Genomic DNA, 115,343 nt, shown 5'->3' on the forward strand with positions numbered 1-115,343 from the left:
ATGTCACCTTTTACCAGTGAATTTGCCAACAGTTTTGATATTTGATCCCGTGACCTTGAAGCGTAATTCTTTCGTCGTTTGGTTGTAATTTTGTGGCTGGAGCAATTTGATGCACTGCATAACCAGAATGCATTACTAAATTACCTACTTGATAGGGATAAAAAGTTTTGTCGCGCTGACTGGCTAATTTTTCTAGTTCTAAATTGCTCAGTTTCTTGGCTTCTTCATACTGCACATCCCAAACATTTAGCCCTCCCCCATGTTCTGGCAAGTTAATTGTGAGGGTGAAAGAAATAGGATGGTTAAAATCTACTTCTGGTGAAGGTTGCCAGTGAAACATATAGGACTTATCAAAATGAATTGAGCCTACAGGATGAGTAAATGCTGGGTGCGATAAGAAAATATGGAATCCTGGTAAAGCTAAATTGTCTGGATATGTGATGGGTGCTTGCAAATATTCTGCCAGGATTTCTGCCAAGCGATCGTATAACCAGCCGAAGCGATCGCGCAAAATAGAGTTATGGTGTTTTACTTCTTTGTAGTACCCCTGTTTGTCTTGCGGTACATCAATATAACTAGCCAATCCCAATGTATAGAAAGGTAATAGAGGATGTCTTTGAATCCACTTTTCTTTTAGTTCGTGTACTGTCTGATAAACTTCTTTTGTTTCTGCGTTTGTTAGCAATTCAATTTCAGTGAGCATACACTTTCCTTTCACACCGCCGTTACTTGTGATAAAGCCTCTATTTGAGCAATATTTGGATAGTTAGCTTTTGCAAAATCAATCAATAATATAATTCTTGGACTATCACTGCGATTCCAGGCTTCATGCTCCACCGTATCGTCAAAAATAAAGATATCAATATAATAATTAAGCTAAAATCTAATTTACTCCCCACTCCCTACCGCTACGAGTGTTTATAAATTAAATAAAACTGCCATATCTGCACAAAATAATGATGAATAGCCAGGAGGATAATCCTCCCAGCAGTTCTCATTCAGTAGAAACGGAAAGTTGAAAGTTCAAGAATGTTGAGGCTTTCAACTTTTAACTCTTGTTAGTTAGTTCATTAACTCTGGCTATGAGACAGGTACTAGCAAGCACTACCCCAGCAGCTGCTGATCAATACACAGAATGTAAATCTGGTGTCAGAAGGACAGCTACGACCTTTACCACCAGCTACGGCTTCTAAATCGGCTTCGCTGAGTTCTGTATTCACTCTAGAACGTTGCTCGTTGATGAAAGTATTGACATCATCTGTTGAGAAAGAGTAGCCATTTTCTGCGCCTAGACGTACTGCGGTTTCTGCAAAGTTCTCTGGGCTATCCACAGCACCTAGTTGTGCTTGCAGTTCTTGGCTATTTTGAATCAAGGTGTAGAAGTTTTGCAGATTTTGCTTGTTCATGATAGAGTGTCCTTTGTGATGATTAGAGTTTAGTCAGGCAGCATAGGGGATGAGGATGTAGTCGCTTTATTCCTTTTTCCCTGTTTTGCTTTCCGAATAATCTTATAGTATTCAATTTTTTTTGTAGTCACAATCACATATTTTTAGTTAATAAATCCCAATTTTTTAGGTTAGTGACAAAAAAAGTTTAGTTAGAGATTAATCTAATTTTTAATTGGCTATGTAGTAATTAAAGGCTTTCGATTTCAATAAAAATAAGGCGACAAATTTATTTTTAAATTTGCGCCTTTAATCTAATTAAAGATGATGTATTAATATCTTGCTAGCTGTGTTAAGCCAAGAAAAAAATAAAGTCTGTAGGTTGGGTGGAGCGCAGCGTAACCCAACAATTATGTTGGTTTCCACTACGTTACACCCAATCAACTAAAACTAATTATTCAATAAAGATAAAAACTGTTTTGGAAAGTCTTCCCAGTGAACAACATCATTAGCAATTTCTTGCTTAATTATGGCAGCATTGGGCAAATGAAGTTGATTACATATTTTCACTAAATCAATAACTGTGGTATACCACAGCAAAGGCACTTGACTACGGCCTGCTGCTAGAAATTGAGATATTAATTCTATCCCGTTGGCAAGATTACTATTGAATAATGCTTGCTTCATGCGTAACCAGTAATAAGCTGGAGGATAGGTTTCTATCGCATCATCAAATTCTAAGTTGATGTATTCGGCAATGATTTTCCATAATTCTTGCCCCTCTTGAAGGTTTTTACCTGCTAAAATTAGAGCAATTTCATTAGTTACTAAATTAAAGGTAATAGAAATAACTTCTGGCGGTAAATTCGCTATGAGGTGAACATCCCAAGAGACTGGGAAGGGTAAGTTTTCTGATTTACCTTCTAAATAGGCTAACAGTTGGCTACCTAGTTTAACCGCTTCTTTAATTCTTCCACCCCTAGCTTCAGAACGGACTAAATTTTGTACAAGGTGAAGACGGTGTGCAAATAGAACTTGATAGCCATATTCTGTTTCTAACACTGCATCTGTAATAATGGCTTCTGTAATATGTGACCAAGCTTGAGCAAAATCACTACGCCGATAATCAAGGTAGGCTTCGGCTGCTGCTTGGAAGGATTTATATAACAAATTAACTTCAGCAGATACCTGATTAATATCCCAAGTGGTGCGTACTTTTTCCATCAATTGCTCGGCGGTAGCAATGTCGCCTTGACGAGCAACATTTAAAGCTTGAGAGCGAGCTTGATTAATCCGATTTAGCAGGAATTTTTCTTTAACTGAGAAACGCTTGTCAATTATATTAAATAATTCATAGCTGATTAGTTGGTTAACTTTATCGCCATCTCGGTGTGTCATAGCACTAGGTTTTATAGAACCTAATTTATAGTTTTTGAAAGCAGTTTCACTAAGTTGATAATATAATCTATCAAAAGATGCTTCTACTTCACTAATGCTATTTATAATAGTCATATTTTTTGGATTAGAAATCAAAATTACCTGTAGCAAATAAAAATTATGATGGGTTTACAGATTTGCTAATTCTGAAGCTCATCCGACAATAGTTTTACTAAATGATATATAAATAAGTCTACTCTTTATTACCCAACTCTCTGAGCATTTTATAAATCAAATAGGATTGCTATATTAATAATAGTATGTAAACAAATTAAACTAGACAATTCCATATTTTTAGCTATTAAATCCCAATTTTTTAGATACTTCATTTGTGTTTTAGAGTATGTTGTTTTGCTAGCCAATTTTCTAAGGAATTGCGTCGCTTTTGCGCTATTATTGCTTTGGTTTTGGCATCAACTGCCTGTTCGGAAGGGAACAAGTTAACGACTTTAGCTGTAAGAATAAACTTTGTGCCGCGTTTAATTACGATAGGAATGGATGAATTATGCACTTCCCAAATATTTAAAGGTCGAGGGTGACGTAATGTAGATTCGTTCCATTCTATGTCTTGAGCGTTGGAGTGTTGCTGAAGGATGTGGTAACAGCGATTAACCTCAACAGCAACCTTTGTAAAATTCAACATTTCTGCTTCTATCTGTATAGCCAGAGCGTTAATTTTATGTGCTAGAGTTTCTAATTCTTGAATTCCTTGTATGACTTTTTCTTGAGAAGTATGTTCTTGTTGCTTTTGCACTAATAAATCTTGTGCATATTTTTCCAATGCATCTACCTCTGATTCTAATTGAGCGATCGCACTTTCTAGAGTGACGAATTCAACTTGGGTTGGGAGTTTGTATTTGTATTTGATAGCAGTGTTTTTGTTTTTAACAAGTGTCAGACTAGAATGAACCATATTTAGTTCCCAAGGGACTTCATCAAAGTGTGTCAGCAACAGCAACACCTATATCTTTAAACCAACCACAAACTCCCATTTTCCGAATTATTGCGAAATCTTAATGTTTGAGCAGCCTTCGGTTCCCCAGCAACCCTTTTTATTGCCACAACAACACAGAAGGCAGAATTTCTGGATAAGCTAACCGCAACAGTTGATAACCAATACCAGCCGCGCCTTGAAAGAAGCAAGGATGAAATACAGAGTTAGGTAAATTGCCAAAAAACTGATAGTTACCTGTTTTATTTGCTTGCTGTACTGACATAGTTGCAAGTTCTAGCGCATATTCATACCACTTTGTATGAGAAAGCTTTTGGGCTGCTACTAAGAAAACTTCACTACGACCTAAGTTGCCACAGCAGATTTGGTCTATACTTTGCAAACCTGTCTTATGAGTAGTTTGTAATGCAACTTCGATATCAGAGAGAATTTCTTCTGTCTGCTCAATTGACAAGCCTCCTAATCTTCCCAAAGCGATACCAGGAGCGCCATGACACCAAGTTGACCAAAAAACTGGGGGGGCTGATGGATTATTAATCGGGGTAATTTCTTGCCAGTTTCCAGCATTAGGATGGAAAAAACTATTTTCGTAAGCGATCGCTTGACGCGCTGCTTCTAAATAGGTGCGATTATCAGTCACAGCATAAAGCCGCAACAGTGCATAGGCAATGCCAGCCGCACCATGAGAGTAACCAGTTAAAGGTTTATTAGCTGTGTCTTGTAACACGTAGGCAGATTGACAATAATTGAGCAAATGCTCGCCACACTCCATTGCTCGCTGTAAGGTTAATGTATCTGATGTTGTTTCATACAGAGCCAATAGAGATAAAATCGCTCCGGCTGCACCACCAACAATATCAAATTTGGTATCTTTAGCGATCGCGGCGGGTGTGAGCAATTTAACAAGTTGCCGCACCTCCTCTTGTAGCTGGGGTAATTCTAAGAATTGGCTAATTTTGACCAGAGAGTAAATGATGGAAGGCAACCCTGTAGCACCACCAATACCCATATTCTCGGCTTGGGAATGATCTACTAGCAATGACTTTTGTACTAGTTGGATGCTTTTTAAAGCTAAGTCACGAAACTCGGTATTACCAGTACAACGAGCTAAAGCGGCAAAGAATAAAGCAATTCCGCAATTGCCATCATATAAGTTATCACCTAAAGGTTGAAGTTGATAACGTTCTGTAGCCAGGTCAAAGTTTAACCCAATCCAAGTGAGACTACCATCAGTACCAGCGATCGCACGTTTGGCGATCGCCTTAGCAATTTCCTGCGCTTCTTGCACCAACTGTTCGGATGTCAATGCAGATATATCTTGTGCAGTTTCTCTAGAATCAACCGTTTCAGTTTGCATATTTTTTGCAACTCTGGCATAGAAAGCCAACTGAATAATCCCTACCTGCACAGCCAAATTTGCTTCGCTGAATTTTTGCAATCGAGTTAAAACATCGTTTAAGCTAGGCTGTTGAAAGTACTCAACAATCTTTTGTGCTTCATTTAAAGCTAGAGTATCACTACCAGTTGTAGCGTTAAAGTAGGGAACATCTAACTGTTCTACTGCCCTCAGTTCAGCCGCCAAAATCTGCCATGCTAAAGGCTTTTTCTGAGGGAATAGAAAAGCTCTACTCAGAAAGTCAGCCTCTATACTCCAATCGCGTCCATCGCTGAGGAATTGTGGAGATAAAGCATTGTTCAATATCCTGCCGTAAATCCTCGTGGGACGGAAAATAAATCTTACCTGCTGAGAACGAAAGGCCGCGAGGACACTATCAGACTCTAACAGAGCTTCTCTATGACTCACCAGAAAACGATACATTTGCTCAAATCCAGTGACTAATTCATCTATATAATCGTTCGGTGATAATAAAGCTCCATACAACATAGGGATGTTTTTTTGCAAAGGTCGGTTCATGTTCTCAAACCCTTGCTGCATATCATCCGTATTGATAAACTTCCATACGGGCATAGGGATAGGTGCTGGTTGACTTTCAACACTACCTAAACCGCTCAAGTCAAAAGCCACAGAATGATCGGCGCTAAAATCCCACATTGGCAACATCCCTGTAGTCAAGACTGAATCTGAAAGTTGGTCTGTGGCTACAGAAGCTGCTGTTTGTTCTAACAATTCTTCCATCGCTTTTGCTTGGTGGTGCAAGACTGTTTCCATATCAATCAACACCAAATGTTCACCGCAAGCGATTAAATTTTCATAATGACAATCGCTAGCCCCTAATAAATATAAGAGGCAGAGCAACATCCCCGCTCTGATGTAAAAACGTTTTGCAGCCGCTTCATCTTCGCAAGGTTGTTGTTCTACATATTCCACCCAACCGTAGGTCTGACGACTCAAAATTTTCAGTATTTTAAAGTTTAATTCAGATGCTTCCAGCCCTAGAGATTTGCTAAGTTCTAGGTTTTGATTGCACCACTCTAAAAACTGACAGTATGTAACTTCTAAATCTAGATTTTTGGGCTTGTAGATTAGTTTTAATCCAGATGCAAAAGTTAAAGAAATAACTGATTGATTCTGATTATGCAAATCAGACAAACCAGATTGAAGCTCTATAACTTTACCAATATTACTATTTTCGCCAAATAACTGTTTTATGTTGAAAAAATCTTCATTTAACCTTTCTATAAATTTTGCTGTTGTTTCCACCCAAAATTCAATGGTCGTTACTACAAATCTGCTTAATACAGGATATTTTTTAAACAATCCCATTAACCCATCAGCTAGTAATCTTTCTACAAAAGCCTTGTACTGTTCTGTATTATTAATAGATGAGCTACTTTTGATAATCAGATTTAGTAAATTTTTACCTAGAGGACGAGAATGAGAAAATTCAAAATCTAGAGTTTTGGCAGTTATATTAGCTAATCTTTGCAGTAAAGATTGCTCTAAGCTTAGGTAAGCTGATTCTGTGAGTGAATGCAGTGGTAATGAATCAGAGCCTAAACGCCGGAGCAATTTCTGTCTTGCTACACCACATAAAGGTAGTAATACATCTTCAAAAGGATAAGGATGATCTGGATTTATCGGAGTTGGATATATAAGTTGTCCGTTAAATTCCAAGACTGTTTGAATAATCTCACTCAGAGTATTTGCCCATTCTGGCAAAGTTTGACTATCAAATATTGATTCTGTTCCTAGGATATAATTGACACTCTCAGAATCCCATTCATCCCACTCTAGGCGTTTTTGAAATTGTTGCCAGTTACCTTGGGCGGCAACTTGGCACCAACGAGCCAGACGTGTGTTTGTTTCTGCTTCGTTGAGTTTAGTGCTTGGCTCTGGAAAAGATGGCTGATTTAAACGTTCAGATAAAAATCTAGCTTTACCGACAATTTCTGCTATATCAGAGTGCTTGACTGTTGATTTGGATGGGATGGTAATCATGAATTAAGTCCTCCAGTTTTAAAAAATAATTCCCGTAGATGTATATAGATGTGATTGAGCAAATCCTATTTGATATTGTGCAAAGAGGATATTCGAGGCATTAACAATGCTTTTTTACATATGAGCAAAGAGACTCATTTATACAGTTTCATCTCTTCAATGATTTTGTAGACAAAGTTTTGAGGAAGTTGCGTTTTCTGACGCTGCTCTTTTCTCCACACTTGCGGAGTAGTTTTATGATATTGACGAAACTGGCGGAAGAAGTGGCCTTCATACTGATAGCCAACAGCCTCAGCAATTTGATTTATGGAATGGTCTGTCTCTAAAAGTAAGGTACGTGCTGCTAGCATCCGACGTTCAACAATCCAATGATTCACAGGTTTACCTGTGCAACGCCGCACTAAATCAGTGAGGTAAGCTGCTGAATAGCCAACTGACTGGGCTACATCACACAGGGTAATTGGTTGATGATAATTAGCCTCAATAAAATCAAAGACAGCACTCAACTGAGGGTGGTTAGAGAATCTTGATTTCATATCTGCTAGATTCGCTGTGTCAACCCAGAGTGGTAATGTCGTGGTTGGATGTTGTGTAGTTTTCGGTTCTAAGGATAAATGTTCTACAGGGTATGCAAAATTGCTATTAGCCATATCTGGCTGAGTTTGGTAGCTCTCATGAAGTGAAATAGAGCAACATTCAGCACCTTGATGCCCCATATAGGTAATAGTGATTTCCAGTGAACAATTTTGGCCTGTCTGAGTTTGATATGAACCTTCAAAATATAAAGAACCTTGCTGTTGGAGCTTTGTCCAATACTTTGACCAAACTTCTACCAAGCTTTGTAATTTGAGGTCTTGCAGAGTCAGAGAAGCTATTTCCTGATGAGAGTAGCCCAAAAATTTACACGCAGTATCATTAGCATAGAGGATTTGTTGATCTGCCCTTACCCATAAAACTGCATATGCCGCACGTTCTGGCAACAATTTACTTATATGCAGATTGTGTTGTGACGATTGCCATTTTGCTTGAAGGTTATGTTGTTCTATAGCCCATTCGTTTGAAATCTTATTCGTCATACAGATATTTATGTATTAAAGCAAATTAACACTTTAAGTTCCACAACTTTGTTGTTTTTTGGTATCCACGTCAACAATCAAATTAGGATGTGGATATTACGAAAATGTAGAAAATTAGGAAACAAAAGTTTTATCTACACTTATTGCTACACCAAATTTAAAACATATTCCGCACGGCTACTCGGATTTTGTACCTAACTCAGTAAACTGGTAAAAGGTAAATAAAGCTCCCGCTTTGCTCATTCGTAAATGAGTTAGGAAAAATGGGCAATCACAAGTTACTTGACTGCTATTATTAAGCAATTAATATAATAAGGCTTCTTCTTCAAACTAAAATTTTTCGCAAAAATGTGAAAACTGTTACAAACCTTTATACAGGGACGCTGAATTTATTGCTGTCTGCTATCCTTGTATACGCCCAATTACACAGTGGATAACTTTAATTTCATTCACAATTCGCTCTAGTTCTGTAGATAAAAGAGTTTGTTCTCGGACGGCTTGTAATGTGGGCGTTAAAGTGTGAGAATTTGTAGCAATTTCTGATAAACGAGCAGTATGTAACTGTTCAATTTGGTTGAGAATGACTTCAAGATAGCTATCCAGTGCTGGTAAAGGTTGGGGTGAGTGTCCTTGTTGAAGAGCATCTGCTAAGTTTTCCAACACTTGAACAATGGTATCTGTCAGTTGCTGGAGTTGGATAAATTGATACTCGCCACTAAATTCTGACAGATGTTCTGCCAGTGTTGTTACCGAACTAAACAAACTACGAATGTAAAGTATTAACGTCATTACAGGTTCAATTTCTCCTTGCACGTGACGAGGTTCGCTAAACAAGCGTTGAGCGGCGGCACTAGCGTTAGAGTTCTCTAGTGCTGCTTGATGGCGTAGCGTATTGATAGAGGCAAACAAATTTGGTTGTGGGTGGAGGTAGTTTGTGATTACCTGTTGAAAGTAGCTGAGATTGGCTCGAATTGTCTTTTCTAATTGTGCTGGAAGTTGCTGTCGTTCCCAACGCGGGAAAAGTAAATAGCTGCCAACCAGTGCTAGTCCACCCCCAACCAAGCTATCAACAATACGCAGCACTCCTACCTGCCAGCCACTTGTACTAATCAAGTTGAGTAGTAAGATAATGGCGGGAGTGAGCAATATAGTAAATAGGCTGTAGCTTAAAGCTCGCACTGACATAGCAATGAAGACTAAAAGTAGTAAACACAGTGCGATCGCAGTTTGATTATTCACTAGTAAAATGAGAATAATCCCAATAATTCCACCTAAAATAGTCCCGATAACTCTTTGAACTGTTGTTTGGAACGTGCCGCCAAAGTTAGGTTTGAGTGCAACTAAGGCTGTTAATGTAATCCAGTAACCTCTGGGTAGTTGCAATACTGAGGCGATAAATTCCGCAAATGTTGTAATTAGTGCTAGGCGCAACGCATGGCGAAAGATGACTGAATTAAAAGTGAAGTTATTTCGCAATGTATCAATAATTGCCGAAGGTTTTGATTGAGGTAGAGAGAAAATATCTTCCTGAAGAATGCGACGCTGTTTTCCTTGTTTTAAATCTGCAATAATGTCTGCATTAGTATGAATTTGCTGTGCCAGATTTATCAGACTAGTAGTAATCTTCCTCAAATTGACTAAATCGCCATACTCATCTGCTTGTGGGTTGGTTGTTTTAAGGACATGAGAACGTAAAACTTGCCACTGGTGTTGGAGTGCTTCAACTGTGCGATCTAAATCCCCAAGATGAACTGTGCTTTTCTCTTTAACAATTGCTTTTGACAACATGAAAAGAGCAATTGCCAACTGTTCTATTACTTGCTGAATTTCTCTATGTAACTGAAAAGATAATTGATTTTCAGATGCGATCGCTAACATTTCGCTGACTGCAACTATAGAATTCAGAATTTGATTAGCATTCTCAATCAAAATTAATAAGTTATTTCCCCGTTGGTTAGCACCTTTCTGCACAGTCCACTTAGCAGCCCAGACACTGCGAGCAGATATCAAACTCGCAATTACTGCATCCTGAGATGGCAAAAATCGTTCTGCCCACTCTTGTCGATTTTGGGGATTTAATACTCTTTGGCTGGCTAAATCTACAAATTTGCTTAACGACAGATAACAATTAGCAACGGTTTGTATTGCTGGGTCATTCGGGCGCACTGCCCAAAGTATTAATGACACTAAGATTGTCCATGTTCCACCTGTTAGACACAGCACACAGTGTTGAATAAGAGTAGAAAAATTGGTAAATGTAGCAAATTTAGCCAGTGCAATGACAAACATAATGGAAGTGACTAAGCTCACAGATGAGGCTACATTGCCATACAGACTTGCTAAACCTGCGATAAACATCACAATAAACGTTGTCAGGATGGTTAACCAAAGATAACTGCTCGCTAGACTGGCAATGAAAAATACTGTAGTCACTGCAATTGTAGCTGCGCTCATCGCCATCAGCTGCTGGCGATAGGTGCCGTCAACATTTACCATCCCAACAAACCAAGCTGCCATAGTAGAGATCGCGCTGGCAGCAGCCTGACCAGTAATAATACCAACCCCTATTGGAACACCTAAGATCAAAAGACTACGCACTCCAGAAAAAAATGCGGGTCTACCTGGCTGGAGTTGAAACTGTTGTAACAACCAATCAAAAGAACGTTTATTTGTAGATGCCATTATTATGCTGGCGATTATTAATTAACTAGAGTAAAACTCAATGGTAATGTTTCGCTCCGCTTATAATTCATTTTTTGCTTATACCATTTCACGAAAAATCTAATATAAATGTAAATCCTGAAAGCTTTGCTGCTCTAAATTTTTTAATTGCGTTAGTGCAGCGTTAGCGAGCTTGCGAGCGTCATTTTGAATTGGTATAGTTCTTTACGATAAGATATTTGCAACTCAACCTAAACCTATCTTAGGCAAGATTTGTTATATTATGCTCTAATCTATGAATTGAGGCATAAATGAGCTAATTGCTTCAGAGCAAAAAATTGTAGATCACTCAAAATCCCCCTTAATCAGGAGGACTTTGAGATATTATTGCACCTTGAAAAATGGCTTATAAATCTTGATGGGTAAAAGCCTTAGCATTTGCTCCGGTGTAAGTAGCTACAATGTGTCCATCACCTGTCATTTGATATTTGTATGTGATCAATCCTTCTAAGCCGACGGGGCCACGGGGAGGCATTTGTTGGGTACTGATGCCGACTTCTGCACCAAAACCGTAGCGGAAGCCATCAGCAAAGCGTGTAGAACAATTGTGGAAGACTCCGGCTGAGTTTACCAAGCCAAAGAAAGTTTCAGCTGTGGCATTATCTTCAGTAATAATTACGTCGGTGTGGCGAGAACCGTATTGGTTAATATGAGCGATCGCATCTTCTAATGAGTCTACAATCTTAATCGACACAATTAAATCGCTGTATTCTGTTTCCCAATCTGTTTCGCTGGCAGCAGCAATATTAGGTAATATTTCTAAGGTGCGTTCATCACCTTTTATTTCCACATGGCTGGCTTGTAAAGCGGCTGCAACCTTAGGTAAAAATTCGCCAGCAATTGATTGATGAACTAGTAAAGTTTCAATAGCATTACAAGCAGCAGCATACTGCACTTTGGAATCAACAGTAATCTCGACTGCTTTGGTAATATTTGCGGCTTCATCTATATAAGCATGACAAATACCATCTGCATGACCGAGTACAGGAATACGGGTATTTTCTTGCACAAACCGCACAAAAGAATTAGAACCTCTAGGAATAATTAAATCTACGTATTTATCTAATTTCAAAAGTTCTACAGTTTCTTCTCTTGTTGTTAGCAACTGCACTGCATCAGGACTAACAGCAGTTTGCGATAATCCTTGTTTAATTGCTTTGACTATCGCTTCACAAGAACGCACTGCTTCTCTACCACATTTGAGAATTACACCGTTACCCGACTTAATAGCTAAAGAGACAATTTGAATTGCTGCTTCTGGACGCGCTTCAAAAATTATCCCCAACACACCCAAAGGACAAGTAATGCGTTTTAAGACTAAGCCTGTATCAAGTTCGCGGTGAATCTGCACTTTGCCAACAGGATCGGCTAGTTTACCAACATCTCGGACACCAGCGATCGCATCTCTTAATTTATGTTCATCTAACTGCAACCGTTTATATAGAGGTTTGGCAATTCCTTGGGCTGCTGCTGCTTCACAGTCAGCCACATTCGCCTGCAATATTTCTTCTGTTGCTGATTCTAATGCTTGGGCGATCGCTTCGATAGCTTGATTTTTTGCTTCGGTTGACAGAATCGCCAGCTTACTTGCAGCTTGGCGTGTTTGTCCGGCGATCGCAACTAGGGAAGACGCAACTTGAACAATAGTCATGTCAAAAAATAACTCTTTATTATGGCACAAACCTTTATTCCATCCTATCAAAGAGGTTAGAGGCTAGGGCTTAGGGGCTAGGGATGAGAGGCTAGTATTTTTACTTTACACTTAGCACTTTCAAGTCAATCGCGGGAAAAACTTTCTTCTCTAGCCTCTAGCCCCTACTTAATAACTACTTCCAAACTCGGCCAGCGTTCTTGCAGTATCCTCGCCAAAGCACGTAAACCCCAGACTTCGCTACGATAATGACCAACTGCTAATGCTCCTATTTTAGTTTCTCGGAGTGCCTCTGCTGCTGGCTGTCGCAACTGTCCTGTGATGTAAACATCTGCACCACGCGCTGCTGCTTCACGTACTAATAAATCTGTCATTGCACCCACAACAGCAATTCGTGTGATTTCAGTATTTATAGGTTGACTGACTTTTTCATAGCCGCCAAAAATTTTTGATATGCGATCGCATAAATTACCAAAGCTTTGGCTAGAAATTTCTCCTAACATTCCAATTGGTCTATTTTCCTTTTCTCCTAATATTTCTAATTTAGAAATATTTAACACCTGAGCCAAGCGAATATTAAAACCTATTGTTAAATATTCATCAAAAGGGAGATGATAAGAAATTACGCCCATATTATCTTTAATATGTTCTATTTCTAGTTTCCACGGTCGGTGTAAAAAAAGCGCATCTACACTTTCAGCCGTCATCCATTCTTGAAATTTCTCTCCAGGTTTGAGAGCTAATCCTATACGTTTTATAGGACGAGATGACGCTAAATATATACCTCCTCTCTCATTTAGAGGAAAGCGTTCTACACTAAATAAATCATTGAGAAATTCTGCGATTATCTCCAAAGATATAGCAATATATTCTGATTTCATTATTTACAAATTATTTTGTCGCTCATCAAGCAGAACGTCAAAATGTTTAACCTTGGCCTCTGGCTCAATTAAATATTCATTATCTCTAGGCAGAGGACTGACCTTTTCAATATCATTACCAGCAAAAGCCCGAATTGCATCCCGCGATCGCCAATAAGAAATAACAGTAAACTCTGTAACTTCGCCAACGTTACGGCGGAACACTTGCACACCTAAATTACCAGGAATCGACTTAATTTTTGTGATTCCAGCTTTTAGCAAATAATCATAATATTCTGCGGCTTTGGCATTGGGTGTTTTACCTTGCCAGATACGTGCCACTACTGTTTTAGATTGAGAGTTATTTGTCCTGTTTGCGGGTACAGGAACTTTTGCCGGATTAACTTGTGCAACAGCAGTCAGTGATAAAGAACTAAGCAATAGTGAGCAGCCAAAAAGTACACCCAATAACTGCTTACTATTCATACAGATATAACTACTGATTCTGAAACATTTTAGTACATCATCTTTTAGCCATTTCTACCTCCCTAGAAATATTCTGCGTTCCTCCGCGCTAACTCAGCGTCACTCTGCGTTTAAAAACTTAACTATACCGACGAGGCGTATAAACCGAAATACTCCCATCACCACGTTTAATAATTCTAGTCTGCGTAGAACCCACAATAATAACTGTCCGCATATCAGCTACATCTGGTATTAACCCTTCCAGAGAAATTACCTTAACTGTTTGTCCACGCCTACCAAGATTCCTACCCAATACTACCGGAGTCTCTGGTGTGCGATAGCGTAGCAAAATATCTCTAGTGGCTGCGAGTTGCCAAGTACGTTCTTTAGAAACAGGATTGTAAAATGCGATCGCAAAATCCGCTTCAGCCGCCGCCGCAATTCTTTGTTCGATAATTGACCAAGGTTTTAAAATATCTGATAGTGAAATCGCGCAAAAGTCATGACCCAAGGGTGCGCCAACCGCCGCCGCCGCCGCTTGCATCGCCGAAATTCCCGGCGCAACGTAAATTGCTATACTTTCCCATTCTGGCTTGGGATACCTATCAAGCACTTCAAACACCGCCGCCGCCATTGCATATATCCCAGGATCGCCAGAGGAAACAACTGCCACATATCTGCCTGTAGCGGCCAAATCCAGTGCCATTGTTGCCCGTGCTATTTCTTCGCGGTTATCAGACTCATGGCGTTGCTTGCCATCAGCTAAAGAACCAACTAAATCAAGATAAGTTTTGTAACCTACTAAATCAGTAGCCGACTTGAGGATTTCCTTCACTTCGGGAGACATCCACTGCGATGCACCAGGGCCTGTGCCAATAATTGCTAATTTACCGCGTGACTGACCGATGGTGTTGGGATCAATTGGTTCGGGTGCGATCGCAATTGCTATCTCAGCAGTATTAGCAATCAGTTTACCAGATGAGCCTGTTGCAGCCAGTGCCAATTTTTGTGCGCTTTCAACCTGATTTTGGTTAAAAAAGCGGACATTTACACCAAAAGCATCAGCTATAGCGTGAATCTCTAGATTAGCTGCAATGCTGAGGGGTGCAAATATTCCAGCTACCGAGGCGGGTGCAAGGTCGGCATCTGCTAATAGTTGCTGCACTGAAGCTAGAGTAGTTGAGGGGTTAGTGATGGCGATCGCAATAGTTTTAGGATGGTAAACAAGACAATTAGCAGTAGGAGTAACTAAACTTTCTGTAACTCGAATTGTTAAATCTCCATTTGCGTCGATAGGCAATTGACTATTTGTTAACCACGGCGCAGTTCCCTCCAGCTTAACTTGCGCCCCCGCTAACAAATCCGAAATAAATGTTTTAGCATCATCTGGGTTTGCTAAATGATATCCAACCGGAGGCGATAACAACGCCGTGCGGAAACGGATATCGCCTGTAGTTGTAATTGCTGGTTGAACATCCAGAACCTCAGCAATGCGGCGCGCCAAATCATTCACCCCACTCAGCCCACCTAATAGCGGCACAACAGCACTCCCATCCTCAGCCACAGCTAACACTGGCGGTTCTTGACGTTTATCAGAAATTAGAGGGGCTAAGGTTCTAATCAGAATACCAGCCGCACAGATACCAATTATCGGAGTTCCCGCAGCAAATAACTCGCGCAAGGTTTCACCAAAATTCGTGAAACTGACATCAACCCCAGAGGTGCGACCTGCCAAACCATATAATGTTGATTCTGGCAAGATGCCCATCATTTTACGAGCGATCGCCACACTATTTTGACCCAATACTACAACAGCAGGTGCAACCTTTATCATGAGACTTCTTAAACTTAAATAGATATTACGTAAAATTTATGTCTTTCAAATCAAAGCATAAATGTACACACTTAAACACACATATTTTTATATTAGTAGGTACTGAACACTAGCCAAATCTTTAAAACGTATACAAGTTTTCGACTCTCTTGAATCTGAAGTTAAATAACAACACAACAATCAAAACTAATCGCACTGTGTAGTAGTGTATGGTGTAATTTCATTGGGAACAATATGTTTCTGTCCTGCAAATTCTCTGCCATAATAACCATCATCAAAACCACGGCTAAATTCTCCCCCAGCAGTGCGTGGCTTGTATGCATTTCCTTTTTTAGCTTGCGCTTGTCCTTGACGATAGCCATCAGCATAAGCTTGGGGATGATAAGCAGGGTCTTGATCAACTACCCACTGAGTAATTGGATAACAGTCATATAATGACAGCCTAGAATATGGATAATGGCGATAGTAACGCCGATGAGCTTGGGCAGACGGACTGTTAACTAAAAGTCCAGTAATAGTAGCTAAGGTGATTAGACTCAATGCGGTACTATTTTTCATTGTTTGAGCCTCACAAACTTCTCTCGCCTAGATACTTTTAATGTAGCGTTTAGACGATTGAGGTGACATCTTCTAAAAGGAGGTTGGAAAAAATTAGTAAACTGTAAACCTCTTTCAAAAGTTAGTGGTGCAAATTCATTTTTGGGGATTTAAAGCTTATAGTGATAAAAATTCAAGTTTGAATTCAACTGTTTTTCCAAACATTAATTATAATAATTTTATTCCCAAGGATTAATAATAAAAATTCCGCAGCCTGCAAAATCAGCAACATTGCGAGTTGCTATAGCTGCGTTACGAGAATAGCAAATAGCCGCAATTTGAGCATCAGCCTGAGAGATGGGAGTCCCACTGGCTCGTCTTTGGGCTGAAATATTAGCAAAAGCTACAGCAGCAGATTCATCAAAGCTCAGAATACGTCCTCCAAAGTCTTCTGAAAACATCAAAGTAGCAGCTTGATATAGTTCATATTTCCGCTTTCCTTCTGGTAAAATGGCGATGCCATAGAGAATTTCGGCTTGTGTAATTGTTGTAATAAATAAACTTGTTATAGGTTGTTGAGCAGCCCAATTGCGAACTACTGTAGACCCTTGGGGTTTGATTAATTCTGACAATACATTAGTATCAAGAACAATCATTATTCAAAACTAGGTGCAGGACGCATAGGTTCTCTCTTTATTTCTTCTAATTCAAAATTGCCTAAGTGAGCAAAGCGTTTGTCTATCAAATTTACAATATTTCTAGGCTGTGTTTGATTTTCTATTAAAGCTAGACGGAGAATTTCTTTGATTTCTTCTTCTAAAGAACGCCCATTTTTTGTAGCTCGTTCTTGTAAGATGTTTTTCAAATTGTCATCAATGTTAAAAATAGTAATGTCTGTCATAGTGAGTTAATGAGGCGGTAATTTGTTTAATATGTTTAATAATTACAGCAGGAAATAGGCAATAGGCAATAGGCAATAGGGGTGAAAGCCTGTTGGTATATGGCTTTGTTCTTAAAATCTGTATCTCATTTACCTGCAATGTGCTGTATATTTTAATTTAAAATATCAGGTGACAGCTATATATTGTTGCGATCGCAAAAATATATAGCATTTTTATCTAACTCTAATCTTAAAATTTGTAAAGAGCGATCGCACTACTCAATTTTATCTAAGTGATATAAAGCAATATAGCTTTTCTTTGAGATGCTGCATTATCATGCCCATGTTTGAGCAAACCTTTACAAGCGATTTTTACTAGGTATGACAATCATCGCAAAATAAGGTACTTCCGCCGGATCAACTTCATCTAAGGGTACAATTCTCTGCTGTGCCATTGTTGCCCGTTCGATATATAATGCCCGTGATGCTAATCCTAATTGATGCAAAATATCACGCACTTTTTTAAAATGACGACCCAGTTTCATAATTGCGGCTGCGTCAGTTGTGAGTAATTGCGTAATTAGGTCTTCGGCGGGGAGTGGCGCGGGTAGAACGGTCATAATGTCGTTGTAGTAGGTGAAGGGTACACCTAAAGCTACGGGACACGCCATCAGTGAGGAAACACCGGGGACAACTTCGGTTTGATACTGTTCAGATAAGCGTGTGAATACATACATAAATGAACCGAAAAAAAACGGGTCGCCTTCACACAGCACTACTACATCGCGTCCGGCGGCGAGGTGTTGGGCAATTGGTTCTACTTCTTTGTCGTAAATTTCCTTGGCTTTTTCTGGTTCTAAGGCGCGGGGGAGGTGATAGGCGACTTCGATTTGTTTGCCTGTGAAATATGGAGAGGCGATCGCCCGCGCTATACTCTCTTTATCTGTGGCTGATTGATAAGCAATCACAGGTGCAGCTTGGATTAACCGCAATGCTTTGATGGTCAAGAGTTCCGGGTCGCCTGGCCCGACACCAACTCCATAAAGACGGCCTTTGCTTGTCATAATTATTCTTCCTCCGTTGCCAAGGCGTTAACTGCGGCGGCGGCGATCGCACTTCCACCCCGCCGACCATGTAATGTCATATAAGGTACATCTGGGCTATTTTCTGCTAATGCGGCTTTTGACTCGGCTGCACCCACAAACCCCACCGGAAAGCCCAAGATTAACGCAGGTTTAGGCACACCCTCATCTAGCATTTCTAGCAGCCGGAATAGTGCGGTGGGTGCATTACCAATGGCGACAACTGCGCCTGATAAGTGCGGTTTCCATAATTCTAAAGCTGCTGCTGACCTTGTATTACTCAATTTCTGCGCTAGTTCTGGCACTTCTGGTTCATTCAAGGTGCAGATAACTTCGTTGTTGGCTGATAGTCGTCGCCTTGTCACCCCATCAGCAACCATGCGACAATCGCATAAAATTGGCGCGCCTGCTGCTAATGCTGCCCTTCCTGCTTGTGCGGCTGTTGGTGAATATCCCAAATCGGTGACAATATCCGTCATTCCACAGGCATGGATGAGGCGCACAGCAACTTTAGCTATATCGGCTGGCAGTATATCTAAGTTTGCTTCTGACCGGATGATAGCAAAGGAATTACGGTAGATTTCGTTGGCGTTGCGGATATAGTCGGGCATTTTCAGTTACAAACAGCAGAGGTATGCAGATTATAGGTGTGTTGAGAAAATAATTCTTTTAATGGGGTAATTCCGTATCTATAGGAAAATTCCTTGAAAGATTCGTCAGCATGAATTCGGTAACTTTTATACACATTGAGCATTTTTTCTATCAATGACGGCAGTTCTTTGAAACTTACGTTTTGGTAGAGTAGCCGACCGAATTTTTCGTGATTATCACCGTCCCCAACATAAATGTGATAGCTTTCTATATTGCCATTTTTGACACCCAGTAAAGTAATGTCACTGCTATGATGCTGGGCGCAGGATTTTTCACAACCAGTAAAGTGAATATTAATTGGGCAATTTAGCTTAACACGAGTTTGTAGATAGTCGGACAATGCTAAAGCATGAGCTTTGGTATCTGTGGCAGAAGCCGCACAACCTCGTTTACCAGAACAGGCTACCAATGCACTTTTAATATTAGTTACTGCAAAATCTAATCCTAAGCCGATGATTTCACTTTGCACATCAGCAACATACTGCTGAGGAATGTCAGTTATCAGCAGATTTTGCCAAGGAGTGAGTCTAATAGTACCACTACCAAATTTTGCTGCTAAATCACCTAAACTCCTGATTTGCTGACTTTCTAACCGACCTAAAGGTAACACTACACCGATATAAAATAATCCCGGCTGCCTTTGGGGATGTATGCCGATATAAGAGGAACGCTGATCTTTTTTTACAAGAGACTGTTTAAAACGCTTCCAAGAAAAAGGTAAACGCTTTTCAACTTTTTGAAGATAATGATCACAACCCAAACTATTGATTACTTCTCGCAAACGTGGCTTGCGTTTACTACTAGTATCAATGTGCGCTAGGTAAACATCAGCCAAAGCGGCTAAGACTAACAAGCATTCATCGGGTGTGACGATAATTCCCACATCGCTGGGTGGTTTCCCTTTCTCTCCGATACTGAGATGTAGCCGGAAGTAAACATTATGATCTATCAAGATGGCAGCAAATAGGATATCATTTAGGCGATCGCTTACCGAAACTAATCCACCACCATCAAAGCAAACGCTAAACTTAGCCGAAAGTCCTGCAAGTTCCGAGTGTGCTGCCAGATAATCATCCCAGCCTTGAACTAAAGGACGCGTATCGATGATTTCTTGAGAGTCGATACCTGCCGTTGGGCTAGACATGATATTGCGGATGTGGTCTATCATCGGGTTGCGAGAACCTAAGCCTAAATCTTGCAGTTGTTTGAGAACTTCTGCATTTATACCTTGACTAATCTCACGGATTTGCAGATTAGCACGATTCGTAACATCGACATAGCCGCCGTACATATCTGCAATGACAGCGATCGCCCCACATTGTTTACTATTCAGTATTCCACCTGGTATTCTGATACGAGACAAAATCCCGTCTTTTGCAGGTGTGGCATAAAATAAGCCAGGACAAGGTGTAGAAGCAGACAACAAGACTAGAACTCCTTCCCTGTGCGACGCAGGGAGTAGACTGTATACTCTCGGAATTGGCATTCTGACTCGCAAAGTCCAAAGCAAATTTCTTTTGGCTTTTACATTACAGCTGCGGCACAGTCCCGGAATCGCACCGGAATTTCCCAACACCAAGCTTTAGTAATTTAGCATGAGTAGCCAGTCATAATTTTGAATGTCAGCAAGAAGGGTTTAGGGTGTAGGGTGTCAATACCTTTCGGTTAAGGGGGAAAGGGGAAGGGGAAAAAGTAGAAGAAAACCTTTAACCCTTACCCTTTAACCCCTTCGGGGTGACGCTCGCAAGCTCGCTAACGCCAGTCGCTCATGGGGAGCCAGTCTCGTGGGCGGCTCTGCCGACTTGAGAGAACTGGCGTGGAAACCCCCAAGACCGCGCTGGCTCACCTTTTCCCAAAACCAGATTACAAGTTAAAAATGCTTAACCGAATAGTATTAGGTAGGGTGTGGGGTGTAGGGAAGACAGCATTGAAAGGTGCTTGAAACCCCGCATGGTGCAATCTTCTTCCCACCCTTTGTTGGGGCTATTTCTTTCTCTACACCCCGTCCCAACGGGGCTTGCTCAACTGCAATTTAGAATATATGGCTTTAATTAGAGTATAAGTATCAAATGGTTTAAAGATTATTTCGTTTTCTGTAAGGTAAAGCTGCAACTTAGGAATATGTTTTGAGTCAGCATCCGTCATCAATAGAAACGGAATTTTTTTCGTTTCTGAATAATTTTGTAGTGCTTGCCAAAGTTCTAATCCATCGAATCGGGAAAACTCATCAGCAGTCAAAATTAAATCTGGTAGTTCTTGGCAGGCAAGCTTATACCCGTCAGAAAAGTTATTGGCAGTTAGAGGATGAAATGCATAGAGCTTTAGGCAATGTTCTAGAAGCTGCAATAAATCATTATTACAATCTATGACTAAGATTCTATACATAGTTTTGACAGGCTTGCTATAGAATAACTAAGCCTGAATTTAAAACATATTTATGAATAATTTGTGAATAAAAAAATTTAATAATTAATCGTGCCAGCCTAAAAGCGATCGCATCTGTTTTACCAAATCAGGTGCTTTGAAGGGTTTGGTGATAATTCCTGTAATGGGTAGCTTAGTAAACTGTTGCTGTTCAGAATTTTGAGCTTTGGCAGTTAAAAAAATTGTCGGAATACTTTGAGTTTTGGGGTTAGCTTGGAGGTATTCAAAGGTGGTAATCCCATCCATTTCTGGCATCATGACATCTAAAAGAATCGCATCTGGTTGTTCGGCTTGAGCGATGGCTAATCCTTCCTGACCTGATGCAGCAACTAACACTTCCCATGCGGCGATCGCTTTGAGGGAAATTTGTGTAATCTTGCGAATGCCCATTTCATCATCAATTATTAAAACGCGCTTTGACATAGTTTTTCCCCACTCCTAGATTGACCGATGTTTTAGTTTTCTTGATGTTCTTCTGGCTGCATTGGTAAGGTAAAAAAGAATGTACTGCCTTTACCAAGGGTACTTTCTGCCCAAATTTCTCCGCCATGTTGCCGAACGATGCTGCGGCAAATTGCCAAACCTAAGCCAGTTCCGCCTTTTTCACGAGAATCACTGGCATCAACTTGATGAAAGCGAGCGAAAATACTTTCTAGGTTATCACTGGGAATACCCCGTCCTTGATCGCGCACCATGAAGCGTAGAAATGTTCCGGCGTCCTGAGATTGTTGTTGCTCGACTGATAGCTCAATAGTAGAGTTATTGGGAGAGAATTTAATTGCATTACTGAGTAAGTTGGTGATTACTTGCAATAACCGATCGCCATCAGCTTCTATTTGGCAGGAATGAGGGGTAAATTTGAGGGTGATATTTACCTGATTAGCCATTTCCTGCATTTGAGCGATCGCAGTTTCTATCAAATCACCAATATTGCACAGGTGTTTCTCTAACCGAATTTTGCCAGACTCCAGGCGTTCTAAATCAAGAATATCGTTAACTAAGCGTACTAAGCGATCAGTTCCTTCAGTGGCAATTTGGATGGTAGCTTCCCCTTCTTCGGAATTAGGATCGATAATTTTTTCACTTAAAAGACTGAGGGCGGCTTGCATGGAAGTTAAGGGCGTTCGTAATTCGTGGCTGACAACAGAAATGAATTCAGCTTTCATGCGTTCAACTTTGTAGCGTTCTGTAATATCTTCACCAATGCTCATAGTGCCGATTGGTTGCCCTGCCACATCGCGTAAGATTGTGTTATTCCAAGCAATTATGCGTTCCTCACCCGATTTAGTCACAACCGGATTTTGGTAGTAAGGATGAAAGTTATGTTCTAAAACTTCTCGAAAAATGACTTTTATAGAATTTTGCTGTTCGGGATTGAGAAAATCAAACCAGTATTGACCTAATACTTCCTCTGACTCATATCCGGTAAGCTGTAGGAAGAATTGATTTGCATATTCGACGTTGCCGTTAATATCTAATCCAATCACAACCAATTGCACATTGTCGAGGAGTGATCGCCATCGCCGATCTGACTCTTGTAATGAAGCTTCTATATGTTTGCGATCGCTAATATCTAGAACTATACCAAGGGAGCGCAGAGGTTGATTTTGGTCATCGTGAATAGCTTTTCCGCGCGCCATTAACCAATGTATCGAGCCATCAGGATAAACCACTCGATATTCTGCTTCGTAATCAGTACGGTTTTCGAGAGATTCTTGAAATAGTTGCTCGACGCGCTTCACATCTTCAGGGTGAATACATTTGAGCCAAGCTTCAACTTTCGGTTTAGCGATATTAGCAGGTAAACCTAGTAGCGTAAAGTGATTTTCATTCCAGATTAAATCTCCACTAGGTAGGTGTAAATCCCAACAGCCGATGTGAGTCAAATCTATAGCCAATCGCCGTTGTTCTTCACTTTTTTGCAGAGCTGCTTCAAATAGTTTGCGATCGCTAATATCTCGATGCGTACCAATCATCCGCAATGGCTTACCGTCTTCATCCCAAACCACAACCTTGCCATAGTTGGCAATCCACTTCCAGTCGCCTGATTTTGTTTGTAAGCGGTAGTCAAAATCATAGCGTACTGCACCGTTTTCTAGGTGTTGGGCGAGAATTTCTTTTACCCAGATTATATCTTCAGGATGTACTAACTGTTCCCAAGCAGCAAATGAATGGGGTAATTCATTCGCTTCATAACCCAACATCTCAAAGTATTGGGGACTGTAATAAACTTCATTGGTGACAATATTCCAATCCCAGATTCCATCGCCAGATGCTTCTAGTGCTAGTTGTAAACGTTCTTCACTTTTTCGTAAAGCTTGTTCTACATTTTTTAACTCTGTGATATCCCGCCCTACTGATTGTAATTCAATGAAATTACCCTGTTGATCAAACAACATTCGATTAACCCACTGCGTCCAGCGAATTTCGCCTTGATTATTAATCACACGATTTTCAATAATCTGCATCGGATTTTCAATGCTCATTGATTTAATTAATTGATTTACTTTTTCTATGTCTGCCTCATAAATCATGGGACTGTAACTCTGATTAATTAAGTCATCTCTGTTAACGTTAAAATAGCGGCAGTAAGCATCATTAACAAATAAAATCGTGCTATCTGGTAAAAAACGAGCAATCATTTCTGTTTGGTCTTCAACAATTGCTCGGTAGCGAATCTCACTTGCTTGTAAAGCTTCTTCGATGCGTTTACGTTCAGTGATATCAACAGCAATACCACCTACTAACTGCTCTCCTGGCAGATTACTAAGAGGGAAAATATAAACTAAAAATTCACCCATTATTCCATCTGCTTTTAGGAATTTTTGGGTTCTTTGTACTGTTTCCTTACTAGTGGCAACTGCTTGAATATCCTTCAGATATTGTTGAGATATTTCTGAAGGATAAAGCTCGAAAATATTACTTCCTATTACTTCTTGATTTAATACTTTAAAAGTCTGATAGTAAGTTTTATTAGCATAAATTATTTGCCCATTTATGTCTGTAATCCAGGCGCAAGCAGGATTATGATTCATAAACGCTTGAAAGCGTTCTTCACTCTGCCGTAATTGTTGTTCTATGATGCCACTCCGGACTAATTCTAGTTGCAGTTCTGCTGTTCTTTCTGTAATTCGAGTTTCTAACTGTTCATTTAACTGCTGGAGTGCTATTTCTGCTTGCTTACGTTCAGTAATTTCTTCACAAACTGTATTAATGCCAATAATTTCATCCCCATTTTTTAGCGGAAAAAAATGCTCTAACCAAGTTCTTTTCACTCCTGGTTGAGCAGGCGTTTCTCCGGTAATTTCTACATTTAATAGAGGTTCGCCTATTTCGAGGATGGAATGAAACAGTGGTTCGGCTATATCTGCCAGATTGGGCAGTAATTCTCGCACGGTACGCCCTAAATGAGCTTCTACAGAATGTCCATTGATCTCGGCTAGACGTTGGTTAATTCTGACAAAGCGCAAATTTGTGTCTATAAAATTTAAGCCGATGGGTGCAGATTGGTAAATTGCTTCGATTTCAGCTAATTGTTGCTGAAGTTGGATTTGGTTATTTTGCAGGATGGCTTCTGTGCGTTTGCGATCGCTAATATCCCGATAGAAAATACCTAATCCGTCTTGATGCGGGTATGCATGAATTTCTAACCAAACATCATATTCTGAAGGCACATAATAATGATACTCAAAATGTACAGGAATTTGTTCTGTAACTGCCCGTCTGTATTGATATTCAAGATTACTGCCAGCACTAGCCGGCCATGCTTCCCAAGGTGTTTTTCCTAATACTTCAGAACGAGACTTATTATTGTTAATTTTTTCTCCTGCCGCATTGATATAATTAATTCGCCAATCTTGATCTAAATTAATAAAAGCATCGCTCATCCTCTCTAAAATGCTAATCAATCTGTCAGAAATTTTCTGAGCTTCTGTTTTAGCTTGTTCTGCTGCAAGGCGCAATTTATTTTCTCGAACAGCAATTTCTTGGCGAATTTGCGCCATTTTTAAATTAGCTTCTACACGAGCTAATAACTCACGAGTAGAAAAAGGTTTAATTAAGTAATCATCAGCACCCCTTTCTAAACCTTCCACCCGTGCTTCTTCCCCTGCACGAGCCGATAAAAGAATGATTGGTAATTCCCGTGTTTGGGGTTGATTGCGTAACTGTTGCAGCAACCCAAAACCATCAAGTCTGGGCATCATCACATCTGTTAAGACGAGATCGGGCTTACATTTTTCAATAGCAGTTAATGCTGCCATACCATCTGAGGCTGTTTCGACTACATAGCGTTGTGCTAATAATCGCTGCACATAGTCGCGCATATCAGCATTATCTTCAACTAAAAGGATGCGTAACTTTTGAGCAATTTGAGAAGCAGGAAAATGGGTAATTTCTTTGTTTAATTCGCTGAGTACTGGCTCTGGAGAAGCATCTTGATTAGTATCTATTAGCCATCGTTCTGCTTCTTCAATATAAGCTGAACCTCTTAATGCTGTGGACTCTAGTGTGCGCGATCGCCCCGTTTCTGTAATTGGTAAATGTGCAGATCCAGTGGGAATGGAAACCGTAAAACAACTGCCTTGTCCTACCTGACTGGTGACTGTAATATTACCTTTATGCAGTTTGATTAATTCCTGCACTAACGACAACCCAATCCCAGAACCTTCAAAGCTACGTCCTTGGGAGCTTTTTACACGATAAAAACGCTCAAATAAATGGGGAATTTCTTCAGGTGCAATACCAATACCTGTATCTTCGATAGTTAGCTCAACATAGTTATCGTACTCTTTTAAACGAACTATTATTTTACCTACAAGGGTAAATTTAAACGCATTTGATAAAAGGTTAAATATAATTTTTTCCCACATTTCTTTATCTACATAAATAAATGTAGATAAAGGTGGACAGTCAATTTTGAAAGATAGTCCAGCCCGTTCAATTAAAGATCTAAAAGTGCTGGCAAGATCGGCAGTAAAAGCCGCTAGATCTGTAGGTTCGTAAACAGCTTCAATTCGTCCGGCTTCAATGCGTGAGAAATCTAGCAATGTATTTACGAGTTTGAGTAACCGTTGTCCGTTGCGCTGCACAACCTGAATGCGATCGCGCTGAATCCCAGCCAAGGGGTTGTCTGTATCAGCTAAGGCATCTTCTGCCGGTGCCAACATCAAAGTTAACGGTGTACGAAATTCGTGGGAAACGTTATTAAAAAAGAGGGTTTTAGCGCGATCAATTTCTGCTAATGCTTCTGCCCTTTGGCGTTCAGCTTCATAAGCCTGTGCTGAAGCCAGTGCTTTAGCTACATTATTCGCAATTAAATCGAAAAATCCCTGATAATTATCATCAAATTTGCGACGCGGGTTGACTCCTAATACCAAAAATCCAGCTAAATCGGGTTTTCCTGACTCAGCAATTGGCATAACTAAAGCTTCAGATGAGGCTAGATCGCACGCTTTCCCAGGAAGTTTGCCAAAACGCTGTTTTAAATTGTCAATTTTTTCTGCTTGTGCTGTGCGGTTTACTCGCGCTAAATACCAAGGATCGTCTTCCTGAGTTAAATCTACCTGTTCTGGACTAGCAGGCGTTCCCTTTTCAATACCGAGAGTTGTCATTAATTTTGCTTGCTTGCCATCTGATAAATATAAAAGTGCAAAAGGGATATCTGCCGAATTTTGGGATAGTGCTTGGACAGCAAAATTACAAGCTGCTGGGGATGTTTTTGCCTCTGCTGTTTTACTAGCAAGTTCTCGTAAGGTAGAAAGACGGCGATCGGCTATAACTTGTTCTGTGGTTTCGATACAGGCACAGAAAACACCACCAATCCCTCCACTTTCATCTCTAACAGGGCTATAAGAAAAGGTAAAATAAGTTTCTTCAATGTAACCGTAGCGATACATTAATAATAAAAAATTCTCAAACCAAGTAGATTCTCCTTTAGTGAAGACATTATCAATCATCGCACCGATCACATCCCAAATTTCTGCCCAGCAATCTTTGGCGGGTAGTCCTAAAAATTGGGGATGTTTACTAGCACCTAAGATGGGACGGTAAGCATCATTGTAGAGATTGGCATATTCAGGCCCCCACCAGACAAACATGGGGTAACGAGAACTCAAAATAAGACTCAGGGTGGTGCGTAAACTTTGCGGCCAGTTTTCGACTGCACCAAGGGGCGTTTTTGACCAATCATGCGATCGCATCAAATTAGCCATTTCTCCATCACCAGGAAATAGGCTGTTTAAGATATCTGCACGATTTGGTGTCATCATAAGCTAAGAGTCTGCCAAGGTAACTTTGCGGTAAGCTTTTGTGCCTACACCATTTCACCAAATAAATGATACAAATACAGCATATTGCAGGTAAATGAGATACAGATTTTAAGAACAAAGCCATATACCAACAGGCTTTCACCTCTATTGCCTATTGCCTATTGCCTGTTTCCTGCTGTAATTTCTCCTCTGCCCCCCTGCTCCCCTGCTCCTCTGCACAAGAGCGGCCTATTTGTATCAAACTTAAAGTGAAACTGTATCAGTCGGTGCTGCCAAAATTCGGTTCCGCCCTGCTGCTTTGGCACGATAAAGAGCTTCATCTGCCGCATTATAGAGCGTTTGTAAGTCAGTACCGTTTTCACCTGATTCAGCAATGCCGCCACTAAAGGTAACTTGAAAAGATGTTCCATTAGGTGCTACAAACACATGGCTATTTAATGTTTTAAGTAAGTTATTCAACCGCTTGATGCCATTTTGCTTGGTCATTCCGTACATTCCCACTACAAATTCCTCACCTCCCCAACGTCCAATGATGTCTTCGCCTCGGAAAGATTGATTGAGTAAGTTTCCAATATAATTGAGAACGCGATCGCCCATATCATGCCCATATTGGTCATTAACCTGTTTAAATTTGTCTAAATCTAATATTGCTAAACTAAAAGGCTGCTGTTGTCGTTGAGCTAAGTAGAGCGATCTCGTTAAATCTTGCAGAGCTTTGCGGCGCAAACAGAGTCCTGTAAGTTCATCAAGCTCTCTTGTTGCCCACATTTTTCGTTGCTTTAGGCGAGTTTGCACACGGGTTAAGAGTTCTTGAGGCACGACTGGCTTATTTAAAAAGTCATCAGCCCCAGCCACAAAACTACGCTGTACGGTTTCCAAATCTGTGTGAGCAGACAAAAAAATCACTGGTAAGCAGTTCCAACGCAGATCACTACGAATCACCTGACAAAGTTCAATTCCACTATAATGTGGCAATTTTTCTCCCGGATAAGATGACGTTGCAGACTCATACAATTCAATATCTAAAATCAATAAATCAGGATCTTTTTGCTCTAATGTTTGCCAAAACTGTTGTGCTTCGCTTAGTAGTATTACATCGTAGCCATAGGGTTCCATCAAAGTACTAAGTAGCCTCAAAAGTGCTGGATCATCATCTAAAATTAATATTCGCGCAATCGACCGAATCGTCTGTTCCAGTACTTGAGCTACAGCCGCTAAAACTCGATATGGGGCTAGGGGCTTTTGCAAAAAGCAGCGACTTCCCAATCGGGCTGCTTCAACTCGCTTTTCAAAGATTCCCTCGGCGGTTAATATAATTACGGGAATATTAGAATATTGACGGCTAATAGTTGCGAGAAATTCCAGCCCCGTCTTAACAGAACCTAAAATATTGAGATCAAGCAAAATTGCCTGACAAGAAAAGTCATTTAAAAATTTTTCTGCTTTATCTATTGTTGTCACGACTTGCGCTTGCATTCCCCAATTAGATGCTTCTTGGGCAATTTGTTGTGCTAAGGCTAAGTCATCATCTACAACTAACAACTTCAGGGGCAGGGGAGCAACTATTGTCGCAGAGGATGGCAACGCTGTAGCATCGGCACTAGATTCAGTCTCTAAATAACCACCCAACGCTGCAATTAATTTGATTAATGCTTCGATGTCCGAAACTGATGGTGGGTGTGGTTGCTTGAGAATTTGTTGAATCTGACGGGAAATCTGCGAAGCTTCGTCTAAACCAAAACTGCCTAAAGAACCAACGAGTGTGTGAGCTTCTCGTTCAGCTTGATGTTGCTGTTCTGGTGTGAGAGTTCCAGATTGTAAAGCAGTTACGGCTTGCTGAATCACAAAGAGGCGATCGCAATAAGACTGCCGACACTCCTGCCAAACTCCCGATAAATCAGGCGTGACTGAGGAGAAAGAACTTACAGGCAATAATAAATCTTGGTCTTGATAACTTTCCTCAGTTTTATCATGCGTCTTTAACTTATAACCTATTTTATAAATCGTTTCTAAGGGATCAACTACTCCAGCTTGCTTTAATTTTTGTCGTAAGCCTTTAATCTGCGCGCGTACGGCTCCTTCGGTGGGAGATTCGTCTGATGGCCATAAACAATCTAGCAATCGTCTGATACTAAAACTTTGCTCTGGATTTCGCAGAAATAGCTCTAATAGTTCGTATTCTTTCTTATTAAGCGCAATTGGTTGCTCTCGATAAGTTACTTCACAACTATTGGGACTCAGGCATAATTCACCCCATTTCAATATAGGCGATCGCTCTCCATGCTTACGGCGTAAGAGCGCACGAATCCGAGCTAGCAGTTCGTCAAAATCAAAAGGTTTGACTACATAGTCATCGGCTCCCGCATCTAAAGCCATCACCTTACTCGTTGTCGCATCTAAAGCCGTCATCAATAAAACTGGGGTATCGTGATTAGGATTATGCCGAGAATGGTTTTTGTCCCGCAATTTTTGACAAAACTCAATCCCTGTCAGCTTGGGTAATATCCAATCAAGCAAAATTAAGTCGTAAATAAAGATTTGGGCTAACTCCCATCCTGCCTGTCCATCAGTTGCAATCTCTACGTGGTAGTGCTGCTTTACGAGTATTTTTTGAAGCAGAGTTGCCAAGCTTTCATCATCTTCTATGCACAGGATCTTCACATCAGAGCTAGGTTTTATGCTGTTTAGCATCATTATATACTTGGCCGATCTACTGAAAATAGTTACAATCAAACCGTTTAACATAGCTTAGGCACTCAATACCATTCGGTTAAGACATCTCTTCGTTAAGACCGCGAGGGGCTTCAGGCGCAGAGGAGAGGTTACTGTTGATTCTCCCCGGCTGGTTTGCTTGCTTACTGATTTTGAGTATGAGTTCAATTCCGGAAGGAAATCGAATTTGGATTGTTTAAGAGTCTGAAAAATTTGTGAATTATTTATGAATAATTTGTAAATGTAAATCAAAGGCAACAATTCTATACTTAAACTTACTCAAGAATTGCGTCTGATTTAATTGATGATTCTATAGTAAATTGACTATGGTACAGAAATGGCTATCTATTATTGGTATTGGTGAAGATGGATTACCAGGGTTAAGCGCGATCGCTCGTTCTTTACTTGAGCGTGCTGAAATTATTGTAGGAGGCGATCGCCATTTAGCTATGCTCCCCACAGATGACCAACGGCAAAAAATAGCTTGGGCTTCTCCTTTTAGCGCATCAGTTGAAGAAGTTATCCGTCGTCGGGGTCAGTCAATCTGCATTTTAGCTAGTGGTGATCCTATGTGTTACGGCATTGGTGCTACCTTAACGCGGCGCATTCCTGTCTCGGAAATGACGATTATTCCTGCGCCTTCAGCCTTCAGTCTCACCTGCGCTAGGCTGGGATGGTCATTAACTGAAGTCGATACTTTAAGTTTGTGCGGTCGTCCACCTTCTTTGCTTCAGTCTTACATTTATCCCAACGCCAAGTTATTGATTTTGAGCGAGGGACAAGAAACACCCAAAATTGTTGCCCAAATCCTCACAAGTCGCGGCTATGGGGATAGTAAAATCACCCTGTTAGAACGTATGGGTGGGATTCATGAAAGGATTTTAGAAGGTACAGCAGCCTCTTGGAGTGAAACTGAAGTTGCTGCATTAAATACCATCGCTGTTGATTGTATTGCCGACAGGGGAATTGCGCCTTTATCCAGATTACCAGGATTGCCAGATGATGCTTATCATCACGATGGACAACTTACCAAACGCGAAGTCAGGGCAGTTACTTTATCAACCCTAGCACCCTTGCCAGGAGAACTTTTATGGGATGTCGGCGCAGGTTGTGGTTCAATTTCGATTGAATGGATGCGGACGAATGCTCGGTGTCGGGCGATCGCCATTGAACAAAACGCCTCTAGACTAAAATATATTGCTGATAATGCCGCAGCTTTAGGTACACCCAACCTGCAAATCATCGCCGGAAAAGCACCCTCAGCTTTAATAGATTTGCCGACACCAGACGCTATCTTTATTGGTGGCGGAGTCACAGCCGCAGGATTATTTGATATTTGTTGGCAAGCATTAAGACCAGGGGGACGTTTAGTTGCAAATGTCGTCACCATAGAAGGTGAACAAACTTTATTTCAATGGTATGAAAAAGTTGGTGGCAATTTCACTCGCATCGCTATTCAAAGAACAGAACCAATTGGTAAATTTTTAGGTTGGAAAGCAATGGCTCCTGTTACACAATGGATAGCAATCAAAAATTTGTAATTAGTAATTTGTAATTCGTATTGGTTTACGGTTTGGTGATTGGGGGTGTTAATCGCAAGTCTTATATAGGAATCCGGTTTGATTACTGAAATACTTGTGTAGAGAGGCAATAGGCAATAGGCAATAGGGAACAGGAAAGAAGGGATAAAAGTATACTGAGTTTTTTTCCCAAATCAAATATGAATCCTATATGCAGATGATGGAGAAACAAGCCCGTGAAGCCTCTGAACAAGGACGCATGAGGGTAATCGTGCAAGACAATGGCCCAATATTAGCCGTAACGTACTCCTTCTCGCTGTGCGTTAAGCGTTGCTATAACGCACCCGACAAATTAAGCTTTACTTGATGAATCATTTCTATGTACGATCGCAGACAGGAGGAAAAAAATGGGATTAGCTGGGGTAAGAATTGTGTTAGTAGAACCAGCTGGCCCGATGAATGTAGGAGCGATCGCGAGGGTAATGAAAAATTTTGGTCTAACTAATTTAGTCTTAGTTAATCCTCAATGCGATCCCTTATCAGCAGACGCGATGAAAATGGCAGTTCATGCCAAAGATGTTTTAGAATCTGCCTCCTTAGTGGCAACACTACCTGAGGCGTTGCAAGGATGTATAAGAGCGATCGCCACAACTGCGCGTGTCCGCACTGGGGAAATTCCAATGGAAACTCCGCGTACAGCCCTTCCTTGGTTACTCGAAGAACCAGACAAACTCTCAGCATTGATTTTTGGAAGAGAAGACCGAGGATTAAGTAATGAAGAGTTAAATTATGCCCAGCGATTTGTTCGCATTCCGACCAGCGAGATTTACGCGTCTTTAAATTTGGCTAGTGCTGTAGGGATTTGCTGTTATGAACTAGCTCAACACGCAGAACTATCTCAACCGCAGACCGTGCAAGAATCAGAATTAGCACCTCTAGAGCTTGTAGAAGCATATTATCAACAATTAGAATCCCTACTATTTAATATTGGTTATATTTACCCCCATACGGCAGCTAGTCGCATGGAAAAATTTCGTCAACTATATAATCGCGCTCGGCTGACAACTAATGAAGTGGCACTGTTGCGCGGAATACTACGGCAAGCAGAGTGGGCATTGAATAATCGTGGTGATGAAAAAAACTTATGACACATTCGCTTAATATAGACGCAATCTTCCCCCAAAATAGATAATATGGCTTAAACTAAACAAACAAATGCTACTGAGTAGCATTGGTTCATATCAACAAGAAGGGCGTAGAGAAGGTGTTGGAAGGGGCTTGTAACCCTTATCAACAATTGCCTTTAAGGGGAGGGCTTGTATCGATCCCGGTTGTTCGATGCTCTATATCCCCCACACCCTACACCCCACACCCCGCCCCAACGGGGCTTAGTCAGCATCAAAACTGCACAAAAAGTAAGTTTTGGGTCGGAAGTCTGCCAGAAAAATTTAAGTTAGTCACCAGGAGTAGCAGTGACAGAATCAAGTGACAAACTAAGAGATTTCTCGCGGCGACAACCCGTAAACCGCCGCCAGCGATCGCGTAAAGTTCAAAAAGTAGAACCTAAAAAAACTAAGGCTCCCAATCGACAGCAGCGTGCTGTTGTCAAAGAAGCTACGCTGATACCTCATCCCGTGGCGGCTGGTGTACCAAGGCCAAGACCAGGGTTAGTGATGCCAGCAGCAGTCAAACCCATCCCGAAAACCCCAAGAAATATTCCGCCTTCTCAGCCCAACACAGTCAAAGTCAAAACAGTGCGGGTACAAAAGCAGCCCCAGCCTAAAATAGCTAAAAGAGTATCCAAAAAGACGCGGTTAAAGCCAATGGCCAGAACCATGTTATATATCCTGCGGTTGCTGATTGTAGGTGTGGGCATGGGTGCGATCGTTGGTACAGTATTATCAGTTCTAGACCCAGCTAGTCGCATAAATTCCACTACTTCGGTGACATCTAACACTAATAATGCTGGCCAAGTTCAGCCACAAGCTACTCCTAATCCTACTGTTGCTACTTCGGGGTTATACCTGTCTCAAGAAATTACCTCCTTGAAAAATGCTGTGCAGGAATTAGCAACAACCACCCCAGACATGACTCCTGGTGTTTTCTTAGTAGATTTAGATAATGGTGGTTACGTAGATTTAAATGCCTCGACTAGTTTTCCGGCCGCCAGCACCATTAAAGTACCAATATTAGTAGCTTTTTTCCAAGACGTAGATGCTGGTAAAATCCGTCTGGATGAAATGCTCACCATGCAACAAGATATGGTAGCTGGTGGTTCCGGTAATTTCCAATTCAAACCTGTAGGTACTCAATACACAGCCTTAGAAGTGGCGACCAAAATGATTACAATCAGCGACAATACAGCCACAAATATGCTGATTGCGCGATTGGGAGGTACAGAAACATTAAATCAACGTTTTCGCAGTTGGGGTTTGACAACTACAACAGTTAACAATAAACTGCCAGACTTACAAGGTACAAACGTCACCAGCCCGAAAGAATTAGGTAATTTGATGGCAATGGTGAATCAAGGTAATTTTGTGAGTATGCGATCGCGTGATTTAATGTTAGATATCATGCGTCGCACAGAAAGAGATAATCTATTACCATCTGGCTTAGGCGCAGGCGCACGGGCTTATCACAAAACAGGTGATATCGGCACAATGCTGGCAGATACAGGTTTAGTGGATGTCCCTAATGGCAAACGCTACATCCTTTCGGTGATGGTAAAACGTCCCAATAATGACAACCGCGCCGAAAAATTGATCAGTTCAATTTCTCGCATTGTTTATCAAACTTTCAGTCAAAGTACAGCACCTACTAACACTAACACTCCTGTACCCCCGACAACTTATCCTTCCCCAACTATAACTGCACCCGTACCTAATACTACGACTGGGGCGATGCCGATGAGTGGCTACCAAACCCCAATGCTTAATCCTCCCGTACCCAACACTACAGGAAATAGCGTTTACCCCAACATTTATCAGTCACCAACATTTGCTAACCCCCAATATTACCCATCAAGATAATCCCTTAATTTCAGATTGCTCATGACATCTACCACACCCTCAATTCAGTTTTTCTCTGGCATTTTTGAAGAACTCAGTAATGTCAGTTTGCGACGTGGAAAAGTTTCTGGTAAACGCATCGTTGCCTTGACTTTTAAGAAGTTACAAGCAATAGAAGGTTTTAATAGCTTTACAAAACAATCTCTCAATTCGATGCTTTTAACTGATGAAGAAGGTGAAATTAATGTCACTCCTTCTTCGACTAAATTCATTTTTGGCGGCGATGAAGGCGATGAATTACAAGGTGTCGAGTGCCAATTTGAAGTTGAACAAGATGATCATTGGGAGCGAGTTATGCGCTTTCTCCACCGTTATGCTGAAGCTAATGGTATGGAGTATCAAGGTTGAGGAAAGTAGGAAAAAGGGGCTAGAGACTAGAGGCTAGGGATTAGTATTTTTCCTCAAAATGTTCAAATTTAATTCCCAAAATTTAATTACGTTAGCGCAGCGTTAGCGAGTTTTCGAGCGTCATTACGAATTACGAACTACAAATTAATCTTATGCCTAAACTCAACATCAAACAGAAAAACTGGTTACTGTCTGCCCATGTTGCTTCTGGTAGTATTTGGTTTGGCGCGGCTTTGTGCATGGTAGCGATCGCATTCAAAAATGCTCATACTACTAACGGTGATGAACTGTATGCGATTAATGCAACTTTAAAACTGCTGGATGATTTTGTCGTGATTCCCTCGGCAAACCTATCTTTACTCACCGGGGGTTTGCTTTGTTGGCTGACTATTTGGGGATTTTTTAAACATTATTGGGTAATCGTCAAATGGGTAGCTACAGTCACTTTAATTGCTGTAGGAACTGCTTGGTTAGGGCCGTGGGTAAATGCAGCTACCAGTATTTCGGATATCGAGCGATCGCAAGCGTTAAGCAATCCCCTATACACCTTTGATATCAAAGGAGCTTTAATCGGAGGTGCAATTCAAACTTTCTGTATACTTGGTATTATTGCGATTTCCGTACTCAAGCCTTGGGGTAGAAGAGTAGTTAAAACAGAAGAACCATCTACTTGATAAATATATAAGATTGCTAGTAAACAAAGTAAAAATTGTTACTCTGTCCCCTGCTTTAACCATCAAGGTGCAGCTAAAAAACCATCACTCAAACCAGTATCACGCAACCTCTGCGCGCCGATATTGCGTCTGAGTACAGATAACCCGGCTAAGTGTGCCTGTAAGCCTGCGGTACTAGCACAGCAGTCAGTGAGTACAATTGGCTCAATCCCGATATCAATTTTTAAGAATTATGAAGTCAGGCGATCGCTTGTTGACAATTAGAAGAATAATGTAGAACTCCTCATACTCTCCGCGCCTTTGCGCCTCTGCGTGAGAAGATTAATTCCGCATTTATGCAATGCCGAATATTATTGGTTTGCAAAAGCTAAATCACCTTCAATTAACTTTGCACCTGTCAAATTAGCCCCTTTTAAATTGCAAGAGTCAAACCTTGCGCCTCTAAGGTCTACTAAAGCTAAATTTGCGCCTGTTAAATCTGCATTAGTCAGATTAGCTTCACTTAAATTTGCCCTAGTTAAATTAGCCCCTCTCAGGTCAGCTTGTTCTAGATTTACTTTAGTTAGATTTGCTCTTAATAACTCTGCATTTTTCAAATTTGCTTGGCTTAAATTAGCTTCACTAAAGTCAGTCGCTGTTAAATTAGCTTGAGTTAAGTCAGCTTGAGTTAAGTCAGCCATATTCAATTGTGCATAACTTAAATTAATTTGACTCAGCTTCATTGATGCCAGCACTGCACATCTCAAGTTAGCATTAACAAAATTTCTGTCTTTAAGCGCATAACGGCGCAAAAGTTCATCAGTTGTTAATCTTACTAAAACAGCTTTTGCATCACCAGGAAAGCACCATGTAGATGATAGTAGTTTCGCAGCAGTGTCAACAGCAATCTCATCAAAGTTATCTACTAATACGCTATTACAACCATCCCATTGACCATTAATTATCAAAGAGATTTCCTCAGCAGATGTAATTGAGTCAAATAGTAAAACAAATTCTCGCTTACGATTAAACCAGCTATTCAAATCAAGTAATTTAAAAATTTTCATTTACAGCACAGTTAATGTAATAGTACTATTTTAATAAAAAAAATAAGATACCCGACCTCTTCCAGAAGTCAGGTATCTGAGCATATCTATTTTCATAAATTAAATAGAATTGCTATATCTGCTAAATTTTACGAATTGAGTTTAAATAATATATTTGCTAAACTCTCACCCAATTTTTCAATCGATTGTTGTTGTTTTGGCTCTTTCAATGTGCCATCATCATTAAAGGCTGCGTAGGCGTTAGGTACTGCCACCTGATCAGGTAGAACCAAAACCTTAATATTTCCTAAAATAGACCGTAGATGCACCAAGCCACGTAATCCACCTAATCCACCTGGTGAAGCACTCATAATTACCGCCGCTTTGCCAGCAAAAGCCGCTAATGGAGGCTCATCAGGTGCAGGACGAGATACCCAGTCAATAGCATTTTTCAACACTGCTGTCAGTGAACTATTGTATTCCGGCGAGGCAATTAATAGCCCTTGGTGAGAAATGAACAGGTTTTTCAACGTTTGAGCGTTGGCAGGCATACCTTCTTGAGCTTCCAAATCCTCATCAAACAGAGGTAACGGTAAATCGCGGAGATCAATATAAGTTACTTCTGCACCTGCTGCTTGAGCGCCAGCCGCCGCAATTTTCACGAGTTTTTTATTGTAAGAGTCAGTACGCGTGCTTCCTGCAAAGGCCAGTATTTTCGGTGTATCTGCCATAAGTACAGGTCATTCTTGATTGGATAGATAGCAACTGCATTATCTAATTAGAGCATCTAACTCTTGACTACCTTTAGTGTTTCTTTATAATTCGTTGAGTTAAACATTAGCCTGCTGACGCTGATAAAGAGACCAATACAAACCTTGAAGTTGTAAAAGCTGAGAATGAGTACCACGTTCAGCAATTACACCCTGTTGCATCACCAAAATCAAATCTGCACGCTTGAGGGGAGAAAAACGGTGAGCAATTAAAAACACTGTGCGATTTGTCGAAACTCGTTGCAAATTCTGCAACACTTGCTGTTCTGTCTCACTATCTAACGCACTTGTCGCCTCATCTAAAATCAAAATCGGTGCATCAGACAAAAACAATCGCGCCAAAGCAATGCGTTGTCGTTGTCCCCCTGACAAAGCCGTACCCCGCTCCCCGACATTTGTCTCATAACCATATGGCAACTGACTGATAAAATCATGTGCCACCGCTAACCGCGCCGCCTCTACTACCTGTTCAGCCGTAATATTCGGATTTCCTAGCGTAATATTCTCCAAAATCGAGCCATTAAACAGGAAGTCTTCTTGCAAGACCACCGCAATTTGTTGACGCAACGAAGCTAAATCAGCACTCTTGATATCAAAACCATCAATTAAAATCCGTCCCGACTCAATTTGATACAACCGTTGCAACAACTTCGATAGCGTACTTTTGCCAGAACCACTACGTCCAACTATCCCTACAAATTGTCCTGGTTGCACATCAAAAGATATCCCCCGCAAAACCGGTTCAGTATGCGCTTGGTAGCGGAAAAACACCTGCTCAAAAGTTACCTGTCCCTTGAGTGGCGGTAGTACTAACCCCGTTCCGGCTTCCGCTTCTGGAGCGGTATTGAGAATATCACCAATTCGGTCTACCGACAGCAACACCTGTTGCAAGTTCTGCCACAACTGCACCAAACGCAACAGTGGTTCAGTCACCCGCCCAGATAACATCTGAAACGCTACCAACTGTCCAATTGTCAGTTGTTGTTCAATGACGAACTTCGCCCCCACCCACAAAATTAGTAAGGTTGAGAAATTCGTTAAAAAGTCGCCAATATTACTACTAATATTTGATGTCGTAGAAGCCTTAAACCCTGTGCGAATAAACCGCGCAAATAAACCTTCCCAACGTTCTCTTGCTACTGGTTCAGCTGCATGGGCTTTTACAGAATGAATTCCGGTAATTGTCTCCACCAAAAACGATTGACTATCTGCATTCCGGTTAAAAGTTTCATTCAGCCAGTTGCGTAAAATTGGTGTAGCGACAATCGTTAAAGTGGCAAACAAGGGCAATACAGCCAACGCCACAAAAGTTAAGGGAATATTGTAATAAAACATCAATGCCAAGTAAACCACGGCAAAGATGCTATCGAGAATCACAGTTAATGCTGTACCTGTGAGAAAGGAGCGAATTTGTTCTAGTTCTTGGACACGTGCTACCGTATCACCCACACGCCGAGATTCAAAATAAGCTAAGGGCAAGCGCATTAAATGGCGAAATAGCTGTGCCGATAAACTTAAATCTAAGCGTCTGGCTGTGTGGGTAAAGATAAACAAACGCAAGGTTCCCAACACCGCCTCAAAGCAGGCTATTAATAATAAAGCTATTGCCATGACATCTAAGGTGGGCAAACTTTCTTGCACCATCACCTTATCGATGACGACTTGCGTAATTAGAGGTGCGCCTAAACCCAACAGTTGTAATGTTAGAGAGGCAAGCAATACTTCGCCTAATAATTTTTTGTATTTCCAAACGGCGGGGATGAACCAACTGAGGTTGAATTGTTCTTGTTGAGATATTAGTTCTACTTGCCAGAGTTGCCCATCCCAGGCGGCTTCTACGATTGATTGTGGTAGGCTTTCACAAGTTGCTTGGGAATGATGGGGGTTGGCAATGATCAGGCGCGAACCTTTGAGGGCATAAGCGACTACCCAAGTCGGTTCTGGTTGGGTTTCGCTTTGCCATAACATTAAGGCGGGGAATGAAAGTTTTGCTAGTTCTGGCCAAGTTACTTGCAGCCTGCGTAAAACAAATCCCAGTTTTTCGGCGGCTTCGACAATTTGTTTCGGGTTTTGTCCCCGCAGTTGTCTTTGTACCCATTCCAGCTGCACGGGGTGTTCTAGGTATTGGGAAACCATTGCTAGGCAAGCACTAGCACTGTTGCTGTGGGCAATGAAAGGATAGTTGAATGTCTCTGGGGTGCGGTTGAGGATTTCTTGTAGGCTGGGCTGTGGGCTTTTAATCTGGATGGTTGCTGGTGGGAGGGGTAGCTGTGATTGAGTTGTTGGGGGTGTGGATGGATTTTCTGATGTTGTGCCACTGAAGAATTGTTCAATTTCTGGGGTGGTAATTTCTGTCCATAGGGTGCTGTCCCAACGTGCAACGATGACTTGTTTGCTGGCGGCTACAGCTTTGTAGTCTACTGGGATTTTTTTGAGGTCGCCAAACCAGTCTCCTGTTTGCAGGGTGGCTAGGGCAAGGCTATCAATTTCTTGTCTGAGTCTGACTTTGCCGGTGATGATGTAGTATTGGTAGCCCGGTGTTTGCGTTGACCAGATTCTTTCTCCTAGTTGGTAGGTTTGGATGCTTTGTTGCTGTTGGATTTTGGCTAGTTGTTCGCTACTGAGCCAGCAAAAAGGTGCTTGATGCCACGGTATTTGACCAGGATCTGGATGTTGTGTGTTTTCGTTTACAGCTTGACTGTCAGTTTTTGAATTTTCTCGGCTAGCCATTGTTCAAACAACTCGTTTTGTAGTGCAAGTTTTAGTTGAGTATCTTCTAGTGAAGCGGGGAGGAATTGTTCGACGCGAAATAAACCATAACGTCCTTCTATTTCGATAGGGCCGACTATTTCACCTGGGCTGGCAATGTCAATGGCGGCTCTAACTTTATCTGGAATACTGCCGCGACTGATGGCTCCCATCATGCCGTTCATGGTGCGCTCTTCGGCTTGGGAATATTCTTTGGCTAGTTGCTCAAAACTGGCTCCTTCTTCGATTTGGGTTTTGAGTTCTTCTACTAGTTCTTGGTTGTTGACGATGATGCGTGAGAGGATAACGCGGTCTAGGTAGATTTTTCTTTCGATGAAGTATTCGGAAATTCTTGGTTCTGTTACTAGGTTTCTGAGGTTTTCGATTTTGAATCCTAGGCTAATTGATGTATGAAATGTGCCATAGTCTGTGCCATTTGCTTGTAACCATTGTTGAAATACTTGGGGTTGAGTGAGTTCGTTTTTGAGACGAAAGTCAATGATTGCTTGTTCTGTTATGGCTGGATTGATTTCTAAATCATCTCTGGTTTTTATTTCTTGCTCTATGACATATTGCCGCAGAATTTCTCCGATAAATTGTGAGAGTTTGCCAGCTGCTTGCAGATATTTTACTGCTTCTTCTTTTGTTATTGCTTGCTCATTGATTGTCAAAAATGGTAAAGTTTCCATGAAATTACCTAGAAAAAACTTTAAAATTTCATAATTAAAATAGTCATTAGCTGAATCAAGATTAAGACTTCGTTAAGCTTAATTAGCGTGCGAAATTATAGCAACTCCACTGCTGGTGTGTTGCCGGAAAAAAAATTTAAGTTTTCAGAATGATAATTAGGCTACAAAGATTGTCCAGATCCAAGCAAATGATATTGCTGCGATCGCGCCGATTAATGTATTGAAAATATTCACTATTTCATTGGTTAGCCAAGTATATTTCGTTTGCAGTGTTGCTCCAATTACACTTTCTAAATTTGTCGCAATGAAAGCGGCTAAGATACACCACACAATTCCTAACAAGTCTATAAATCCTACCGCCCAACTAACAATTGCGATCGCTATTGATGCCACTACACCAGCTAAAGTGCCTTCTAAGCTGACTGCACCTTCTGTACCACGCGGTACTGGTTGTAATGTAGTAATCAAATAAGTGGTTTTACCATAGGCTTTACCCACTTCGCTAGCAGAGGTGTCAGACAGTTTGGTACTAAAACTCGCTACAAAGGCTAACAATAGCAAAGACACAGGATTAGGCACTAAAGTCTGGAGATTAGCTCCTACAAATCCGGAATTGATCACCCCTACACCCACAGCACACAATGTACCAGTTAATGCTGAACCCCAAACATTTTCCGGGCCTCTTGCGCCGGAACGTTTTTCTGCGATGCCTTCTGCTTCTTTCTGTGCCATGCCAATGCGTGTTACTCCTGAACCCACCAGGAAGTAAAACATGACTACTAGATATCCCTGCCACCCTAATGTTCCCCAAATCAATACACCTAGTCCCCAAGCGTGAAATAATCCGGCTGGGGTGAGCAGTTTTTTAGGAGCAATCCAAGCTAAACCCAATAAAATTGTGTTTAATCCTACTCCTACTAACCAGGGATTTGCAGAGTTAATGAAAGGTAACATTAGCAGTGAATCACAAGTAGTGTTGTCATTGCCAGCATATCAACAGAATAACTAATTTTAGACCCTGTTTGCTTGCTCTGTGCCATTCTTTCATCCCAAAAGTGCATTTCTATTACTTTTACTGGGAGTGAGAGAAAAAACAGGGAAGACAAAGAATAAATTTTGTGCTTTGATCAGAACCAAAATATAGGCTACAGCAATATAAAACTGTGTTCTGTTTAACCACAATTAGGTTTTCAGCGCATAAATTGTAGATATAGCAGTCCTAAATCATTCGTGAACAACAAGTAGAGACGTAGCATTGCTACGTCTCTACATTTGGTGGAATGACGAAAAATCGTTCACTGATTTTCATAAAATCTATAAAATCTCATCAAAACAAGTTATGAACAGACCTATATTTCATTTGGCTTTCCCCGTAAGTGATATCCAACAGACGAAAGCATATTATGTTGATGGCTTGGGTTGCATTCCTGGCCGAGAAAATCCCCACGCTTTAATTCTCAATCTCTATGGACATCAACTAGTAGCGCACACTACCAAAGAACCTTTAACAAGGCAACGCACGATTTATCCTAGGCACTTTGGACTAATCTTTACTGAAGAAAGTGATTGGGAAGAGTTGTTAACTAAAGCACAAAAGCAACAACTGTTATTTCGAGAAGAAGCTAAAGACCGCTTTGTGGGTTCGGCTTTAGAGCATCGGACTTTCTTTTTAGAAGATCCTTTTTATAATTTGATGGAGTTTAAATATTACCGCTACCCTGATGCGATTTTTGGTAGTTATGAGTATACCCAAATTGGCGATCGCTCTTAACTGTCTTAATCGGTTCGGCTAAGGCTGTGGCGACTGCGGTTAAACTCCTAGAGTCAGTTAACATCCAAGGGTGTGATGCTACGGGAATAATTACTTGTGTACCTATGGGCATCTGAGAACTGTCTGCTGGTACAATCATCAAATCGTAAGGTGTCCAAATCGATGTAAAGTTTAGTTCCTTTAACATTACAACATCAGAATTTAAGTCCTTGAGAAAATTACTGTGAGTACGCATTTGTTGACAACCAGGCTTCCAAGAACCATATGCAACATAAGTTCCATGATGTGGTGATGATATGGTAATGAACCGTTGCACCCGCTCAATGCCTCCCAGTCGTTGTACATAATAACGACTGACGATTCCTCCCATACTGAAACCTACTAAATCTAGCGGCTGTTCTGGGTCAAAGTTTGCATCAATATAATTAGCTACTTGCTTTGCCAACACATCAAGACCAACATCACCATTATTAGGTACTAGATTTAGCGCATACACAGACCAGCCCTTCTGTGTTAGGTAACTTCTCATCTTGTGGAATACTGCTTCTGTATCGCTAATTCCATGTACTAATAAAACTGGATTGTAGTTTTGATTGGTAATGTTCATTGCCTGATGCCTATATGAGCCTGTCAAAAATCTAGCTAAGTTATGTTGACCTCACAGATGCAGCTATGACACTCAAATCACTGGCTACACACTCTAAATATCTACTTCATAGTTATTCAGATATTTATCTAAATAAAGTTTATTAAATTTTGTTAAGACAACTTTCATAATCTTGCTTATAGTTACAGTAAAATTTAATAATGAGTCTTGATATATACAGGCTGCAAATGCCTGCAAAATCAAAGACATTTGCTCTGTAGTCTTACTAAAGTCGTGTCATAGTACTAAACTATAAACTTAGTAAAAGTAATAATACGGCGCAAAAAAATGTAGCATTAAGCTGCAATTTTTAACATTACGGTCAACTGAAGTGTGAAGTGTGAAGTATGAAGTATGAAATTAATCCACAAAGGGATAAGTCATGAGTCAGGAGAAACTGAATTATTTCACCTAGTAGGGAAGAGGGCTGTACAAGTTATTACTTCACACTTCAGCATTTTTTCAGTCAATAGTGAAATTTACAAATATAGAATGCAGGAGAAATTCTAATGTCCGGTTTTATCAAAGTTATCAAAAATTTAATTGCTGGAATTTTGGGCTTCGTCACAGGGCTGTTACGTGGGAAGAAAGGCAACGGTGGCTACTATTTACAATTAGATGAAAGTGCTGAACCAACTCCAGCACCTACACCAAAACCAGCCGCTACTACTAACGGTACAAAAGCTACAGCAAAACCACCAGAAGCAGAGAAAAAACCTGCACCTGTGGAAGCAGAGAAAAAACCTGCACCTGCTGCTAAAGCAGTGAAAGCTAAGGCATCGCAAAATGGCAAAGTTGCTACACCTGAACCTGAAAAAGCTCCAACTGCTGTTGCTGCTGTTAAGAAAGAACCCACTGAAACTACATTTGCTCCAAAATATTTAGTTCCTTCTGCTACTAATGGCCGTCGTCGTCCCGGAGCAAATATGAGTTCGTTCTTGGATATGGCAAGTCAAGTAAAAACTCCTAGCCAAGCTCAGTAATTAATTTTCATTGTTAGCGATCGACAAGCATTTATTAAACACCAATCCGCTATACAACTGAAAAGCTGCATCCCAATTACTCTGCTCTCTACGAAACAGATGGATATGGGGTGTAATATTGCTTAAAAGTTCTGTTTGCTCCAGAATTGTCTCGGCAAAAGGGGTAAAATCTGACCAAAGTTTAACTTGTGGTAACTGCTGCTCCAACCAGTTAAGTACCTGATTCCAGTTAATTCTGATGGTATTGTGGCTGGCTTGGGCAGCAATTTCTATACCTTGCTGAAATTCATAACTATTGTCTGAAAGTCTGAGAATGCAATGTCGCTCAGGAATATGTAAATCACAAAACTGGGCGTAATCTTGCGTTTGGGTTTTGCGTTCTAGTTGATGTTTAGCATTAACATCTACAACTTGTTCAAAAATTGGTAATAGTCCTGCTACTCGTGCTGTAACTTCCGACCAATTAAAGGTGAGAGAACCAAGTTGATTTTCTTGGTTACGACAAACTACAGTAGGTTGTAGGTTAGCTTCAGAAAAATATTGGACTTGAAAAACTTGTATTTGCTCAATTGCAGCTATTGATGTCCAAAAGCAGGGGATTTCCGCTTGCTGTAGCTGTTCACCGTAATATTGTAGTTCTCCTACTTGTCCAGTGCGATAGAGTTTCCAGTGTCGGGTGGGTAGTAATAACCGGGCTGTGTAAGCGTCTAGCTGCATGATTTGAGCAAATTTTGGTGCAGCGATCGCCTTGATTTCATTACTTATAGGCTCTAGGACTAGTATACCTGGTTCAGTATTGTTAGGTTCGGCTGTGGCTTTGGCAATGGCGCGTAGTCTTTCTTCTTCCTCAACTTCCTTCAGTCGTTGTAAACCTTGACGTGCTTGCGACAAGATTTTGTTATGAGTGGTAGTCTGCAACAACTGACGATATATTCTCTCTGCTTCCTGTTGTTTGCCAGATACTTCATAAAGTCTGCCAACATAAAATTGCACCCAAGGGTCTTGAGGTGATTGTTTTACTAGCTGTTTCAGCAATTTAGCAGCAGTCTGATATTCTTTACGCTCAAAAGCGATCGCAACCTGCTCAATCATGGTTTTTTCCTGCATCCCCGCTTGTAGTTTGATTGGCGCGAGATATATCATTTATACTTCACAGGTTGCGGTAACTATGGATAACGCCACAATTGGAGCAGTCACAGCGCGGAGGATACGACGACCGAGAGATACAGGTTGAAAGCCAGAGGCGATCGCAATTTCTAGTTCTTTTTCTGTCCAGCCGCCTTCGGGGCCTGTAGCAATAATTAGGGCTTGGTCATTTGTTATTTGTGCTTTGTTGGGTAAGCAATTGAGTAATTGAGGATAGTTACCCCGCGCCTCACAGATATACTTTTGACCATTGACTGTTGACAAAGACTCACTAAAAGCTACTGGTTCTAAGATTGTCGGGACAAAAGCCCGTTCTGATTGTTCTGCGGCTTCTGCGGCTATGCGTCGCCAACGTTCGAGCTTTTGGGGGCTGGGATTGAGGAGAGTGCGATCGCTAATAACTGGAGCAATACAAGTTACACCTAATTCCGTACAGCAACGCACCACTTCATCGAATCCGCTACCTTTCGGCAAGGCTACCATTAAGGTAATTGATACTGGTAATTCCGTTTCTACGGAGAGTGTTTCTAAAACCTGGGCTTGTTCTCCTGTTAATTGTGCTAACCACCATTTACCCAAACCATCCATTGCAATAAAGCGATCGCCCTCACGCAAACGCAGCACTCGGACTAGATAATGTAGCTGCTGGGGTGTCAGGATAATTTGTGATGCTTGGAGTTGAGAGGGAGCGATCGCAATTCGTTGTAGTTGAGTCATGCTAGATCAAATATCCATAAAATTATAAAATTTCACTGGATTAAATTTGGTTTAAACTAGTACACCACGGCGGAAATAAGCAGACCATTGAAAAGTTATAAACAGCTTATTCCATAGTATTTTTGACTTCCGCCTTGCGGTACTAGTGTCTTTTGATAATGTTTGCAAAATATTAGCAGAAAAATATCCAATGGAGTTTGCTCGATGGTTGTTACCTGATGAACTGCGAAAAGTTTAAGTATTAAAAACTGAATTAAGCATCGAACCAATTTGAGCAGATTCCTTCACATTTTGACAAAGTGAATTACCTTGATAAAACCTCCGCATACTTTGCGCTAACCTCTGCGTACCTTTGCGTTTAAAAAAGATTTTATTCCTCAGAGGATGTTTGTAAAGTACCATGCTGTATCCAAGTCCCCAACTTTTTTAATAAGTCAGGGATTTGCGTCTCGTTAAAGTTACTACAAAACTTTATCTTAAAAATGCTTTAATACAACTATTAACTTATTGAGAATAGCCGTAAAATGATGTTTCTATCAGCTAATTCTTTTAATAAGATTTTAATTATTATTGCCAAATAGATAGGAATTTTCCTGTCAGTTTAGATAAGGTTGTCGCCACATCTTCTATCAGTAAAGCCCTGTAATCTTATTTGCTGTTGTAGTTAATTTCATAAAAAGTTGATGAGTAAAGATACACCAGAAGAATTAGAATCAGATAAAGAAATCGAACGCTTAATTGATGAAGTAATGTCCTCATCCCTGAATAATAATTCAAAACTGACTGATGAACAGTACCGTGAAAAGATGCAACGCCGCAAAGAAATACAAGATCGGCGCATAGCACAAGCGGTACCAGAGAAAGGGTTAATTATTGTTAATACTGGTAACGGTAAAGGCAAAACTACGGCAGCGTTAGGAATGGTAATGCGATCGCTGGGTCATGGGTATAAAGTGGCGATCGTCCAATTTATCAAAGGCGCGTGGGAACCTTCCGAAAAAATGGTGTTCAGCCATTGGGAAGACCAAATCGAATTTCATGCGATGGGTGAAGGCTTTACTTGGGAAACCCAAGACCGCGATCGCGACCTCGAAAAAGCGCAAGCCGCTTGGGAAAAATCATTAGAATACATCCGCAACCCAGATTTTCAATTGGTGTTGTTAGATGAAATCAATATTGCCTTAAAAATGTCTTACTTACAAATAGAAGAAGTTTTAGCTGGCTTGGCAGAGAAACCACCATCAAAACACGTAATTCTTACAGGTAGAGGCGCGCCAGCAGCTTTAATTGAGCGTGCTGATTTAGTCACAGAAATGACATTAATCAAGCATCCTTTCCGCGACCAAGGTGTGAAAGCGCAACCAGGAATTGAATACTAATGAAGTATGAAGTGTGAAGTGTGAAGTGTGTTCGCCCTACAGCCCCAAGGGCATCCTACGGCAGGTTTTCTCGCAAGGTAGTGTAAAGTCTAAAACAGCCAATAAAAGCAACCCAAGCGATGATTTTCTGTACTAAACATTTCATACTTCATACTTCATAATTGATTTGCTTGGCACATTTGCAAAATGCGGCGATCGCTAGCACCAATAGATTTAATTGGATGATAGTCTTGCAATGCTACTGAGTGGGCATAATTACTAAAATCATCATCAGAAACGGAAGGAATTGTACTGGTTGTAGCTACCTCAGACGAGCCAACTTCATCTTGTGAGCCATTGACTGTCATTGCTAATTCGCCAGATTTGTCAATTGTGCCTTGAAAGCAACTAAATTCAGAGCTAGGCATATACAAAGCACCAATCACTCTACTTTGTTGCTTCTTGAATATGATATATCCTTGACCAATCTCATTCGCTGTTGGCGATTGTCCATAGAGATAAATCCCATCCTTTTTAGGGATAGTTCTTTTGGACATTACTCCAGCTTCTTTGCCAGCTTTTTGATAATTTACAGGTAATAAATCTGTAGACTCAGCTTCTACATCAGTTTCTAAAGCTACTGTTTGCTGTTGAGTTCGCTGTTCTCTAATTTCTCTGAGCCGTGATAACAAAGAATTGTCCGAACTATTCAGTTGCTGATTAGTCAATCTAGAAAAGTTACCATTTAAAGATGCAGAAGTTGATACTGTTCGTAATTGTTTACTTAATACAGGGTTAGTCTGCTCAGTTACTACACCAATAGTTAAAACCAAGCCAACAATAGGAAATGCTAGTTTACTAGGGGATAAGAATTTAGAAATATTGTTAAGCACCCGACCACTCCTGTTACGAAATTAACTGTCTCCTCTGCGACTCACTTAAACCATAACTAATTGTTTATTGTTCAAGGTTCCGTCGATGGTTTGATTTAGATTTATCAAAATAAAAATTCGTCAAAAATAGAAGCTTTCTGGAGTATTTGACGATAATCTCAGACTATCATCACTTAGAGAATTCACTCTTCACCCAACAGAATCACCCAATCGGGTGATGTAATAGAGAAGTGCAAAATTTTAATAACCTTTAAAAGCTTTTCCTTTACAAATATTGATATTTTTCTTGTCAATTAGGTTTGACTATAATCAACTACAACAGCCAAGCTCTACATTTCGTAAGAGATGATATTTTAATTTTTCGGGTGTAGAGTAACGGAAAAGCAGACACTAGAAGTTAGAAGCTAAGGATAATTATTTATTATGATTTCTGCTGACAAGACTGCTGAATTATTGACAACTCCGCCTTTAGAAAACGGCGACAAGCTTACCCGTGCTGAATTTGAGCGACGTTACCACGCCATGCCGAATCTCAAAAAAGCAGAATTAATTGAAGGAGTTGTTTACGTGGCATCACCATTGAGAATCAAAAGTCATGGAGAACCTCATGCTTATATCATGGGTTGGTTGGCTACATATGTAGCAGCAACACCAGGCGTAGGTTTTGCAGATAATACCACTGTTTTATTAGATGCCGATAACGAACCACAACCGGATGCACTACTCAGAATAGAACAAGGTGGGCGATCGCGTATTACCAAAGATGATTATGTCGAAGGTGCGCCGGAATTAATTGTAGAGATTGCTGCTTCTAGTGCTTCCTATGATTTGCATGAAAAACTCAAAGTATACCGTCGTAATCAAGTACAAGAATATTTAGTGTGGCGAGTTTATGACCGTCAGTTTGACTGGTTTAAGTTAAATGAAGGCGAGTATCTTCAACTTCAACCAAATTCAGATGATATAGTTTGCTCTCAAGTTTTTCCGGGGTTGTGGTTAGCAAAGTCAGCATTATTATCAGGAGATTTAGCTAAAGTTTTAGCTACTTTACAGCAAGGATTCTCTACCCCAGAACATCAAAGTTTTATCGAGAAGTTATCTGGTTAGCATTCTTTCCCAAATTTCTATTAAATTCATATTTAAAAGCATAGTAATTTTTACCCAAATAATAATACAAATTTTGCAGGCGATCGCACCATACTTGGCTACAAAAAAACGCCCCCTGAATTCAGGAGGCGCATCACCGTTATCGAGTTATTGATTCTGCAATTAACTAGCAACGTATTCTTTAACGTTGGCGCGGCGGCGGCGCAGATGAGCCAAGGCTTGATGTTCGAGTTGACGAACACGTTCGCGGCTAAGATTCAATCTTTCACCAACTTTTGCCAAGGACAATTCGTTACCATCCTCTAAGCCAAAGCGCAGGGCTAAAACTTCACGCTGTTGGGGTGTGAGTTCAGCTAACAAGGTGTTGAGGTCTTGGCGCAAGAATTCTTGGGTGGTGTAATACTCTGGTGATGGGCCATCATCTTCGAGCATTTCTTGCAGTTCGGTGTCTTGGTTATCACCAACGCGCACATCTAAAGAAACTGGTTGACGTGCCATATTCAGATATTCCCGAATTTGGGCTGGTTCTAATTCCAGTTCTTTGGCAATTTCGGCGGGTGTAGGAGAACGCCCTAATGTTTGGGCTAGTTCGCGCTGCACTTTTTTGATTTTATTTAGTTTTTCGGTAATGTGAATCGGTAAGCGAATGGTGCGCCCTTGTTGAGCGATCGCACGGGTAATCGCTTGGCGAATCCACCAGTAAGCGTAGGTTGAGAATTTATATCCACGTGTGGGGTCAAATTTCTCTACACCTCGCTCTAATCCTAGTGTTCCTTCTTGGATTAAATCGAGAAATTCCATGTTACGCTTTTGGTATTTCTTGGCGATCGCCACGACTAAGCGCAAATTCGCTTCAATCATTTTTTGCTTCGCCCGTTTACCTTGAGCTACCGTTTGTTTGACATCGGTTTCTGATTGTTTAACATGGCTTGCCCATTCTAGTAAACTTGGTTCGCGGTGCAATTTCTTCGCTAAAGCTTCTTTGGCTTCCACTAGCGTCATCATTTGTTGCACCTGCTTCCCATACACAATCTCTTGCTCACGGGTTAGCAGTGGTACACGACCAATTTCCCGCAGATAGGTTCGCACCATATCAGCCGTGAATTTGGTGTTCAGGTTTTCCGTTTGGGTGTTAACAGTAGGCATTGGTGCGTTGTCCTCTACTCCGTAAACACAATAAATCTTGAATAAGTCAGAAAAATTAAGAGAGACTATCTATCGCAGAACATCAGGCAATGTTCTGGAAAAATGCTGAGTTTTAAGGTTTAAGTAATAAATCTTAGTTTTTAGCCTAAGCGCCTTTTGTTCTTTGGTTCTCGTCTAAATAGTTCATGACGGTTATTAAAAATAATCAGTTCATATACTTCAGTTTCCAGAAGATACCTTCCTTAGATAGGTTCCCTATCTCCCTAAATTTTTATTTCTTTTAGAAGCACACTGGGCTATTTTCAAGAATTCTTCCTTATCTTCAGTCGCGGACGGCAACCCCTAAATCCGAAGTCGATATGAGTTTTATTTTCTTTTATCTTAGAACAAATCAGATGGATAGTAAAGTAGCCTAGAGAAAGAGATAATTATAATTCAAAAGTGTGTATTTGCCAAAAAAGTTTTAACTTCCTTAGAGTGCTTACTATATATATAGTGACGCTAAAACCCTCGCTTAGGCTCCCTATCGCTAGGGAGAAAACCGAACTCTATAGGCATAATTTTGGAGGGATGTTACGAATGTGACAATAGTCATGTGTCAATGGTCATTGGTCAAGAGTCAAGAATAGGGTGTTGGGGGTAGGGAATAAATCAGTGAGGGCTTGAACCCTTGTTGTTTTCGGGGCGGGGTGTACATAAATGAAAAAGTTTTTTCTTTTGACCCTACACCCACTCAGCCTAGTTTTGGTCAATGGTAAAGGCAATTGACAATTGACTATAGACTGTTGACTAATTAAAATCCCAAATCAGCTTTAGCTAATTCCGCAGCCGCAAATACTTCTGCGTCTGGCTTTTCTTCCCAAGCTGGATCGCCAATTTCTGCATAGAAAGTTGCGTCGTAAGGACGAGTACGGACAACTACTGGCATCGGTACAGCATGACCTAATATCAAAGCTTGTTGCTTAGAGTCTAACTTTGCTAATACCGATCGCAGCCCACCAGCACCAGATACACCCGTAAAAATTGCATCGATATCTTTTTCGTCGTTGAGTAAAGCTGTAATTCGAGTACCGATCTGGGACATAACTTCATTATCTATGCCCGAAGGTCGTTGATCAACTACCAACAACGTTACGAAATATTTCCTGAGTTCTCGCGCAATCGTGCCAAAGATAGTGCTTTGAACTATTGCCGGATCTAGAAAACGATGCGCCTCTTCAATGGTAATCATTAAGGGAGTAGGGCGATCATTGGGGTTTTTGCTCTGCAAGAATTTATCAGCTTTTTTGACATAATGCTCATGAATACGTCTGGTGATCATATTGGTCACCAACATATAAGAGAGCATATTTGACTGGGAACCAAATTCTACCACTACATTCTTGCCAGCTTCTAGAGATTGTAAGATTTTATTAATATAGTTCTGGGGACAGACCGCCCGCATATATTTCAAACCGTCTAAGCGCAATAGTTTGCGCTGTAATGCCATAATCGAGCCTTTGTGTCCGCGCTTTTCCTCACAAAACATCTCGATTTCTTCATTTGTCATGTTCAACAATTGAACAATCCAAGATTTATTGAATTCGCTGTACAGGATATTGGCATTATCCAACGCTGCGTCTGACAGTCCTAAATCGCGGCTACATAATTTAATGTCTTCAACTTCTATTTGTTCGTAACTCAGATATAGTTCGTGAGAATCGCGCACACCCCGCCGCTTGGTTGATTCAGGGTCAAGGGTGTAGACTTCAACTTTACCGGGAAATAACTGTTTTAAACCTTTAACAGTATTCACATTTTTTCCTTCGGCTACGGCTTCCCAACCGTATTCTGAATGCATATCAAAAATTAAGTTCACCGCCGCATTTTTGCGGATGACACCAGCCAAAAGTAAGCGGGTGAGAAAGGATTTACCTGTACCAGATTTACCAAAAACGCCATTGCTACGTTCCACAAATCTATTTAAATCGATACATACAGGTACATCCATATCTAATGGTTTACCAATGGCAAAATTTCTCCTATGGATATCGTCTTCCCAACCGAAGACTCTGCGAAAATCTTCTTCACTCGCATCGAAAACTTGACTAAAGTGACTAGGAATAGTTTTTACTGGTAACAATTCCATCGTGGTACTAGTTTGGGGCTGGAGTGATGCCAAACCTGTAGTTGATGGGACAAAAGGATTTACAGATTTACCGTTGGTAGAAGAAAAAGATTCATTAGATTCGGGAGTAAACATCAACATTGGTGCTAAGGCGATAGTCCCGTATGTCCCACTTCCGGCTAAGACATCTCTTAAAAAAGTATCTTCCCAACTAGGAGGATTAGCAATAATTCGGGCATTAGCTGTGCCTAGAGATACATCTGTCAGCATACAGAAAAACCGCGATCGCATCCCCTGCACGACTAAAAATTTACCCACCCGCATATCTTCTACAGAAATATCCGGGTGTAGCCTGACTTCTAATCCCTCAGTTAGTGAACCTTGAATTACCGAACCTAATGGTTTTACCAATTTGTCATGAGTCATTGGTTAATGGTCATTGGTCAAGAGTCAATTGTCAATTGTTGTTTGTTCTTCTTCATTTTCCTTACCTCCCCACTCCCGTACGGGCGGGTTGATGAGGTATTTTGTCTACCCACAGATTCATTCACTCAACCCGCCCCTACCAACTCCCTAATTAATCAATTTGGATCGAAGTTGGTGCTGTACTAGATGGAGGCACACCAATTAATGGTTTACGAAATTGAGTATAGAGGCGATCGCGCCATTCAAAGAATAATTGATAATCAATATTTTCTGCTAGGGCGGGTACACCTTTACCTCTTAAGCCTGCTGGTAAATCTAGATAAGGCCCTTCTGGAAACTTCAATAATATTGATAAACCAGCGACGGCTAAGTCTGCTAACGTGGGTTCATCGCCTGTAAGATAAGGGCTATCTGCCAATAATAAAGTTAGGGCTTCTAGGTCTTGTTTTAAATCAGTTATTGCTGATCTAATCACATCTGGGCTATATCCTACACCTAAACCCAACACTGTCAAAATATCGCTGGGAACTCCTTCAACCAAATTTCGGAATATGTCTGGTGTTGATGTTGGTAATAATGATTTGCGAAAGTTTTGACTCTGACTAATAGCAGAAAAAAACGCTGTTCGACCTTTCTTACCGATTGACTCATCAGCCCATTCTTCAATTAATAAGGTTAATGCTTTTTGCTTTGGATCTTGCGGTATCAATGGACGTTCTGGAAATTTTGAGTCTAAATACTTAGCTATTTCTGTAGAATCAGCAATATATTTATTTCCATCCTTTAAAACTGGAACTTGTCTTTGACCTGTGAGCCTAAATAACTCTATCTGCCCTATGCCTGGGGTGACTTCGATTTTACGGTAATCTAGACCTTTATAATCTAGAATCAGCCGCACTTTTTCTGAGTATTGAGATAGTTCCCATTGATATAATTCCAGCATATTCTCTACCTTAATCACTAGGTAACTAATTTTCTCATTGTATATGTAAATAAATATTTTTTACATCACAAAAGCCGAAATTATACTAAAAATAATCCTATAAATTCAACCTTTTCTGCTGATTGTTGATTGGTTAAGGTTAGGTAATTATGATATTTTTGATGTGACGATCAATATATATCTAATAACCCCATATAGGAATCCGGTTTGATTTCTGATTTACTTGGGTAGACAGGGGGGTAGGGAGTAGGAAAGAAGCCTTGTCTGAGCGTACTGATTTTTTTCCCAAATCAAATATGATTCCTATATCTAAACTCCCAAATTGAAGATTGGGAGAATTTAGATGTGGATGTTAATTGTAAATTAAGAATGAGAAAAATTTTACTAACTACAATAAATCAGTCAATCTCAACTAGCTTTTTACTAAAAATCTTGAATAATTTAGACTCATACATTTATCATGTTTTTGCCGAAAAATCTTACTTCTGTAGTTAGATTTTGTGTGTTACTAAATGTTATAAATCTTTATATAAACTCTGTCTAATCAAAACAAACAAATTTTATGAAGGGAAATTATAGCAAATTATTGCCTAGTCTAGCAGGGATAGCGGGAGTAGCGGGGATGAGTCTCTTTGTTACTTTACCATCACAAGCCAAAGAAGTGTTAAATCCCAAACCTAGTATTTTTAGCGAAGCTCCTTATAACCGGAGTCAACGTCTTGGGGCAAATGCTAGTTATACACCAGTTGAAGGTGCGATCGCTACAGACAAAAATAACGCGGGCAAGAAAAATTTAGTAGCCCAACAAAGAACTAGAAACAGAGGTGTAAATCCTCGCCCAAGTATTTTTAACGAGCCTCCTTACAACCGTGGTGGTCAAACTCCACCCAGCGAAACTACACCTACTCCTACTACTCCAGAAGTAGCACCGACCACTCCACCAACAGAGACACCTCCTAAACCTCCAACAACCAGGACAAACAGCAATCGCAACAAGACTGTTATCGCCTTAGCAGAATCTAGTAGTTCTTTTAAAACACTTACCCAGGCTCTCAAAGCAGCCGGACTAATAGAAACATTACAAGGTGCAGGGCCTTTCACCATTTTTGCACCCACTGATGCAGCCTTTGCCAAATTGCCTAAAGACGCATTGCAAGAGTTGCTCAAGCCTGAAAATAAAGAAGTGCTAATTAAGATATTAACTTACCATGTTGTCCCAGGTAAGGTGTTATCTACAGATTTAAAACCTGGTGAAGTCAAAAGCTTGCAAGGAGATCCAATCTCTGTGAAAGTTGATGCCAATGGTGTGGTAGTCAATGATGGCAAGGTAACTCAAGCAGATATTCAAGGCAGCAACGGTGTAATCCATGCGATCGACAATGTGATTTTACCTCCTAGCCTGTAGTTATCAGTGAACAGTTATCAGTTATCAGTTATCAGTAAAGAGGGTTTGTTTATCCACAAGTCACGCGCTGCAACATCATACGCCTTGATAACTGTTCACTGACTATCAGGTTGATTTTGCGCGATCGCACTTAACTTAGCTAAAGATTTCGCTACTTTTGCGGCTTGTTCATTTGTCTGCTGGGAGTTACTGGCAACTTCGAGAATAAACTGGCTAGCAGTAGTAGAAATTTGGGCTTGGTTTGTAGCTACCTGCATCAGTTCCCCAATTAAGGTATTCACTTGGTGACTAATGGCGGTAATTTGAGTCAGTTGATACTGAGTTTGTGCAACTTCTGTAATTGCTGCGATCGCTTGTTGTTCTCCTACCTCCATTAACGCTGTCACTTCGTTATTTGTAATCTGAGTTTCTACAATCAAAGATTTGATTCCAGCAATGTCAGCATCTAACTGCTGCGCTAAAGAAAGGATTCCCTCTATTGTTGAGGTAAACTCTGCACCTGCTCCCTCAGTATGGACTGATTCAAACACAACCTTCATCGCATGACGTTTCATTTGTGATGCCATCTGAGCAATCAGGTTAACTTTTTCTAACAGTGTTTGCGATGGCTGCTCAAAACGTTTTAGCCTTGTAGTAGCTTCTACAACCGTCGAGTGAATGGTAGAAGTGTTGTCTAGAACTCGATTCATACCCTGCTGCACAGCTTCTACTTGATGATAGATTAGCTGTTCTTGACTTTCTAATTCTTGAATACAGCCGAGCATTTCTTGAGCTAAATTAATTAATGCTTGAATTTGCTCATAAGTATCTGTCACAGAGTTGATTTGGCTAAGTGCATTATCTGCCAAGGTTTCGACAATAGCTTCGCTATCTCTGAGTAGTTCTGAAGCTTGAGATTGCAGATCTTCTTTGCGCTGATACTGCTGTTGAAAGGCAGATTCCACTGATTCATAAGCTTGCTCTACTTGGTTTAAAAGCCGAGCATGGTCAAGGGCAAATCCCACTTGTATGGCTAACTGAGCCACTAAATCAATTTCAGGCTTTTGCCACTCTCGCGGCGCAGAACACTGATGCACAATCAATAAGCCAAATAATTGGTCATCTTTGAGAATTGGTGCGACTAAGTTTGCCTTAACAGCAAAAGGTTCTAGTTGGCTGAGGTGACAAGCACTTAAACCTGCTTTGTAAATGTCATTGGTTGCTTGCACCCGACCGGCTCGATATTGTTCAACATAGCCTTCCACAAAGCAAGGGTCTTTAATTTTGGCGCGCAAAGCTTTCGGCAAGCCAGGAACGACAGCTTCAGCGATGACTGTGCCATACCAATCTGCATCAAACCCATATATCATTACGCGGTCAGCACTCAGGGCTTTGCGAATTTCTTCTACTGTATTTTTTAAGACATCTTCTTCATTTAGAGATGCCCGAATTCGTCTGGTAATATCTACTAGTAACTGAGTCAGTATGCCTTCAGCATCAATGCGTTGCAGCAATCTGGCATGGTCTAGGGCAAACCCTACCTGCATGGCTAACTGAGCCATCAAATCAATCTCAAACTTTTGCCACTCTCGCGGTGCAGAACACTGATGGGCAATTAATAAGCCGAATAATTGGTCATCTTTGAGAATTGGGGCGACTAAATTTGCTTTCACAGCAAAAGGTTCTAGTTGGCTGATGTGGCAAGCACTTAAACCTGCTTTGTAAATGTCATTGGTTGCCTGGACTCGACCGGCTCGGTATTGCTCGACATAGCCTTCCACAAAGCAAGGGTCTTTGATATTGGCGCGTAAAGCTTTCGGAAAGCCAGGAACGACAGCTTCAGCGATGACTGTGCCATACCAGTCAGCATCAAACCCATATATCATTACACGGTCAGCACTCAGGGCTTTGCGAATTTCTTCTACTGTATTTTTTAAGACATCTTCTTCGTTGAGCGATTGCCGAATTCGCCTGGTAATGTTGATGATTACATGGGCTTGGTCGGCTCTAATGTCTATCTGTTCTACAACCCTGACATGATCAAGGGCAAATCCTAGTTGAGTGCCGATTTGAGCAAACAAATCAATCTCAGATTGTTGCCAAAGGCGGGGAGCAGAACATTGATGTCCGATGAGTAAACCAAAAAGTTGATTCTTTTTGACAATAGGTGCAATCAAATTGGCTTTAACGGCAAATCGCTCTAATAGTCCGATGTGGCAATCGCTGAGGTTGGCTTGATAAATGTTATCAATCGCCCGGACGCGTCCTTGCCGATACTGTTCAAGATATTTTTCTTGAAAACAGGGATCGGAAACGGTAGCCCACAGTATTTTGGGCAAACCGGGTGCTGCTGCTTCTTCGATAAAAGTGCCACCCCAAACAGAGTCAAAACGAAAGATAACTACACGGTCTATCCTCAAAGCTTGACGTACTTCTTCAATTGTCGTTCTCAAAACATCTTCTTCTGAGAGTGCTTCCCACATCCGGCGAGTAATGTTTGCTAGCAATTGGGAGCGTTCAGCTTCGGTTTCTTGTTTTGAGAGTAACTCTGGCAAATGATTTTGTAGTAGGTTGATGTTTGCCTTTAAAGCAACTAATTCATCTTTAGCCCCAATATCAGCTTGAGTCTCGATTTCTTCCCTGCGACATAGCCTGTTGACTAAAACAGTAGAAGTCTCAGCCGCAGACATAACTGGTCTTGTTAGCCGATTGGAAATTAAAGCCGCGATCGCACCTGCTGCTACCGCTATAATCCCAGTACCCCACAACAGCGATGAACGATAGTTATTCAGGGTCAGTTCCGCTTCTTGCAGTTCTGTTGCGCTCGCTTGTTTTGTTTGATTAATCTGCTGCGTTACCGACTGACTACCAAGGTAGCTGGCTATCCCAATAGTAATTACTGGTAGCATAGTTAGCGCGATCGCCCAACCCCTAACTTTCGATTTCAAACTCAATTGCGACTGTCTTGGTTGCCAAGACACCAAAGATTGTGGGCGGTTGGAGAACATTTTGCGTCTTTTCCCAGGTCTATCGTCATTACTGTCATAATTGCTCGTTTGCTCAAAGCCTGGTTCAGCTTCAGTATTAGTACTATTGCTACGGTTGTGATCAGTGGAAGGCTGCGTTTGCGTCATTGATGAAATCTCTCCTAGATTGGCTATATCTGCCTTGCAAATCGGCTACTACGTGTCGGATGTCGGTAGATACCTATCCTGACTAGTAATTTAAGCATCGGTTTGAATGCAAATAATGTCGTTTTTGTCAATCAAAATGTGCTAAGAAATATTAATATTTATTAAACAATCATAGGTAAGCACGCAACTTGCTTGCTTAATGATACATCACAAAATATCTTTGAAAATTGTACGTTTTTTATCAACAATTGATTGATATTTTTCGTGACATTACTGAATTAATTCGCTAGATAGATTTTGAATTTTTATAAATGAATTAAAAACCTGAGAGAGATATAGCTACTCGAAAACCTAGAAGATTACCCCGGCCATCCTGAGGATTCCAACTACGATAGGCAGAACGACATAGCCTAGAAGAATTTTTCCAAGAGCCACCCCGAATCACACGAGATTTAACATCATCTTGAGATAACCATTCACTACCATCGGCAGGTGCGCCTTGATAATTTTCGTGCCAATGATCAGCGCACCATTCCCACACATTGCCATGCATATCGCACAATCCAAAGGCATTAGCCGGAAAACTACCTACAAGGCTTGTTTGCCAATGATTGCCTTGTTCAATGCTAGAAAGAGAGTTGTTATAGTTAGCCAAACTAGGCGTGAGCATTTCCCCAAAGTGAAAAGGACTAGTTGTTCTAGCACGACAGGCATATTCCCACTCAGCTTCACTAGGTAGCCGATAATCTCGCCCTGTTTTTTCGGACAAGCGCGCACAAAACTCGACTGCATCCTCCCAAGAAACCTGCTCCACGGGACGATTTATGCCCTTGGCACTAGCAGGTTCAGGTTCAAGCTCGCGGTTAATTGGTGGAAGCTTGGCTACTATGCGCCATTGTGCTTGAGTAATTACAAACTTACTAATAAAGAAGGGTTTGACTGTGACAGAATGCTGTGGACTTTCACAATCAAATCTTTCTGGTTCATCCTCTGGAGAACCCATGAGAAATTGTCCACCAGGAATGGATACCATGACTAAGTTGATGTCATTATCTAAATTCTCCGTAAAGCATTCAGCCGAGCCACGACTACGGTTAATGTCATAGCTGGGTGTACCAAAGGATTTTTTCACAGAAATAGTAGCGGTTTCAAAGTCTAATTTTTCCAGAGGTAAGAATACTGTGTCTACTTGCAACTGCTCAACTTCTAGGGGCGATGGCTCTGGCAAAGATGAAGCAGGCGAAACTAAGGATGAAGGTGAAAGCGGGAAGTCATAACTGGTGAGTGCTTGTAATGCTTCCACTGCTGATGGATAACGCAAAGTGTAGCGATCGCATATCATTTTATCCAACACATTAGCCAACTCATCACTCACCTGTACCTGATCTCGCCAAAGCAATTCTCCCGACTGGGGATTTTCTTGTAAAAGATGGGGGGGAATTCCTGTTAAGGCTTCAATACCCATCATTCCCAAAGCATAAATGTCACTTGACAACCGAGGCTTACCTTTAGCTTGTTCTGTTGGAATGTAACCAGGAGTACCAACCACCACACTGGTACGAATCATCTTATAAATATCAATTGAAAGAATGCCAATTTCTTTTACAGAGCCAAAGTCAATCAAGACGAGCTTACCGTCTTGTTTGCGCCGCATCACATTTTCGGGCTTGATATCGCGGTGAATCACATTATTTTGATGGACATAGACTAAAACTTCTAAAATGTCTTGTAATAGCTGTCTTACATCCGCTTCTGCCATTTGCTTTTTTGGCACAATTTCTTTTCTCAGTGTGTTTCCTTCTACATAATCTTGAATAATGTAGAACTCGTTATCGATAGCAAGATGTGCCAATAACCGGGGAATTTGCGGATGCTCCCCCAACTTCTCTAAAATTACTGCTTCCTGCTCAAAAAGTTCGAGTACGCGAGGATGGGTATGCTTTGGCTTTAGCCGCTTGACTACGCACAGAGGCTTGCTAGGACGTTTTTGATCCCTAGCTAGATAAGTTTCACCAAAGTTGCCTTCACCTAATTGTTTGAGGATTTTGTAGCGTTTATCTAGTTGTTCGCCTATAAAGCCCATACTTATTGCTAAACCAGATGGTAGTGCCTGCTGGTAGTGTGGGATAATTAAATTCAAGATGAGGCTAGTTTAGACAATGCCTCTATCTGGTGAAGTAAAATTGCCTTGGCAAAGTAAAAAAATAATGTATTGTTGCTAATCTATATTAATTAGCGGCAGGTTTTTCAAGCCCTAATCTTATCATTATCAAGGGTAGTAAAAACATACTTATTTATGGAAAAGTTTAAAATATCAGTCAACTGACTAACTCGCTACATTGCGTTTTGAGGCTGAGACTGCCGCTTCACCGTCATTATCTGCTGCTGGCATTTTTCGCTCAATTGCCAGTTGAAATTTTGTCTCAAAATCAGCCTAGTCTATATCTGGAACTCTAGATTTCATATACTTCAATTGGTACAGTTTTATTCCTAGCGATGCTTGCCGCCGCAAGCATCGCAGTATTGAAAGTTGCTCATCAAGTCATTAACATATCTGCTATCACTGCTGATTTCCTAGACAACTTTCTCATGCGAGTAAAGTTGCCCAGATTCTTCAGATTGGTGCAACTGGCTAGCGCAATAAGAGCAATAATACTCTTCACCATCCCGGTAGACAGAATTACCGCAAGTATCGCAATGTTCAGTATCGCCATATCCTAAATTATTTTGCCAGTACCAATTGCAGCGTACAGATGTGTCAAGAATTGTTTTTTTGTGTGCATTAATGGATGCGATCGCTTGTGCTTCTGCATCTTGAAGTGAATTGGCTTGACCTTTCCAATGCCTCTCTCCGAATTCAGTTTTGATAAATACTAGAAATTGCATAAATAAGTACCTCCGCAGATATTGTTATTAATAACAACTAGGTAAAATGTAGGGCTAATATTTGATTTTTTTCAAAAATCAGTAAATTTATATGTTCCTTCTTGGCTGTTCCCTGTTCGCAGTTGCCTAGCTACAAAAGTACGCTCAGTAATCAAACCTGATTCCTCTATCTTTAATTCTAAGATAATTGCCTTAGCTCGTAGTAAAATATATATTCTCATGCTTTCGGCAGATGATAGCTATTACAACATTAGTCATGATGTTTAATAGCAACTATTCTCTTTTTTTGTGTTTAACAAAATTAAATTTTTCTTTACAGGATTTATTCAAGGACTGAAGAGTGATTACTGGGCAGAAGTTACCACCCAATGCCCTTACTGCATCTACTATTTTGGGCCTTTTCAAACTTTTCTGGAAGCGAAAACAGCCTGCCCCGGATACGTTGACGACCTTCAAAGCGAGGGAGCTTTGGGAATAAAAGTTGCGGTTAAACGTTGCAATCCTGATGTATTAACGATTTTTGAAGAACAAGCATAAGTAAGTCGGTGGGAAAAAACAAAACCATGTTAAGAAAGCCCAATTGGTATCAGAGGTATTGTTCAAGTTTTTGCCACTCATATCAATTTGCCCTTCCTGCTTAATTATCCGAATCGCATCATTACACTTGTCTATCATGTAACGGCAAAACCTGTATGCTGCCGTATTTTTGGATGGCGAAAACCAAGCACGATATCTTCTTTAGATATACCCTCTGCCATTAGATCAGTCGCTACGCCTTCCTCTGTATCATCATATTGAATCCAGACTTTACCACCAATTAAACTAATATGAATTGGAGTTGCGTGCAGATATTTATCACCATTCCAGCCCATATCTAGAAGTAAATACTGCCCTCGTTCATCATCAAACACAACTTCAGAGGTGTAACCATCAGTCAGAGTAGCACGATAGTCTGCATGGTTTTGGAGGACATATTTAATAATGCTCTGGTATTTTAATCGGGTATCCATTGCACAATCGCCTCACTTTCATCATCAAAGACAATAATGATAATGGATAACAGACAATAGCTAAAAAACAAAACAGGTGCGTTACATTTCATTAATGTCAACTACGCGATTCACCCGGTAATATTAAGCTTTTGCTTCGCCGTTATTATCTGCGCCTTGCATTTTTTCCATAATTGCTGCTTGAATCTTGGTATCAAAATCAGGATCGTCTACAGTAGTAATTATCTCGCGCGGATGCTGATTGATTCTATCTAAATACACCCGAAGAGCCATCTTGTCATCACGATGTTGTAGAAAGTATCGTCTCAGTTCTTCATCAGACTTGCTAAAAATCTAAAGTTTTTGCTGAATCAAGAAAGCCAAGTTCCTAATTTTGGATCACATAAAGCTTAGGCTGACGCAGAAAGACATACATCTGAAGTTTTAGGGATTGCGTTCAGCTAAATATTGATACATTTGCCAACGTGCATCGACCTCAGCTTGTGCTTGTTGTAATAAGTGCTTGGCAATTTCTGGTTTACTCTTAGTGAGCATTTTGAAGCGATTTTCTTGATACATTGATGCCTCTACAGATTGTGTAGGAGCGCGCATATCCAATTGCAAGGGGTTCTTACCTTGTTCTCTTAATTGCGGATTATGGCGATACAACAACCACCGCCCTGATTCTATCAAGGCTTTTTGGTGATTCATCCCGGTGGTCATGTTGATGCCATGAGCGATGCAATGACTGTAGGCAATAATTAATGATGGCCCGTCGTAAGCTTCGGCTTCTAAAAATGCTTTGAGGGTATGGTCATCTTTTGCACCTAAAGCTACACTCGCTACGTAGACATTACCGTAGTTCATAGCCATTAAGCCTAAATCTTTTTTAGGTGCAGGCTTACCACTAGCAGCAAATTTCGCTACGGCTGCTTTTGGGGTGGCTTTGGAAGATTGACCGCCAGTATTAGAATATACTTCTGTATCCATCACCAAAATATTGACATTGCGACCACTAGCTAACACATGGTCAATACCGCCAAAGTCAATATCATAAGCCCAACCATCGCCGCCAATAATCCAAACGCTTTTCTTAACTAGGTAATCAGCGATTGATTTGAGATTTTTAATTTTGGATTTTAAATTGGAGTCGATTTCGGAAGTGATAATTTTATCTAATTTGTCTTTTAATAATGCAACGCGTTCCCGTTGTTCCCAAATATCTGCTTCTGTTTTTTGTTCAGCATTGAGAATGGACTGAACAAGATTGTCACCTAATTCACTGCCTAAGTGTTTTAATAATTCTGCGGCAAATTCAGTTTGTTTATCTATGGATAGGCGATAACCAAAACCAAATTCGGCGTTATCTTCAAATAAACTATTCGACCAAGCCGGGCCTCTTCCGTCAGCGTTGGTTGTCCAAGGTGTGGTAGGGAGGTTCCCGCCGTAGATGGAAGAACAGCCTGTGGCGTTGGCGATGACAGAGCGATCGCCAAACAATTGCGTTAATAATTTTAAATAAGGTGTCTCACCACAACCAGCGCAAGCACCAGAAAATTCAAATAAAGGTTCTTGTAGTTGTTGTTGTCTAATTTGGTTTAATTTTAAATGTCTGCGGTCAGGATTAGGTAAGTTTAAAAAGAAATTCCAATTTTCTCTTTCTTGTTCTCTTAAAGGTAGCTGTTGCGCCATGTTAATGGCTTTTTTAGTAGGTTCAGTTTTATTTTTAGCAGGACAAATATTTACACAAATAGCGCAACCTGTACAATCTTCTGGAGCAACTTGAATAGTAAATTTTTGATTAGTAAAATCTTTATCTTTAGCACTGGCTGATTTAAAAGCCGAGGGTGCATTAGCTAACTCACTCTCTTGATAAACTTTGGCACGGATGGCACTGTGAGGACAAACCATCACACATTTACTGCATTGAACGCAGACATCCGCTTCCCACACTGGGATTTCTTGGGCTACGTTGCGTTTTTCCCATTTGGCTGTACCTGTGGGGAAGGTTCCGTCTGCTGGTAATGCGCTGACAGGTAAATCATCGCCTTGCCAAACCATGATTTTACCGAGAACTTCTTGGATAAATTCAGGCGCACTCACAGGTAGGGTATTAGTAGAGAATAATTCCTCATCTATCCATTTACCTTGTTCTTCGGTAGGAACTTGCACCTGATGCAAGTTATCCAAGGTCATATCGACCGCTTGCAAGTTCATACGGACAATATCTGCGCCTTTTTTACCATAGGTCTTTTCGATCGCCTTTTTGATTTTGGCGATCGCATCTTCCTGCGGTAAAACCCCAGCTAAAGCAAAGAAGCATACTTGCATAATTGTATTGATGCGTCCCCCCATCCCACTGTCGCGGGCGACTTGGTTGGCATTAATGACATACAATTTCAGTTGCTTGTCTAAAATTTGCTGTCGCACTTTTAGGGGGAGATTTTGCCAAACAGTATCTTTATCAAAGGGACTGTTTAACAAAACCGTCGCCCCAGGTGCAGCCGCTTGCAAAACATCTATCTTTTCTAGAAATACCCAGTGGTGACAACCAATAAAGTTGGCTTTGTCTATCAGGTAGGTAGAACGAATAGGTTCCGGCCCGAACCGTAGGTGAGAAACGGTAATCGAGCCGGATTTTTTGGAGTCGTAGACGAAGTAACCTTGAGCGTAGTTATCGGTTCCCTCACCGATAATTTTGATGGAGTTTTTATTCGCCCCCACCGTACCATCGGAACCCAATCCGTAGAACATCGCCCGGACGACGCTATCGGGTTCGATGGAAAAGTTGGGTTCAAAAGTGAGGGAAGTGTGGGTAACATCGTCATGAATACCCACAGTGAAATGATTTTTTGGTCTTGGTTGAGACAGATTATCGAAGACGGCCTTCACCATCGCCGGAGTAAATTCCTTTGAGGAAAGGCCGTAACGGCCACCTACAATGACGGAGGGTAGCTTATCTCTACCACTACCGCGTGCATCGGCGGTAATAGAAGGAACCTTGTCTCTACCACTACCGCGCGCATCGGCGGTAATAGAAGGAACCTTGTCTCTACCACTACCGCGTTCCGCCCGGATTTCGTTGATAGCTGCTACCACATCGAGATATAGTGGTTCGCCAGTGCTACCTGCTTCTTTAGTGCGGTCTAAAACCGCGATCGCTTGTGCAGTTTCTGGTAACATTTCCACAAACCTTTGGATATCGAAGGGACGGTAAAGACGCACTTTCACCACGCCCACTTTTTCCCCACGCGCGTTGAGATAATCAACAGTTTCATGGACAGTTTCGCAACCAGAACCCATGATCACAATTACCCGTTCCGCATCCTTCGCACCGTGATATTCAAAAATGCGATAGTATCTACCTGTGCGATCGCCAAATTTATCCATGATGTTCTGCACAATTTCTGGACAGGCGTTGTAGTAAGGGTTCGCGCCTTCCCGCGATTGGAAATAAACATCAGGGTTTTGGGCAGTACCGCGTAACACAGGGCGATCTGGGGTTAAAGCACGGGCGCGGTGTTCTAAAATTAATTCGTCGGGAATGAGCGATTTGATATCGTCATCTGAAAGTAACTTCACCTTCTGCACTTCATGAGATGTGCGGAACCCGTCGAAGAAATGCATGAACGAGACGCGTGATGCTAGAGTCGTTGCATGGGCAATAAGTGCTAAGTCGTGACTTTCTTGCACTGAAGCGGAACACAACAAAGCAAAGCCAGTCGCCCGCGCCGCCATCACATCACTATGATCGCCGAAAATTGATAAAGCGTGAGTAGCCAAAGATCGTGCAGCAACATGAACAACTGTGCTAGTGAGTTCCCCAGCAATTTTGTAAAGGTTAGGAATCATTAACAATAGCCCCTGAGATGCCGTAAACGTAGTACTCAGAGAACCTGTTTGTAATGCCCCATGCACTGCACCAGCCGCACCACCTTCACTTTGCATCTGCACAACACTGGGAACTGTACCCCAAAGATTGGGGCGACCTTCTGCTGACCAAGCATCTGCCCATTCGCCCATTGCTGAAGAGGGAGTGATAGGGTAAATGGCAATTACTTCATTTAGTTTGTAAGCAACACGGGCAACAGCTTCATTCCCGTCGATAGTTGCAAATTGGCTCATAATTGTAGTCCTAGCCTATATCTGGTGCTATCAGATAGCGTTACGAGACTAATTAGAAATAGCCAGAGCCAGAAAGTCGATGTGTTATGCTAGCTGCATCCAATTGAATAACTAATAATTGCAGTCAGATTATCCCTGGTAAAGATGATGGTGGATTGACGGCTTGCGGCTCTTAAGTTGACTCTAAATAGTTACTGTAAGCCTTAGTATCTCATCTGCAATATCTTATTTATTAATATCTATTAGCAATGTACTCACGGTTGCAAACAATTATTAGATAGGAGTTCTGTCCTGTAAATGCTGTTGTGTAGGGGTACAGGTTCGGGATTTATTTTGCACTTAATTATTAGATATTTGCATTTCTTGAAGATGTTCTTAAAAATTAAAATAACCAGTTTATTTAAGTTAAAAAATATTTCTGTTTTTCTAGTTACGAATTACATTAAAAAGTCCGTAAAATTTAATCCAAATTATGATTTTGTAAGTGAGGTGGTAGAGAAGATGGACGCTGTGTAGGATTTCGCAAGAACAATACAGGAATACTTAGTAGTCCTAAAACGATCACTACTACGGTGAGTATCCAAACAGGTAAACGATTGGGTCGATAATTACCGTGTTCGATTTGCCAAAATATTTGATTATATCGCCATGCAGCTAGGGCGATCGCTACTATCCCCACAATTACTAAGGCAATTCCCAAGTTCTCCGAGTTGAAAAGGGGATGTACTACCACAACTTCACGTTTTGTAATCGCGGCATCTAGTTGACGCAAGAATAAACCAAATCTGGCGATCGCAAAACCAAAACCAATCAATGCAATAGAAGTCCTCAACCAAGCTAAAAAAGTTCTTTCGTTGGCTTGGTGTTCTCTTATCCGGTCAATTTTATTCATGATTAATTGCCCTCCATTACTCACAATAAAACAGTACTGAGAAGGCAACAAGAAATCTTAAATACTTACCTTTGGGAAGGGTGTATTAATACTGAACAAAAATTTTTTACCTCTCAAGTAAGAAGACAGATAACACTCTTCACCCAACGGACAACAAAGAAGTAAGCTAAAATTCAAGCAGTTCAAGCATTTCTCACACAAACACATCTCATGTTGGAGACTCTACAAACCCGAATTTACGAACTCGAACAATTTGCCAACGCCTTAGTTGCTAATCAACTTACACACCTTAGCCTGTTAAGTGTTGGCATTATTTTTGCTGCTGGTTTACTTACTAGCCTTACGCCTTGTATGCTGTCGATGCTGCCAATTACTATCGGCTACATCGGCGGTTACGAAACCAAAAGCCGCCTCCAAGCAGCCGCCCAATCAACATGGTTTGCTTTGGGATTAGCAACTACCCTAGCTGGGATGGGTGTAGTAGCTGCTTTAGTGGGCAAAGTCTACGGTCAGATAGGCGTAGGTTTGCCCATAGTCGTCAGTGTCATCGCTATTTTGATGGGGCTGAATTTATTAGAAGCATTACCCATACAATTCCCATCTTTAGGTGAAACCAACTGGATTTCTTCAGATTTACCGCCGGGAGTTCGTTCCTACTCCATCGGTTTAACCTTTGGGTTAGTGGCATCTCCTTGTAGCACACCTGTTTTAGCTAGTTTACTAGGATGGGTGGCTAACACCCAGGACTTAATTTTAGGTGCTGTTTTGTTACTGTCATATACAGCAGGGTATGTAGCACCATTAATTTTGGCTGGTACATTTACTGCTGCAATCAAAAAACTGCTGGAGTTGCGTCGCTGGTCTGCTTGGATTAACCCAGTCAGTGGTGCGCTGTTGGTAGGATTTGGTGTATTTTCTTTAATTTCTCGCATTCCCTTTGGCAGTTTTTAACCGATGACTTTAGATAACTCAGCCTCTACAGAATCAAAATGGTGGTTAGCACCTTGGAAAGTAATCAGACAGGAAATTTTGCCTGTACTGACAGATTTGCGACTAGCGATCGCTTTACTATTATTAATTGCCCTATTCAGTGTCAGTGGTACTGTCATTGAACAAGGTCAGTCACCAGCCTTCTATCAAGCTAACTACCCAGAACATCCAGCTTTGTTTGGTTTCCTGACTTGGAAGGTAATTCAAGTAGTTGGTTTAGACCATGTATACCGGACTTGGTGGTTTCTGTCGTTGCTGGTTTTATTTGGTACTAGCTTAACTGCTTGTACTTTCACGCGTCAGTTACCCGCACTAAAAGCTGCCCAACGCTGGAAGTATTACGAAGAACCCCGGCAATTTAACAAATTAGCTTTAAGTGCAGAATTAGATACTGGTTCTTTAAATACGCTGACTGAAATATTACAAAATCGTCGCTATAAAATATTTCCCGACAAAGATAAAGATAATATCCTCTATGCGCGTAAAGGAATAGTTGGACGTATCGGCCCGATTATCGTTCATGTAGGCATCGTTGCTATTCTTTTGGGGGGAATTTGGGGGGCAATGACTGGATTTGTCGCCCAAGAAATGATTGCTAGTGGCAATACATTTCAAGTCAAAAACATAGTTGATGCTGGCCCTTGGGCAAATAGCCAAGATTTAAAAAATTGGGGTGTGCGCGTCAATCGGTTTTGGATTGACTATACACCCTCTGGTGGTATTGACCAATTTTATTCAGATTTATCTGTTTTAAATAATGAAGGCAAAGAAGTTGACCACAAAAAGATTTTTGTTAACCAACCTCTGCGTTATCATGGCGTAACTTTTTATCAAACTGATTGGGGAATCTCAGCTGTTCGCTTTCAATTTAATAACAGCCCGGTGTTTCAGATACCGATGGCGCAGTTAGACACCAACAATAAAGGCCGCATTTGGGGTACTTGGATTCCTACTAAGCCCGATTTAAGTGAGGGCGTGTCTTTAATAGCTAAAGACTTGCAAGGTATGGTGTTAATTTATGATGCCAAAGGTCAACTAATAGATACTGTGCGGGCGGGAATGGCTACAAAAATTAACAACACAAACTTAAAAATTATCGATGTAGTTGGTAGTACTGGCTTACAAATTAAATCTGACCCAGGTATACCAATAGTGTATGCAGGATTCGCCATTCTCATGGCTGGCGTGGTGATGAGTTACTTTTCTCATTCGCAGATTTGGGCATTACAAAAAGGCGATCGCTTATATGTTGGCGGCAAAACTAATCGCGCCCAAGTTGCTTTTGAAAGGGAAGTATTAGAAATTTTGGAAAGTTTGAGTGCAAAGTCAACTGTACTAGTTTGATAAAGGTGATGAATAAATACACACCTCAAATATAAAAGCTAAATAAATGTAGTGATTTTATCTGGATTTTCACTATATTTATTTAGCTCTTATATTTTAAATGTAGCGCAGGTTAATTCTTTGCTATCAAATGCTTTTTAACTAAAAACCTTGAATCATTATAAATAAATGAGAATGGGAAACAGGTAGTAATAATTCTTCTGTTCCCCATTCTCTACCCCGAAGGCATAACTTGAAAATAGTTACCAGTCATGTTTTTTAAGATAGTTTTGATACTATCATTGGTTCAGGTGATTGCAAATACAACACCAGAAAAAACAGTTTTATAGACAGAAACAACAGCTTAATACAAGCGATAAAGATAATATTTCAGCCAGTATTTGTTAATATTGTCAATTACTATTTTCTGTTTCTTCAGTTTTTAAAGAGCGAATTAATTCCCGAATAACATCAGTTGCGGGTCTCCCCGTCATAGAGCAGTATCTTTCTAGTCTTTCTGCTTCGTTTGATGTCAGATTAATTGTGATTCGTTTAACAGCCCATTTCTTATTCACAGTTGAGACAAGTAATATGTTGAAACTACTCTTCAAATATCACTCACGTAAGCTGTTAACACAATGATACATCTAAGGATATTGAATTTAAGTAGTGATGAAGAGAATGCTACTTTTTCCGAATTTGTAATAAAGAAGTCAATTATTTTCAAAAGTATGAAGCTGATTTATTTTAAAACCGTAATTTGTAAATAAAGTGTAAAAAACATATTATAATCTCTCTGTAGAAAATCAGTATTTAAATAAGCTAACTTGAGGATATGCTTTCTTTGATAAAACTGGAAAATAATTTCATCTTAAATTCATTATGAGTGAACTATATCTGTACCTCAATAAATTTAATCTATTACGGCATAGTTGCATGAATAGAAAAAATGGGAATTTCACCTATCACCTATGTTCTCTCTCTATGAACCTAGCCGAAGAAGGCGCGTCTACGTTTGTATAGCCGAGCGGATGCGTTCGGTCGCCAGACTCCCTCACGAGGTTAGAGACTAGAGGAATGTACCTCATTGAGATGAAAGCTGCTGTAAAATTTAGGGTGTGTTGTCGCACAGCGCAACGCACCATAATGATATCTAGAGCGCTGCGTTAGCCGAAGGCATAACACAACACCAGTTTGCTCAAGTCGAGCCAGCGCCACGGCAGTTCCTTCAAGTCGGCAGAGCCGCCCCGTTGTAGCGACTGGCGTGGGAAACCCGCCCACTTAACTGGCTCCGCTACTGTTGTTTAATGTTTAATTAGTTTGACATACTTAGTTGTCTATAGGACTCATATTTGATTTGGGAAAAAATCCGTACCCCAAAAATCTCTCTTTCCTACTCTCTACTCCTTACTCCCAGCATACGCAGATAATTTCAATAATCAAAACGGATTCCTATAGATTTAATTTTATTCACTTGCTTGAAAGAATTCATTTCTTTAAATATTTGCATAGCTGTTTGAAAATAAATCTGGCTTTCAGAAGTCTTGAATAACTTTTGGTAAGTTAGCCCTAATTGAAAATAAGCTTCAGCTAAATCACATTTAGCACCAATTTTATCTAAAATTTCAATGGCTTCCGCATGATTAGCTAGTGCTAATTCAAACTCAGCTTGCTGTCTATAAATTTCTGCTAAACCATTAAGTGTTTTAGCTTTAACCTGCATATAATGACTTTCTTCAGCAAAATGCAAGGCTTTGCCAAACATTTCTTTAGCTTTAGTAAACTCATCTAAATTAACGTAGGTTTGTCCTAGAAGCTGGATGAAATAGGCAAATCTGCCTGGATGTTCGCCAAGGTTTTTAGCCATGATATTGCGATAGGCAACATTAGCCAAGGAGTCAGCAGCTTCATGTAATCCTAAATAGGAATTAGCCAAGGCTAAACATACACAGGCTTTTTCGGCCCAGCGATGATGTTCGGTATTTTGAGCGAGATAAATTACTTGTTGAAATAACTGTGCAGATTCCTCTAATTCCCACAAATCCATTTTGTAGAGACCAATGCTTAAAAGAGAATCTACCTCTAGCATTCGTAGATAGTAAACTTTATGTTTATTTTCTGGTTGGGGTACGAGTGATTTTAAGGCGTGAGTAGCTAGATTAATTGTTTTTTCTTGACAGGCGATCGCCTGATTTATCTTACCAGTTATCCAATATAAATCACCTAAAATATTGTATAGCTCTATCAGATTATTATCGTTTTGAATATTACTCAGAACTTGATTAATAGCACTAAGTACAGGTTGAATTAAACCCATTCGATATAGAGTACTCCCCAAAGGTAAAAACTGCTGCCATTGATTATTTCTACTTTTGAGTATTACTTTACCAGCTAATTCAAATTGGTTAATTTCTACATAGTGATAGTAAGCTTCTAATGCCTGCAAAGCATCAGTGAAAGTCGCAATTTGTTGGATACTAGCTGTCCAATATTCTGCGGCTTTATGGTTAGTAATTTCCCATTCATTGCTGTGGCGTAAACGAGCGATCGCTTCCGCACGAATCACCGGATGTAACCAATATTCGCCTTTATGACATTCTACCAGCGATCGATTTCTTAAAGAGGTAATAATTTGACGATGTTGCGCTGGTGGAACATCCCACAATAAAGCACAAATCCCTGAAGAAGAGATAGTTGATACATCTTGATAGCGATAGCAACCTAAACGACAAAGCAGGCGATAAGCTTGAGAATCGAGTGCTTGTAAGCGATTAATTTGACTAACTGCTAAATTTTTTAAGTCTGTTACTGCTAGTAAGTCTGCATTATATTCTTGCCAGTAAGCAGTGATATCACCGTCAAAATCTTCTAAAATTGCACCACAGAGAATTCCCATTGCTTTCGCATTTCCGCCGTAAGCACGGTGCATCATTTGCAGAGTTGGCGCATCGATAATTAAACCACGGTGGCTAAAAAATTCTTGCCATGCAGTTTGAGCCAAACCAGGAAGGCGATAATGATTAATATTAACGCTGGGTTCACACAAGCGATCGCGGCTAGTAATTAATGTCACCGATTGCACATTAGCATCAGCTAAAACCCGCAACAGTTCCACATAGCTGCGGTGTTCACTAATTAAGCGACCTTCGCTATCTAACGCAGGTTCAAGGTTGTCGATTAACACCCCAATGCGTCGAGTGTGCAGTTGGCGCTTTAGCCGTCCTAATGTTACGCCAAACTCAACCCCTGGTTCTTCGTGAAAATCCTGCTTCAGCCATTCCTCTACCACACGTTCCGCAGAGGTGATATTTTGCGTTTCCTGCGCCATCAGCAGTTCTAGGACTAAATCAAACCCCTGATGCAGATATTGCTGGGCTAAGGTGGTTTTGCCTAATCCTCCCTCACCTTGAATGACAATGACTTTCGACCCTTGACTGACCAAAGTGTTCAGGTGTGCGATCGCATCTTGCCGTCCGATAAAATTAGTATCAGCTTGTTTTTCTGGGAATATTGGTGCCGAGTAATCCAATAAATGAGAGATGCGGCTGGCTTTTTTAAGATAACGTTCTAAAGTAGCTCGACAATTACCTTTAGTAATCTTCTCTTTTAGAACTTGCGATAGCAACTTCCATAATTGCGAACCAACATCTTTGGCGTGTCCTTCGGTACAGCCGTAGTCATTGGCGATATCTAAATATTTTCTACCCAACCAAACCTGCTGAAGAATAACTTTTTGCAAATCGCTCAACCGTTCTCCGGTCTGAGCCGGAATTATGGTATCTAACCATATCAATGCTGCTTCAGCATCCATTATGTGACGATGAGGGTAGTCTATATTTTAGTTTACAGCTTGAATCCAAAAATTTTCGGAAAATTTTAAAAGGCAATAGGCAATAGGCAATAAGCTATTGTGCATACAAGTTGCACTATTGAGACTGTGGCTAAACACTTCAAACCCTCTCCCTTGCTCCCCTGCCCCCCTGCGGTCTAAACTGCAAATTAGGTGCTTAACAGCTTAGGCAACAGGGAAAAGAGAAATCCTAGTAGATTGATGCTCATACCATTTTGGATTTTATATTTAACGCCTAGCTACTCGTGCCAATAAAAATAAACCGATCCCCAAGAAGATAAAATTAGGCAGCCAAGCACCCATAAAAGGAGAGAGAATACCTGCCTGGGCGATCGCACCACTAATAAAGAAAAGTAAATAATAAGTAAAAATTACAACTACACACACCCCAAAACTTGTACCTCTACCTGTGCGTTGGGGTATAGTTCCCATAGCTGCACCCACCAAACCAAAAACTAAACAGACAAACGGCAAAGAGATTTTTTGTTGAATTCTGACTTCGAGTTTCCGAATTTTTTGGCGATCGCCACCCAATTTTTCTACTGCTAGCTGTTCTAAAGATTCGGCAATATTCATCTCGCCGTAGTCGCGGTTTTTTTCTGCTAAACTGAGCGGGGTACGGGGTAATTTAAGTTGTTGTTCTTCAAACCGTACAATATTACGATAAGAGCCGTTGGGAGCTATTAAATAAATAGTACCGTTAGAAAAGTCCCAGACATTTTGTGAGCCATTCCACTTACCTGATTCTGCCACAACCACTTGATTTAAGCCTTTTGTAGAACGGTCTATAATCGTCAACCCTTTCATCCGTTTACCGTCAAACTGATCAGCATAAAATAAACGTGTCAACATTCTACTCTTACTGCCATCAGCCTCTTGTATATCGCGGTATTCTGGATAAAAGATATTTTGTTGTTTAAAAATTGGCTTATCAGATTTAAGGGCATTTTGTAGAGTTTGGTTAGCTTGATAATTTGCAGTTGGTGCAATTTGCTCGTTAAATACAAATGTCATACCTGTGACTACCAGACTTAACATCACCGCCGTCAGTACCATCCGATAGACACTTACTCCACAGCCACGTAGCGCAATTAGTTCGCTCTCACTCGACAACTTGCTGTAAGTCATCAAAGTAGCCAGCAGAGTGGACATCGGGAAAGCTAAAACAATAAAATTTGGCATTTTTAACAAGAAAACCTGAATAGCGATGCCTACAGGTAGCCCAGATTCGACAATTTTTCTGACTAACTCAAATACAGCATCAATGGTCACACCAAGTGATGAAAATGCCCCAACCCCAAACAAAAATGGTGGAATTAACTCACTGAGCAAATAGCGATCCATGATCGTAAAAGGCACCAGGGAATTAATACCATAAAAAGACTTCTGCTTTGTGTAAATCATAAGCAAATAAAAGTTAATCTAGGCACTACTGAAGTATGAAGTATAAAATTGTCATAAAATATTCTAAAAAAATATTTTTAAACCTGTTTAAGTAAGTTGGGTGGAAAAAATAAAATTATGTTAAGAAAAGTTAATTAAGCTACAATCCTCTTTCCTCCTGCCTGATCTCAACTACAAATATTTACGCTGTTCTATTTACTGTTTACTGTCTTAAGATTTAAACTTGAAAATTATCTCCTAAGTAGTATTGACGCACGAGGGGATTATTATAAAGTTCGTCAGCTGTGCCGGAAGCGAGAATTTGCCCCTCACGCATAATATAAGCGCGATCGGTGATGGCGAGAGTTTCGCGGACATTATGATCTGTAATTAAGATACCCATACCGCGATCGCTCAGTCCAGCAACAATTTCCTGAATTTCCGCAACTGCAATTGGGTCAACTCCCGCAAATGGTTCGTCCAATAATAAGAATTTTGGCCCTTCTCGTCCCGCAGCCAAAGCCCTTGCTAGTTCTGTCCGTCGTCGTTCTCCACCAGATAATTGAATTCCTTTACTGTGAGCCACTTTTTCTAAACGGAACTCTCGCAATAAAGTTTGTACTCGCCTTGTCCATTCCCATTTCGGTACATTAGTTTGTTCTAATACCAAAAAAATATTATCTTGTACGGAAAGCTGGCGAAAAACACTCGCTTCCTGTGCTAGATACCCGATGCCTAAACGAGCGCGCTTGTGCATGGGTAGCCCAGTAATATCTTGACTATCTAGCCAAACTCTTCCCTGATTTGGTTTTTCTAAACCTGTAGCGATATAAAAAGTCGTCGTTTTTCCAGCCCCATTCGGGCCTAACAAACCAACGACCTCGCCTTGCACAACAGAAAGATTGACGCGATTGACAATAACTCGCTTACCGTATGATTTGTGAATATTCTCTAAAACAATTTTCACTATCCGCGTTTGTTGGTATTAGATGCTAATTTCAGTAATCAGTCAACAGTTATCAGTTATCAGATAAATAATTTATTGTTCACTGTTCACTGATTACTGTTCACTGTTTTAAATCTGGTGTTTTGGGAGCAGATGTATTATTCTGTCTTCCCAACTCTGAATCTTCCACCATATAAATAGACTCTACCTGACGGTTGCTTTGGGGTAAAGCCACAAACCGTCCTTCGTCGATTAAATAAGTCACCTTTTCGGCTCGAATACTATTGTTACCCTGTTGCAAAATATAAACATTGCCACTGAAATCTATTCGGCGTTCTTTGCTAAAATATTGTGCCTGAGCAGCCGTTGCTTGCAACTGACGAGCCGGATACAACATTTGGACATTGCCACGAGCCGTGATAACTTGACTTTTAGCGTCATATTCTTGCACATCAGAGCGAATAGTCAAAGGGCGATTGCCAGCAGTAGCTTGTGCCGTCGCAGTTTGCAGTTGACCAGGAAATGTCAGCGCGCCCAAGAGTGAGGGGGGTAGTACTAAAGCTAAAGCAAAACGACGCATTTGTGATACTAGCGATTGATTACAGGGCATCATAACAATTTAAAACTCAATATTTCAGCTTGTATACCAATTATCTCAAGTACTTGATACACAGATAACTTCTACAATCTGGAATAGCTTGAGGATAACCAATGGTTAAAATACTGACGCTTTGCCTCATGTGGAAGTTTCACCATAAATTTACATTTGTTAAAAATCTGTGTCAGTCCAGTAGAGTGCGTTGCGCTATGCGACAACACATCCTACCACCCTGTCACCTTTCACCTGTCACCTTTCACCTGTCACCTTTCACCTGCTATAAGCCAAAAAAATAGAGGGATAGAAAACTCTATGCCCCCATTTCATCTATGTAATCACCTGAGAAAGTTTGATTAATCATTCGCAAGCACAATCTTCGGTATAGGCAAGGCTTGATTTTCTCCCAAGTTGCCAGTGGGAATCTTACTTGCTCCCATTTGTTGTATTACCTTCAATAATGCTGCACTTTGGCTTAATAATTCTTCTACGTTAATACTGCCATAACTATCTGGGTAACGCCGCAGGCGATTACTACCTTCTCCTAATAAGATGGCAGCACCTCGCAAATTGTCATTACCCAGGTGATACAAGCCCACAGCAATTTGGAGAATACCTTGATAAAAAGTCTTGTCAGGTTCGCTGGCTTCGATCCACAAAGCCTCTAAGGTGTCATGACAGGCGTAAAACTGTCCTGAGTTGAACTGTTCTACACCTTGCCAAAACTCTTGGGGCATAGTTTCGCTCATGCCATGCTGTCTCGAACTTCTTTGATTGTTTCCATAGTAATATCTTGACTTTGGCCAGCAAACTCATTTTCTGGGGTCAGAAACAGCATACAGTGACACTCTTTGCGCTCTCTCATAGGTACACAAGGACAGTTCCAATAAGAGGCTTTGACTTCAGCTTCTTTGTCTTCGTAATGGCGGCAGGGACAAAGAGGCGCACCTAGTTCATCTTTGTGTTTGGCAAGCCCTTCAATTACTACCGCAGTCACCGAAGGTTCACTACAGAAGTACGTTCCAGTACGCTTGGCGTATTGTTCGGAAAAATGCCGCATTGCTTCTAGGCTTTTATCGCTGGATTTTGTGTTACCTTCTGATGTGATCATGTGGATCGGCCGCTCATAATTTAAATATTTCTTTGCATTGTACCTCAGCCGTAAGCTGCTATTACTGGGGAGATTTCCCCAATATATACAAAACTTTTGCTGAAGGCTCAAAGCCAGCAGTCGGATTTGAACCGACGACCTTCCGATTACAAGTCGGATGCACTACCACTGTGCTATGCTGGCAAGCAAGATTGTTTCATTTGCACTCACCGATTTCTGATTATAGCAAAAGCAAAATATTTGTCTAGAGGTCGCAGCAAAAAATATTCAGAGGGAGTAGAAGATGCAGGGAGGTAGGGTGCAGGGAGACAAGGGGAAATATACAGCAGGGAACAGGCAATAGGTAATAGCTAATGGGGTTGAAAGTCTTCTATTATATGGCTTTGTTCTTAAAATCTGTACTTCATTTACCTGCAATCTGCTGTATGTCAAAAGACCATAACAACAAGGTGTGAAAATAGCAGAAAGTTGAACTGAAGCAGCAAAAATCATTGATTTGAATCACCAATAAAGTTGATAAATTAATATTCATAGCAAAAGCTAATTTAAAATCCTGGGCTGGACGCAAAAAGATGAAATGCAGTTTTTAAACTGTATTTTTCTTGACACGGCTGGGTAAAGAAACAGAATAGATAATCGTTCTTTACGACTCAAAAACATGGCAGTGTTACTCGGACGCGATGTATTAAGTCTGGCGGACTTCAGTCCAACGGAACTTCAAGAAATTCTGCAATTGGCTGGGCAATTGAAATCTCAACAGCTAAAGTTGCGGTGTAATAAGGTGTTGGGTTTGTTGTTTTCTAAAGCTTCAACTCGCACGCGTGTTAGTTTTACGGTGGCGATGTATCAATTGGGGGGACAGGTAATCGATCTTAATCCTAATGTTACGCAAGTAAGTCGCGGCGAACCTATCCAAGATACTGCACGGGTGTTAGATCGATATTTAGATATTTTGGCAATTCGGACTTTTGCCCAACAAGATTTAGAAATTTTCGCTAACTATGCCAAAATTCCAGTAATTAATGCGCTGACTGATGCGGAACATCCTTGTCAGATATTAGCTGATTTATTGACGATTCAAGAATGTTTTGGTAAGTTAGACGGCTTAACTTTGACTTATGTGGGCGATGGCAATAATGTGGCGAATTCTTTGATGTTGGGTTGTGCTTTGGCGGGAATGAATGTCAGAGTTGCTACGCCTAAAGGATTTGAACCTGATGCCAAAATTGTAGAACAAGCGCGGGCGATCGCTGGCGATAAAACCCAAGTTTTCTTAACTAATGACCCAGAGTTAGCTGCTAAGGAAGCAACTGTACTTTACACAGATGTTTGGGCAAGTATGGGGCAAGAAGAAGAAGCAGATGATCGAATGCCAATTTTTCAACCCTATCAAATTTCTGAACAACTGTTGAGCTTGGCTGATAAAGATGCAATTGTTTTACACTGCTTACCCGCCCATCGTGGTGAAGAAATTACTGAAGAAGTAATTGAAGGTTCTCACTCACGCGTTTGGGATCAGGCCGAAAATCGTCTGCACGCACAAAAAGCTTTGCTGGCTAGTATTTTAGGGGCAGAGTGAACAATAAAAACTGAAAAAATTAAAGGCAAAAGAGTAAAAAATTTTCTTTCTTTTGCCTTTAATATTTTTATTTTCATCTTGTTATATAGGATTTTTTGTAGTACTAATGTTCTAGGGACATTTGTATTTACTTCCCATTTTATTATTATGGAACGTCTCACAGAAGCTCAACAAGAATTATATGAATGGCTGGCAGAATATATCCGATCGCACCAGCATTCTCCTTCAATTCGTCAAATGATGCAAGCGATGAATCTGAAGTCACCTGCACCTATTCAAAGCCGCTTAGAACATTTAAGAAATAAAGGCTACATTGAATGGACTGAAGGTAAAGCTCGCACAATTCGCATTTTACATCCTATTAAGCAAGGTGTGCCAATTTTAGGTAATATCGCTGCTGGTGGTTTAATTGAACCTTATACTGAGGCTGTAGATTATTTAGATTTTTCTAATTTCTCGTTACCGCCACAAACCTATGCTTTGCGGGTAACAGGGGATAGCATGATTGAAGATTTAATTGCCGATGGGGATGTGGTATTTTTATTGCCAGTACCAGAACCAGATCAATTAAAAAATGGCACAATTGTTGCCGCTAGAGTTGATGGGTATGGTACTACATTAAAGCGTTTTTATCGCAGTGGCGATCGCGTCACCTTAAAACCCGCCAACCAGAAGTATAACCCCATTGAAGTTGCTGCCATGCAAGTGCAGGTGCAAGGTTCTCTTGTCGGCGTTTGGCGTGGATATAACTGAATAGGGAGTGGGGAATTGGGAGTTGGGAGTAGGGGATGGAATTTCACAACTCACCACTCAACATTCACCACTCACCACTCACTACTCACTACTCCCTGATTTTTTTATGTACCTGACACAAAACTCAGTGCAGCAATTTCCTGCTTTCCGGCTAAAGTTACCCTTTGCTAGGGAGGGTAGGGGCAGTTACCATCCGCAACCATTACCAGGATGCCCAAGGATGCCGTTATCTCTGCAATTGCGCCAGTATCAGCGACAAGCTGTAACTAACTGGTTTGCGAACAATGGCAGAGGAACGCTGAAAATGGCGACTGGTAGTGGTAAAACTATCACTGCATTAGCGATCGCTTGCGAATTATATCAGCAAATTAACTTGCAAGTTCTGTTGGTGGTGTGTCCCTATCGTCATCTTGTTACCCAATGGGCGCGAGAATGCGAAAAGTTTAATTTACAGCCGATATTAGCCTTTGAGAATGTGCGTAGTTGGCAAAGTCAACTTTCTACGCAACTTTATAATCTGCGTTCTGGTTCTCAAGGCTTTGTTACTGTTATCACTACCAACTCCACATTAATTGGTGATGGTTTTCAATCGCAACTGAAGTATTTACCGCCAAAAACTTTAATTATTGGTGATGAAGCCCATAATTTAGGCGCGCCAAAACTAGAAGAAAGTTTACCCCGGCGTGTGGGTTTGCGGCTGGCTTTATCTGCCACACCAGAAAGATATTTTGATGATGGCGGTACACAATCGTTATTTGATTATTTTGGCCCAGTTTTGCAACCAGAGTTTACTTTAAGGGATGCGATCGCCCAAGGAGCTTTGGTACATTATCTTTATTATCCGATTTTAGTAGAGTTAACAGAAGCAGAAAGCATTGCTTATTTGAAGTTAACTAAAAGAATCGGGCGTTCTCTTCTATATCGAGAAAGCAAAACTGGTGAATCACCAAATTTTGAAGACAACGAAGATTTAAAGCCCTTACTAATGCAACGCGCAAGATTAATAGGCGCAGCCACAAATAAATTAACTGCTTTACGTCAATTAATGGCAACCCGCCGCGAAACTACGCATACACTTTTTTATTGCAGTGATGGTTCTCTGGAAACAGGACGTTCATCTCTGCGTCAACTGAAAGCCGTTGCTAAAATTCTGGGTGTAGATTTAGGCTATAAAGTCAGCACCTATACTGCCCAAACTCCTTTAACAGAAAGGGAGGTTTTACGTCGGCAATTTGAAAGCGGCGAGTTACAAGGTTTAGTAGCAATTCGCTGTTTAGATGAGGGAGTTGATATTCCAGCAATTAAAACTGCGGTGATTTTATCGAGTTCTGGTAATCCTCGCCAATTTATTCAGCGACGAGGAAGAGTTTTGCGCCCTCATCCCAGTAAGGAAAGAGCGACTATATATGACATGATTGTATTGCCGCCAGATTTAGATAGGGAAACTATAGAAGTTGAACGCAATCTATTAAGAAAAGAACTGCGGCGGTTTGTTGAATTTGCTGATTTAGCTGATAATGCTGGTGAAGCGAGGATGAAACTGTTGGATCTCCAAAAACAATACGGTTTATTAGGCATTTGAAAGCCTAAAGACAATGTAAATGCTCGTAAAGCAAGTGCTGAATTTAATAAAAAACTTCTAATTTTTTATTAAAAATTTATATTATAAAAAATCTGTTAACTAGCATATATAATAATCAACATTAAAATAAAAATTTTATCTAGACAAAGAACAAAACTCATCTTTCTTGTTAAAAAACTTGCAGGTTTGAGCTTAATACTTAACTAATTGTGCTTTTGAGATCACTTCTTAATAAATTACTGAAAGCCGAACAATGGAGCTACTTTTTGATGAACTTCGGCAAGCTAACCAAAACTTACAGCAGGAGATTATGTTGCGTCAACAGGCTGAAGAATCTCTGTGCCAAGTCAAGAAAGACTTAGAATTGCGCGTGGCAGAACGCACAGATGAACTAGTTGAAGCAAATCGGCGCTTGCAACAAGAAATTGAGCAACGCAAACAGGTCGAAGCAGCACTCCAGAAGCGTGAAAGTCAGTTGCAAGCTTTATTTGATCATACTCTTGATGCGATCGCCATTGTAGATGATGAAGGGCGGTATGTAGAGGTCAACCCAGCAGCCTGTGACTTGTTTGGTCTATCCAGAGAAGAACTTTTGCGTTCTCAGATTGCAGATTTTGCAGAACCAGGCTTCGATGTCGCCCAAGCTTGGCAACATTTCAAGCAACAAGGTCAGATGCAGGGAGAATTTTCTGTATATCGTCCTGATGGCGAGATTCGAGAAACAGAATTTTCTGCGGTTGCTAATTTTATCCCACATCGTCATCTTTCAATTTTGCGAGATATTAGCGAACGGCAAGCCGCGCTACGCGAACGTAAACAAGCTGAGATATCTTTGAGAGAAAGTGAGCAAAAACTGCAAGCGATTATCAACAATTGTGCAGTGGCCATCTACATGATTGACCCACAAAACAGACATCTTTTAGTTAATCGCTTGTATGCAGAACTCCTATCTACAACTCCAGAGAATTTGAAGGGCAAGAGTATCTATGAATTTTGGCCAGCTGACACTGCTGATAGATTTGCTGCCAATAATCAACAAGTACTCACAAGCAATCAATTGATTCAATTAGAAGAAGTTGTTCCTCAAGCAGACGGGGTACACACATATATTACTGTGAAGTTTCCTGTATGCAATGCTTTGGGTCAACCCTATGCTGTTGGCGGAATTTCCACCGATATTACTAAATACAAACAGGCGCAACAGCAAATTCTTAAACAAGCAGCTTTAATTGATATTGCTAGTGATGCTATTTTTGTCTGTGATTTAGAAAACGGCATTCTGTTCTGGAACAAAGGGGCTGAACGCTTGTACGGTTGGACAGTCGAGGAAAGCTTGGGTAAAAAAGCTCATGAACTGTTCTACAAAGAATCATTATCGCAACTGGAAGCAGGTCTAAAGGCTACTATCGAACATGGCTCTTGGCAAGGTGAGTTAGAGCAAATAACCAAAACTGGCAGAAAAATTATTGTTGCTAGTCGGTGGACATTGGTATGCGATGAATCAGGAAAACCGCAATCTATCCTAGTAGTCAACACCGACATCACCGAGAAAAAACAACTAGAGCAGCAATTCTACCGCGCTCAACGCTTGGAAAGTATGGGAACTCTTGCCAGTGGCATTGCTCACGACCTGAACAACGTTTTTGCTCCCATCATAATGATTGCCCAATTGCTGCCTTCAAAATGCAAAAATGTTGATGCGCGGACTCAAGAACTCTTCAAAACATTAGAAACTAGCTCTAAACGTGGATCTGATTTAGTGAAACAAATTCTTACCTTTGCCCGTGGTACAGAAGGTAAGCGCATTCTTTTACAACCTGGACATTTGCTCAAAGAATTGACCAAAGTCATTAAACAGACATTTCCTAAGTCTATTGAAATCGTAACTGACATTCCCACAAATACACTATGGATGGTCAAAGCCGATCCCACCCAATTAGACCAGGTGTTTATGAATTTGGCAGTTAATGCCCGTGATGCGATGCCCAATGGTGGTAAGCTCACCATCACTGCCGAAAATAGCATTATTGACGAAACCTATGCCCGAATGCACCTAGAAACTAAAGTAGGATGCTATGTTGTTGTCACTGTCACAGATACAGGGACAGGAATTCCGCCAGAGTTATTAGAACGCATATTTGATCCATTTTTTACCACTAAAGAAGTTGGTAAAGGTACAGGGCTAGGTCTGTCAACAGTTTTAGGTATCGTCAAGAACCACGACGGTTTTGTAAAAGTCTCCAGTCAGGTAGGTCAAGGAACAAAATTTCAAGTTTTCTTGCCCAGAGGAGAAGGCACAGCAATCGAATCGACAATAGAGGCAGAGTTGCCTACAGGTAACGGTGAGTTGATTTTAGTTGTAGATGATGAAGCAGTCGTCCAACAAACCATACAAGAAACCCTAGCAGATTATAACTATAAAACCCTGGTAGCTAACGATGGCATTGAGGCGATCGCACTCTATGTCGAACATCAGAGTAAAATCAGCACCGTCTTGCTAGATATGCTCATGCCCAACATGGATGGATTAACAACTATCCGCACCCTGCGAAAGCTCAACCCCAACGTCAAGATTATTGCTAACAGTGGCTTACCTGCTAGTGAGCAAAAGGCTATTGCGGCTGGTGCAGACAAATTTCTGTCTAAGCCCTACACAGCCACAGATTTGTTGACTACTTTATCGGATGTAATCAATAAATAATAATATTAACTGTATATTTGCTACTTAAAAATTTTCTAAGGATTCTATTATAGAAAATTTGATAAATAGCAATTATATCAGTAAAGATAATGCTGGGTTTGTCAAAAAATATTGAGATTTTGAGATTCTCAATTAGCGAAATTTAGCAATAGTGGTAATAGTGACTTTACCGATGTAAAAGCAGCGATTGAGGCAGGTACAATGTAGAAAAACGCTAATAAAAAACGAAGATGTTGCCAGAGCAAAATATCGATGATGTGCAAGAGCCAATTATTAATGCTCCGCCGGAGGTAAGGCAAATAATAGAGCGAGTATGGCATCTAGAAAAAAGTAGGCTGGATAAGAAAAGTAACAGCCCCATCAACGATGATATTTTGGCAATTGTCAAGGAAGCAGTACAATGAAACTGACATCAATTAAACTGTGTAACTTTCGCTCTTTTTATGGCAAAACGCCAGAGATAGTTTTAGCAGGGGGAGATATTCTCAACACGACGATTATTCATGGCAATAATGGAGCCGGAAAAACCAGTTTACTTAATGCTTTTACATGGGTATTATATGAGAAGTTTAGTGCTGCTTTTGCTTCAACAGAACAGTTGGTAAATAAACGGGCGATCGCAGAAGCTAAAACCGGGCAATCAGTAGAATGTTGGGTAGAAGTAAACTGGGAGCATGAAGGTAAACGCTACAACGCCAAACGCCAATGTCGAATATATAAAGATAAAACTGACTTCGACTCACTCAAAACAGAGTTGTTAATGCAAGTTGCTGGGGATGATGGAAGATGGTATTTCCCGCTTCAGAAACCAGACGAAATCATTGGGCAAATATTACCAGCTAGTTTACATCAATACTTTTTCTTTGATGGTGAAAGAATCGAAGAAATAGTCCGTTCTGACAAAAAGGCTGAAATTGCGGAAGCTATAAAAATTTTCTTAGGTGTGGAGGTTATTAACCGTTCCATCAAACATCTAGGCGAAGCCAAAAAAAGTTTAGAGAATGAATTAAAAGCCATCGGTGACTCAGAAATTAAAAAGCTTTTAAAAGAACAAGAAAAGCTAGAACAAGAAATTGAAACTATCAACACGAGACAGACAGAAATCAAGCAAGAGTTAGAATATCAACAAACATTTAAAAAAGAAACAGGTAATCGGTTGCGTGAACTTAGCGCAGCTAAAGAACTGCAAGAAAGGCGACAAGAATTAGAAAATCAAAAAACATCCAATCAAGAATCACTGCGTCAAACCAAAGAAGCATTAAAGAAAATTATTTCGGCGCGTGGTTATACAGTTTTGCTATCAGAGACAACAACTCAATTTCGGACAATTCTCCATGATTTAAAACAACGTGGCGAATTAACCTCTGGCATTTCACGAGAATTTATTAACGAATTGCTCAAAGGTAAACGCTGTATTTGTGGTGCAGAATTACATGAAGGTAATCATGCTCATATTAATGTTAGTCTCTGGTTGAATCAAGCAGGTTCCTCGGCTGTAGAAGAAACAGCAATTCGTATGAGCGCGCAAGTAGACGAAATTGATAAACAAGCAGTGGCTTTTTGGGAAGAAGTAGACAGAGAACAAGCCAGAATTAATCAGTTACGCCAAAATATTTCTCAAATTGAAAGTGAATTAGATAACATTCATGAACGGTTGCGTAAAGATGCTAATGAAGAAATTAGCAGTTTGCAAAAACGTTTAGATGAGATTGAAAGTAAAATTGATGAATTAAACAGAGAACAAGGTGCAAATCAGCAGCAAATTTCGCACCTAAAATCTGAGATTGATGTTTTAGTTAAACAAATAGCCAAGCAGAAACTCAACGAAGAAAAGCAATTACTAGCACAAAGACGCATTAACTCTACCCAAGATGCAATTGAAAGGTTAACCGAAGTCAGAAACCGTCAAGAAAAGCAGTTTCGTTTGCAGCTAGAAAAGCGATTACAAGAGATATTTACGGCTATATCCTTTGCACCATATCTGCCAAAAATTAGCGACAAATATGAACTAACTTTAGTAGAAAATACATCAGGTATAGAATCACTGGTTGCAGCTTCCACCGGAGAAAATCAAATTCTCAGTTTATCTTTTATCGCCAGCATTATAGATAAAGTCCGGGAGTGGAGCGAAAAGCGAAAGATTTTAACTGTACCTAATAGTAGTACTTTTCCTATTGTCATGGATTCGCCTTTTGGTAGTTTAGATGAAACTTATCGCCGTCGCATCGCACAAACACTGCCTGAATTAGCAAATCAGTTAATAGTTTTAGTAACAAAAACTCAATGGCGGGGTGAAGTTGAAGCCGAGATGGCTGATAGAATTGGGAGAGAATATGTGCTGGTTTACTATTCTTCAAAACCTGATTGTGAACAAGATTATGTTGAGTTAGGCGGCGAAAGATATCCTTTAGTGAAGCAAAGCCCTAATGAGTTTGAATACACTGAAGTTATTGCTGTTGAGCGTAATTGGTAGGCGCAGAAATTTTTGATTAAAGTTAAAAAAAGGGAGTGAATTATGGTTGCGAGTTCAGACCAAAATTATATGTCTCCTCAAGAATATCTAAAATAGCAAGGATAGTGTGGGCGATCGCTCTTTTACTGAGTATAAAATGATAGTTAAAAATTAGCTTATTTATACTCTTCTGTTACAATAGCGACAAAGCAATTATCAATATCATGGCAGAAACAGGCAGAATCAGGGTTGCTAAAGATAAAGCAGAATTAGTTAAAGCGTTAACCTCTTCAGATGGTAGTACAGGGCCTTTTCAAACTTTCGCTGATGTGATTGTGTTTGCTGCTGCGTTAGGTGCAAAGCATAAAAAGCGCGTACCTTTAGGAGAAATTTCCAAACGAGAACCATCGCCAATTAGATTAGAATATTTCGCTTCAGTCGGAAATGATGTAGTAATTAAGTTACTGGGAATGACTGAAGTTCAAGATATCAACATTTTATCTATCTATGAGGAAGAATATGAAACTCTACGTAATCAAATCTTTGAAGAGTATGCTAACGGTGGACTAGAAATCTTACAAAATGAGTTACGTGGAGCCGTCGATTACTCAGAGAGAATATTATTGTTCCTCAGTTATGAAAGAACTCATAAAGATGAAAAAGAAGAGGAATTTGATCTTAGCAAATTCCTCTTTTAATTAAATTGATATGAATGTTAACAACTAATTACATCCATCCTAAGCTTACTATTGCCATTTTGACTGCATCATTAACAGCATTTGCAGCTGTAGATAATTTATAAGGTTTCTCAGGATTTTTGGGTTTTGGGTCTATTCTGACCACGTTATCTTTCCAAAGAGGGTTTTCTCGTGACCAATTTATCTGTGAAAGTTGCAATACTCTTTCTTCATTGAAATAGTTATCTGTCGGGGAGTAACAGTAATGTAACAAACGACCTAAAACTTCCAATCCAACACTAACACCTAAAAGACAATCTTCTTTAAAAGACGCTACTTCATCTTCAGTTAATTCTTCCACAGATGTATCAAAGATATACTCTGTATTAATACATTGCGAGAAAAATTGATTGAGACAATTCACTAGAGAATCTGATGTTTCATAGACATCATAGTCTCGTAGCTGGTTATTTGGATCGTTAGTAAAAATACAACTTACAAACCTAGCTATGTAGTTAGTTGTATAAATCAGCTTTTGCTTAGTAGCAGGAGAAGATTTAATTTTTTCTGTCTTTCCTTGAAACATTGGCACTCTTTGTATTAATTCTTTAGTAATGCCAACTCGACCCGAAAATTCTCCAAATGATAATAACAATGACTTATCTAATTGTCTGGTTTGTGCCATATCTCTAAAATCTGTCTGACATTGGCGAAAATCCCCTTCTAAAACCAGAGTAATTGGAAAATCATCATCGCTAATTAAGTAACTTTCAAGACTTTCTATTAATTCATGAATAGCTCGTTTACGATGTTGTCCATCTGTGATATCTAACTTAACTCCACGACGAATAACAACTAGACAAATACCTCGACCGAAGTTAAGAATTGTAACATCTTTTGGATTTACATTCGCAGTTAAAGTTCCTACAATCCAAGGCTTGTCTTTTTTTGCACGTTCAACTAAGTAGGTCGTCGTGAATATTTATCGTCAGGATAAGGCAGGAGGCAAGAGGCAGAAGGCAGAAGAGAAGAGGCTTTTAGCTTAATTAATCTTTCGTAACATAGTTAGGTTTTTTCTCACCGACTTACTTATGTATTCTTTAATTTCTTCTGTATGGCCTTTCACTTCTGGGCGATTTTTTCCAGAATCAGGATCATTACCTGTGGATGGTTTTGCTTGCAAAAGACCAGAGAAATCACTTGCAGGTACATTGATTTGTAGCATAGTTCGCTTTCCCTGCATGAAAATTAATCCAGGATAACAACGCTCACGATGATATTTAGAAAAGAAAGGTTCAATAAAGCTATTAAACTTAGCTTGAATTTCTGGTGAAATATTATTTTCAGCATCCTGGTTTGTGTTAACCATAAGAAAACAAATGTATAATTTGAGTTAAGTAGTTAACATACTAAGCTGTTTTTAAGCTATTTGGAATCAGTGAAAACCCTCTGAAATATAATTGTTAAGCCTGCTGTAAATTATAAGAGTGGTGGGAGTCCGACTTCCTTTGGTTCAACAAATTCACCATTAAAAGCTATTGTTTTGTTTTCCACAGTCCTAGCATTAGCTAAAGCCTTACGAAGTTCAGCACGTTCCATTGAATCTTCAATTCCACCCAAAATGTAAATCAATAACTTTGCAGCTAAATCTTTTCCTGAAACCTGCACTCGCTTTTTATTAGGGTCATACAAAACCCCATACCAAAGAGATTGAGGATATTCCATACCAGTAAAACCGCCTTGCTGGTCAAACTTTCGCAACTTCTTAAAAATAGAGGTTAGAGAAAGTCTTTTTTTAAATACTAAAAATCCCAATGCTTGCGCCAAAGCCACTTGCGCCACAGGACGGAAAAGCATATTTCCTTCACCGCCACTTTTTTCAAAACTAAATCTTCTCAAAACAGGCGTATCTTCATGTTCCAAAATTTTATAACTAGGTAAGCTTGCCAAGTTATCAAAAAGTTTGGTGAACTCTGCAATTCCTTGTTCGATTTCTTCATTTTCTGGACGCATGGGAATTAAACCTTTCTCAAAAGGTTTCCAATGGGGAAACTTATAACCCAAATATCTTTCTGACATATCTTGCAATGCTTGCAAAGTTGTCAAAACTGTAGAATTAGCTGCTACTGTTGCACTATTCCAATTAACACGAGGATTTCGATTTGGTTTTTGTTCTAAAAGCGAGTGAGTAACTGCAACTTTTCGCGCCACAATTGCAAAACCATCATCTTCATTTAATTGTGCTAACTGACCTTTAGTTAAGGGTGCAGCCATTAAGTTGACATGAACAAAAACTGACCTCACCCTTCGCCTTGCTTCGGTGCGAGTTTCTCCAGAATTCACAGCACAAATAAATTCAATACCAATTTTTTCTTTAGGTAAGCTTTGCAAATAAGCAGGATCTACTTGATATTGGTCTAGCAAATCTGACACTGTGATAAAACTATCATCAGCCGTTTTTTCTTTTTTATATCGCTGGAGTTTGCCAGTTTTAATTAACTCCATTAAACCCTGAACTCCCATGAGTCGGTGTTGACCATCAAGTGCATAAATGGTCACATTCTCTTCAGAAACATTTAGTAAGCCGACCTTACCATCTTTATCTAAAGGAGTAAAATTAGTTGTAGATTTTTTAGCACGTCCTTCTGCGTCCCATTCAGCCGCTTTGGTGTCATCAACCCAAGGCTGATTAATTACTACTAAGACTGGAGGAAATTTATGATTTTTTCTTGCTGCTAAATACTGAACTAGCGGTGCTTGGCGTGACCAGTCTAAGGGACGCTGTTGAATTTCATCAATACTATCTGCGTCAATTTCGATATTATCTGTATCTGGGTTGTACTTTTTTTGCAGCAGAGGTAAACCAGAAGCGAAGTGAACCCGACCCGCAAACCATTCTAGAGTGACAGACCCTACATAAGCTTCTGTACCCCCCATCTCAGTTTTTTGAACGAGGATTTGGTCTTTTTTTTCTAAAAATTTCTCTAAAAGTAAGGCTAGTACCTGTTTATCCTTGTTTTCTCGTTCTAGGTACTCTCTAGCAATATCAGAAGTTAGATCGGATGTACTATCTTTCATGTTAGTTTTTGAAAACTTTGTAAAAAATTTAGACTATAAGTGTAAAATTTTTAAAAATTGCAGTAAATATATATAGAGCTAATCAAATATTTATTGTTGCAAGCAAGCTCATCAAGTTTTGCACCCTAAACTAGAGGAGTTTAGCAAAACAAACTTAGCCTACGCGGATTTAATTCCGTGTGGGCTAGTCTTGCCTGTTTGTTTAGATGTTACGGATGAGGTGACATTCTTGTTTTTAGAGGAAGGGAGAAATGAGTACCGCACAACAGCCAGAAAATAAAGGTCAGCAGACACGTACTGTATCAGAATTAGTAGAAGATATCCAAGCTCTCACTACTGAAATTCAAGAATTGTATTGTTTAGATGCGATACCTTGGGTTGTCGGCTATTCGGGCGGAAAAGATAGTACAGCAACTCTACAGCTTGTCTGGAATGCAATATCAGGACTTCCACCAGAAAAGTTAACTAAAGCAATATACGTTATCACTACAGATACACTCGTAGAAAATCCTATCGTTGCTGCTTGGGTACGTAATTCTCTAAAAAAGATGGAATTTGAAGCCCAAGCACAAGGATTACCATTTAAACCCCATCTATTACAGCCAGATTTTAAAGAAACATTTTGGGTCGGTTTGATTGGTAAAGGTTATCCAGCACCAAGAGGAAAATTTCGCTGGTGTACAGAACGTCTTAAAATTAATCCCTCAAATCGCTTTATTCGTGATGTTATCCGCACTAATGGCGAAGCCATTGTTATTTTAGGTACTCGTAAAGCAGAAAGCACAAGACGCGCCAGCAGAATGAGAAAACTGGAAGCTATGCGGGTACGCGATCGCCTGAGTCCTAACATGAATTTGCCAAACTCTCTAATTTACAGCCCTATTGAAGATTGGCAAAATGATGAGGTTTGGATTTATCTCATGCAATGGGAAAATCCTTGGGGATACAGCAATAAAGATTTATTCTCTATGTATCGAGGTGCTTCTGCTGATAATGAATGTCCTTTAGTTGTTGATACTTCTACACCTAGTTGTGGTAGCTCTCGTTTCGGTTGTTGGGTTTGTACTTTAGTCAGTCAGGATAAATCTCTGGCGGCGATGATTCAGAATGACGAGGAAAAAGAGTGGATGCAACCTCTACTTGATTTTAGGAAAGAATTAGATGCAGAAGAAACACGCGATCGCAGGGATTTCCGCCGCAGAAATGGAGATGTCCAACTGTATGAGCGCAATCTAGAAGGTGAAATATCTATTGAGCCTATTCCTGGCCCTTATTTAAAAGAAGCGCGAGAAGATTGGCTGAGAAAATTATTAACTGTAGAAAAACAAATCGGTCAAACAGCACCAGAAAATATGCGCGATATCACACTGATAACTTTAGAAGAACTTAGTGAAATTCGTCGTATTTGGTTAGAAGAAAGACATGAATTTGATGACAGCTTACCTCGCATTTATGAAGAAGTAACTGGCGAAAAGTTTAAAGATCCGCGTCCCGGTGCAGACCTTAGCTTATTAGGTAGCGATGAATGGTCGGTTTTAGAAGAAGTTTGTGCTGATGATAGTATGCACTTAGAACTGGTGTCAAAACTTTTAAGCACAGAATGGCAATTTCGTAAAAAAACAAAGCGCGTAGGAATATACGAAACTTTAGAAAAATGTTTTAATACTAGTTCGCGTTCGCCTGAAGAAGCAATTAAAAACGCGCATTTAAAACGGGATTTAAGAGAAGCTGTTAGCCAAGGTGATGTTGCAACAGTTAGAGAAAAAGTCAAACAGCTAAGTTTGGCAGATTTTGCTGCACCCAATACTCAACGTGAAGCAACCGAACCTGATATTAAGGCCAAAGCTTGGGCAAATAAGAAATTTAAAAATAGAGAACCTAACCCTTAAACTGGTTCTTCATCGTCAGCGTCTCCCAAATAAAGCCTGATAAATTCCTCTGCTGCGGCTGGATTAATTTTCTTCAGCGCATCCCGAATTTCTAGCACTGTATCAGCCACAGGATCTCTAATTTCGTTTACCCAACGGTGAACATTTGGCCGTCCCGTTCCCATTGTCACTGCTAACTTGTTTTGGCTGATGCCATAGATATCTAACACCTGTTTCAGTGCTTTTCCTGCTTTTCCCATGCCTTTGATTGTGTCAAAGGCTTATGACCTAGTAAATGTTACCGATGGGTAACTAGAGGTGTAAGATAGTTGTGTTACCTATCGGTAACAAAGCATCTCACCAACAAACAGGTAAATTCCAATGACTAAAAGCTTTTTGGCAGATACCGTTCCAACTCCTATATCCCTTGGTTTATCTGAACAATCTACAGAAAAAAACCCAGAAAGAGAGTCTGTAAAAGTAGTCATTTATGGTTCTAAAACAGGTGTCAACAACACAATTTTGACCTTATACAAACTTGGTTTTGCCCAAGTTAATGAATGGAGTCCTTTGTTACCTAGTTCTAAACCTGGTGAAGTGATGAGTATATTAACAAGGCATATTATGACGACCTAAGTTAAAACGTGGTAACGTGGGCAATGCCAACCTACCTCTGTAGTAAAATCTTATTTCTCTGTGTCTCTTTGGTTGAAAAATCATTTCATTAAGGAGACACAGAGATAAAAATTGCTGTTATGTAAATTAAACCTGTCTACACAGGTTGAACATAAATAATGATATTTCTCGAACTCGTTCTACAAAACTTTGGCCCCTACGCTGGGAAACAAGTAATCAATCTTGACCCAAGAATTGCAGATAATCCTCATCCAATTATTTTGTTGGGAGGGATGAATGGTGGCGGAAAAACAACATTAATGGATTCTATACGCCTTGCATTATATGGACAGCGCGCTCAATGTTCAACGCGGGGTAATTTAAGTTATAGTGATTTTTTAACCCAATGCGTTAATAGTAAAGCAACCCCTGCTGAAAAAACCCGAATAGAATTACTGTTTGAACATATTGAAGACGATAAACCAGTCAAATATCGAATTGTACGCTATTGGGAAAAAAACCCTAAAGATGGTAAAGATACATTAGGAATTTTAGGTGATGATGACACTTGGCCAGAGTCTTTAGTAAACATCTGGGATGACTATATAGAAAATCTCTTACCGTTAGGCATTTCTAATTTATTCTTATTTGATGGTGAACAAGTTAAGGAACTGGCGGAACAGGAAACACCACCACCAATTGTTATTGAAGCTATTCGCGGACTATTAGGTTTAGAGTTAGCAGATAAATTAACGGTAGATTTAGATATTTTAATCAATCGCAAACGTAAAGAACTCGCCGACACTAAAGATTTAGCTGACTTAGAAGAAATTGAAAAAAAGTTAAGCCTACAGCAAGAAGATTACCAAGTTATAGAAGAGAAGTTAGCAATATTTAAAAGTCAAGTTGAGGAATTAGAAATAATTCAGCGAGAAGCTTTAGATAAATTTGTTTCTGAAGGTGGTAAAATTGCACGCGATCGCAGTCACTTAGAACAACAACAAAAAGAAAAAAATCACACAGCAGAGACTATCAGACAATCAATGATTGAATTAGCTGCTGGTGCTTTACCGTTGGCGTTAATTCCTAATTTAATAAGTCAAGTACAAGCACAAGGAACACAAGAATTTCGTTATCAACAGATACAGTTAGCTAGAGATGTATTAATTGAAAGAGATCAACGCCTACTGGAATGGTTGAGTCAATTAAAAATTAATTCAGAACAAGTTGATAAAATACAATCCTTTTTAACAGAAGATGCTGACAATTTATATACAGGTTACTCTCAAGCAGACGCGCCTTGGTTAGAAGCTGATGAGGAAAGTTTGACTCAGCTAGATAATATTAGATACCATTTGCAAAATGCTAGAGTTTCTGCAAAGCAGCAATTAGCTAATCTAAAAAGCATAGAAGAAGAACTAATTGTATTAGCAAGACAAGTGCAGACAGCCGCCGAACCAGAAGCTTATCAAAAGCTGCGTGAGGCTGTGGAAAAAGCACAAAATCAAGTTGTTCAAGCTAAGGCTAACTATGAAACTACTCGCCGCAATTTAGCTGAATTAGCGGAAACTATTGAAAAAACCAAGAAAGAATTAAGAGAATACACAGATAAAAATATTGATAGTAAAAATAGAGAACATATTATTACCTCCGCAACCAAAGTTCAAGAAACACTTAAAGTTTTTCGGGAAAAATTAACTCTGCGAAAACTGAATAAATTAGAGGAAGAGGTGAAGAATTGTTTTCTCTACCTACTGCATAAATCTGACTTAGTATTTCGCATTGCTATTGATACTAAAACCTTCGCCTTATCTCTGTTCGATTTTGATGGTAAACCAGTTCCTAAACATCGCTTGTCGGCTGGTGAGAAGCAATTACTGGCGATTGCTTTCCTCTGGGGACTAGCCAAAGTCTCTGGACTACGTTTACCCATAGCAATTGACACACCCCTCGGTAGACTCGACTCTTCCCACCGCCAAAACCTAGTAGAAAAATACTTCCCTGCCGCTAGCCATCAAGTAATTTTGCTTTCTACTGATACAGAAATTGGTAAAAAAGAGGTTGAGACACTACGGAAAAATGAAGCGATCGCTCGCGAATACCTCCTCAAATACGACTCATCCACCCGTCAAACAACAGTTATGGAAAATCAATATTTTTGGTAGAAAATATCATTGATAAATTTGAGGTAAGCAACATATTTACAATTAGAAACAGTATTTTTATGTTTTCAAATTCGTTCTTTAGATCCAAACCGCTTTCCTGCTGACCCATCTGGTAAGCTTACTGAGTCCAAAATAGTGGAAGTGGAAACGGCGGTTCGCTATTGTTTGGGTTTATGACCGAAAACCATCTTAATGTCTGTAAAAATTATTATTAACAAACTTATGGAATCACCCATCGAAAGAATTAAACTTTCCCAAACAGCCAAAGACCAACTGCAAAAACTTAAACGAAACACCAAAATTGACCAATGGAATATTCTTTGTCGTTGGGCGTTTTGTCGTTCTCTCGCTGAACCAACTCCACCCTCACCCGTTCCTATTGTTTTAGATAGCAACGTCGAAATGACTTGGCGTGTGTTTGGTGGGGAAATGTCTGATATTCTTCTCCTCGCCCTCAAACAACGCTGCCACAATGACGGCTATGATACTGACAAAGAAACCTTAGTAACGCAATTCCGCCTGCACTTACATCGCGGTATTGGTTATCTAGCAGGCGATCCTAATATTAAGAAAATTGAAGATTTAATTGAATTGGTAATAAAAGATTGAAAGAATATGAGTTGATAATTGACTTTTCACGTATGTTTCAAGTATTCGTAAAACTGGGGTGCTTATTGACCAAGATGGCGATTTTCTTCAATAAAGTCTTCAATTACATCTTTGGCTTCTAGAAGACTTGCACCTGTTTCTTGACGATATAGCTTCATAGCTTCAATCTTGTTTCTCGGATCAAGCGCTATTGCTTGGATTCGCTCTGAAAGTCTAGATGGAACCTCAATTTCTAATCGTTCCATAATCAACTTTAAATAAAGTTTTGTTCGATATGTGTTGTGTTCAATTCGTTTAATCCTTGCCTCATTGTTAAAGACAGTAGTAACTGCAACCATTGTCAAGAAAGAGTAGAGCATAACTTCCCATCCCATGATTAACCTCTATATTTTTTAGCAGGAGTCATAAGTTTTCTACCCAAATATTTAAGCTATCCTCATGGATAAACATCTTAATCAATCAAGTTAGCATTGATACCATGATTAGGCAACAAACAACTTGCAACTAGGTGGTGTAAAAATTCTTGTAATGACTAACAGTCGTCCCCAACCGTGTGCTTCATTTATTTGAAAGTGCTGTTGTTAACTGAATATTATGCCTGAAGCGTTAGAAATCGATCGCCATCGAGCTGCGATCGCTCGCACAGAAATCTCTCGCCCTGTAAGATTAGCCATAGAATGGTCAATACTTAATCAGGACACTAGTTTTTTTGACTACGGCTGCGGTTACGGTGGTGATGTGCAGCGAGTCGGAAACCTTGGCTATACCAGTACAGGCTGGGATCCTTACTATTACCCTAATCAACAGATTACTCCTGCTGATGTTGTTAACTTGGGTTACGTTATCAACGTCATTGAAGATATCGAAGAACGTAACCAAAGCCTCATCAAAGCTTGGGAACTCACGCGCAAAGTTTTAATTGTGGCTGCACAAGTATTAATTAACGCTCCCAGCAAAGCGCAACTCGCTTACAATGACGGCATTGTGACTAGCCGTAATACCTTTCAAAAATATTACGAACAAGAAGAACTAAAAAAATATATTGATGAAGTTCTAAACGTTGATGCGGTTCCGGTTGCGCTTGGCGTTTATTTTGTATTCCGCGCCGAAGCCGAAAAAGAAAGTTTCAAAGCCATCCGCTTCTTTTCGCGCACCTCTACACCGCGAGTTCGCATCCCGACAAAGCGGTTTGAAGACTATCAAGAACAACTTGCACCCTTGATGGCATTTTTCACCAAACGCGGTAGATTACCTGTCAAAGGTGAATTAGAAAACGCACAAGAACTACTGAGCGAATTTGGTAACTTTCGCCGCGCCTTTGCTGTTGTCTTACAAGCCACCGATGAAGCAGAATGGGATGCGATCGCCTATCGTCGTTCTTTAGATATTCAAGTTTACCTTGCCCTTACCCACTTTGATAAACGCCCCAGATTTTCCCAACTAGCCCCAGAAATGCGCCATGACATCAAAGCCTTTTTTGGTAGCTACGAAGAAGCTTGCGAAGTCGCTGACCAAAAACTATTTAGTTTAGGTAGACCAAAAGTTGTGCAAACAGCCTGCGAAAAAAGCAAAATTGGTAAACACACGCGTGGCGCGCTTTACGTCCATGTTTCCGCCCTTGCAGTCCTCGATCCCTTACTCCGCATTTACGAAGGTTGTGCCAGCCGTACTATTGGGCGTGTTGATGGTGCCACACTGATTAAATATAACCTTGACCAACCGCAAATATCCTACTTATTTTATCCAGACTTCGATACAGACCCGCATCCTGCCCTCAAAGCCAGTATCACGATTGACTTAAAAACTTTATATGTTACTCACCGAGACTATGCGAATAGGGCAAACCCGCCTATTCTGCACCGTAAAGAAACCTTTGTTACACCTAACTATCCACAATACGAAGAATTTGCTAAACTCACCCAACAAGAACAGCAATTAGGTTTACTCAAACAAAAAAGCGATATTGGTACTCGTGACGGTTGGGCAAAATGCCTTGCTGCACACAAAGTAGAAATTCGGGGACATACAGTTTATGCAAATTAAAAAATTATTAAATTATGGAATCAAATAAATCGTTGTTACGAGTTTTTGGTAGCCCAAAAATGGGGGCTTTATTATTGCTAGGGTTTTCGTCAGGACTACCTTTATATTTAACAAGTCAGACATTACAAGCATGGTTAACCAAAGAAGGAATTGGCTTGGCAGCGATCGCCGCTTTTAGTTTAGTAAAATTACCTTACTCTCTCAAGTTTCTCTGGTCGCCTTTACTAGATAGATTTGTACCGCCTTTTTTGGGACGGCGACGCGGCTGGCTGGTAATTACACAAGTAGGATTACTCTTAGCTATTGCTGCAATGGCTATGCAGAACCCATCCCAAGGACTACAACCCTTAGTAATTGCTGCTGTAGCCGTTGCTTTCTTTAGTGCCAGCCAAGACATTTTAGTTGATGCCTACCGCACTGATGTAGTCGAAGTACAAGAAACAGGTGCAGCAGCATCGATTTACCTTTTAGGTTATCGTCTGGCCATTCTGGTGACGGGTTACGTAACTCTGTTTTTAGCAGACAGAATGCCCTGGCAAGCTGTTTACTTATTAATGTCACTTCTGATGTTGATGGGTGTGGTAACTTCTATTTTTGCACCAGAACCAGTTTTACGCGATCGCCCACCTCAGACTTTGTACGCGGCGGTGAAATTACCCTTCAGCGAATTTTTTCAGCGTCATGGCTGGCTACAAGGATTTCTCATCCTAGTTTTTATTGTGATTTACAAGTTGGGCGATTCTCTACTTAAAAATGTCTCTACACCATTTTTGTTAGACAAAGGCTTACATTTTACACAAACCGACATAGCATTTCCTGGCGGATTAGGAATTTTTGCCACTATTGTTGGTACTTTAGCAGCAGGAGCTATCATGACCAAAATTGGTGTGAATAGAGCCTTGTGGATATTCGCCATCCTGCAAGCTGTAGGCAACCTCGCTTTCTTTGCTTTAGCAGTCGTTGGTAAAAATTACTATCTCATGTTGGCGGCTGTGAATACTGAACAATTTTGTGCTGGCTTAGAAACAGCTGCCTTTGTGGCATTCTTAATGAGTCTTTGTAATCAAAGATTTTCTGCTACTCAATACGCTTTACTATCAAGTCTACAGGGTTTTAGTAGAGATATTCTCACAGCACCAGCAGGGGTATGGGCCCAAACCACTGGTTGGTCTTTCTTCTTCCTGCTGACAGCAATAGCCGCTTTACCAGGGCTGTTGCTACTACCATTTTTTGCCCCTTGGAATCCTAAACCAGTGACAGTAGTAAATAGACCAGGAATTGATGACGAGGATGTATGGGAACCCAAGTAGTGATTATTGTTGGTACATTTGTTCTTTTACTTATAGGGTTGTTACTTGGCTATGTCCTGTCACAATTAGTGCTAGGATTTTTGACTTTTAACCTCCTCACCTTTTTCGGCACACTCAGCCTAATTTTGATTTTTGGGACACTTTATTATGTTTTATTTTGGCAGTTGCGTCGGGAACAATCTCCGGTAGCACCAGAAAATATGTCCGCAACAGCAATTAGCGATCGCATCACCGACAATCAACTCAAAAACAAGCTAATTGCTAAGTTAGATGGTGATACTGCCGCAGCTGAACGCTTAATTGAACAGGCAAAACAAAATTATCCTGGGATGCCAGAAAATTGGTACTGTGAACGAGTTATCGATGATTTGGAACGCGAGCAGAGTTAGTTTTGTGTTATCCATACCCAAATATCGATAAAATTAAGTCAAGTAAAATTTACAAATCTTTAGCTAGGTACTAAATCCTAGACTGTTGTAACTCCCATATGGCTATATTTCGTCAATACATTGCCCCTTTTCTAGTACTTTTAGTATTCATCGTGGCTCTAGTAGCAGTCAGCGCCCGCATCTTTTTACCTTCTGACATGGCCGCACCCGCACCCATTGAAGAAACTGGAGTAATTGTGCCAACTACTGTTAATGATTTGTTCACCCTCAGCAAATAAAGTGTCTGAGCAACTACTACCAGGGTATTTAATTCGTCGCGGCTCAACATTAGAGCGATCGCTCCTAGTTAAGTTCATGCAAAAAACTTACCAGGAGCGATTTCCACAACAAGATTTTGCCCACCTCGCCCGCACAGTTGAGCAGTATTTATCGAAAGATACGCCCTTGTGGTGGGTGGATGTCGAGGAGGCAGGGGAGCAGAGGAGCGAGGGAGCAGGGGAGCAGGGGAGCAGGGGAGCAGAAGAAGTAAACAACCTTGATTCCTCCTTGTCTCCCTCGCCTACCTTGTCCCCTCCATCCCCCGTGGCCTGCCTTTGGGTGGGAAATGCGGTAGATCAAGTGAGTGGCGATCGCCATGCCCACATATTTCTGCTTTACGTCGTCCCAGAACATCGGCGGCGGGGTATTGGTAAAGCATTGATGCAATATGTAGAAAACTGGGCAATAGAAAGAGGCGATCGGCAAATCGGCTTACAAGTTTTTCAATCCAACCAACCCGCCTTAAATCTTTACAATCAACTTGGTTATCAAACTCAATCTCTGTGGATGCTGAAAGAACTTTCAGTTAAGAGGCAATAGTCAATGGACTTCTTGCAGAAGTCGGTTAAAGGGGAAAGGGGAAGGGGGAAAAAGGCAGAAAAACCTTTAACCCTTACCCTTTAACCTTTTCCCCAAACCTATTCTTTGTTCAAAATGCTTATCCGAACCGTATTGCCTAACCTAAGCACCCCTATTTTCCAAACAAATCAAACGATGGCGAACATAAAGTGTACAATAATCTAGCAAATACCTATTGGGCGTAGAATTATTGGCACGGGGGGTTATATTTAAATCCCACTTGGCATCTAAATTAAGTATGTATGACGACGATGACCTCAGCCTACTCGATCCAGACGTAGAGCTAGAAAGCCCACTTGATAAAATGGAGCCACTTACTGCTGAGTCAGAAGTGGCCAAGCCTAACCCAGAAGTGATGTTAGCCCTTCTGGAAAATCCGCAACCGCAGCAGAGAATGCTGGCGGCGCGTGCTTTTTGCGATTTGGAAGATGAACGGGCTACCCCCTTACTCATTGGCCTGTTAACCGATTCCTGTCCTTTGGTGCGCGTGAGTGCAGCTTATGGTATCGGGCGAAATCCCAGCAAAGAAGCTGTAGAACCTTTAATTAGCCAACTCAACCAAGATTGGAATGGCTATGTACGCAAAGGAGTAGTTTGGGCATTGGGTAATTGCCGCGATCGCCGTTGTTTAGCACCCTTAGCCGATGCTTTAAGAACAGATATTTCTGCCGTGCGTTTGTGGTCGGCTAGTGCTTTAGCACAAATGGCAGATGTAGGTTACGAAGCAATTATTGGCGCGATTCCATGCCTAATTGAAGCTTTAGTCCAAGACCCAATCCCCGCAGTACGGAGTAATAGTGCTTGGGCAATTGGACAGTTATGCAAAGAACTGCCATCGAATATAGTTTATGCCACAGCTATTGATGCTTTAATTCAAGCCTTTGCCGAAGACCAAGATTTGGGAGTCAGAGAAGATGCCAAAGCTGCACTACTCGGCGTAGGCGACCCTCGCGGCTTACAGCTAATTGAAACTTTGGAACAAGAAGGATGGTTTTAATCTGGTCAATAGTCAATAGTCAACAGTAATGTTTGACTTTTGACCATTGACCCTTGACAAAATTCACTTATTTTCCGGTGCTGGCTTGATTAAGTTGAGGTCGTAAGGACGTTCAATATCATCCTCACCCAAATACTCACCGTTTTGAATTTCCAAAATCACTAAAGGAATTAAACCTGGGTTTTCTACTTTATGTAGTGTTGCTGCTGGAACATAAGTGGATTCATTCCGGTTAAGCAAAACTTCCGTCTCTCCACAAGTTACCTTGGCTACACCAGAGACTACAACCCAATGTTCATTGCGGTGATAATGGATTTGTGGCTTGATACCATGCCTAGGCTTAATTTCCACGCGACTAATTCTGTAACTCTCTCCCTCTTCAATCACCTCCACATTGCCCCAGTATCTCGCGCCTGAATGGGAAGAAGATTCAGTGCTGCTAGGTTGATCGTTGTGATCATTTTGAGTCATAACCAAACGTTTTTACTAGACGACTATTACTATTGTTCAGTAAGAAGAGTGTAAATGAGTTGACAATATGCCATATTTTTGATTTATTTTTTCAACTACTTACTGAATAAACTATAGGATTCCGGTTTGATTACTGAACATACTTGTGTAGTCAAGTAATAGTCACTTTTGCAACCTGGGATGTCAATTAGGGGTGATTTGGCAGATAGATCATCACCGCAAGGTCTTAGGTCATGTTAGTTAGGCGTAATTGAATGCTTTAGCGATCGCATTCAAGAACCTTAGAAGCGGCGCGTATGGTTGCTTGAACTTGGGATGCTAGTACAAATATTATTCATCGTTCTGCAACCGCCTGTGAGGTGTTGGGCTTACTCCCCCAAATGCTCACAAGTTCAGGAGAAGAGGGTTGGGAATTAGTTCATCCTGATAACTTACAGCAGTACCAAGCCAAAGTTCAAGAAGCGATCGCTCGTCACATCACAGAACTACATAGTGGTACAGTCAATGTTATAAATTTAACTTCAACTTGGCATATTTTGACAATGCAAACAAAAGCTGCTTTACCTATAAGGCTTTTAGCAGGCAAAGATACCTTGCTAATTATTCAAGCTTATTTTGAATTTAATCATCTCAAGCAACTATATCGTCAGGGTTGGTTACAACATGGTATTGAACCTCAATATTGCGAAAGCGTTGCCGAACACTCGTTTAGTGTTGCTCTACTAGCATTATTGTTAGCAGAAACTCATTCACTTGATGTGAATAAAACTAAAGTAATTCAGATGGCTTTAATCCATGACTTGGGAGAAGTCTACGCTGGTGACTTCACTCCTAGCGATGGAGTTAATAGACAACAAAAATATCAGTTAGAAAAAAATTCTATTACGCAGATATTAGATAAACTACCTAATGGCTCATACTGGATTGATTTATGGGAAGAGTATGAGCAAGGAACATCATCTGAAGCGCAATTCGTGCGGCAAATTGATCAATTAGAAATGGTTTTACAAGCCAGTGTATATGAACATCAAGGACTAGCTAATCTCTCAGAGTTTTTTCAATCTACTAGTCACGCATTTAAAGCACCTGATCTGAATTCTATTTTTCAAATGTTAGAACGTTTAAGAAACGACGAGCAAGCAAAGTTAGACAAAAAAACTTCGCAACTATTACTCTGTTATGACTGTGCTTTTCATGTAAATGTAGCAGACACAATCGAGTGCATTCATCCTGACGAAGTTGAAGTTAATTGTGCTACTGTCACTTTTTGCAATTCATTTCAACCAAGCGTAGAAATTGACAGCCCTTGTGTGACTTTCGGGCAGGATGAGGAATAATAAAAATTGATGAGTAAAGCGATCGCTCTACCCATCATCTCAATAATTATGCTGCTAATTATATTTAACTTTCATGACCTGGCTGAGAATTATCTGTCGGTCTATTTATTTCTAACAGACGCGAAATAAACACATCTGGCTTTCTACTCAGGACAGATATAACTTTATCAATGGCGACTACTTCATTAACTTTGACAGCCATTTCCCACAAAGTATCTTCTTCGGTATCTTTGTTATGAGTTCTGTGTTTAAACCATAACAAATCATCACAAACCTTAATAATTGTTGCAAAATACCACTTATCTCGAATTAATAGCCAGATTTCTTGATCTATGTAACTTTGGAGGATTGACTTCACAAGAATTATATGATTAGGAACGATGTCGTAAATATTATTTTGTAAATAAATAGTATTGCAACAGTGAAAGTACTTAACTGTTATATAACCATGTATCACCTTAGAACCTATAACAAAATCAGGTTTAGTTAGTTATAAACCTGTTTGTAACAGTGTTGAAGCTTGATTATCCTTGTGTTGACCGAGGATATTTTTTAACATAAATCAAAATTTTAATGTGATTGCTAACTGGTAGGCTAATAAAACGTCAACAAATATATATATTTAAAAGATTTAACATAACATGAGTGGCAAATTAATCGTATTTGAAGGGGTAGAAGGTTGCGGTAAAACTACCCAAATGCAGCTTTGTTGTGAATGGTTGCAAAGTTTAGGTGTCGATGTAATTGTCACTCGTGAACCAGGAGGAACTCAGTTAGGTTTAGAACTGCGGCGTTTATTGCTAGAGAAATCAGAAGATAAACCAGTTGCTCAAATTACAGAGTTACTATTATATGCTGCCGATCGCGCACAACACATTGCCCAAGAACTCAAGCCAAATTTAGCAGCAGGAAAATACATACTTTGTGATCGCTACACTGATTCTACCGTTGCGTATCAAGGTTATGGCCGAGGGTTAGATATGAGTTTAATCGACCAGCTTAACCACATTGCGACAGGAGGCTTAACCAGTGACCTCACTATTTGGCTAGATGTAGATGTCGAGGTAGGACTACAACGCAAACGTGGTAGCGAACCCAGCCTAGACCGCATTGAACAAGAAACCATCGCCTTTCATCGCCGCGTTCAACAAGGTTACGCAGACTTAGCCGCCGCTAACCCATCCCGCATTGTGAGAATAGATGGTAGCTTAAGTAAAGAGACTGTAAATCACTTAATTCAAGAAATTTTATGCTTAAACATCCAAGAATTACCATCACAAACTAGAATTTGAGCCTGGCACTTTTTGCATAAAAAAGTCTTAAAAGAGATGATATTTGAACCGATTAATGCTAAGGTTATCTGTGTTTTCAGCAACTAACCAGTTATTCGCTGTATTTTATGAGTGAAGCATCTACACACCAACCACTGTGGATACAAGAAAGAGATAAAGTAATCGCTGAGGCTGCTAATAATGTTGAGTGGAGATATCACCAACCACCTGATTATTCCCGTACAAACGAGACTTTGCGGCGCGAAAAACAATACAATCATCTAGAAGGTTCATTAGAGGCGATCGTACAAAACTTAGTCAGAACCTTCGAGATGGAAGCATCTTTTAAAAGCAACCCTCAACAGTGGATATCAGTTGTTACTGATAAATTTCAGATGATTACTAACGGCGGCCCCGCTTACACGGCTGAGGATATAGTACAAGCGGGAACCTATAACTTATTTTTGGGTGATTCTGATAAATATAAATCTTCTGAAGAAGACTTTGAATCATCAGCACACATCTTTCACAATGCATTTCCTGAAGGCTTTTTATGGGAGCTAGTTGAAGTTTTAGCAGGGCCGCCAAATGTCACATTCAAGTGGCGGCATTGGGGAACTTTTAGCGGCTCATATAAAGAACAAGCACCGACAGGAGAAAGAGTAGAAATATTCGGCATAAGTATTGCTCGTGTGACTGATGATTTAAAAATAATCTCAATCGAACATTTCTTTGACAACAGTTCTTTTTTAAATAAATTAGCAACAGGTTGTCCTTTCCACACCTAAAAGAGGTTTGCACAATTACTGATTGATATATAATTGGAATCATCCAAATTGTTTAAGCATTATAAAAATCATAGTTATGTAAAGTTTCCTGTCATTGCCCGTAAGATTTTATAATGCCGACTTAAACACCGACACACTACAAGTAACACTCTTGCTGTCAAAAAGAGATGTTACGTATAGCTTACTTCACCGTAGAAATACTTCGCTAATAACACTTAGTACAACCGAGGGAACCTCCCTCCAGCTTCGCAGACTTGAAATAAGCGCGAAGCCAAACTGTATTGAGAATCTTTACCGCGTAGTTGATTAAATAAATTGATTGCTCTCGTAGCTCTGTCATACTTAAGTGTATTTTTGACTGACAGGGTAATTTTCCGTGGAATTTCTTACTTTTAACAGATTTTGCATTTCTAAACTAAAATATACATCGGTATTTTCTCGTATTTTTGTCAGTAATTAAATAAGATTTCAGTTGTTTTACGGTGACACAATTTATTTACATCTGTTAAATTAAGACCGACCAAAAAGGATTGTTTGCTCAGTTACATAGTTTTTACGAGCAATAATTTATTCGCTTATTATTTGCACGCGAATCCTGAAATTTTTAGGCAATTAAATTTCATATTTGCTCATTAATAATAACTATGTTGTTCTATTCTGCATAGATTATAAGCAGAATTTTTTTTGTGTTTTTCAAGGTCAAGTAGCCTCTATTCAACGTATATGAATTACAAACAAACTCAACTGCTTTTCATTGATGCGACTGTTAATGATATTGATACTTTATTGCAAGGGGTTGTGCTTGGTATTGAAGCGCATATCCTTTCTAGTGAGCAAGATGGTGTAGCTCAAATTAGTCAAATTCTGCAACAGCGTCCAGAAGTTACTACAGTTCACATTGTTGCTCATGGTAGCCCTGGTTGCTTATACCTAGGCAATACCCGACTGGATCTTGATAGCCTGCGCCATTACACATCACAACTTCAAACTTGGTTCACTTTTTCCACCTCCCCTTGTCTCTACATTTATGGTTGTAACGTCGCTGCTGGCGATGCAGGTGAAGAGTTTTTAGAGAAGTTGCATCGACTGACAGGAGCAGAAGTAGCTGCGTCGCGCCAGGTAATTGGTAATGGTTACTGGTCGCTTGAGGTTCGCTCGAAAGGAACAAACGCACCTGCCCCATTCAATGAAACTGTGCTGGCAACTTGGATAGGACAACTAACACCAAGCATCAGCAACCTCAGCAATTCAACATATACCGAGCAGGCTCCTGCCATTGTCGTGGCCAACAATATCAGCTTCTCAGGGGGTACGAACTACAAGGGCGGCTATATCGAGTTCAGTCTGAACACCCCAACCTCATTCGACAATCTGACGCTGATCACTGATGCAACCCCTTCTACTGTCAATAATCAAATTTCTATCGTTTCTGATACAGTTTACATCGGTAATGGGGTTCAAGCAGCAGTAATCGGCAACGTAGACCCGACGTTCAACGGTCAAAACGGCCAAAAGCTGCGAATTAACTTATCCACCACTTTTGAGAACGGCAATTTTGATCTCGGCTCCCCTGGGAGTACTACTATACCGGAATGGACTACCGTTAACCAGCAGGTAAAACTCGGTATTGATACTATCGCTGGCTTGCCAACACCCATCGACACGGCTGTTCCAGCAAACGCACCCAACGCTGATAAAAATACTCCCGCAGCCCTTGGCACTCTGACAACAGTTCTTGATGCCACTCAGAACGATGGATCTGGCAATTCCGTCCGGTTGACGAGTTCAGGAATCACAACCACCCAAGGCTATGATGTCGTTCACGGGCCTTACATTTACAGTAATGGTGCGGTATCCCTGGCAGTTGGTGACCAAGTTTCTTTTGAATGGCAGGCTCAGGGTGGCGATGATGCCTATGACGTTTTTGGCTACATCGTTGATGTTAGCACTGGCCACAGCGAGATTATTCTGAATGAGACGGGTAGCAGTGACACTGCCTCCACAACTTGGGCGACAAAAACAATTACTGTCTCCCAGGCTGGTGATTATAAGTTCGTCTTCGTTTCCGGTACTTTCGACTTTACTGGCGGTCAAGCAGCAGGCGCACAGCTTTACATTGACGATGTGAAAGTTACCCAGGCAGTGCCGTCTCCCACAGTTCTAAGCGATACTGATATATCTACCATTGCCAGCAGGGTTCAGTACAACAACACTTCCGATAACCCTGAAACATCGAAGACTTTGACAGTTTCCGTTGAAAACAAAGCCAGCGAGACGACAAGCGCCACTGCAACTATCAATATCACGCCTGTCAACGACGCACCCACATTAACAGGAGCAAAAGCCACACTCAGCAATGGCACAGAAGATACTCCTTACACCATCAATGCTAGCGACCTGTTAGCAGGATATAGTGAGGTGGATGGTGATCCTCTTTCTGTCACAGGACTAACTGCTACCAATGGCACTGTAGTTAACAATGGCAACGGCACTTACACTTTTACTCCTAATGCTGACTACAACGGCACAGTTAACCTCAGCTACAGTGTTACCGATGGTAATGGTGGCAATACACCCGCAACTAATAGCTTTAGCCTAACAGCTGTCAACGACGGCGCTCCTCAACTAACAGGAGCAAAAGCCACTCTCAGCAATGGCACAGAAGATGTTGCTTACACCATTAATGCTAGTGACCTGTTACAAGGATATAGCGATGTTGACGGTGATACCCTTGTCGTATCTGGACTAACTGCTACTAATGGTACTGTTACCAACAATGGCAACGGCACTTACACTTTTACCCCCAACGCCAACTACAACGGCACAGTTAGCCTCAGCTACAGTGTTACCGATGGTAATGGTGGCAATACACCCGCAACTAATAGCTTTAGCCTAACAGCTGTCAACGACGGCGCTCCTCAACTAACAGGAGCAAAAGCTACCCTCAGCAATGGCACAGAAGATACTCCTTACACCATCAATGCTAGCGACCTGTTAGCAGGATATACCAATGTTGACGGTAATACCCTTTCGGTTTCGGGACTAACTGCTACCAATGGCACTGTAGTTAACAATGGCAACGGCACTTACACCTTTACTCCTAATGCTGACTACAACGGCACAGTTAACCTCAGCTACAGTGTTACCGATGGTAATGGTGGCAATACACCCGCAACTAATAGCTTTAGCCTAGCAGCTGTCAACGACGGCTCTCCTCAATTAACAGGAACAGCAGCCACTCTTGCAAATGGCACAGAAGATACCCTGTACACCATCAATGCTAGCGACCTGTTAGCAGGATATACCGATGTTGATGGTAACCCCCTTTCAGTTATGGGACTAACTGCTACTAATGGCACTGTAGTTGACAATGGCGACGGCACTTACACCTTTACGCCTAATGCTGACTACAACGGCACAGTTAACCTCAGCTACAATGTGAGCGATGGCAGTGGTGGCACCCTCCCCGCAACTAATAGCGTTAGCCTAGATCCTGTCAACGACGCACCCAAATTAACAGGCACACCCGCTACTCTGGCAGATGATAATGAAGATGGCGATTATATTATCGTTGCTGACACCCTATTACAGGGATTCACTGATGCTGAGGGTGATCGCATTTTCCTATCTGGATTAGCTGCTGATCATGGCACTATTATCGACAATGGTGACGGAACTTATAGCTTTGAACCCGAAGATAACTACGATGGGGTAATCACCTTGAGCTACAATGTTACCGATGGTAGCAGTAGTAATACACCCGTAACTAATACTTTTGCAACTAGCGGTAATGTGGCTGATGGTAACGGCGAGGTAAGCAACCCCATAAGCAACCCCGATAGCGACATCTTGCAAATTGGTGACGGAGAGTTAGCACCAGACGGCGAACCAGCCAAAGTCAACATCGAAATCAAGCTTCAAGGACGCAATTCCAAGTTAGTCAACGAATTTGGCGTATTCAATGTTGATGATAGCCTTGGCACTATTGACGGCGTTGCACCTGGTGAAGCAGGTTATGAAGAAAAAGCCCTCGCTAGAGCCACAACTATCTTCTCAGTTATTGCCAACAACCCCACAGGCTATAACCCAGAAAACGTTAGCCGCATTCTGGAAGTTCCCAGTGGAACACAATTACGCTTTTATTTGAAGTCTCAAGGTAACCTCATCTTCTCCAACAGCACCAGCCAAAAAATTACAGCCTTGAATGCAGGTGGCTTTAGTTTGGGTTGGAACGATGGTTCCCGCAGCAACTCAGCATTTGACGACTTGCAAGTGAGTGTTCAAAAAACTGATGAACAGGTACCTATCGGTACATCTCTGCAAGGAACACCAGAAGGCGAAGTTGTAGATTTACGAGACTTTAGTGGTGACAGTCTCTTTAGTGGAACTTTCTCTGTTAACCGCGAAGCATTGTATAACAACTATGTTGGCTTCTATAAAGTGAGTGATGTCAACGGTGGCATTGATACCAATGGCGATGGGACAGTCGATATTCTCCCAGGACAAGCAGGTTATACACAAGCGGCAATTAACTCACGTTTGGCGGATATTAGTTTAGCGGTAGGTAATCAAGGTACTGCTAATGCTAATGGCAACTTACAAGGTGGTGCCATTTATGTGCCATTCCTAATTGTCAATAGTGGAATTAATACTTTGTTAGACAGCAATTCTAGCAATGACCCGACTGTTTACTTTACTTACTTGGGTGCAAATGCGGACAAAGCCCAGCACATCAAGACTTTGGGTGATAATGTATTTGGTTTTGAGGATCTCGTCAGTGGCGGAGATCAAGATTTCAACGATGTAATCATTAAGCTTAATTTGACACAAAACATCGCGTAAGCATAGATCAGCATTAATCTAAAACCCTGCTTTTTCAAACAAAGCAGGGTTTTTTTAGCTAATCTATAATTGATTAATGGCTACTAATTCGTTTTCACAACTTGTTGGGCAACAGCAAGCCATAGAATTGTTAACTGAGGCTGTCAGGCAAAATCGAGTTGCCCCAGCCTATTTGTTTGTGGGGCCAGATGGGGTAGGACGCAGTTTAGCTGCGCGGTGTTTTGCACAATTGCTCTTTTCTAGTTTTGTAGAGACGCGTTTAGTTGCATCTGTGCAGAATCGGTTACGTCAAGGGAACCATCCTGATTTGTTGTGGGTACAACCGACGTATCAATATCAAGGGCAAAGATACACAGCCGCAGAAGCATCTGAAAAGAAACTGAAGCGCAAAGCACCGCCTTTAATTCGCTTAGAACAAATTCGGGAAATTACAGAATTTCTCAGCCGTCCGCCTTTGGAAGCACCAAGAAATTTAGTGGTGTTAGAAGAAGCGCAAACAATGGCGGAACCAGCCGCTAATGCGTTGCTGAAAACTTTAGAAGAACCGGGACAAGCAACGTTGATTTTAATTGCACCTTCGCCTGAGTCGGTGTTGCCAACTTTGGTGTCGCGCTGTCAACGCATTCCTTTTTATCGGTTAGATACAGCAGCTTTAACTCAAGTATTGATGCAAACGGGTAATCCAGAAGTTTTGCAGCATCAGACAATTTTGAGCATAGCAGCTGGCAGTCCGGGAAGCGCGATCGCCTGTTATGAACAATTACAAGTTATCCCCCCTGAGTTACTGCAAGACTTATCCACAGCACCTAAATCTTATCGCCATGCTTTGGAATTAGGTAAAAAAATTGACAAGGAGTTAGATACAGAAGCCCAACTTTGGTTAGTTGATTATCTCCAACATTCCTATTGGCAACAATGGCATCAAGCAGGAATTATTAATCAGCTAGAACAAGCGCGTAAAGCTCTGTTGGTTTATGCTCAACCGCGCTTAGTTTGGGAATGCACATTTATATCTCTGTATCAACAATTTAGTGGACTGACACAGCTAAATTAGTGTCAATAAATTAGGAGAGCATTTTTGCCTCACGCAGAGACGCAGAGGCGCGGAGATTGAGGGTTTGAGAGATAAGGCGAAAAATCAATTTAATCAGTCTTTATCTACATATATCGCTATATATCGCTGTTTATTTCATCTATTTAAACTTTACTCTTTGTGGCTCACGGTTACTTTGGGCGATTAATTTGGCAATATGCCAGCTTTAATAATTCCCGTTCGTTGCACTTTTTCTTAGCTGCTTGGCCTGTGGTGGGTATTTGGTTAACTTCTTTGGGGATCAGCACAATGGCTTTTAACCTCAACGGGTTTAACTTTAACCAGTCTGTGATTGATTCTCAAGGTCGGGTAATTAATACATGGGCAGATGCTCTCAACCGCGCCAATTTGGGTATTGAAGTGATGCACGAACGCAATGCACACAACTTTCCTCTAGATTTGGCTGGGGGTGAGGCTTTACCTGTGGCTTGGCAAGCTCCAGCAATTCAAGGTTAATCAAACTATTGCGGCTATCTCGCTATCAAGTAGCTGTATGATGTAAGATTCTTGATGTAAAAAAAATCGGAACCAAAATTCAAGCGATCGCACTGACTATCAATCAATGCGATCGCTTCTTAGTTTTATCAGTAAATTTGTTTAATCAGCTGGATCAGAATTTTCCTAGCCTTTTGCCCGTAAGGTAAATTAATTTTTACAAGCCGATGCATTAACATTGTAAGCCGATGCATTAACATTGCAGGTCGATGCATTAATATTGCTGATTAAGAAACTTGTGTGTACACCGTAGCTTTAAAACAGGGGAGTTTCATAGATTTTAATTTGAGTCTAGATTTTTACTTAGCGATTCAATATAAGATGTAAAATTTAAAGTTCCAAAATCACAATGGCAGACCTAACTCCTAATTCTAGTTTTAGTTTGACTCTCCGCTTGCAGATTCCCAATAAGGTGGGGATGTTAGCATCAGTAACGCAAGCGATCGCCACTACTGGTGGTAATCTTGGTCAGATAGATTTAATTGAACAAACCCGCCAAGCATCTACTCGTGATCTTACTGTTGATGCCGCTAGCACAGAACACGCTGAAACTATTGTGCAAGCAGTTAAAGAATTACCAAACATCAAAGTTATAGATGTATACGATCGCACTTTTAATTTACATCGCGGTGGCAAAATTAGCATCGCCAGCCGAATCACCTTAAAAAGTGTGTCTGACTTAGCTATGGCTTACACTCCAGGTGTGGGAAGGATTTGTAAAGCGATCGCCCAAAACCCAGAGGAAGTATATCACCTGACAATTAAACAAAATACTGTCGCCATTGTTACTGATGGTAGTGCTGTTTTAGGGTTAGGTAATCTCGGCCCGGCTGCGGCTTTACCTGTGATGGAAGGCAAAGCCATGCTATTTAAAGAATTTGCGGGGATTGATGCTTTTCCGATTTGCTTGGCTACGCAAAATACAGATGAAATTGTTCAAGCTGTAAAAAATATTGCCCCTGTGTTTGGCGGTGTGAATTTAGAAGATATTGCTGCCCCCCGTTGCTTTGAAATTGAGCAGAGATTGCGAGAGGAATTAGATATCCCCGTATTCCACGATGACCAACATGGTACAGCGATTGTCACCTTAGCGGCTTTGTATAACGCCCTAAAATTAGTTCACAAATCGATGGCTGACATTCGCATTGTAATTAATGGTGCGGGTGCAGCAGGCGTGGCGATCGCCCGATTATTGCGAAAAGCTGGAGCCGAAACAATTTTAATGTGCGATTCCAAAGGCATTTTGTCAACTAACCGCAACGACTTGACAGAAGAAAAACAAGAATTTGCCGTCAAAGCTCAAGGTACATTAGCAGGAGCAATGCAAGGCGCAGACGTATTTATCGGTGTCAGCGCGCCTGGAGTATTAACTGTAGAGATGGTGCAAGCAATGGCTAAAGACCCGATTGTGTTTGCTATGGCCAATCCCATTCCCGAAATTCAGCCAGAATTAGTTAGCAAAACTGTAGCGGTAATGGCTACCGGACGTAGTGATTACCCAAATCAAATTAATAATGTTCTGGCGTTTCCGGGAGTATTCCGGGGTGCTTTAGACTGTCGCGCTAAAGAAATTACTACCACAATGTATCTAGAAGCTGCAAGTGCGATCGCTTCTTTAGTTAACCCCGCCGATTTGAATCCAGAACATATTATTCCTTCTGTATTTGATGAGCGTGTCGCCCCTGCTGTCGCTGCGGCTGTACAACGGGCAGCCCGTGCGGAGGGAATTGCTAAGAGTTGAGGATGAAGAGGCAGGGGGGTAGGGGGGCAGGGGAAGTATTTTTCCTTTTGTTCTATGTCTTCCTTGTCTTCCTCCTTTTACCTCAACAGATAAACTCCCAGCGTATTAACTTATGTATTTTGAATTTGGTAGTGAGTTTATAGAAGAACTGCCGCTAATTTTGGCGGGGCCGATGCTACAACATACTGACTCCGAAACAGTGACGGTATGGGTAGCATTGAAACAATCTTGTCAGGTAGAACTGAAGGTTTATGACACAACTAATAATGGTGCAACTTTAGGAAATTCCTTGTTAGAAGGACAAGGTTCTACAGTTGCTCTTGGTAAGTATTTGCATATTGTGGCTGTCACAGCGCAGTCTGAGAACGAGAATTGTCTGGTAAGCGATTATATCTATGCTTACGACTTACAATTCACCCTTAACGAAGAACGGCAAACCCTATCACAAGCATTAGTTTCTCCCAGTTTCCCAACTGTCAATATCAGTTATTTTGAGCATGAAAAACCAACCTTCGCTCTATGTCCCAGCCGTCTGCAAGATTTAAAAATTGTCCATGCTTCTTGTCGGAAACCGCATGGTCATGGGATGGATGCACTACCAATTCTTGACTGTTTAATTGAAGTAGCAGCTAATCAACCCCAACACCGCCCTCATCAATTGTTTTTGAGTGGCGATCAAATTTACGGCGATGATGTTTCAGATCCTTATTTGTGGGTAGCAACTAATTTAGGGGATGCACTGCTGGGTTGGGAAGAACGCCTACCTGTGAGTCCGACTTATCTTACTCCTAAGCAGCTGCTTCCGGGAGAAAGGGCAGAAGTAGCAACCGAACAAGCTGGCTTCACTGCCGGATTGCATAATAAACCTTCTAAGGTAAATAGTCATCTTTTAGGCTTAGGTGAATATTACGCTGCCTATTTATTAACTTGGTCGCCTGTGTGCTGGCCGCGCCAATTTCCTCAAGGAAAAGAAGTAACCAGCAATCGTAAAACTATCAAAAAGTGGAATCAAGAAGTCCGCGACTTACAGCAATTCATTTACACCTTGGGGAAAGTCCGCCGCGCCTTGGCAAATATTCCCATGTACACCATCTTCGATGACCACGATGTCAGCGATGATTGGAATCTCAACCAAGCATGGTGTTTACGCGTCCTCGGCAAACCTTTAGGACGGCGAGTAGTGCAGAATGCCATGTTAGCTTACGCAGTGTTTCAAGCATGGGGCAATACGCCGGCAGAATTTGCCGTTGGGAAATCTGGTGCAAAACTGTTAGCTGCGGCGCAGGCTTGGTCGGTTTCTCAAGGTACAGATATTGATGCTGAAGAAGCGATCGCACTTTATGTTGGTTTACCAGCTATAGATCCGCCGACAGGCTTACCAACTTTTGTCCCAGACTTTTCAGTATTAGTTTTGGCGCGACACCCCGAATCCCTGAATTGGCACTATACAGTTCGCAGCCCGATTCATGAAGTAATTGTGTTAGATACCCGGACTTGGCGCGGCTACCCAGCCGACCAAAAACCGATCGCACCGCCAAGATTGTTGTCTCCTCATGCA

Annotated in this window: 92 protein-coding genes, 1 tRNA gene, 2 pseudogenes and 1 riboswitch (1 of these 96 only partly in view); of the genes and pseudogenes, 39 read left to right on the forward strand and 56 right to left on the reverse strand. The window is 40.7% G+C overall.

All coding sequences use genetic code 11. From position 1 onward, the window contains the following. Positions 1 to 10: 10 nt before the first annotated feature. The 22 genes from H6G76_RS00230 to H6G76_RS00335 all read right to left on the reverse strand — a co-directional run bounded on the left by H6G76_RS00230 (position 11) and on the right by H6G76_RS00335 (position 30,318). Positions 11 to 703 carry a hypothetical protein gene (locus H6G76_RS00230; RefSeq protein ID WP_190694088.1) on the reverse strand — a complete coding sequence of 231 codons (693 nt, stop codon included), beginning with the start codon at positions 701 to 703 and terminating at the stop codon, positions 11 to 13. 11 nt (positions 704 to 714) lie between these two features. Then, complete coding sequence (locus H6G76_RS00235; RefSeq protein WP_190694769.1) at positions 715 to 864, reverse strand: aspartyl/asparaginyl beta-hydroxylase domain-containing protein; 150 nt, start codon at positions 862 to 864, stop codon at positions 715 to 717. 230 nt (positions 865 to 1,094) lie between these two features. Beyond that, entirely contained in the window at positions 1,095 to 1,406 is a 312-nt protein-coding gene (locus H6G76_RS00240) for a Nif11-like leader peptide family RiPP precursor (protein WP_190694094.1), read from the reverse strand. A gap of 429 nt (positions 1,407 to 1,835) precedes the next feature. Beyond that, the gene (locus tag H6G76_RS00245) at positions 1,836 to 2,897 is read right to left on the reverse strand and encodes a hypothetical protein (protein ID WP_190694096.1); all 1,062 of its coding nucleotides are present in this window, start codon (positions 2,895 to 2,897) and stop codon (positions 1,836 to 1,838) included. A 250-nt stretch (positions 2,898 to 3,147) separates the two neighbouring features. Continuing rightward, positions 3,148 to 3,735 (reverse strand): hypothetical protein, encoded by a 588-nt coding sequence (locus H6G76_RS00250; RefSeq protein WP_190694098.1) that lies wholly within the window; start codon positions 3,733 to 3,735, stop codon positions 3,148 to 3,150. A 139-nt stretch (positions 3,736 to 3,874) separates the two neighbouring features. After that, positions 3,875 to 7,174: a type 2 lanthipeptide synthetase LanM family protein gene (locus H6G76_RS00255; protein ID WP_190694100.1), complete on the reverse strand. Its 3,300-nt coding sequence runs from the start codon at positions 7,172 to 7,174 to the stop codon at positions 3,875 to 3,877. 134 nt (positions 7,175 to 7,308) lie between these two features. Then, positions 7,309 to 8,250, reverse strand: coding sequence for an AraC family transcriptional regulator (locus H6G76_RS00260; RefSeq protein WP_190694102.1), 942 nt, complete (start codon positions 8,248 to 8,250; stop codon positions 7,309 to 7,311). Positions 8,251 to 8,652: 402 nt separating this feature from the next. After that, positions 8,653 to 10,932, reverse strand: coding sequence for an FUSC family protein (locus H6G76_RS00265; RefSeq protein WP_190694103.1), 2,280 nt, complete (start codon positions 10,930 to 10,932; stop codon positions 8,653 to 8,655). Between the two features lie 385 nt (positions 10,933 to 11,317). Beyond that, a complete protein-coding gene (locus tag H6G76_RS00270) occupies positions 11,318 to 12,622 on the reverse strand; it encodes a glutamate-5-semialdehyde dehydrogenase (RefSeq protein ID WP_190694104.1) in 1,305 nt (434 codons plus the stop codon). 164 nt (positions 12,623 to 12,786) lie between these two features. Next, positions 12,787 to 13,503 (reverse strand): Nif3-like dinuclear metal center hexameric protein, encoded by a 717-nt coding sequence (locus H6G76_RS00275; protein WP_190694105.1) that lies wholly within the window; start codon positions 13,501 to 13,503, stop codon positions 12,787 to 12,789. Between the two features lie 3 nt (positions 13,504 to 13,506). Further along, positions 13,507 to 13,968: an antibiotic biosynthesis monooxygenase gene (locus H6G76_RS00280; RefSeq protein ID WP_190694106.1), complete on the reverse strand. Its 462-nt coding sequence runs from the start codon at positions 13,966 to 13,968 to the stop codon at positions 13,507 to 13,509. 118 nt (positions 13,969 to 14,086) lie between these two features. Next, on the reverse strand, positions 14,087 to 15,781 hold the full coding sequence (gene cobJ / locus H6G76_RS00285) for a precorrin-3B C(17)-methyltransferase (RefSeq protein ID WP_190694107.1): 1,695 nt from the start codon (positions 15,779 to 15,781) through the stop codon (positions 14,087 to 14,089). A 186-nt stretch (positions 15,782 to 15,967) separates the two neighbouring features. Beyond that, entirely contained in the window at positions 15,968 to 16,339 is a 372-nt protein-coding gene (locus H6G76_RS00290) for a hypothetical protein (protein WP_190694108.1), read from the reverse strand. A gap of 218 nt (positions 16,340 to 16,557) precedes the next feature. Further along, positions 16,558 to 16,974: a type II toxin-antitoxin system VapC family toxin gene (locus H6G76_RS00295; RefSeq protein ID WP_190694109.1), complete on the reverse strand. Its 417-nt coding sequence runs from the start codon at positions 16,972 to 16,974 to the stop codon at positions 16,558 to 16,560. Further along, a complete protein-coding gene (locus tag H6G76_RS00300; protein ID WP_190694111.1) occupies positions 16,974 to 17,219 on the reverse strand; it encodes a FitA-like ribbon-helix-helix domain-containing protein in 246 nt (81 codons plus the stop codon). Before H6G76_RS00300 ends, H6G76_RS00295 begins: the two co-directional genes overlap by 1 nt. 338 nt (positions 17,220 to 17,557) lie before the next feature. Continuing rightward, positions 17,558 to 18,262 carry a precorrin-2 C(20)-methyltransferase gene (locus tag H6G76_RS00305; protein WP_190694113.1) on the reverse strand — a complete coding sequence of 235 codons (705 nt, stop codon included), beginning with the start codon at positions 18,260 to 18,262 and terminating at the stop codon, positions 17,558 to 17,560. 2 nt (positions 18,263 to 18,264) lie between these two features. Further along, positions 18,265 to 18,891 (reverse strand): precorrin-8X methylmutase, encoded by a 627-nt coding sequence (locus tag H6G76_RS00310; RefSeq protein WP_190694115.1) that lies wholly within the window; start codon positions 18,889 to 18,891, stop codon positions 18,265 to 18,267. 2 nt (positions 18,892 to 18,893) lie between these two features. Then, positions 18,894 to 20,357, reverse strand: a complete 1,464-nt coding sequence (gene cobG / locus H6G76_RS00315; RefSeq protein ID WP_242056274.1) for a precorrin-3B synthase — start codon at positions 20,355 to 20,357, stop codon at positions 18,894 to 18,896. A gap of 37 nt (positions 20,358 to 20,394) precedes the next feature. After that, a riboswitch (cobalamin riboswitch) is annotated at positions 20,395 to 20,526 on the reverse strand. Between the two features lie 400 nt (positions 20,527 to 20,926). Then, positions 20,927 to 21,316 (reverse strand): PleD family two-component system response regulator, encoded by a 390-nt coding sequence (locus H6G76_RS00320; RefSeq protein ID WP_190694119.1) that lies wholly within the window; start codon positions 21,314 to 21,316, stop codon positions 20,927 to 20,929. 84 nt (positions 21,317 to 21,400) lie between these two features. Beyond that, positions 21,401 to 21,778 carry a response regulator gene (locus H6G76_RS00325; RefSeq protein ID WP_190694121.1) on the reverse strand — a complete coding sequence of 126 codons (378 nt, stop codon included), beginning with the start codon at positions 21,776 to 21,778 and terminating at the stop codon, positions 21,401 to 21,403. Positions 21,779 to 21,810: 32 nt separating this feature from the next. Continuing rightward, positions 21,811 to 27,624: a PAS domain S-box protein gene (locus H6G76_RS00330; protein ID WP_190694123.1), complete on the reverse strand. Its 5,814-nt coding sequence runs from the start codon at positions 27,622 to 27,624 to the stop codon at positions 21,811 to 21,813. 243 nt (positions 27,625 to 27,867) lie between these two features. Then, on the reverse strand, positions 27,868 to 30,318 hold the full coding sequence (locus H6G76_RS00335) for a response regulator (protein WP_199337210.1): 2,451 nt from the start codon (positions 30,316 to 30,318) through the stop codon (positions 27,868 to 27,870). 344 nt (positions 30,319 to 30,662) lie between these two features. On the opposite strand from H6G76_RS00335, the gene cbiE reads away from it, so the two are divergent. The 6 genes from cbiE (at position 30,663) to H6G76_RS00365 (ending at position 35,949) form a co-directional block, all read left to right on the forward strand. Then, positions 30,663 to 31,877, forward strand: a complete 1,215-nt coding sequence (cbiE, locus tag H6G76_RS00340; RefSeq protein ID WP_190694125.1) for a precorrin-6y C5,15-methyltransferase (decarboxylating) subunit CbiE — start codon at positions 30,663 to 30,665, stop codon at positions 31,875 to 31,877. Positions 31,878 to 32,073: 196 nt separating this feature from the next. Then, positions 32,074 to 32,223 (forward strand): hypothetical protein, encoded by a 150-nt coding sequence (locus tag H6G76_RS00345; RefSeq protein ID WP_190694127.1) that lies wholly within the window; start codon positions 32,074 to 32,076, stop codon positions 32,221 to 32,223. A gap of 40 nt (positions 32,224 to 32,263) precedes the next feature. Beyond that, the gene (locus H6G76_RS00350) at positions 32,264 to 33,004 is read left to right on the forward strand and encodes an RNA methyltransferase (protein WP_190694130.1); all 741 of its coding nucleotides are present in this window, start codon (positions 32,264 to 32,266) and stop codon (positions 33,002 to 33,004) included. 324 nt (positions 33,005 to 33,328) lie between these two features. Next, complete coding sequence (locus H6G76_RS00355) at positions 33,329 to 34,888, forward strand: serine hydrolase (RefSeq protein ID WP_190694132.1); 1,560 nt, start codon at positions 33,329 to 33,331, stop codon at positions 34,886 to 34,888. 21 nt (positions 34,889 to 34,909) lie between these two features. Beyond that, positions 34,910 to 35,275 carry a photosystem II reaction center protein Psb28 gene (gene psb28 / locus H6G76_RS00360; protein ID WP_190694134.1) on the forward strand — a complete coding sequence of 122 codons (366 nt, stop codon included), beginning with the start codon at positions 34,910 to 34,912 and terminating at the stop codon, positions 35,273 to 35,275. 152 nt (positions 35,276 to 35,427) lie between these two features. Next, entirely contained in the window at positions 35,428 to 35,949 is a 522-nt protein-coding gene (locus tag H6G76_RS00365) for a hypothetical protein (RefSeq protein ID WP_190694136.1), read from the forward strand. 350 nt (positions 35,950 to 36,299) lie between these two features. Here H6G76_RS00365 and H6G76_RS00370 read toward each other — a convergent pair whose 3' ends face one another. The 5 genes from H6G76_RS00370 to H6G76_RS00390 form a co-directional block, all read right to left on the reverse strand. Next, entirely contained in the window at positions 36,300 to 36,995 is a 696-nt protein-coding gene (locus H6G76_RS00370) for a pentapeptide repeat-containing protein (protein WP_190694138.1), read from the reverse strand. A gap of 128 nt (positions 36,996 to 37,123) precedes the next feature. Further along, positions 37,124 to 37,705, reverse strand: a complete 582-nt coding sequence (locus tag H6G76_RS00375; protein ID WP_190694141.1) for an NADPH-dependent FMN reductase — start codon at positions 37,703 to 37,705, stop codon at positions 37,124 to 37,126. Positions 37,706 to 37,804: 99 nt separating this feature from the next. Further along, on the reverse strand, positions 37,805 to 40,474 hold the full coding sequence (locus H6G76_RS00380; RefSeq protein WP_190694143.1) for a peptidase domain-containing ABC transporter: 2,670 nt from the start codon (positions 40,472 to 40,474) through the stop codon (positions 37,805 to 37,807). Then, on the reverse strand, positions 40,432 to 41,181 hold the full coding sequence (locus tag H6G76_RS00385) for a peptidylprolyl isomerase (RefSeq protein WP_190694145.1): 750 nt from the start codon (positions 41,179 to 41,181) through the stop codon (positions 40,432 to 40,434). Before H6G76_RS00385 ends, H6G76_RS00380 begins: the two co-directional genes overlap by 43 nt. Before the next feature lie 156 nt (positions 41,182 to 41,337). Further along, on the reverse strand, positions 41,338 to 42,135 hold the full coding sequence (locus H6G76_RS00390) for a TIGR00297 family protein (protein WP_190694147.1): 798 nt from the start codon (positions 42,133 to 42,135) through the stop codon (positions 41,338 to 41,340). 385 nt (positions 42,136 to 42,520) lie between these two features. On the opposite strand from H6G76_RS00390, the gene H6G76_RS00395 reads away from it, so the two are divergent. Continuing rightward, the gene (locus tag H6G76_RS00395) at positions 42,521 to 42,952 is read left to right on the forward strand and encodes a VOC family protein (protein WP_190694149.1); all 432 of its coding nucleotides are present in this window, start codon (positions 42,521 to 42,523) and stop codon (positions 42,950 to 42,952) included. On the opposite strand, the gene H6G76_RS00400 is transcribed toward H6G76_RS00395, so the two are convergent. Further along, on the reverse strand, positions 42,882 to 43,559 hold the full coding sequence (locus H6G76_RS00400; protein WP_190694150.1) for a triacylglycerol lipase: 678 nt from the start codon (positions 43,557 to 43,559) through the stop codon (positions 42,882 to 42,884). The two genes, H6G76_RS00395 and H6G76_RS00400, sit on opposite strands and share 71 nt — an antisense overlap. A gap of 548 nt (positions 43,560 to 44,107) precedes the next feature. Between H6G76_RS00400 and H6G76_RS00405 the strand changes: the two genes are divergently transcribed. Continuing rightward, positions 44,108 to 44,581, forward strand: coding sequence for a hypothetical protein (locus H6G76_RS00405; protein ID WP_190694152.1), 474 nt, complete (start codon positions 44,108 to 44,110; stop codon positions 44,579 to 44,581). Here the strand turns inward: H6G76_RS00405 and H6G76_RS00410 are convergent, their stop codons facing one another. Together H6G76_RS00410 and H6G76_RS00415 are read right to left on the reverse strand one after the other, a co-directional pair. Further along, on the reverse strand, positions 44,582 to 45,673 hold the full coding sequence (locus tag H6G76_RS00410; RefSeq protein ID WP_190694773.1) for a tetratricopeptide repeat protein: 1,092 nt from the start codon (positions 45,671 to 45,673) through the stop codon (positions 44,582 to 44,584). A 51-nt stretch (positions 45,674 to 45,724) separates the two neighbouring features. Next, positions 45,725 to 46,444, reverse strand: coding sequence for a 16S rRNA (uracil(1498)-N(3))-methyltransferase (locus tag H6G76_RS00415; RefSeq protein WP_190694154.1), 720 nt, complete (start codon positions 46,442 to 46,444; stop codon positions 45,725 to 45,727). Between the two features lie 683 nt (positions 46,445 to 47,127). Here H6G76_RS00415 and cobO point away from each other — a divergent pair. Continuing rightward, entirely contained in the window at positions 47,128 to 47,823 is a 696-nt protein-coding gene (cobO, locus tag H6G76_RS00420; RefSeq protein ID WP_190694155.1) for a cob(I)yrinic acid a,c-diamide adenosyltransferase, read from the forward strand. A gap of 155 nt (positions 47,824 to 47,978) precedes the next feature. Here cobO and H6G76_RS00425 read toward each other — a convergent pair whose 3' ends face one another. Next, complete coding sequence (locus tag H6G76_RS00425; RefSeq protein ID WP_190694158.1) at positions 47,979 to 48,695, reverse strand: hypothetical protein; 717 nt, start codon at positions 48,693 to 48,695, stop codon at positions 47,979 to 47,981. A 423-nt stretch (positions 48,696 to 49,118) separates the two neighbouring features. Between H6G76_RS00425 and H6G76_RS00430 the strand changes: the two genes are divergently transcribed. Then, positions 49,119 to 49,802, forward strand: a complete 684-nt coding sequence (locus H6G76_RS00430; RefSeq protein ID WP_190694160.1) for a Uma2 family endonuclease — start codon at positions 49,119 to 49,121, stop codon at positions 49,800 to 49,802. A 162-nt stretch (positions 49,803 to 49,964) separates the two neighbouring features. On the opposite strand, the gene H6G76_RS00435 is transcribed toward H6G76_RS00430, so the two are convergent. The 3 genes from H6G76_RS00435 to H6G76_RS00445 form a co-directional block, all read right to left on the reverse strand. Then, entirely contained in the window at positions 49,965 to 50,948 is a 984-nt protein-coding gene (locus tag H6G76_RS00435; RefSeq protein WP_190694162.1) for an RNA polymerase sigma factor, RpoD/SigA family, read from the reverse strand. Between the two features lie 793 nt (positions 50,949 to 51,741). Beyond that, positions 51,742 to 53,481, reverse strand: a complete 1,740-nt coding sequence (locus H6G76_RS00440) for an ATP-binding protein (protein WP_190694164.1) — start codon at positions 53,479 to 53,481, stop codon at positions 51,742 to 51,744. 151 nt (positions 53,482 to 53,632) lie between these two features. Continuing rightward, complete coding sequence (locus H6G76_RS00445; protein ID WP_190694166.1) at positions 53,633 to 54,424, reverse strand: glutathione S-transferase family protein; 792 nt, start codon at positions 54,422 to 54,424, stop codon at positions 53,633 to 53,635. 562 nt (positions 54,425 to 54,986) lie between these two features. On the opposite strand from H6G76_RS00445, the gene H6G76_RS00450 reads away from it, so the two are divergent. Then, positions 54,987 to 55,829 carry a fasciclin domain-containing protein gene (locus tag H6G76_RS00450; protein WP_190694168.1) on the forward strand — a complete coding sequence of 281 codons (843 nt, stop codon included), beginning with the start codon at positions 54,987 to 54,989 and terminating at the stop codon, positions 55,827 to 55,829. Between the two features lie 95 nt (positions 55,830 to 55,924). On the opposite strand, the gene H6G76_RS00455 is transcribed toward H6G76_RS00450, so the two are convergent. The 4 genes from H6G76_RS00455 to H6G76_RS00470 form a co-directional block, all read right to left on the reverse strand. Beyond that, positions 55,925 to 58,942 carry a GAF domain-containing protein gene (locus H6G76_RS00455; protein WP_190694174.1) on the reverse strand — a complete coding sequence of 1,006 codons (3,018 nt, stop codon included), beginning with the start codon at positions 58,940 to 58,942 and terminating at the stop codon, positions 55,925 to 55,927. A gap of 316 nt (positions 58,943 to 59,258) precedes the next feature. After that, positions 59,259 to 61,082, reverse strand: a complete 1,824-nt coding sequence (locus tag H6G76_RS00460; RefSeq protein ID WP_242056275.1) for a bifunctional serine/threonine-protein kinase/formylglycine-generating enzyme family protein — start codon at positions 61,080 to 61,082, stop codon at positions 59,259 to 59,261. Positions 61,083 to 61,516: 434 nt separating this feature from the next. After that, entirely contained in the window at positions 61,517 to 61,828 is a 312-nt protein-coding gene (locus H6G76_RS00465) for a hypothetical protein (RefSeq protein ID WP_190694176.1), read from the reverse strand. Positions 61,829 to 61,899: 71 nt separating this feature from the next. Continuing rightward, on the reverse strand, positions 61,900 to 62,049 hold the full coding sequence (locus H6G76_RS00470; RefSeq protein WP_190694178.1) for a hypothetical protein: 150 nt from the start codon (positions 62,047 to 62,049) through the stop codon (positions 61,900 to 61,902). A gap of 67 nt (positions 62,050 to 62,116) precedes the next feature. Here H6G76_RS00470 and H6G76_RS00475 point away from each other — a divergent pair, with 67 nt between their 5' ends. Next, on the forward strand, positions 62,117 to 62,365 hold the full coding sequence (locus H6G76_RS00475) for a DUF1816 domain-containing protein (RefSeq protein ID WP_313934732.1): 249 nt from the start codon (positions 62,117 to 62,119) through the stop codon (positions 62,363 to 62,365). 134 nt (positions 62,366 to 62,499) lie between these two features. Here H6G76_RS00475 and H6G76_RS00480 read toward each other — a convergent pair whose 3' ends face one another. The 4 genes from H6G76_RS00480 to H6G76_RS00495 all read right to left on the reverse strand — a co-directional run bounded on the left by H6G76_RS00480 (position 62,500) and on the right by H6G76_RS00495 (position 67,834). Next, positions 62,500 to 62,838 (reverse strand): XisI protein, encoded by a 339-nt coding sequence (locus H6G76_RS00480; protein WP_190694180.1) that lies wholly within the window; start codon positions 62,836 to 62,838, stop codon positions 62,500 to 62,502. Between the two features lie 123 nt (positions 62,839 to 62,961). Next, positions 62,962 to 63,171 carry a DUF6887 family protein gene (locus tag H6G76_RS00485; RefSeq protein WP_190694784.1) on the reverse strand — a complete coding sequence of 70 codons (210 nt, stop codon included), beginning with the start codon at positions 63,169 to 63,171 and terminating at the stop codon, positions 62,962 to 62,964. A 90-nt stretch (positions 63,172 to 63,261) separates the two neighbouring features. Then, positions 63,262 to 66,942: a pyruvate:ferredoxin (flavodoxin) oxidoreductase gene (gene nifJ / locus H6G76_RS00490; RefSeq protein WP_190694182.1), complete on the reverse strand. Its 3,681-nt coding sequence runs from the start codon at positions 66,940 to 66,942 to the stop codon at positions 63,262 to 63,264. A 460-nt stretch (positions 66,943 to 67,402) separates the two neighbouring features. Beyond that, positions 67,403 to 67,834 carry a YidH family protein gene (locus tag H6G76_RS00495; RefSeq protein ID WP_190694184.1) on the reverse strand — a complete coding sequence of 144 codons (432 nt, stop codon included), beginning with the start codon at positions 67,832 to 67,834 and terminating at the stop codon, positions 67,403 to 67,405. 210 nt (positions 67,835 to 68,044) lie between these two features. On the opposite strand from H6G76_RS00495, the gene H6G76_RS00500 reads away from it, so the two are divergent. Both H6G76_RS00500 and H6G76_RS00505 read left to right on the forward strand, forming a co-directional pair. Beyond that, positions 68,045 to 68,785 (forward strand): cytochrome c biogenesis protein CcdA, encoded by a 741-nt coding sequence (locus tag H6G76_RS00500; protein ID WP_190694186.1) that lies wholly within the window; start codon positions 68,045 to 68,047, stop codon positions 68,783 to 68,785. A gap of 3 nt (positions 68,786 to 68,788) precedes the next feature. After that, positions 68,789 to 70,168: a cytochrome c biogenesis protein gene (locus H6G76_RS00505; RefSeq protein ID WP_190694188.1), complete on the forward strand. Its 1,380-nt coding sequence runs from the start codon at positions 68,789 to 68,791 to the stop codon at positions 70,166 to 70,168. Positions 70,169 to 70,560: 392 nt separating this feature from the next. Here the strand turns inward: H6G76_RS00505 and H6G76_RS00510 are convergent, their stop codons facing one another. The 8 genes from H6G76_RS00510 to H6G76_RS00545 all read right to left on the reverse strand — a co-directional run bounded on the left by H6G76_RS00510 (position 70,561) and on the right by H6G76_RS00545 (position 78,215). Continuing rightward, complete coding sequence (locus H6G76_RS00510; RefSeq protein ID WP_190694189.1) at positions 70,561 to 70,722, reverse strand: ribbon-helix-helix protein, CopG family; 162 nt, start codon at positions 70,720 to 70,722, stop codon at positions 70,561 to 70,563. Positions 70,723 to 71,579: 857 nt separating this feature from the next. Then, complete coding sequence (locus tag H6G76_RS00515) at positions 71,580 to 73,958, reverse strand: tetratricopeptide repeat protein (RefSeq protein ID WP_190694191.1); 2,379 nt, start codon at positions 73,956 to 73,958, stop codon at positions 71,580 to 71,582. A 267-nt stretch (positions 73,959 to 74,225) separates the two neighbouring features. After that, a complete protein-coding gene (locus H6G76_RS00520) occupies positions 74,226 to 75,341 on the reverse strand; it encodes an LptF/LptG family permease (protein ID WP_190694193.1) in 1,116 nt (371 codons plus the stop codon). A 277-nt stretch (positions 75,342 to 75,618) separates the two neighbouring features. Next, complete coding sequence (gene lptB, locus H6G76_RS00525) at positions 75,619 to 76,347, reverse strand: LPS export ABC transporter ATP-binding protein (RefSeq protein WP_190694194.1); 729 nt, start codon at positions 76,345 to 76,347, stop codon at positions 75,619 to 75,621. Positions 76,348 to 76,447: 100 nt separating this feature from the next. Then, positions 76,448 to 76,939: an LptA/OstA family protein gene (locus tag H6G76_RS00530; protein ID WP_190694196.1), complete on the reverse strand. Its 492-nt coding sequence runs from the start codon at positions 76,937 to 76,939 to the stop codon at positions 76,448 to 76,450. Positions 76,940 to 77,277: 338 nt separating this feature from the next. Further along, positions 77,278 to 77,670 (reverse strand): DUF309 domain-containing protein, encoded by a 393-nt coding sequence (locus tag H6G76_RS00535; RefSeq protein ID WP_190694198.1) that lies wholly within the window; start codon positions 77,668 to 77,670, stop codon positions 77,278 to 77,280. Continuing rightward, positions 77,667 to 78,032, reverse strand: coding sequence for a ferredoxin thioredoxin reductase catalytic beta subunit (locus H6G76_RS00540; protein WP_190694200.1), 366 nt, complete (start codon positions 78,030 to 78,032; stop codon positions 77,667 to 77,669). The genes H6G76_RS00535 and H6G76_RS00540 overlap by 4 nt, the downstream gene beginning before the upstream one ends. A gap of 111 nt (positions 78,033 to 78,143) precedes the next feature. Beyond that, positions 78,144 to 78,215, reverse strand: a tRNA-Thr gene (locus H6G76_RS00545). Between the two features lie 475 nt (positions 78,216 to 78,690). On the opposite strand from H6G76_RS00545, the gene argF reads away from it, so the two are divergent. The 7 genes from argF to H6G76_RS00580 all read left to right on the forward strand — a co-directional run bounded on the left by argF (position 78,691) and on the right by H6G76_RS00580 (position 87,797). Continuing rightward, positions 78,691 to 79,611: an ornithine carbamoyltransferase gene (argF, locus tag H6G76_RS00550; protein WP_190694202.1), complete on the forward strand. Its 921-nt coding sequence runs from the start codon at positions 78,691 to 78,693 to the stop codon at positions 79,609 to 79,611. Positions 79,612 to 79,758: 147 nt separating this feature from the next. Then, complete coding sequence (lexA, locus tag H6G76_RS00555) at positions 79,759 to 80,364, forward strand: transcriptional repressor LexA (protein ID WP_190694204.1); 606 nt, start codon at positions 79,759 to 79,761, stop codon at positions 80,362 to 80,364. A 106-nt stretch (positions 80,365 to 80,470) separates the two neighbouring features. Further along, the gene (locus H6G76_RS00560; protein WP_190694785.1) at positions 80,471 to 81,946 is read left to right on the forward strand and encodes a DNA phosphorothioation system restriction enzyme; all 1,476 of its coding nucleotides are present in this window, start codon (positions 80,471 to 80,473) and stop codon (positions 81,944 to 81,946) included. 253 nt (positions 81,947 to 82,199) lie between these two features. Further along, a complete protein-coding gene (locus H6G76_RS00565; protein WP_190694206.1) occupies positions 82,200 to 84,647 on the forward strand; it encodes a PAS domain-containing sensor histidine kinase in 2,448 nt (815 codons plus the stop codon). 230 nt (positions 84,648 to 84,877) lie between these two features. Beyond that, on the forward strand, positions 84,878 to 85,051 hold the full coding sequence (locus H6G76_RS00570; protein ID WP_190694207.1) for a hypothetical protein: 174 nt from the start codon (positions 84,878 to 84,880) through the stop codon (positions 85,049 to 85,051). Then, a complete protein-coding gene (locus tag H6G76_RS00575; RefSeq protein ID WP_190694209.1) occupies positions 85,048 to 87,120 on the forward strand; it encodes an AAA family ATPase in 2,073 nt (690 codons plus the stop codon). The genes H6G76_RS00570 and H6G76_RS00575 overlap by 4 nt, the downstream gene beginning before the upstream one ends. Before the next feature lie 203 nt (positions 87,121 to 87,323). Next, complete coding sequence (locus H6G76_RS00580) at positions 87,324 to 87,797, forward strand: DNA phosphorothioation-associated protein 4 (RefSeq protein WP_190694211.1); 474 nt, start codon at positions 87,324 to 87,326, stop codon at positions 87,795 to 87,797. Positions 87,798 to 87,825: 28 nt separating this feature from the next. Here the strand turns inward: H6G76_RS00580 and H6G76_RS00585 are convergent. Next, positions 87,826 to 89,145, reverse strand: a pseudogene (locus tag H6G76_RS00585) (DNA sulfur modification protein DndB). Between the two features lie 110 nt (positions 89,146 to 89,255). Then, positions 89,256 to 90,854, reverse strand: coding sequence for a DGQHR domain-containing protein (locus tag H6G76_RS00595; protein ID WP_190694213.1), 1,599 nt, complete (start codon positions 90,852 to 90,854; stop codon positions 89,256 to 89,258). A 251-nt stretch (positions 90,855 to 91,105) separates the two neighbouring features. Between H6G76_RS00595 and dndC the strand changes: the two genes are divergently transcribed. Then, positions 91,106 to 92,743, forward strand: coding sequence for a DNA phosphorothioation system sulfurtransferase DndC (gene dndC, locus H6G76_RS00600; RefSeq protein WP_190694215.1), 1,638 nt, complete (start codon positions 91,106 to 91,108; stop codon positions 92,741 to 92,743). Here dndC and H6G76_RS00605 read toward each other — a convergent pair. Then, positions 92,740 to 92,982: a helix-turn-helix transcriptional regulator gene (locus H6G76_RS00605; protein ID WP_190694217.1), complete on the reverse strand. Its 243-nt coding sequence runs from the start codon at positions 92,980 to 92,982 to the stop codon at positions 92,740 to 92,742. The two genes, dndC and H6G76_RS00605, sit on opposite strands and share 4 nt — an antisense overlap. Before the next feature lie 121 nt (positions 92,983 to 93,103). Between H6G76_RS00605 and H6G76_RS00610 the strand changes: the two genes are divergently transcribed. The 3 genes from H6G76_RS00610 to dndE all read left to right on the forward strand — a co-directional run bounded on the left by H6G76_RS00610 (position 93,104) and on the right by dndE (position 96,111). Next, positions 93,104 to 93,358: a hypothetical protein gene (locus tag H6G76_RS00610; RefSeq protein WP_190694219.1), complete on the forward strand. Its 255-nt coding sequence runs from the start codon at positions 93,104 to 93,106 to the stop codon at positions 93,356 to 93,358. 158 nt (positions 93,359 to 93,516) lie between these two features. Next, entirely contained in the window at positions 93,517 to 95,502 is a 1,986-nt protein-coding gene (gene dndD, locus H6G76_RS00615; RefSeq protein WP_190694220.1) for a DNA sulfur modification protein DndD, read from the forward strand. A gap of 222 nt (positions 95,503 to 95,724) precedes the next feature. Further along, positions 95,725 to 96,111: a DNA sulfur modification protein DndE gene (dndE, locus tag H6G76_RS00620; RefSeq protein WP_190694222.1), complete on the forward strand. Its 387-nt coding sequence runs from the start codon at positions 95,725 to 95,727 to the stop codon at positions 96,109 to 96,111. A gap of 62 nt (positions 96,112 to 96,173) precedes the next feature. Here dndE and H6G76_RS00625 read toward each other — a convergent pair whose 3' ends face one another. Then, the gene (locus tag H6G76_RS00625; RefSeq protein WP_190694224.1) at positions 96,174 to 96,485 is read right to left on the reverse strand and encodes a hypothetical protein; all 312 of its coding nucleotides are present in this window, start codon (positions 96,483 to 96,485) and stop codon (positions 96,174 to 96,176) included. A gap of 220 nt (positions 96,486 to 96,705) precedes the next feature. Between H6G76_RS00625 and H6G76_RS00630 the strand changes: the two genes are divergently transcribed. From H6G76_RS00630 to H6G76_RS00655, 6 genes are all read left to right on the forward strand, one after another. Beyond that, positions 96,706 to 98,154, forward strand: coding sequence for a DNA phosphorothioation-associated putative methyltransferase (locus H6G76_RS00630; RefSeq protein WP_190694226.1), 1,449 nt, complete (start codon positions 96,706 to 96,708; stop codon positions 98,152 to 98,154). Positions 98,155 to 98,168: 14 nt separating this feature from the next. Next, positions 98,169 to 99,464, forward strand: coding sequence for an AmpG family muropeptide MFS transporter (locus tag H6G76_RS00635; RefSeq protein ID WP_190694228.1), 1,296 nt, complete (start codon positions 98,169 to 98,171; stop codon positions 99,462 to 99,464). Then, positions 99,449 to 99,853, forward strand: coding sequence for an ABC transporter permease (locus tag H6G76_RS00640; RefSeq protein WP_190694230.1), 405 nt, complete (start codon positions 99,449 to 99,451; stop codon positions 99,851 to 99,853). Before H6G76_RS00635 ends, H6G76_RS00640 begins: the two co-directional genes overlap by 16 nt. 98 nt (positions 99,854 to 99,951) lie before the next feature. Then, positions 99,952 to 100,131, forward strand: a complete 180-nt coding sequence (locus H6G76_RS00645) for a hypothetical protein (RefSeq protein WP_190694232.1) — start codon at positions 99,952 to 99,954, stop codon at positions 100,129 to 100,131. A 1-nt stretch (position 100,132) separates the two neighbouring features. Continuing rightward, positions 100,133 to 100,711 (forward strand): GNAT family N-acetyltransferase, encoded by a 579-nt coding sequence (locus H6G76_RS00650; RefSeq protein WP_313934733.1) that lies wholly within the window; start codon positions 100,133 to 100,135, stop codon positions 100,709 to 100,711. 277 nt (positions 100,712 to 100,988) lie between these two features. After that, positions 100,989 to 101,747 carry a HEAT repeat domain-containing protein gene (locus tag H6G76_RS00655; protein WP_190694236.1) on the forward strand — a complete coding sequence of 253 codons (759 nt, stop codon included), beginning with the start codon at positions 100,989 to 100,991 and terminating at the stop codon, positions 101,745 to 101,747. Positions 101,748 to 101,810: 63 nt separating this feature from the next. Here the strand turns inward: H6G76_RS00655 and H6G76_RS00660 are convergent, their stop codons facing one another. Next, positions 101,811 to 102,218 (reverse strand): phosphomannose isomerase type II C-terminal cupin domain, encoded by a 408-nt coding sequence (locus H6G76_RS00660; protein ID WP_190694238.1) that lies wholly within the window; start codon positions 102,216 to 102,218, stop codon positions 101,811 to 101,813. 380 nt (positions 102,219 to 102,598) lie between these two features. Between H6G76_RS00660 and H6G76_RS37985 the strand changes: the two genes are divergently transcribed. Then, positions 102,599 to 103,555: an HD domain-containing protein gene (locus tag H6G76_RS37985; RefSeq protein WP_313934734.1), complete on the forward strand. Its 957-nt coding sequence runs from the start codon at positions 102,599 to 102,601 to the stop codon at positions 103,553 to 103,555. Positions 103,556 to 103,619: 64 nt separating this feature from the next. On the opposite strand, the gene H6G76_RS00670 is transcribed toward H6G76_RS37985, so the two are convergent. After that, on the reverse strand, positions 103,620 to 103,913 hold the full coding sequence (locus H6G76_RS00670) for a hypothetical protein (protein ID WP_190694240.1): 294 nt from the start codon (positions 103,911 to 103,913) through the stop codon (positions 103,620 to 103,622). 283 nt (positions 103,914 to 104,196) lie between these two features. Here H6G76_RS00670 and tmk point away from each other — a divergent pair, with 283 nt between their 5' ends. From tmk to H6G76_RS00705, 7 genes and pseudogenes are all read left to right on the forward strand, one after another. Next, complete coding sequence (gene tmk, locus H6G76_RS00675; RefSeq protein ID WP_190694241.1) at positions 104,197 to 104,847, forward strand: dTMP kinase; 651 nt, start codon at positions 104,197 to 104,199, stop codon at positions 104,845 to 104,847. A gap of 107 nt (positions 104,848 to 104,954) precedes the next feature. Further along, a complete protein-coding gene (locus tag H6G76_RS00680) occupies positions 104,955 to 105,614 on the forward strand; it encodes an ester cyclase (protein ID WP_190694243.1) in 660 nt (219 codons plus the stop codon). A 723-nt stretch (positions 105,615 to 106,337) separates the two neighbouring features. Beyond that, positions 106,338 to 110,456 carry a cadherin-like domain-containing protein gene (locus H6G76_RS00685; RefSeq protein WP_190694245.1) on the forward strand — a complete coding sequence of 1,373 codons (4,119 nt, stop codon included), beginning with the start codon at positions 106,338 to 106,340 and terminating at the stop codon, positions 110,454 to 110,456. A gap of 76 nt (positions 110,457 to 110,532) precedes the next feature. Beyond that, positions 110,533 to 111,510 (forward strand): DNA polymerase III subunit delta', encoded by a 978-nt coding sequence (gene holB, locus H6G76_RS00690; protein WP_190694247.1) that lies wholly within the window; start codon positions 110,533 to 110,535, stop codon positions 111,508 to 111,510. 153 nt (positions 111,511 to 111,663) lie between these two features. Next, positions 111,664 to 112,005 (forward strand): annotated as a pseudogene (locus tag H6G76_RS00695) (photosystem II q(b) protein); the annotation flags it as partial. A gap of 388 nt (positions 112,006 to 112,393) precedes the next feature. Further along, positions 112,394 to 113,785, forward strand: coding sequence for a malic enzyme-like NAD(P)-binding protein (locus tag H6G76_RS00700; protein WP_190694249.1), 1,392 nt, complete (start codon positions 112,394 to 112,396; stop codon positions 113,783 to 113,785). Positions 113,786 to 113,897: 112 nt separating this feature from the next. Beyond that, positions 113,898 to 115,343 carry the 5' portion of a PhoD-like phosphatase gene (locus tag H6G76_RS00705; RefSeq protein ID WP_190694251.1) on the forward strand. 864 nt of this gene lie beyond the right edge of the window, so only the first 1,446 of its 2,310 coding nucleotides appear in the window; the start codon lies at positions 113,898 to 113,900; the stop codon falls past the right edge of the window.

The sequence above is a fragment of the Nostoc sp. FACHB-152 genome, assembly GCF_014697475.1.
Classification (GTDB): domain Bacteria; phylum Cyanobacteriota; class Cyanobacteriia; order Cyanobacteriales; family Nostocaceae; genus Nostoc_B.

What these genes read in the sequence shown, in the direction of transcription:
- H6G76_RS00440 (WP_190694164.1), bottom strand. Translation starts at nt 53,481, where the DNA reads ATGACTCATGACAAATTGGTAAAACCATTAGGTTCGGTAATTCAAGGT.
- H6G76_RS00255 (WP_190694100.1), bottom strand. Translation starts at nt 7,174, where the DNA reads ATGATTACCATCCCATCCAAATCAACAGTCAAGCACTCTGATATAGCA.
- H6G76_RS00260 (WP_190694102.1), bottom strand. Translation starts at nt 8,250, where the DNA reads ATGACGAATAAGATTTCAAACGAATGGGCTATAGAACAACATAACCTT.
- nifJ (WP_190694182.1), bottom strand. Translation starts at nt 66,942, where the DNA reads ATGAGCCAATTTGCAACTATCGACGGGAATGAAGCTGTTGCCCGTGTT.
- H6G76_RS00245 (WP_190694096.1), bottom strand. Translation starts at nt 2,897, where the DNA reads ATGACTATTATAAATAGCATTAGTGAAGTAGAAGCATCTTTTGATAGA.
- dndC (WP_190694215.1), top strand. Translation starts at nt 91,106, where the DNA reads ATGAGTACCGCACAACAGCCAGAAAATAAAGGTCAGCAGACACGTACT.
- H6G76_RS00300 (WP_190694111.1), bottom strand. Translation starts at nt 17,219, where the DNA reads ATGACAGACATTACTATTTTTAACATTGATGACAATTTGAAAAACATC.
- H6G76_RS00515 (WP_190694191.1), bottom strand. Translation starts at nt 73,958, where the DNA reads ATGGATGCTGAAGCAGCATTGATATGGTTAGATACCATAATTCCGGCT.
- dndE (WP_190694222.1), top strand. Translation starts at nt 95,725, where the DNA reads ATGGAATCACCCATCGAAAGAATTAAACTTTCCCAAACAGCCAAAGAC.
- H6G76_RS00370 (WP_190694138.1), bottom strand. Translation starts at nt 36,995, where the DNA reads ATGAAAATTTTTAAATTACTTGATTTGAATAGCTGGTTTAATCGTAAG.
- H6G76_RS00530 (WP_190694196.1), bottom strand. Translation starts at nt 76,939, where the DNA reads ATGATGCCCTGTAATCAATCGCTAGTATCACAAATGCGTCGTTTTGCT.
- H6G76_RS00470 (WP_190694178.1), bottom strand. Translation starts at nt 62,049, where the DNA reads ATGAGAATATATATTTTACTACGAGCTAAGGCAATTATCTTAGAATTA.
- H6G76_RS00365 (WP_190694136.1), top strand. Translation starts at nt 35,428, where the DNA reads ATGCCTAAACTCAACATCAAACAGAAAAACTGGTTACTGTCTGCCCAT.
- H6G76_RS00375 (WP_190694141.1), bottom strand. Translation starts at nt 37,705, where the DNA reads ATGGCAGATACACCGAAAATACTGGCCTTTGCAGGAAGCACGCGTACT.
- H6G76_RS00275 (WP_190694105.1), bottom strand. Translation starts at nt 13,503, where the DNA reads ATGAAATCAGAATATATTGCTATATCTTTGGAGATAATCGCAGAATTT.
- H6G76_RS00450 (WP_190694168.1), top strand. Translation starts at nt 54,987, where the DNA reads ATGAAGGGAAATTATAGCAAATTATTGCCTAGTCTAGCAGGGATAGCG.
- H6G76_RS00345 (WP_190694127.1), top strand. Translation starts at nt 32,074, where the DNA reads ATGATGGAGAAACAAGCCCGTGAAGCCTCTGAACAAGGACGCATGAGG.
- H6G76_RS00610 (WP_190694219.1), top strand. Translation starts at nt 93,104, where the DNA reads ATGACTAAAAGCTTTTTGGCAGATACCGTTCCAACTCCTATATCCCTT.
- H6G76_RS00380 (WP_190694143.1), bottom strand. Translation starts at nt 40,474, where the DNA reads ATGGCTAGCCGAGAAAATTCAAAAACTGACAGTCAAGCTGTAAACGAA.
- H6G76_RS00395 (WP_190694149.1), top strand. Translation starts at nt 42,521, where the DNA reads ATGAACAGACCTATATTTCATTTGGCTTTCCCCGTAAGTGATATCCAA.
- argF (WP_190694202.1), top strand. Translation starts at nt 78,691, where the DNA reads ATGGCAGTGTTACTCGGACGCGATGTATTAAGTCTGGCGGACTTCAGT.
- H6G76_RS00655 (WP_190694236.1), top strand. Translation starts at nt 100,989, where the DNA reads ATGTATGACGACGATGACCTCAGCCTACTCGATCCAGACGTAGAGCTA.
- H6G76_RS00640 (WP_190694230.1), top strand. Translation starts at nt 99,449, where the DNA reads ATGGGAACCCAAGTAGTGATTATTGTTGGTACATTTGTTCTTTTACTT.
- H6G76_RS37985 (WP_313934734.1), top strand. Translation starts at nt 102,599, where the DNA reads ATGCTCACAAGTTCAGGAGAAGAGGGTTGGGAATTAGTTCATCCTGAT.
- H6G76_RS00240 (WP_190694094.1), bottom strand. Translation starts at nt 1,406, where the DNA reads ATGAACAAGCAAAATCTGCAAAACTTCTACACCTTGATTCAAAATAGC.
- H6G76_RS00500 (WP_190694186.1), top strand. Translation starts at nt 68,045, where the DNA reads ATGTTGGAGACTCTACAAACCCGAATTTACGAACTCGAACAATTTGCC.
- H6G76_RS00230 (WP_190694088.1), bottom strand. Translation starts at nt 703, where the DNA reads ATGCTCACTGAAATTGAATTGCTAACAAACGCAGAAACAAAAGAAGTT.
- H6G76_RS00385 (WP_190694145.1), bottom strand. Translation starts at nt 41,181, where the DNA reads ATGGAAACTTTACCATTTTTGACAATCAATGAGCAAGCAATAACAAAA.
- lexA (WP_190694204.1), top strand. Translation starts at nt 79,759, where the DNA reads ATGGAACGTCTCACAGAAGCTCAACAAGAATTATATGAATGGCTGGCA.
- H6G76_RS00505 (WP_190694188.1), top strand. Translation starts at nt 68,789, where the DNA reads ATGACTTTAGATAACTCAGCCTCTACAGAATCAAAATGGTGGTTAGCA.
- dndD (WP_190694220.1), top strand. Translation starts at nt 93,517, where the DNA reads ATGATATTTCTCGAACTCGTTCTACAAAACTTTGGCCCCTACGCTGGG.
- H6G76_RS00535 (WP_190694198.1), bottom strand. Translation starts at nt 77,670, where the DNA reads ATGAGCGAAACTATGCCCCAAGAGTTTTGGCAAGGTGTAGAACAGTTC.
- H6G76_RS00635 (WP_190694228.1), top strand. Translation starts at nt 98,169, where the DNA reads ATGGAATCAAATAAATCGTTGTTACGAGTTTTTGGTAGCCCAAAAATG.
- H6G76_RS00265 (WP_190694103.1), bottom strand. Translation starts at nt 10,932, where the DNA reads ATGGCATCTACAAATAAACGTTCTTTTGATTGGTTGTTACAACAGTTT.
- H6G76_RS00435 (WP_190694162.1), bottom strand. Translation starts at nt 50,948, where the DNA reads ATGCCTACTGTTAACACCCAAACGGAAAACCTGAACACCAAATTCACG.
- H6G76_RS00605 (WP_190694217.1), bottom strand. Translation starts at nt 92,982, where the DNA reads ATGGGAAAAGCAGGAAAAGCACTGAAACAGGTGTTAGATATCTATGGC.
- H6G76_RS00330 (WP_190694123.1), bottom strand. Translation starts at nt 27,624, where the DNA reads ATGATGACACCAAATCGTGCAGATATCTTAAACAGCCTATTTCCTGGT.
- H6G76_RS00645 (WP_190694232.1), top strand. Translation starts at nt 99,952, where the DNA reads ATGGCTATATTTCGTCAATACATTGCCCCTTTTCTAGTACTTTTAGTA.
- H6G76_RS00465 (WP_190694176.1), bottom strand. Translation starts at nt 61,828, where the DNA reads ATGCAATTTCTAGTATTTATCAAAACTGAATTCGGAGAGAGGCATTGG.
- H6G76_RS00350 (WP_190694130.1), top strand. Translation starts at nt 32,264, where the DNA reads ATGGGATTAGCTGGGGTAAGAATTGTGTTAGTAGAACCAGCTGGCCCG.
- H6G76_RS00335 (WP_199337210.1), bottom strand. Translation starts at nt 30,318, where the DNA reads ATGATGCTAAACAGCATAAAACCTAGCTCTGATGTGAAGATCCTGTGC.
- H6G76_RS00570 (WP_190694207.1), top strand. Translation starts at nt 84,878, where the DNA reads ATGTTGCCAGAGCAAAATATCGATGATGTGCAAGAGCCAATTATTAAT.
- H6G76_RS00250 (WP_190694098.1), bottom strand. Translation starts at nt 3,735, where the DNA reads ATGGTTCATTCTAGTCTGACACTTGTTAAAAACAAAAACACTGCTATC.
- H6G76_RS00630 (WP_190694226.1), top strand. Translation starts at nt 96,706, where the DNA reads ATGCCTGAAGCGTTAGAAATCGATCGCCATCGAGCTGCGATCGCTCGC.
- H6G76_RS00700 (WP_190694249.1), top strand. Translation starts at nt 112,394, where the DNA reads ATGGCAGACCTAACTCCTAATTCTAGTTTTAGTTTGACTCTCCGCTTG.
- H6G76_RS00685 (WP_190694245.1), top strand. Translation starts at nt 106,338, where the DNA reads ATGAATTACAAACAAACTCAACTGCTTTTCATTGATGCGACTGTTAAT.
- cobJ (WP_190694107.1), bottom strand. Translation starts at nt 15,781, where the DNA reads ATGATAAAGGTTGCACCTGCTGTTGTAGTATTGGGTCAAAATAGTGTG.
- H6G76_RS00280 (WP_190694106.1), bottom strand. Translation starts at nt 13,968, where the DNA reads ATGAATAGTAAGCAGTTATTGGGTGTACTTTTTGGCTGCTCACTATTG.
- H6G76_RS00405 (WP_190694152.1), top strand. Translation starts at nt 44,108, where the DNA reads ATGTCCGGTTTTATCAAAGTTATCAAAAATTTAATTGCTGGAATTTTG.
- cbiE (WP_190694125.1), top strand. Translation starts at nt 30,663, where the DNA reads ATGGTACAGAAATGGCTATCTATTATTGGTATTGGTGAAGATGGATTA.
- H6G76_RS00595 (WP_190694213.1), bottom strand. Translation starts at nt 90,854, where the DNA reads ATGAAAGATAGTACATCCGATCTAACTTCTGATATTGCTAGAGAGTAC.
- H6G76_RS00560 (WP_190694785.1), top strand. Translation starts at nt 80,471, where the DNA reads ATGTACCTGACACAAAACTCAGTGCAGCAATTTCCTGCTTTCCGGCTA.
- H6G76_RS00520 (WP_190694193.1), bottom strand. Translation starts at nt 75,341, where the DNA reads ATGGATCGCTATTTGCTCAGTGAGTTAATTCCACCATTTTTGTTTGGG.
- H6G76_RS00625 (WP_190694224.1), bottom strand. Translation starts at nt 96,485, where the DNA reads ATGGGATGGGAAGTTATGCTCTACTCTTTCTTGACAATGGTTGCAGTT.
- H6G76_RS00580 (WP_190694211.1), top strand. Translation starts at nt 87,324, where the DNA reads ATGGCAGAAACAGGCAGAATCAGGGTTGCTAAAGATAAAGCAGAATTA.
- H6G76_RS00495 (WP_190694184.1), bottom strand. Translation starts at nt 67,834, where the DNA reads ATGAATAAAATTGACCGGATAAGAGAACACCAAGCCAACGAAAGAACT.
- H6G76_RS00430 (WP_190694160.1), top strand. Translation starts at nt 49,119, where the DNA reads ATGATTTCTGCTGACAAGACTGCTGAATTATTGACAACTCCGCCTTTA.
- H6G76_RS00575 (WP_190694209.1), top strand. Translation starts at nt 85,048, where the DNA reads ATGAAACTGACATCAATTAAACTGTGTAACTTTCGCTCTTTTTATGGC.
- cobO (WP_190694155.1), top strand. Translation starts at nt 47,128, where the DNA reads ATGAGTAAAGATACACCAGAAGAATTAGAATCAGATAAAGAAATCGAA.
- H6G76_RS00325 (WP_190694121.1), bottom strand. Translation starts at nt 21,778, where the DNA reads ATGTCAAAGCGCGTTTTAATAATTGATGATGAAATGGGCATTCGCAAG.
- H6G76_RS00320 (WP_190694119.1), bottom strand. Translation starts at nt 21,316, where the DNA reads ATGTATAGAATCTTAGTCATAGATTGTAATAATGATTTATTGCAGCTT.
- holB (WP_190694247.1), top strand. Translation starts at nt 110,533, where the DNA reads ATGGCTACTAATTCGTTTTCACAACTTGTTGGGCAACAGCAAGCCATA.
- H6G76_RS00410 (WP_190694773.1), bottom strand. Translation starts at nt 45,673, where the DNA reads ATGATTGAGCAGGTTGCGATCGCTTTTGAGCGTAAAGAATATCAGACT.
- H6G76_RS00390 (WP_190694147.1), bottom strand. Translation starts at nt 42,135, where the DNA reads ATGTTACCTTTCATTAACTCTGCAAATCCCTGGTTAGTAGGAGTAGGA.
- H6G76_RS00660 (WP_190694238.1), bottom strand. Translation starts at nt 102,218, where the DNA reads ATGACTCAAAATGATCACAACGATCAACCTAGCAGCACTGAATCTTCT.
- H6G76_RS00480 (WP_190694180.1), bottom strand. Translation starts at nt 62,838, where the DNA reads ATGGATACCCGATTAAAATACCAGAGCATTATTAAATATGTCCTCCAA.
- H6G76_RS00295 (WP_190694109.1), bottom strand. Translation starts at nt 16,974, where the DNA reads ATGATTGTTCTTGATACTAATGTATTGTCAGAATTAATCAAACCCCAA.
- psb28 (WP_190694134.1), top strand. Translation starts at nt 34,910, where the DNA reads ATGACATCTACCACACCCTCAATTCAGTTTTTCTCTGGCATTTTTGAA.
- H6G76_RS00565 (WP_190694206.1), top strand. Translation starts at nt 82,200, where the DNA reads ATGGAGCTACTTTTTGATGAACTTCGGCAAGCTAACCAAAACTTACAG.
- H6G76_RS00290 (WP_190694108.1), bottom strand. Translation starts at nt 16,339, where the DNA reads ATGAAAAATAGTACCGCATTGAGTCTAATCACCTTAGCTACTATTACT.
- H6G76_RS00270 (WP_190694104.1), bottom strand. Translation starts at nt 12,622, where the DNA reads ATGACTATTGTTCAAGTTGCGTCTTCCCTAGTTGCGATCGCCGGACAA.
- H6G76_RS00455 (WP_190694174.1), bottom strand. Translation starts at nt 58,942, where the DNA reads ATGACGCAAACGCAGCCTTCCACTGATCACAACCGTAGCAATAGTACT.
- H6G76_RS00680 (WP_190694243.1), top strand. Translation starts at nt 104,955, where the DNA reads ATGAGTGAAGCATCTACACACCAACCACTGTGGATACAAGAAAGAGAT.
- H6G76_RS00305 (WP_190694113.1), bottom strand. Translation starts at nt 18,262, where the DNA reads ATGACAAGCAAAGGCCGTCTTTATGGAGTTGGTGTCGGGCCAGGCGAC.
- H6G76_RS00415 (WP_190694154.1), bottom strand. Translation starts at nt 46,444, where the DNA reads ATGACTCAACTACAACGAATTGCGATCGCTCCCTCTCAACTCCAAGCA.
- H6G76_RS00540 (WP_190694200.1), bottom strand. Translation starts at nt 78,032, where the DNA reads ATGATCACATCAGAAGGTAACACAAAATCCAGCGATAAAAGCCTAGAA.
- H6G76_RS00400 (WP_190694150.1), bottom strand. Translation starts at nt 43,559, where the DNA reads ATGAACATTACCAATCAAAACTACAATCCAGTTTTATTAGTACATGGA.
- H6G76_RS00310 (WP_190694115.1), bottom strand. Translation starts at nt 18,891, where the DNA reads ATGCCCGACTATATCCGCAACGCCAACGAAATCTACCGTAATTCCTTT.
- H6G76_RS00445 (WP_190694166.1), bottom strand. Translation starts at nt 54,424, where the DNA reads ATGCTGGAATTATATCAATGGGAACTATCTCAATACTCAGAAAAAGTG.
- tmk (WP_190694241.1), top strand. Translation starts at nt 104,197, where the DNA reads ATGAGTGGCAAATTAATCGTATTTGAAGGGGTAGAAGGTTGCGGTAAA.